The organism is Thiocapsa rosea, assembly GCF_003634315.1.
Classification (GTDB): domain Bacteria; phylum Pseudomonadota; class Gammaproteobacteria; order Chromatiales; family Chromatiaceae; genus Thiocapsa; species Thiocapsa rosea.
In genome coordinates this window covers 1-112,216 of sequence record NZ_RBXL01000002.1, presented here as the reverse complement: position 1 = coordinate 112,216, position 112,216 = coordinate 1, and the positions used below count along the sequence as shown (strand labels likewise).

At 62.8% G+C, this 112,216-nt stretch carries 117 protein-coding genes and 4 pseudogenes (1 of these 121 cut by a window edge); 40 read left to right on the top strand and 81 right to left on the bottom strand.

The annotated features are described in order from the left end of the window. From BDD21_RS26775 to BDD21_RS26740, 8 genes are all read right to left on the bottom strand, one after another. A protein-coding gene (locus BDD21_RS26775) for a hypothetical protein (protein WP_120800249.1) crosses the window boundary here: on the bottom strand, positions 1-78 show its 5' end (the start). 576 nt of this gene lie to the left of the window's left edge; the window shows 78 of its 654 coding nt (coding positions 1-78); its start codon is at positions 76-78; the stop codon falls past the left edge of the window. After that, complete coding sequence (locus BDD21_RS26770) at positions 59-751, bottom strand: DNA-processing protein DprA (protein WP_120800248.1); 693 nt, start codon at positions 749-751, stop codon at positions 59-61. The genes BDD21_RS26775 and BDD21_RS26770 overlap by 20 nt, the downstream gene beginning before the upstream one ends. A gap of 261 nt (positions 752-1,012) precedes the next feature. After that, positions 1,013-1,390, bottom strand: coding sequence for a PH domain-containing protein (locus BDD21_RS26765; protein WP_120800247.1), 378 nt, complete (start codon positions 1,388-1,390; stop codon positions 1,013-1,015). A 97-nt stretch (positions 1,391-1,487) separates the two neighbouring features. Next, positions 1,488-2,141 (bottom strand): tellurite resistance TerB family protein, encoded by a 654-nt coding sequence (locus BDD21_RS26760; RefSeq protein ID WP_120800246.1) that lies wholly within the window; start codon positions 2,139-2,141, stop codon positions 1,488-1,490. Between the two features lie 31 nt (positions 2,142-2,172). Further along, positions 2,173-2,454 carry a hypothetical protein gene (locus tag BDD21_RS26755; protein WP_147431251.1) on the bottom strand — a complete coding sequence of 94 codons (282 nt, stop codon included), beginning with the start codon at positions 2,452-2,454 and terminating at the stop codon, positions 2,173-2,175. Between the two features lie 301 nt (positions 2,455-2,755). Then, positions 2,756-3,730: an Acg family FMN-binding oxidoreductase gene (locus BDD21_RS26750; protein WP_120800244.1), complete on the bottom strand. Its 975-nt coding sequence runs from the start codon at positions 3,728-3,730 to the stop codon at positions 2,756-2,758. Between the two features lie 91 nt (positions 3,731-3,821). Next, positions 3,822-4,358, bottom strand: a complete 537-nt coding sequence (locus tag BDD21_RS26745) for a nucleoside deaminase (RefSeq protein WP_245970037.1) — start codon at positions 4,356-4,358, stop codon at positions 3,822-3,824. Next, a complete protein-coding gene (locus BDD21_RS26740; RefSeq protein ID WP_147431250.1) occupies positions 4,348-4,560 on the bottom strand; it encodes a hypothetical protein in 213 nt (70 codons plus the stop codon). The genes BDD21_RS26745 and BDD21_RS26740 overlap by 11 nt, the downstream gene beginning before the upstream one ends. A 186-nt stretch (positions 4,561-4,746) precedes the next feature. On the opposite strand from BDD21_RS26740, the gene BDD21_RS26735 reads away from it, so the two are divergent. The 8 genes from BDD21_RS26735 to BDD21_RS26700 all read left to right on the top strand — a co-directional run bounded on the left by BDD21_RS26735 (position 4,747) and on the right by BDD21_RS26700 (position 9,468). Beyond that, on the top strand, positions 4,747-5,496 hold the full coding sequence (locus BDD21_RS26735) for a DNA-binding protein (RefSeq protein WP_120800242.1): 750 nt from the start codon (positions 4,747-4,749) through the stop codon (positions 5,494-5,496). 2 nt (positions 5,497-5,498) lie between these two features. Further along, positions 5,499-6,050 (top strand): 3'-5' exonuclease family protein, encoded by a 552-nt coding sequence (locus BDD21_RS26730; RefSeq protein WP_120800241.1) that lies wholly within the window; start codon positions 5,499-5,501, stop codon positions 6,048-6,050. Positions 6,051-6,218: 168 nt separating this feature from the next. Further along, positions 6,219-6,773: a 3'-5' exonuclease gene (locus BDD21_RS26725; protein WP_120800240.1), complete on the top strand. Its 555-nt coding sequence runs from the start codon at positions 6,219-6,221 to the stop codon at positions 6,771-6,773. 4 nt (positions 6,774-6,777) lie between these two features. Then, positions 6,778-7,305, top strand: coding sequence for a chlororespiratory reduction 6 domain-containing protein (locus BDD21_RS26720; RefSeq protein ID WP_245970036.1), 528 nt, complete (start codon positions 6,778-6,780; stop codon positions 7,303-7,305). 97 nt (positions 7,306-7,402) lie between these two features. Continuing rightward, positions 7,403-7,633 (top strand): ribbon-helix-helix domain-containing protein, encoded by a 231-nt coding sequence (locus BDD21_RS26715; protein ID WP_120800238.1) that lies wholly within the window; start codon positions 7,403-7,405, stop codon positions 7,631-7,633. Further along, on the top strand, positions 7,630-8,025 hold the full coding sequence (locus BDD21_RS26710) for a type II toxin-antitoxin system VapC family toxin (protein ID WP_120800335.1): 396 nt from the start codon (positions 7,630-7,632) through the stop codon (positions 8,023-8,025). Before BDD21_RS26715 ends, BDD21_RS26710 begins: the two co-directional genes overlap by 4 nt. Positions 8,026-8,046: 21 nt before the next feature. After that, positions 8,047-8,547 carry a hypothetical protein gene (locus BDD21_RS26705; RefSeq protein WP_120800237.1) on the top strand — a complete coding sequence of 167 codons (501 nt, stop codon included), beginning with the start codon at positions 8,047-8,049 and terminating at the stop codon, positions 8,545-8,547. 159 nt (positions 8,548-8,706) lie between these two features. Continuing rightward, on the top strand, positions 8,707-9,468 hold the full coding sequence (locus tag BDD21_RS26700; protein WP_425470287.1) for a DUF6946 family protein: 762 nt from the start codon (positions 8,707-8,709) through the stop codon (positions 9,466-9,468). Positions 9,469-9,687: 219 nt separating this feature from the next. On the opposite strand, the gene BDD21_RS29345 is transcribed toward BDD21_RS26700, so the two are convergent. From BDD21_RS29345 to BDD21_RS29340, 12 genes and pseudogenes are all read right to left on the bottom strand, one after another. Further along, complete coding sequence (locus BDD21_RS29345; RefSeq protein WP_425470286.1) at positions 9,688-9,813, bottom strand: hypothetical protein; 126 nt, start codon at positions 9,811-9,813, stop codon at positions 9,688-9,690. A gap of 733 nt (positions 9,814-10,546) precedes the next feature. Next, positions 10,547-10,948: a hypothetical protein gene (locus tag BDD21_RS26690; RefSeq protein ID WP_120800235.1), complete on the bottom strand. Its 402-nt coding sequence runs from the start codon at positions 10,946-10,948 to the stop codon at positions 10,547-10,549. 26 nt (positions 10,949-10,974) lie between these two features. Continuing rightward, positions 10,975-12,306 carry a replication initiation protein gene (locus BDD21_RS26685; RefSeq protein WP_120800234.1) on the bottom strand — a complete coding sequence of 444 codons (1,332 nt, stop codon included), beginning with the start codon at positions 12,304-12,306 and terminating at the stop codon, positions 10,975-10,977. A gap of 1,584 nt (positions 12,307-13,890) precedes the next feature. After that, positions 13,891-14,688 (bottom strand): SIR2 family NAD-dependent protein deacylase, encoded by a 798-nt coding sequence (locus tag BDD21_RS26680; RefSeq protein ID WP_120800233.1) that lies wholly within the window; start codon positions 14,686-14,688, stop codon positions 13,891-13,893. A 449-nt stretch (positions 14,689-15,137) separates the two neighbouring features. Beyond that, positions 15,138-15,455 (bottom strand): helix-turn-helix domain-containing protein, encoded by a 318-nt coding sequence (locus BDD21_RS26675; RefSeq protein WP_120796378.1) that lies wholly within the window; start codon positions 15,453-15,455, stop codon positions 15,138-15,140. Beyond that, complete coding sequence (locus BDD21_RS26670) at positions 15,436-15,822, bottom strand: type II toxin-antitoxin system RelE/ParE family toxin (RefSeq protein WP_120800232.1); 387 nt, start codon at positions 15,820-15,822, stop codon at positions 15,436-15,438. Before BDD21_RS26670 ends, BDD21_RS26675 begins: the two co-directional genes overlap by 20 nt. A gap of 823 nt (positions 15,823-16,645) precedes the next feature. Further along, positions 16,646-17,734: pseudogene (locus BDD21_RS26665) on the bottom strand (IS91 family transposase); the annotation flags it as partial. A gap of 4 nt (positions 17,735-17,738) precedes the next feature. Then, complete coding sequence (locus tag BDD21_RS26660) at positions 17,739-18,629, bottom strand: tyrosine-type recombinase/integrase (protein ID WP_120800230.1); 891 nt, start codon at positions 18,627-18,629, stop codon at positions 17,739-17,741. Between the two features lie 201 nt (positions 18,630-18,830). Further along, positions 18,831-21,005, bottom strand: coding sequence for an SF1B family DNA helicase RecD2 (recD2, locus tag BDD21_RS26655; RefSeq protein ID WP_120800229.1), 2,175 nt, complete (start codon positions 21,003-21,005; stop codon positions 18,831-18,833). 71 nt (positions 21,006-21,076) lie between these two features. Then, on the bottom strand, positions 21,077-21,316 hold the full coding sequence (locus BDD21_RS26650) for a ribbon-helix-helix protein, CopG family (RefSeq protein ID WP_120800228.1): 240 nt from the start codon (positions 21,314-21,316) through the stop codon (positions 21,077-21,079). Continuing rightward, a complete protein-coding gene (locus BDD21_RS26645; protein WP_245970035.1) occupies positions 21,313-21,720 on the bottom strand; it encodes a PIN domain-containing protein in 408 nt (135 codons plus the stop codon). Before BDD21_RS26645 ends, BDD21_RS26650 begins: the two co-directional genes overlap by 4 nt. Before the next feature lie 195 nt (positions 21,721-21,915). Continuing rightward, the gene (locus BDD21_RS29340; RefSeq protein WP_120800226.1) at positions 21,916-22,188 is read right to left on the bottom strand and encodes an HNH endonuclease; all 273 of its coding nucleotides are present in this window, start codon (positions 22,186-22,188) and stop codon (positions 21,916-21,918) included. Positions 22,189-22,728: 540 nt separating this feature from the next. On the opposite strand from BDD21_RS29340, the gene BDD21_RS26635 reads away from it, so the two are divergent. Next, positions 22,729-23,136 carry a secondary thiamine-phosphate synthase enzyme YjbQ gene (locus tag BDD21_RS26635; RefSeq protein WP_120800225.1) on the top strand — a complete coding sequence of 136 codons (408 nt, stop codon included), beginning with the start codon at positions 22,729-22,731 and terminating at the stop codon, positions 23,134-23,136. Between the two features lie 265 nt (positions 23,137-23,401). Here the strand turns inward: BDD21_RS26635 and BDD21_RS26630 are convergent, their stop codons facing one another. The 6 genes from BDD21_RS26630 to BDD21_RS28440 all read right to left on the bottom strand — a co-directional run bounded on the left by BDD21_RS26630 (position 23,402) and on the right by BDD21_RS28440 (position 29,209). After that, positions 23,402-23,620: a helix-turn-helix transcriptional regulator gene (locus BDD21_RS26630; RefSeq protein WP_120800224.1), complete on the bottom strand. Its 219-nt coding sequence runs from the start codon at positions 23,618-23,620 to the stop codon at positions 23,402-23,404. A 558-nt stretch (positions 23,621-24,178) separates the two neighbouring features. Continuing rightward, positions 24,179-24,964: a hypothetical protein gene (locus BDD21_RS26625; RefSeq protein ID WP_147431249.1), complete on the bottom strand. Its 786-nt coding sequence runs from the start codon at positions 24,962-24,964 to the stop codon at positions 24,179-24,181. 547 nt (positions 24,965-25,511) lie between these two features. After that, positions 25,512-25,886 (bottom strand): helix-turn-helix domain-containing protein, encoded by a 375-nt coding sequence (locus BDD21_RS26620; protein WP_120800222.1) that lies wholly within the window; start codon positions 25,884-25,886, stop codon positions 25,512-25,514. 86 nt (positions 25,887-25,972) lie between these two features. Beyond that, a complete protein-coding gene (locus tag BDD21_RS26615; RefSeq protein ID WP_120800221.1) occupies positions 25,973-27,703 on the bottom strand; it encodes an SNIPE associated domain-containing protein in 1,731 nt (576 codons plus the stop codon). 797 nt (positions 27,704-28,500) lie between these two features. Beyond that, positions 28,501-28,848: a hypothetical protein gene (locus tag BDD21_RS28445; RefSeq protein ID WP_211335240.1), complete on the bottom strand. Its 348-nt coding sequence runs from the start codon at positions 28,846-28,848 to the stop codon at positions 28,501-28,503. Between the two features lie 25 nt (positions 28,849-28,873). Beyond that, positions 28,874-29,209 carry an ArsR/SmtB family transcription factor gene (locus BDD21_RS28440; RefSeq protein ID WP_211335239.1) on the bottom strand — a complete coding sequence of 112 codons (336 nt, stop codon included), beginning with the start codon at positions 29,207-29,209 and terminating at the stop codon, positions 28,874-28,876. A gap of 94 nt (positions 29,210-29,303) precedes the next feature. On the opposite strand from BDD21_RS28440, the gene BDD21_RS26600 reads away from it, so the two are divergent. Together BDD21_RS26600 and BDD21_RS26595 are read left to right on the top strand one after the other, a co-directional pair. Continuing rightward, a complete protein-coding gene (locus BDD21_RS26600) occupies positions 29,304-29,975 on the top strand; it encodes a cysteine hydrolase family protein (RefSeq protein WP_120800219.1) in 672 nt (223 codons plus the stop codon). Positions 29,976-30,035: 60 nt separating this feature from the next. Beyond that, a complete protein-coding gene (locus tag BDD21_RS26595) occupies positions 30,036-30,509 on the top strand; it encodes a hypothetical protein (RefSeq protein ID WP_120800218.1) in 474 nt (157 codons plus the stop codon). On the opposite strand, the gene BDD21_RS26590 is transcribed toward BDD21_RS26595, so the two are convergent. The 3 genes from BDD21_RS26590 to BDD21_RS26580 all read right to left on the bottom strand — a co-directional run bounded on the left by BDD21_RS26590 (position 30,493) and on the right by BDD21_RS26580 (position 32,118). Further along, positions 30,493-30,777: a DUF427 domain-containing protein gene (locus BDD21_RS26590; RefSeq protein WP_120800217.1), complete on the bottom strand. Its 285-nt coding sequence runs from the start codon at positions 30,775-30,777 to the stop codon at positions 30,493-30,495. The genes BDD21_RS26595 and BDD21_RS26590 overlap by 17 nt on opposite strands. Positions 30,778-30,913: 136 nt before the next feature. Then, positions 30,914-31,510, bottom strand: coding sequence for an SAM-dependent methyltransferase (locus tag BDD21_RS26585; RefSeq protein ID WP_120800216.1), 597 nt, complete (start codon positions 31,508-31,510; stop codon positions 30,914-30,916). 155 nt (positions 31,511-31,665) lie between these two features. Further along, complete coding sequence (locus BDD21_RS26580; RefSeq protein ID WP_120800215.1) at positions 31,666-32,118, bottom strand: VOC family protein; 453 nt, start codon at positions 32,116-32,118, stop codon at positions 31,666-31,668. Positions 32,119-32,526: 408 nt separating this feature from the next. Here BDD21_RS26580 and BDD21_RS27635 point away from each other — a divergent pair, with 408 nt between their 5' ends. Both BDD21_RS27635 and BDD21_RS26575 read left to right on the top strand, forming a co-directional pair. Further along, on the top strand, positions 32,527-32,694 hold the full coding sequence (locus tag BDD21_RS27635) for a lipocalin/fatty acid-binding family protein (RefSeq protein WP_147431248.1): 168 nt from the start codon (positions 32,527-32,529) through the stop codon (positions 32,692-32,694). A 200-nt stretch (positions 32,695-32,894) separates the two neighbouring features. Beyond that, positions 32,895-33,287 carry a lysozyme inhibitor LprI family protein gene (locus BDD21_RS26575; protein ID WP_211335238.1) on the top strand — a complete coding sequence of 131 codons (393 nt, stop codon included), beginning with the start codon at positions 32,895-32,897 and terminating at the stop codon, positions 33,285-33,287. Positions 33,288-33,346: 59 nt separating this feature from the next. On the opposite strand, the gene BDD21_RS26570 is transcribed toward BDD21_RS26575, so the two are convergent. The 5 genes from BDD21_RS26570 to BDD21_RS26550 form a co-directional block, all read right to left on the bottom strand. Further along, complete coding sequence (locus tag BDD21_RS26570) at positions 33,347-35,704, bottom strand: penicillin acylase family protein (RefSeq protein ID WP_120800214.1); 2,358 nt, start codon at positions 35,702-35,704, stop codon at positions 33,347-33,349. Positions 35,705-36,022: 318 nt separating this feature from the next. Next, a complete protein-coding gene (locus tag BDD21_RS26565; protein ID WP_120800213.1) occupies positions 36,023-36,265 on the bottom strand; it encodes a BolA/IbaG family iron-sulfur metabolism protein in 243 nt (80 codons plus the stop codon). Between the two features lie 20 nt (positions 36,266-36,285). Then, positions 36,286-36,600, bottom strand: a complete 315-nt coding sequence (gene grxD, locus BDD21_RS26560) for a Grx4 family monothiol glutaredoxin (protein ID WP_120800212.1) — start codon at positions 36,598-36,600, stop codon at positions 36,286-36,288. Between the two features lie 163 nt (positions 36,601-36,763). Continuing rightward, positions 36,764-37,168, bottom strand: coding sequence for a hemerythrin domain-containing protein (locus BDD21_RS26555; protein WP_120800211.1), 405 nt, complete (start codon positions 37,166-37,168; stop codon positions 36,764-36,766). After that, entirely contained in the window at positions 37,165-37,392 is a 228-nt protein-coding gene (locus tag BDD21_RS26550; RefSeq protein WP_120800210.1) for a hypothetical protein, read from the bottom strand. The genes BDD21_RS26555 and BDD21_RS26550 overlap by 4 nt, the downstream gene beginning before the upstream one ends. A gap of 695 nt (positions 37,393-38,087) precedes the next feature. On the opposite strand from BDD21_RS26550, the gene BDD21_RS26545 reads away from it, so the two are divergent. Beyond that, on the top strand, positions 38,088-38,732 hold the full coding sequence (locus BDD21_RS26545) for a HEAT repeat domain-containing protein (RefSeq protein WP_120800209.1): 645 nt from the start codon (positions 38,088-38,090) through the stop codon (positions 38,730-38,732). 20 nt (positions 38,733-38,752) lie between these two features. Here the strand turns inward: BDD21_RS26545 and BDD21_RS26540 are convergent, their stop codons facing one another. Beyond that, positions 38,753-39,874 carry a hypothetical protein gene (locus BDD21_RS26540; RefSeq protein ID WP_147431247.1) on the bottom strand — a complete coding sequence of 374 codons (1,122 nt, stop codon included), beginning with the start codon at positions 39,872-39,874 and terminating at the stop codon, positions 38,753-38,755. A gap of 93 nt (positions 39,875-39,967) precedes the next feature. Here BDD21_RS26540 and BDD21_RS26535 point away from each other — a divergent pair, with 93 nt between their 5' ends. Next, a complete protein-coding gene (locus tag BDD21_RS26535) occupies positions 39,968-40,750 on the top strand; it encodes a hypothetical protein (RefSeq protein WP_147431246.1) in 783 nt (260 codons plus the stop codon). A 59-nt stretch (positions 40,751-40,809) separates the two neighbouring features. Next, complete coding sequence (locus BDD21_RS26530; protein WP_147431245.1) at positions 40,810-41,796, top strand: hypothetical protein; 987 nt, start codon at positions 40,810-40,812, stop codon at positions 41,794-41,796. Positions 41,797-42,410: 614 nt separating this feature from the next. Here the strand turns inward: BDD21_RS26530 and ssb are convergent. From ssb to BDD21_RS26475, 10 genes are all read right to left on the bottom strand, one after another. Continuing rightward, positions 42,411-42,863: a single-stranded DNA-binding protein gene (gene ssb, locus BDD21_RS26520; RefSeq protein WP_342769627.1), complete on the bottom strand. Its 453-nt coding sequence runs from the start codon at positions 42,861-42,863 to the stop codon at positions 42,411-42,413. A gap of 48 nt (positions 42,864-42,911) precedes the next feature. Continuing rightward, on the bottom strand, positions 42,912-43,412 hold the full coding sequence (locus tag BDD21_RS26515; RefSeq protein WP_120800203.1) for a siphovirus Gp157 family protein: 501 nt from the start codon (positions 43,410-43,412) through the stop codon (positions 42,912-42,914). A 51-nt stretch (positions 43,413-43,463) separates the two neighbouring features. Beyond that, complete coding sequence (locus BDD21_RS26510; protein ID WP_120800202.1) at positions 43,464-44,459, bottom strand: ATP-binding protein; 996 nt, start codon at positions 44,457-44,459, stop codon at positions 43,464-43,466. Positions 44,460-44,542: 83 nt separating this feature from the next. After that, entirely contained in the window at positions 44,543-44,767 is a 225-nt protein-coding gene (locus BDD21_RS26505; protein ID WP_147431244.1) for a hypothetical protein, read from the bottom strand. 32 nt (positions 44,768-44,799) lie between these two features. Further along, positions 44,800-45,195 carry a DUF6573 family protein gene (locus BDD21_RS26500; protein ID WP_120800200.1) on the bottom strand — a complete coding sequence of 132 codons (396 nt, stop codon included), beginning with the start codon at positions 45,193-45,195 and terminating at the stop codon, positions 44,800-44,802. Between the two features lie 121 nt (positions 45,196-45,316). Continuing rightward, the gene (locus BDD21_RS26495; RefSeq protein WP_120800199.1) at positions 45,317-45,676 is read right to left on the bottom strand and encodes a hypothetical protein; all 360 of its coding nucleotides are present in this window, start codon (positions 45,674-45,676) and stop codon (positions 45,317-45,319) included. Between the two features lie 16 nt (positions 45,677-45,692). Further along, positions 45,693-45,953 carry a hypothetical protein gene (locus BDD21_RS26490; protein WP_120800198.1) on the bottom strand — a complete coding sequence of 87 codons (261 nt, stop codon included), beginning with the start codon at positions 45,951-45,953 and terminating at the stop codon, positions 45,693-45,695. 12 nt (positions 45,954-45,965) lie between these two features. Next, positions 45,966-46,655, bottom strand: a complete 690-nt coding sequence (locus tag BDD21_RS26485; protein ID WP_147431243.1) for a hypothetical protein — start codon at positions 46,653-46,655, stop codon at positions 45,966-45,968. Then, on the bottom strand, positions 46,652-47,092 hold the full coding sequence (locus tag BDD21_RS26480) for a hypothetical protein (protein ID WP_147431242.1): 441 nt from the start codon (positions 47,090-47,092) through the stop codon (positions 46,652-46,654). The genes BDD21_RS26485 and BDD21_RS26480 overlap by 4 nt, the downstream gene beginning before the upstream one ends. Before the next feature lie 2,143 nt (positions 47,093-49,235). Next, the gene (locus BDD21_RS26475) at positions 49,236-49,805 is read right to left on the bottom strand and encodes a hypothetical protein (RefSeq protein ID WP_120800195.1); all 570 of its coding nucleotides are present in this window, start codon (positions 49,803-49,805) and stop codon (positions 49,236-49,238) included. Positions 49,806-50,039: 234 nt separating this feature from the next. Here BDD21_RS26475 and BDD21_RS26470 point away from each other — a divergent pair, with 234 nt between their 5' ends. Further along, positions 50,040-50,294, top strand: coding sequence for a hypothetical protein (locus BDD21_RS26470; RefSeq protein ID WP_147431241.1), 255 nt, complete (start codon positions 50,040-50,042; stop codon positions 50,292-50,294). Positions 50,295-50,446: 152 nt separating this feature from the next. Here BDD21_RS26470 and BDD21_RS26465 read toward each other — a convergent pair whose 3' ends face one another. The 5 genes from BDD21_RS26465 to BDD21_RS26450 all read right to left on the bottom strand — a co-directional run bounded on the left by BDD21_RS26465 (position 50,447) and on the right by BDD21_RS26450 (position 53,983). After that, positions 50,447-50,635: a hypothetical protein gene (locus BDD21_RS26465; protein ID WP_120800193.1), complete on the bottom strand. Its 189-nt coding sequence runs from the start codon at positions 50,633-50,635 to the stop codon at positions 50,447-50,449. Between the two features lie 1,269 nt (positions 50,636-51,904). Beyond that, positions 51,905-52,189, bottom strand: coding sequence for a hypothetical protein (locus BDD21_RS26460; protein ID WP_120800192.1), 285 nt, complete (start codon positions 52,187-52,189; stop codon positions 51,905-51,907). Positions 52,190-52,301: 112 nt separating this feature from the next. Further along, entirely contained in the window at positions 52,302-52,847 is a 546-nt protein-coding gene (locus BDD21_RS26455) for a disulfide bond formation protein B (protein ID WP_120800191.1), read from the bottom strand. A 13-nt stretch (positions 52,848-52,860) separates the two neighbouring features. Next, positions 52,861-53,016: a DUF5993 family protein gene (locus tag BDD21_RS28145; RefSeq protein ID WP_170164967.1), complete on the bottom strand. Its 156-nt coding sequence runs from the start codon at positions 53,014-53,016 to the stop codon at positions 52,861-52,863. Between the two features lie 97 nt (positions 53,017-53,113). Further along, the gene (locus tag BDD21_RS26450; protein ID WP_147431240.1) at positions 53,114-53,983 is read right to left on the bottom strand and encodes an SGNH/GDSL hydrolase family protein; all 870 of its coding nucleotides are present in this window, start codon (positions 53,981-53,983) and stop codon (positions 53,114-53,116) included. Positions 53,984-54,373: 390 nt separating this feature from the next. On the opposite strand from BDD21_RS26450, the gene BDD21_RS26445 reads away from it, so the two are divergent. Beyond that, complete coding sequence (locus tag BDD21_RS26445) at positions 54,374-54,697, top strand: hypothetical protein (RefSeq protein WP_120800189.1); 324 nt, start codon at positions 54,374-54,376, stop codon at positions 54,695-54,697. 129 nt (positions 54,698-54,826) lie between these two features. On the opposite strand, the gene BDD21_RS26440 is transcribed toward BDD21_RS26445, so the two are convergent. Further along, complete coding sequence (locus BDD21_RS26440) at positions 54,827-55,135, bottom strand: hypothetical protein (RefSeq protein WP_120800188.1); 309 nt, start codon at positions 55,133-55,135, stop codon at positions 54,827-54,829. Between the two features lie 264 nt (positions 55,136-55,399). Between BDD21_RS26440 and BDD21_RS26435 the strand changes: the two genes are divergently transcribed. After that, a complete protein-coding gene (locus BDD21_RS26435) occupies positions 55,400-56,575 on the top strand; it encodes an AAA family ATPase (protein WP_211335237.1) in 1,176 nt (391 codons plus the stop codon). A 13-nt stretch (positions 56,576-56,588) separates the two neighbouring features. Further along, on the top strand, positions 56,589-57,683 hold the full coding sequence (locus tag BDD21_RS26430; RefSeq protein ID WP_120800186.1) for a ParB N-terminal domain-containing protein: 1,095 nt from the start codon (positions 56,589-56,591) through the stop codon (positions 57,681-57,683). A gap of 623 nt (positions 57,684-58,306) precedes the next feature. Here the strand turns inward: BDD21_RS26430 and BDD21_RS26425 are convergent. From BDD21_RS26425 to BDD21_RS29335, 14 genes and pseudogenes are all read right to left on the bottom strand, one after another. Then, positions 58,307-58,852, bottom strand: coding sequence for a thermonuclease family protein (locus BDD21_RS26425; RefSeq protein ID WP_120800185.1), 546 nt, complete (start codon positions 58,850-58,852; stop codon positions 58,307-58,309). After that, on the bottom strand, positions 58,849-59,943 hold the full coding sequence (locus BDD21_RS26420) for a metal-dependent hydrolase (protein WP_120800184.1): 1,095 nt from the start codon (positions 59,941-59,943) through the stop codon (positions 58,849-58,851). The genes BDD21_RS26425 and BDD21_RS26420 overlap by 4 nt, the downstream gene beginning before the upstream one ends. Continuing rightward, positions 59,943-60,941 (bottom strand): ATP-binding protein, encoded by a 999-nt coding sequence (locus BDD21_RS26415; RefSeq protein ID WP_120800183.1) that lies wholly within the window; start codon positions 60,939-60,941, stop codon positions 59,943-59,945. Before BDD21_RS26415 ends, BDD21_RS26420 begins: the two co-directional genes overlap by 1 nt. Next, a complete protein-coding gene (locus tag BDD21_RS26410; protein WP_120800182.1) occupies positions 60,899-61,546 on the bottom strand; it encodes a hypothetical protein in 648 nt (215 codons plus the stop codon). Before BDD21_RS26410 ends, BDD21_RS26415 begins: the two co-directional genes overlap by 43 nt. 219 nt (positions 61,547-61,765) lie before the next feature. Beyond that, positions 61,766-61,984, bottom strand: a complete 219-nt coding sequence (locus BDD21_RS26405) for a hypothetical protein (protein ID WP_120800181.1) — start codon at positions 61,982-61,984, stop codon at positions 61,766-61,768. Between the two features lie 18 nt (positions 61,985-62,002). Next, positions 62,003-62,848 (bottom strand): ExeA family protein, encoded by an 846-nt coding sequence (locus BDD21_RS26400; protein WP_120800180.1) that lies wholly within the window; start codon positions 62,846-62,848, stop codon positions 62,003-62,005. Continuing rightward, positions 62,845-64,298: pseudogene (locus BDD21_RS26395) on the bottom strand (DDE-type integrase/transposase/recombinase). The gene BDD21_RS26400 and the pseudogene BDD21_RS26395 overlap by 4 nt, the downstream one beginning before the upstream one ends. A 45-nt stretch (positions 64,299-64,343) precedes the next feature. After that, positions 64,344-64,964, bottom strand: coding sequence for a hypothetical protein (locus BDD21_RS26390; protein WP_120800179.1), 621 nt, complete (start codon positions 64,962-64,964; stop codon positions 64,344-64,346). Between the two features lie 122 nt (positions 64,965-65,086). Continuing rightward, the gene (locus tag BDD21_RS26385) at positions 65,087-65,593 is read right to left on the bottom strand and encodes a hypothetical protein (RefSeq protein WP_120800178.1); all 507 of its coding nucleotides are present in this window, start codon (positions 65,591-65,593) and stop codon (positions 65,087-65,089) included. A gap of 10 nt (positions 65,594-65,603) precedes the next feature. After that, the gene (locus tag BDD21_RS26380) at positions 65,604-66,719 is read right to left on the bottom strand and encodes an OmpP1/FadL family transporter (RefSeq protein WP_120800177.1); all 1,116 of its coding nucleotides are present in this window, start codon (positions 66,717-66,719) and stop codon (positions 65,604-65,606) included. Then, positions 66,719-67,333 carry a fatty acid desaturase CarF family protein gene (locus BDD21_RS26375; protein WP_120800176.1) on the bottom strand — a complete coding sequence of 205 codons (615 nt, stop codon included), beginning with the start codon at positions 67,331-67,333 and terminating at the stop codon, positions 66,719-66,721. The genes BDD21_RS26380 and BDD21_RS26375 overlap by 1 nt, the downstream gene beginning before the upstream one ends. After that, on the bottom strand, positions 67,333-68,361 hold the full coding sequence (locus tag BDD21_RS26370; RefSeq protein WP_120800175.1) for a patatin-like phospholipase family protein: 1,029 nt from the start codon (positions 68,359-68,361) through the stop codon (positions 67,333-67,335). Before BDD21_RS26370 ends, BDD21_RS26375 begins: the two co-directional genes overlap by 1 nt. A gap of 48 nt (positions 68,362-68,409) precedes the next feature. Then, positions 68,410-68,673, bottom strand: coding sequence for a hypothetical protein (locus BDD21_RS26365; protein WP_147431239.1), 264 nt, complete (start codon positions 68,671-68,673; stop codon positions 68,410-68,412). A 214-nt stretch (positions 68,674-68,887) separates the two neighbouring features. After that, the gene (locus tag BDD21_RS29335; protein WP_120800173.1) at positions 68,888-69,106 is read right to left on the bottom strand and encodes a helix-turn-helix transcriptional regulator; all 219 of its coding nucleotides are present in this window, start codon (positions 69,104-69,106) and stop codon (positions 68,888-68,890) included. Between the two features lie 115 nt (positions 69,107-69,221). Between BDD21_RS29335 and BDD21_RS26355 the strand changes: the two genes are divergently transcribed. The 3 genes from BDD21_RS26355 to BDD21_RS26345 all read left to right on the top strand — a co-directional run bounded on the left by BDD21_RS26355 (position 69,222) and on the right by BDD21_RS26345 (position 71,180). Then, entirely contained in the window at positions 69,222-69,662 is a 441-nt protein-coding gene (locus tag BDD21_RS26355) for a helix-turn-helix transcriptional regulator (protein ID WP_120800172.1), read from the top strand. 220 nt (positions 69,663-69,882) lie between these two features. After that, positions 69,883-70,809 carry a tyrosine-type recombinase/integrase gene (locus tag BDD21_RS26350; protein WP_120800333.1) on the top strand — a complete coding sequence of 309 codons (927 nt, stop codon included), beginning with the start codon at positions 69,883-69,885 and terminating at the stop codon, positions 70,807-70,809. 131 nt (positions 70,810-70,940) lie between these two features. Continuing rightward, entirely contained in the window at positions 70,941-71,180 is a 240-nt protein-coding gene (locus BDD21_RS26345) for a WGR domain-containing protein (RefSeq protein ID WP_120800332.1), read from the top strand. Between the two features lie 570 nt (positions 71,181-71,750). Here the strand turns inward: BDD21_RS26345 and BDD21_RS26340 are convergent. The 4 genes from BDD21_RS26340 to BDD21_RS26325 all read right to left on the bottom strand — a co-directional run bounded on the left by BDD21_RS26340 (position 71,751) and on the right by BDD21_RS26325 (position 74,165). Further along, positions 71,751-72,398 (bottom strand): hypothetical protein, encoded by a 648-nt coding sequence (locus BDD21_RS26340; protein WP_120800171.1) that lies wholly within the window; start codon positions 72,396-72,398, stop codon positions 71,751-71,753. Between the two features lie 327 nt (positions 72,399-72,725). Further along, positions 72,726-73,391 carry a ThiF family adenylyltransferase gene (locus BDD21_RS26335; RefSeq protein ID WP_120800170.1) on the bottom strand — a complete coding sequence of 222 codons (666 nt, stop codon included), beginning with the start codon at positions 73,389-73,391 and terminating at the stop codon, positions 72,726-72,728. Then, positions 73,300-73,638: a hypothetical protein gene (locus BDD21_RS26330; protein ID WP_120800169.1), complete on the bottom strand. Its 339-nt coding sequence runs from the start codon at positions 73,636-73,638 to the stop codon at positions 73,300-73,302. Before BDD21_RS26330 ends, BDD21_RS26335 begins: the two co-directional genes overlap by 92 nt. Continuing rightward, positions 73,638-74,165 (bottom strand): NYN domain-containing protein, encoded by a 528-nt coding sequence (locus tag BDD21_RS26325; protein WP_170164965.1) that lies wholly within the window; start codon positions 74,163-74,165, stop codon positions 73,638-73,640. Before BDD21_RS26325 ends, BDD21_RS26330 begins: the two co-directional genes overlap by 1 nt. A gap of 228 nt (positions 74,166-74,393) precedes the next feature. On the opposite strand from BDD21_RS26325, the gene BDD21_RS26320 reads away from it, so the two are divergent. Further along, positions 74,394-75,644, top strand: a complete 1,251-nt coding sequence (locus tag BDD21_RS26320) for an ISL3 family transposase (protein WP_120800167.1) — start codon at positions 74,394-74,396, stop codon at positions 75,642-75,644. Positions 75,645-75,839: 195 nt separating this feature from the next. Here BDD21_RS26320 and BDD21_RS26315 read toward each other — a convergent pair whose 3' ends face one another. The 4 genes from BDD21_RS26315 to BDD21_RS29095 all read right to left on the bottom strand — a co-directional run bounded on the left by BDD21_RS26315 (position 75,840) and on the right by BDD21_RS29095 (position 79,896). Then, positions 75,840-76,076 carry a hypothetical protein gene (locus BDD21_RS26315; protein WP_120800166.1) on the bottom strand — a complete coding sequence of 79 codons (237 nt, stop codon included), beginning with the start codon at positions 76,074-76,076 and terminating at the stop codon, positions 75,840-75,842. A 252-nt stretch (positions 76,077-76,328) separates the two neighbouring features. Continuing rightward, on the bottom strand, positions 76,329-78,446 hold the full coding sequence (locus tag BDD21_RS26310; protein ID WP_245970034.1) for an AAA family ATPase: 2,118 nt from the start codon (positions 78,444-78,446) through the stop codon (positions 76,329-76,331). A 169-nt stretch (positions 78,447-78,615) separates the two neighbouring features. After that, positions 78,616-79,506, bottom strand: coding sequence for a hypothetical protein (locus tag BDD21_RS26305; RefSeq protein WP_147431238.1), 891 nt, complete (start codon positions 79,504-79,506; stop codon positions 78,616-78,618). Between the two features lie 258 nt (positions 79,507-79,764). Then, complete coding sequence (locus tag BDD21_RS29095) at positions 79,765-79,896, bottom strand: hypothetical protein (protein ID WP_281269200.1); 132 nt, start codon at positions 79,894-79,896, stop codon at positions 79,765-79,767. A 1,794-nt stretch (positions 79,897-81,690) separates the two neighbouring features. Between BDD21_RS29095 and BDD21_RS26300 the strand changes: the two genes are divergently transcribed. The 4 genes and pseudogenes from BDD21_RS26300 (at position 81,691) to BDD21_RS26280 (ending at position 86,721) form a co-directional block, all read left to right on the top strand. Further along, positions 81,691-83,073: a PqqD family peptide modification chaperone gene (locus BDD21_RS26300; protein ID WP_120800164.1), complete on the top strand. Its 1,383-nt coding sequence runs from the start codon at positions 81,691-81,693 to the stop codon at positions 83,071-83,073. Further along, complete coding sequence (locus BDD21_RS26295) at positions 83,073-83,432, top strand: YkgJ family cysteine cluster protein (RefSeq protein ID WP_120800163.1); 360 nt, start codon at positions 83,073-83,075, stop codon at positions 83,430-83,432. The genes BDD21_RS26300 and BDD21_RS26295 overlap by 1 nt, the downstream gene beginning before the upstream one ends. 1,781 nt (positions 83,433-85,213) lie before the next feature. Then, positions 85,214-85,536: pseudogene (locus tag BDD21_RS28960) on the top strand (transposase); the annotation flags it as partial. A gap of 420 nt (positions 85,537-85,956) precedes the next feature. Then, positions 85,957-86,721 (top strand): hypothetical protein, encoded by a 765-nt coding sequence (locus BDD21_RS26280; RefSeq protein ID WP_120800160.1) that lies wholly within the window; start codon positions 85,957-85,959, stop codon positions 86,719-86,721. 809 nt (positions 86,722-87,530) lie between these two features. On the opposite strand, the gene BDD21_RS26270 is transcribed toward BDD21_RS26280, so the two are convergent. Then, complete coding sequence (locus BDD21_RS26270; RefSeq protein WP_147431237.1) at positions 87,531-87,986, bottom strand: hypothetical protein; 456 nt, start codon at positions 87,984-87,986, stop codon at positions 87,531-87,533. 428 nt (positions 87,987-88,414) lie between these two features. Here BDD21_RS26270 and BDD21_RS26265 point away from each other — a divergent pair, with 428 nt between their 5' ends. Beyond that, positions 88,415-89,056, top strand: coding sequence for a BRCT domain-containing protein (locus BDD21_RS26265; protein ID WP_170164964.1), 642 nt, complete (start codon positions 88,415-88,417; stop codon positions 89,054-89,056). A gap of 511 nt (positions 89,057-89,567) precedes the next feature. Here the strand turns inward: BDD21_RS26265 and BDD21_RS26260 are convergent. Next, positions 89,568-91,274 carry an IS1634 family transposase gene (locus BDD21_RS26260; RefSeq protein WP_120800156.1) on the bottom strand — a complete coding sequence of 569 codons (1,707 nt, stop codon included), beginning with the start codon at positions 91,272-91,274 and terminating at the stop codon, positions 89,568-89,570. Positions 91,275-91,796: 522 nt separating this feature from the next. Here BDD21_RS26260 and BDD21_RS26255 point away from each other — a divergent pair. The 8 genes from BDD21_RS26255 (at position 91,797) to BDD21_RS26225 (ending at position 101,960) form a co-directional block, all read left to right on the top strand. Beyond that, a complete protein-coding gene (locus tag BDD21_RS26255) occupies positions 91,797-92,117 on the top strand; it encodes a GIY-YIG nuclease family protein (RefSeq protein ID WP_147431236.1) in 321 nt (106 codons plus the stop codon). 20 nt (positions 92,118-92,137) lie between these two features. Next, entirely contained in the window at positions 92,138-92,740 is a 603-nt protein-coding gene (locus tag BDD21_RS26250; RefSeq protein ID WP_120800154.1) for a restriction endonuclease subunit S, read from the top strand. 11 nt (positions 92,741-92,751) lie between these two features. Next, the gene (locus BDD21_RS26245) at positions 92,752-94,299 is read left to right on the top strand and encodes a type I restriction-modification system subunit M (RefSeq protein ID WP_120800153.1); all 1,548 of its coding nucleotides are present in this window, start codon (positions 92,752-92,754) and stop codon (positions 94,297-94,299) included. Beyond that, entirely contained in the window at positions 94,296-95,507 is a 1,212-nt protein-coding gene (locus BDD21_RS26240) for a restriction endonuclease subunit S (RefSeq protein WP_120800152.1), read from the top strand. The genes BDD21_RS26245 and BDD21_RS26240 overlap by 4 nt, the downstream gene beginning before the upstream one ends. 194 nt (positions 95,508-95,701) lie before the next feature. Next, complete coding sequence (locus BDD21_RS26235) at positions 95,702-96,613, top strand: Abi family protein (RefSeq protein ID WP_120800151.1); 912 nt, start codon at positions 95,702-95,704, stop codon at positions 96,611-96,613. 193 nt (positions 96,614-96,806) lie between these two features. Further along, positions 96,807-98,000, top strand: coding sequence for a hypothetical protein (locus tag BDD21_RS28140; protein ID WP_170164963.1), 1,194 nt, complete (start codon positions 96,807-96,809; stop codon positions 97,998-98,000). Between the two features lie 25 nt (positions 98,001-98,025). Continuing rightward, positions 98,026-101,226 carry a type I restriction endonuclease subunit R gene (locus BDD21_RS26230; protein WP_170164962.1) on the top strand — a complete coding sequence of 1,067 codons (3,201 nt, stop codon included), beginning with the start codon at positions 98,026-98,028 and terminating at the stop codon, positions 101,224-101,226. Continuing rightward, on the top strand, positions 101,223-101,960 hold the full coding sequence (locus tag BDD21_RS26225) for a M48 family metallopeptidase (RefSeq protein WP_120800149.1): 738 nt from the start codon (positions 101,223-101,225) through the stop codon (positions 101,958-101,960). Before BDD21_RS26230 ends, BDD21_RS26225 begins: the two co-directional genes overlap by 4 nt. A 459-nt stretch (positions 101,961-102,419) precedes the next feature. Here the strand turns inward: BDD21_RS26225 and BDD21_RS26220 are convergent, their stop codons facing one another. The 4 genes and pseudogenes from BDD21_RS26220 to BDD21_RS26200 form a co-directional block, all read right to left on the bottom strand. Then, entirely contained in the window at positions 102,420-103,529 is a 1,110-nt protein-coding gene (locus BDD21_RS26220; RefSeq protein ID WP_120800148.1) for an IS91 family transposase, read from the bottom strand. A 216-nt stretch (positions 103,530-103,745) separates the two neighbouring features. Then, positions 103,746-104,501: an IS21-like element helper ATPase IstB gene (gene istB / locus BDD21_RS26215; RefSeq protein WP_120800147.1), complete on the bottom strand. Its 756-nt coding sequence runs from the start codon at positions 104,499-104,501 to the stop codon at positions 103,746-103,748. A 57-nt stretch (positions 104,502-104,558) separates the two neighbouring features. Further along, positions 104,559-106,100: an IS21 family transposase gene (gene istA / locus BDD21_RS26210; protein ID WP_120800146.1), complete on the bottom strand. Its 1,542-nt coding sequence runs from the start codon at positions 106,098-106,100 to the stop codon at positions 104,559-104,561. Between the two features lie 169 nt (positions 106,101-106,269). Continuing rightward, a pseudogene (locus tag BDD21_RS26200) lies at positions 106,270-107,087 on the bottom strand (tyrosine-type recombinase/integrase). 232 nt (positions 107,088-107,319) lie between these two features. On the opposite strand from BDD21_RS26200, the gene BDD21_RS26195 reads away from it, so the two are divergent. Beyond that, a complete protein-coding gene (locus tag BDD21_RS26195) occupies positions 107,320-107,538 on the top strand; it encodes a restriction endonuclease (protein ID WP_120800144.1) in 219 nt (72 codons plus the stop codon). A gap of 1 nt (position 107,539) precedes the next feature. Next, positions 107,540-107,848 (top strand): PIN domain-containing protein, encoded by a 309-nt coding sequence (locus BDD21_RS26190; RefSeq protein WP_120800143.1) that lies wholly within the window; start codon positions 107,540-107,542, stop codon positions 107,846-107,848. A gap of 789 nt (positions 107,849-108,637) precedes the next feature. Here the strand turns inward: BDD21_RS26190 and BDD21_RS26185 are convergent. After that, positions 108,638-109,069: a DUF1810 domain-containing protein gene (locus BDD21_RS26185; protein WP_120800142.1), complete on the bottom strand. Its 432-nt coding sequence runs from the start codon at positions 109,067-109,069 to the stop codon at positions 108,638-108,640. A gap of 269 nt (positions 109,070-109,338) precedes the next feature. On the opposite strand from BDD21_RS26185, the gene BDD21_RS26180 reads away from it, so the two are divergent. Further along, entirely contained in the window at positions 109,339-111,534 is a 2,196-nt protein-coding gene (locus tag BDD21_RS26180; protein ID WP_120800141.1) for a hypothetical protein, read from the top strand. 57 nt (positions 111,535-111,591) lie between these two features. On the opposite strand, the gene BDD21_RS28135 is transcribed toward BDD21_RS26180, so the two are convergent. Next, positions 111,592-112,216, bottom strand: a 625-nt coding sequence (locus BDD21_RS28135; protein WP_170164961.1) for a hypothetical protein, incomplete at its 5' end; no start/stop codon positions are given.

Genomic DNA, 112,216 nt, shown 5'->3' with positions numbered 1-112,216 from the left:
CCGGGACAGGGGACTCTGACCGCGAACCGCGTATTGAAGTAGTGCGCCGAACGCGACCTCAGAAGGGAACTGCGACATCGAGTGGGTCGGGAACGCGCGGCGGCAGGGCTTCGAGGAAATCGTCCAGCGTATCGTTGCTCAGGATCCGCGCGCCATAGTCCAGCATCGATGCCGGCCACTTCAAGGTCGGGTCGCTGGCCACCGCATGGGTGATGTAGAGCAGCCGCCCCAGGCGTAGCGCTTCCCAGCCTTGGGAGAGCGACCCGCTCGTTTCGCCGGCTTCGATGATCACGGTCGCGTCCGAGATCAGCGCCATCGTGCGGTTACGGTGAGGGAAATGGAACCGCTGGGTCTTGGTCCCCGGCGGGAACTGAGAAACCAGCAGGTGATCCGCCGCAATGCGCGCTTGGAGCAGCTCGTTCTGTCGCGGGTAGGCACGTTCCAGCGGGGTACCGATCACGGCGATGGTCCGCCCGCCCGCCTCGATCGCCGCGGTATGCGCAGCGGTGTCGATCCCAAGCGCCAGACCACTGACCACCACGGCACCCTCGCGCACGAGCCGACCGGCGAGCTTGCGCGCACGCGCCAGCCCCGCCGGCGAGGCCTGCCGCGCCCCGACGATGGCCACGCGCGCACCCGTCTGCAGGATCCCGAGATCGCCCGCGACATAGAGATGCTCGGGCGCATGCTCGCGCTCGACCGCATTTAGCGGGCCCAGAAGCTGGTCAGGTGTGTAGGTCGCAGGGTTCATACCCAGGGAGCATAGCGCACCCGAGCCCCGGGCGGTCAATCGGACGGACCGGCCGCAGGATTAGACGCTCGGTCCGGATCACCTCACCGAGCATATCGTTCTCCGCTCAAGGTCGAGCCGATAACTCCCGATCGTTTGCCTTCCCGGAGCCAACGAGCGCTGCGGGACGTCGGGGTATCGATCTCACCGGCAGGCCACGGATGTGAAATGCCGCTCACGCGGGATCCGCGGGCGACCCGTCGTGCACCCGACACCCGACGCTCAGCGCCCCACATACTCCGCCAACAACGCCTGCACCTCGTAGATGTCGACCGCCTTGCTGAAGGTCTTCTGGATCGGTGTGGACATCCCCGAGGTCCAGAGCTTGAGCTCGGCCTCCAGATCGAAATGCCCCGCCGACTCCACTGCGAAGCGCACCACGCTCTTGTAGGGGATCGAGAGATATTCGACCTTCTTGCCGGTCATCCCCTGCTTGTCGATCAGGATCAGCCGGCGGTTGGTGAAGAGGACGGCATCGCGTACCAACCGGTAGGCGTGCTCGATCTGCTCGCCGTTGCCGAGGATCTTCGCGTAATCGCTGTTCGCCTTCTCGGCATCGACCTTCGAGGCGTTGCCGAGCAGTCCGTTCATCAAGCCCATCGTGTTCTCCCTGTCTCACACGGACCGAACACCGCCCGGTCCCTCGGGTCATTGTCCATTCGGGATGCGACAGGTCCTGACCTGTCGCATCCGTCGCTTACCCCGCGCGACTGGCGGCCACCGTAGCCTCGATCTGTCCCGCCAGCGCGCCGTCGAGCCCAAGCGCTGAGGCGAGAGCATCCAGATAGATGCGCTCCGGGGGCGAGGGCGGGTCGACCATCAGAATTGATGCGGTATAGACCTCGGCTGCCTGCTCGGGCGTGCGCACCGTCGCTGCCAGCCCGGCAATGTCCAGCGGGCGACCGTACTCCTCGAACAGGAACGCCTTGTCCTCGGCCGGCAGGGCGAGGCCATTGATCCGGCCGAGGATGGACTGGGTCTCCTGGACATCGATCTGACCATCGGCCTTGGCCGCCGCGATCATGGCGCGTGCCAGCAGCATACCGAGCGCCGTGTCGGCTTGCGGATCGCCTGGCGCCGGCAGGAAGGCACTCCCGCTCGGAGGCGGCTCGATCGCCGTCGGTGCGCCCGGCTGCTGGCCTTGTTGATAGCTTTGCCACGCCTTGTACGCCAACCCGCCGACCAGGGCCACCCCGCCCAGCTTCACTGCAGAGCCGGCGAGCTTGCGGGCCTTCTTGCCCGACTTCCCGCTCAGCAGTCCGGCCAGCGTCCCCCCGGCGAGACCGCCGGCCAGGCCACCCGCCACGCCGCTGCCCACCAACTCATCGAGCAAACGCTTCGCGTCGATCATGCCGGGGTCCTCGCCTTTCGTTCCGATTCGTTCATGGGCACTTGCCCGCCGGCTCGCTCTCGATCTCCTCCACGCGCTCGCCTTCCGTGTCCACGGAGGCGCACGCGCCGACGTCGAGCGGACCGTCGTCGGTGTCGATCTCGGTCGCGACGGTCGCTGTAAAGGTCCTTCCGCCGATGACCCATTCACCGACATCGCCGTCCAACGGTCGACTCTCGACGATGCCGTAGAAGTCGTCGTCGGCCACGGCGCCGAGCGAAAAGGCGAGGGCGGAGAAGGCCAGAGTCATGGCCGGGATGCGTGAGTTCTTCATCGGGGTGTCTCCTCGGTTCTGTGGGGTTCGGAGGTCAAGATAGTCGATGCGTTCTGACGAAAGGCTGACGATCAAGCTCACCTTTTCACGGCCCACTTTGTCGGCAAGCACTTCGATACCGCGCCAAACGATCCTTTTCAACAAGCCCATCTGGGTTGAGTCCGGACCGGAATCCAGACCATTCGGCCGATCACTGTCCATTCGGCACGCGTCGGATCCCGCCCCTGCAGCGGCCACACGCTGCCCCCGGTGCATGCGCCGATGGACCCAAACGGCATCCGCCGGTCAACGGCCTGCCACGTCACGCCGTCACGACCACATGATTCGCGGGACGTCTGAAGGAACGCGGCATCAATGGCCCGCGACCAAAACGCACCAGGAGATCCGGCCGCCCCCGGTCGAGCCCGATCGCGGCGGCCAACTCCGACCGCAGGGCGGGCACCTCGAGCGGCTGGTTCAGATGGGCCGTGCGCACCCCGAGCACCGTCGCCTGCAAGGCAAAGCGCTCAAAAGCACGGCCGGCCTCGATCCAATGCGCCGGCGCATCCACATCCGACACGAACACCGCAAGCCCCGCGGAACTGCGCACCTGGCGCACCGTCTTCGCATTCTCGGCCTCGGCCGAGACCAGACGCTCGAACAGCAGGCCCCCGAGCCACGCCGGGAGGCTCGGGTTGCCGGCGCAAGCCGCGAACAGCCCGTCCCCCGTCGCCTTCGCCTGCCGGGCATTGAACCGGACCCAGTGCTTCAGCTCGCGGACGAAGGCCGGATCGTTCAGTTGGGCGCGGTTGCCCTCGACCACCAGCTCCAGCAGGCGCTCCATCGGCGCCCGGTCGGTGAGCAGCACCACCCGCACGCCCGCGCCGCTCCCGGCCACCTCCAAAGCGCCCAGCTCCTTGCTCGACAGCGGGCGGCCATCGTAGACGCAGCGGGTCGACTGGCGGGTCGCGATGGCCTCGAACAGCGCGGAACGCTCCACAGGTCCCGCCTTCAACGCCACCGCCACCGATCCGCCCGCGTCGGCCCGGAACCTCGCCTCGCCCCGCAATCCCGATGCCGGCGCTGCCTGCAGCAGATTCTCGGCTGCACAGCCCAAGCTGACGAAGAGATGGTGATCATCCGGATCCACGACCGGACAGCGGCGCTCACGCTCGGGCAAGATCTCGATGCAATCCGGACCCAACCGGAACAGCCAGCATTGGGTGTTGTGACTGGAGGGCGCCAGGATGGCGTGACTCACCAGCTCAAGCTGTCGCGCATCGGGGTAGTCAGTCATGGTCGATCCTCGAATCGAGCCGAAAGGTGCCAATTTCGGGCGCCGTCGTCATCGTGAGGGATCGCCCGGCGCGTCGTGCAGAACGCCAACCTCAGTAACGCACCCGCCCCGGATCGGCGGCGAAGGCTTCGAGGATTTCGAGTGCCTCCGCCCGCAGCAGCGGAATCTCGGGGATCGCACGCTGCTCCGGCGGCCTTGCCAGCTGCTCATGGATGAAATGGTCATCGAAGCCGATGCCGGCCGCATCCTGGATGCTGAACCCGTAGAACACGCGCTCGATCCGCGCCCAGTAGATCGCACCGAGGCACATCGGACAGGGCTGGCCGCTGGTGTAGAGCACGCTCCCCTCCAGGCTGATGTTCCCGATCCGCCTGCACGCATCGCGGATCGCGACCATCTCGCCATGCGCGGTTGGATCCCGGGTGGCGATGACCCGATTCCAGCCCTCCCCGATGATGCGCCCGTCACGCACGATCACGGCACCGAAAGGCCCGCCGTCGCCTGCTGTCGAACCCCGACGGGCCAGCGCGATGGCGCGCCGCATGAAGCGCACGTGAACGGATGACCCCGCGGCATCCCCGCGGTTTCCAGCCGTAAGCTCGGACGGTCCACCCACATCAATCGCCATCGGCTTGCATCCGGTAATCCATGAGCATTGAGAGCGCCTCTTCCGAGTGCTCGTCCGACAGCCCACAGACCTGTCCCATGTCCACCGACCAGTCACGCCATTTATAGAGGTTCAGCGCCGGCGGAACCTGACGCGCGCAGGCCTCGCCGTGCCGGCCCTCGTGCAGCCATCGGCGCCCGACCGGGCCGAGATTAGGGTTCATCGCGTTGGCCTCCTGCAATTTCGACGGTCCCCGCATTCTCGCGCATCCGCACGCGGAGCGGTGGCCGTTCCCGGCCCATGACCTGCTAATATCTTAACTTTACATATTGTGTTAATTAAGTATTATTAAGTTAGTCACGGCGACACTCCACCGCCGGATCCGATCCACCACCGACGGAGTCACGTCATGGGACGTCCCGGTATCACCTCCGAGCAGGTCCACGAAGCCGCCGACGCGCTGGTCTCGGAAGGCATGTCACCCACCGTGGTGAGCATCCGCACGCGACTCGGCGGCGGTAGTCCAAACAACATCTCGAAATGGTTGAGCCAATGGCGCGAGGCACGGACCGAGCTGGATCGCTCGGCCTCACCGCCCATGCCGACGTCCGTCGAGACGGCGATGCGCGGGGTCTGGGTCGCCGCCTGGAAGGCCGCGCAGGAACAGTTGGATGGGGAGCGCGAGGCGATGGCGAGCGCCCGCAAGGAGATCGAGCGCGAGCGCGCCGAGATGCTCGCCGAGATCAACCGCCTAGACGGCGAGCTCGAGGCGGCCAAGACAGAGATCCAGCAGGTTCACGAAACGCTCGACGCCGAGCGGAGCGCGCACGAGGGCACGCGAGCCGAGGTGAAGGAGGCCCGCGCCGTCGCCAGCGAACGCAAGGCACGCATCGAGCAGCAGACGATCGAGCTGCAGGAAGCCCAGCGCCAAGCCGCGGAAGTGACGGCTCAGGCCGGCCGGGCGCAGGCGCTCGCGATCGAGCGCGACCGCGCCTTAGAGGCTTTGGAGGACGAGCGGACGGCGCGCACGGAGGGAGAGCGGAAACTCGCGGACCTGCGTGTGGAGGTCGCCACCCTCACCGAGCGCGCCGCCCGGACAGACGAGCTGCTGGCGCTCGTCGAGACGCTGCAACGCGGACAACCACAGGGGAGAAGCTGAGCATGCGCACCCGTTATCTGAACCTCCGGGCCAGCGGCCCGAATCCCGATCGCGACGAGATCCTGGAGATCGCGCTCCTCGACGACGCGGGCGCGATCCTGCTCGACAGCTTTGTGCATCCGCGCCTTCCGACGATCTGGCCCGACGTCTGGCGGGTCGCCCGGATTGCTCCCGAGGACGTGGCCAAAGCCCCGCTCATCGACGAACTACACCCAATCATCATCGAGGCCGTGTGGGATGCGCGGGTGGTGATCTACAACGCCGCCGACCACGCTCCCTTGTTGCACGAAGTACTCGCGCATGCCGCCGAGGTCCGGTGCGCCATGCAGGCCTACGCCTCGGCCGCGGACGAGTATGCGGTTCCGCAGGACACCGTGCAGTGCCCCCCGCTCGGCGTGGCCGCAGCACACGTCGGCCACGTCTGGACCGACCGGCCTCACCGCGCCCTCGCGGCCTGTCGGGCGACTCGTGCAGTCTGGCACTGGACCAACGCCCAAGCCGCCCCGAACCAGATCACGCCCGCAGCACCGCACGCGCATCGACCGGAAGGCTGACACCATGTCTACACGCTCCCCAAATATCCTCTCGCCCGCTAAGGTCCATACCCCCCATCATCGTCATCGCCCAGCGAGCAGCTGGCAATCGAAGCAAAGCTGCCGCTGTGCTGCGAACAGCCTGTTGGATGAGCTACGAAGCGATCGCGGTAACGCAAGGAGCTAAGCATGCGCACCGTCTATCTGGATCTCGAGACCACCGGCCTGAACCGGGCACACGACGAGATTATCGAGATCGGCTTGCTCGCCGACTCGGGTGCGGTCCTGCTAGACAGCCTGGTGCAGCCGGCGCGGCTGACCGCTTGGCCGGAGGCCGAACAGATCAACGGCATCGCCCCAGCCGCCGTCACCGACGCACCACGCCTAGCCGAGCTGCGCCCACGTCTTATCGAGGCGATCGCAGGAGCGCGCGTGGTGATCTACAACGCGTCCTTCGACAGCGGATTTCTGGGATCGGACCTGCTGAGCGGTGCGGGCGAGGTGGTCTGCGCCATGCTCGCCTTCGCCCGCGCCTTTGGCGTCTGGGACGACCGCCGCGACACCTGGCGCTGGCAGCGCCTCGCCAAGGCCGCCGCCCATGTCGGCTACGTCTGGCCCGGCAATGCCCACCGCGCCATCCATGACTGCATGGCAACCCGTGCCGTCTGGCACTGGACTATCGCCCAAGCCACCCCGACCCAGACCATGTCAACCGCACCACACGTGCAACAACCGGAGCGCTGACGCCGTGTCCACACGCTCACCGAAATACCCGCTGGCCCGCCTCTCGCCCGCCAAGGACGACATCCTGATCATCACCATCACCCGCGATTCGGTGATGACCTGCGACATCGCGCCCATGCAGGAGAAGTTGACCACCCTCTCGTCCACCCGCGAGGCCGCGGTCAAATGGGAGGGCACGGTGACCTTCGCCTTCGAGGGCTGGGACAACGATCCGCGCGAGACCGCCGAGATCCCCGAGATCCGTGCCTATTTCGCCGCGCTCACCGAGGCATGGCCCTACTGGCTGCACTTCGCGGAGAAGGTCGGCGACACCATCCCGCATGTGCTGCGTCTGCTTTGCCGAGGCCGGTTCGAGCGCCTGCGGCCGGACCTGATCGGCTGGCAGTTCGAGGGTTTCGACGACATCAAGCGCCTGCTCTCGCGCCTGTACTGCGACCAGAACACGTTGTACGACCGGCTCGCGTTACCGGAGGAGATCAACGAACGGATCGCGCAGGAAGTCGCGCAGTTGATCGAGAGTGTCTTCCAGTGACTCCGAATCCGGCGCAAATCATCGTGCCGGATAGGGTTTAGGCACGGTGTCGATCACGTATAATTGGACATATGATTGAAGAAGAGTCGACAGCACGATGGGCCAAGTGACGATCTATCTCGATGACGAGACCGAAACGCGGATGAAAGAGGCAGCCAAGGCCAGCGGCGTCGCTGTCAGCCGCTGGGTTGCGGAGCTGGTCCGGGAGAAGACCGCAACCGAATGGCCCGAGGCAGTCTGCCAACTGGCCGGGGCTTGGCCGGACTTTCCGGACGCGGAAACGTTGCGACGTGCCCAAGGCCAAGACGTCGCACGCGAACCGTTCTGATGTATCTGCTCGATACCAATACGCTGATCTACTTTTTCAAAGGCCAGGGACACGTCGCCGGACGCCTGTTGTCCGTCCCACCCACGGATCTGGGAATCTCCGCGATCGTGCTGCATGAGTTGGAGACCGGGATCGCCAAATCGACGCATCCCGACAAGCGCCGCCGGCAACTCGAGGCGCTGGTCAACACAGCCGTATTCTTCCCGTTCGCAAAAGCAGAAGCCCGCGCCGCCGCCTTGATCCGACGTGATCTGGAAGAGGCGGGCACACCGATCGGCACGCTGGATACCCTCATCGCCGCCACGGCCGTCGCCAACCGCGCGACCTTGGTCACGCACAACACGCGGGAGTTCTCGCGCATCCCGGATCTGGCGCTCGATGACTGGTTTTAGCCGCCAACAGGAGAAATCGTTATGACTCCGACCAGACTGGTTCGATATACAGGCATCACCGTTCTCGGCCTGCTCGCCATCCTAGCCGGAAAGGCCGGCGCGGTCCTGCCGCCGGATGCCGTGGAGGGGCTCAAGGCGGATGCCCAAGCGGTCCTCGAAGTGAAGGTGTTGGAGGTGCAGACCGCTGCGGATCCGGCGGAGCGCTTCGACGTCGTCTATCGCATGGAGGTCATCTCCGTGCTGCGCGCGACCACGCGGGTGGAGCCGGGCGAGACCATCCGGGTGCGCTCTTACGGCGTGAGTCAGGCGCTCCTCGACCGTGGCTTTGTCGGCCCCAAGATTCCGGCCCTCCTGGAGCCGGGCTGGATCGGCACCGCCTACCTCGATCCCGACCCGCAAGCATCCGGCTCCGACGCCGTGCGCCAATTCACGATCGCCGCACACGGCGACAGCTTCGTGGAGATGCCGCCGGATCCACCTTCGCTGGAATACACCGTCATGCCGCCTGAAGGTGAGCAGTGAGTTGACGGTCGCTCCCGGGCTAGACCGAAACCCCGACGCGCATCGAACTTATACAAATTGAGAATCGGATTGCCGATTTGTATGGTTTCGACATGCTCCGGCACCTCAAACATCATCCCTTTAAGGTCCGGGCCTTCGTAGGCAACAAGGGCGAGCTCCATGTCCATCGCGAAAGCCGGTCAGCCCATTACATCGCTCGCAGACTGGGAGCAACACGCACCGCCGAAGTCACCCCGACACTGGGTCGATGGCCGGAGTGCTAAAGAGGTTGCGCGGGCGTGGCTCGAGGGCGGCGGAATCACCATGCCGCAAGAGGTTCGGGCGGTTCTGTCCGGCCACCCGCGTTTCGACGACGTGCTGTCGTGGGACGCAGAACCGGAAGCAAGGCTTCGCTTCGACGCCTTTCCCGGCGAACCTCGCAACAGTGATCTCCTCGTCATCGCCGATGATTCGTTCGGCCCTTTTCTGCTGGCGGTTGAAGCCAAGGCCGACGAGACCTACGGCGACACTCTCGCCGATGTGCTCGCCGCCGCTTTGGAGAAGCGCATCGAGAATCCGAGGTCCAACCGCATCGCCAGGATCGAAGGGTTGGCGACGCTGCTCCTGAAGCCACGGAGTGGCGGTCAGCCCAAGGCCGGGGATCTGCGATATCAGTTGTTCACGGCGTGTGCAGGCGCGCTGGCCGAGACACATCGACGTCGGGCTGGGCGAGCCGTCATGCTCGTGCACGAGTTCATCACGCCCGCCACAACCGACGTTAAACACGCGCGAAATGCATTCGATCTCCGGTCGTTCCTGTCTCGGCTGTCGGGTTGCACCGACATGCTTGTTCACGACAGGGGGCTTCAAGGCCCGTTTGTATTCTCCCGGTATCCCGGCGTTGAGTTGTTTGTGGGAAAGGTCTCGCGAAATCTCAGATGACCTTGAGATTGGCCCCCGATTCACGCTCGCGCTCCAAGGTATCGTCCGCAGGAATCAGACGGCGGCCGGGGGAATGACCGCGTGTTCAAGCCCGAAGGCAACGCTCGATGTACAACGCGGACCTCACGTCACGCATCACCCTGACAAGCCCGAACGCTCCAGCCCGGCCCGCCAGTCTTCCACGAACATCTCGATCGACTCGATGAAGTCCGGATCGTGCTAGGTCCGGTTGATGGTGCAATGCACCAGCACGCCCTCGGGCTCCGCCGTCACGGTCCAAGCCAGCACGTTGGGACAACTCGAGAGTGTGAAGCGCACACCGTCGCGGATCGGCTCGCGCCGCACCTCGAACTGGCCTCAAAGCATTTGCTTTATCCACATCCGGAACTGTAAAACGAATCACCTACAGAGCGACATCCGTCTATACACCTAAAATCAAGAACATTATCAAACTCTTCAAATAACACAACATTAACAACACACCAAGACACCCCTTTTGCTCGAAATATTGCGACTTGCCCCATCCCAATTTCAAAATCATATACCATCGGATCGTTTCCCGAAGATTTCATTCCAAGTGTCCCAACTCCTTGGGCAGTTTCCTGCATCACAAGCCGATGCCTTCCCGGCGGCAATTGAACAAACGTTCTAAAGTCGCTTCCGACATTGTGCCTAGCCAAATGCCTACCGTCGACGAGCCATTCCACAGCGTGCCGCGTTAACAACAGTGCTTGGGACATTGCCGCATGAGCCTGACCTTCATCATCCGTACTGTACTCTATCCTTAGGCCAGTGAGTTCATGATGTGTTTGTGTATCAGTAACATACGTATGCTGAAGCGTATTAGAGCTATAAGGTGCTGAACATCCTACTATCGAAATTCCCAGCACTATAGTGCAGAGATAGATTAGTTTTTCCATACTTGATCCTTAATTATTAACTAAGCTGCTAAACTGTATTTGAATCCTATCTCAGCGTCGAGTTGTTCGTGGGCAAGGTCGCGCGAAATCTCAGATGACCGGGGACGTCGGCGACGGACCCGAGCACCTGTTCAAGCCCGAACACAACGGCCGGTGCTCTACGCGGACCTCAAAGCGCCTAGCCTGGGCAACCCCAGCCGTTCTAGACCGATCCGCCAGTCATCGACGAACATCTTGATCGACTCGATGAAGACCGGATCGTATTCGGTCCGGTTGATGGTGCAATACACGAGAATGCCGTCGGGTTCCGCCGTCACTGTCCAGGCCAGTGCGTTTGGACAGCCGGGTAGGGTGAAGCGCACACCGTCGCGGATCAGCTCGCGCCTTACCTCGAATTGGCCCCACAGGCAGTAGATCTCGCCGGCATCGAGATCCTCGCGCCAGCTCAAGACCCGATCGATTGCTGCGCAGTGCTCCACTAGGCTCGGCCCGGTGATCCGATCGCGTAGGTGATCCGCGGACGCGACGAGGCGCGCAGTGGCAAAAACTCCATCGGAGATGCTCCTGTGTCGAGGTGGCGAGACGTTCAGCCCTGCGCCCTGGCGGCCACCACCTCGGCGATATCCATGAGGCTCGCGCGATAGGCGTCTAGATCCAGCTCTTCCGGGCTTTCCAGCAGCCGCTCGTGAAGCTCGGAGAAGAACTGTGCATCCACCATACGGCTCGCAAAACCGTCTTTCTTGAATTGCTTTTTGAGGATCGAGCTGGTGTGGTCCAGCCGTTCGACGAACGCGCTGCGATGCGCCTCCTGTTCCGCAGAGGACAGGACGGCGAAACGCTCGCGAACCCTGCGCTCGCGATAGCGGTTCCAGTCGGTCAGGAGTTCTTCGCGAGCCTTCTCGGCAGCCTCGCGCTCGCTCATTTCCGAGCGTTCCGGGAGCGCCGCGGATTTTACCTTCGGCCGGTAATCCTCCTCGATTGCCCGAATCAGATAGGCTGAGAGAACCTTGACCTTGCCGGCTTGATACTCACGCTCGACATGCGCGATGTTCTCGCGGATACGCGTCTCGTCGTAGGTCTCAACCAGCGCCTTCGCCTTGCGCTTGCCGACACCCCGAGTCACCAGCATCTGCTCCAGCGGATCATTCATCAGTTCCAGCTGGTTTAGCGGATCGTCGGAGGTTTCGACCGTTACCAGATCGGTTAGCGCAAGTTGCACGGCTTTGCGCTCGATCGTCAGGAGCAAGGCTGCCACGGCACGACCTTTCTTGACTCCGCTGTAGACCAGGGAGATATCCGAGTGCTTGTTGATCTCCTTCACGCATGGCTTGAGAACGTCGCTGTTCAGGTGCTTGTAGATGCCATCGAACTGGAGAACATGCCGCAGCGTGTCCAATGACACTTGGAACACATGCGTCTTGGGATTGCCGTTCCGGCACATTTCGTCGATTAAGAACTCGTAGAGCGCGAGCGAGTATTTACTCGAGAACCGAGTTTGCACCAGGAGCTGGATCTTGGCGAACAAGGTCGGATGCTCCACTTTCTCGACCAGAAGCGGATTCAAGACATAACGTAAGCGCCCACCATTCATTTCTGCGCCGGCGAGGAAAGTGCAGACCCCCCAGTCAGCCGTGCGATCCTTCTTGAGGGTGTTCCAGACGATCGGAGTGGTGGTCAGACGCTCCAGCGCATCCATGATCACTTCCGTGTTCTTGCTGCGCTCCAGACCGATGAGGGACATCAACAAATCAACGGACATGTAATTCGCAGGCTTGGCGGAACGCTGGTTCTGGGAGTGCCAAATGATCGCGTTGAAGACCTTGCGCTCGATCAACGATAGCCGGTTGCCCACATGAATCGTGGCCGTGGGCTTGAGCAGTTGTTCGTTTCTATGCTGTTGAGCAAGCTGGTGCATCATCCTGCGCCGTGGACCCTGCGTGACCGTAGGGTAGCCTATACGGTCGAGCCGTGTCAGATTTTTTCGACCGTTCGGGATCACCGAAAAGCCCCAAATCCTCGACCTTTCGTATGGCCCCAAATCCGTCCTCGACCGTTTCTTCCAACTCGATCCTCGCACGCATGGCGAGGGGGGTTCGAATCGGTACCTCGATGCCCGACCCAGATCAGCTTCCCCAAATTCTCGACCTTTCCCCAGATTCTCGACCGTTCGTCCCCAAATCCCCGACCTTTGCCCCAAAAGCTCGACCTTTCGGCTTAAGCTCAAACAGCATAAACCCCGTTATTACAGTATCTTAAAAGTCACCCCCAAATCTTCGACCGTTCGTCCCCAAATCTTCGACCTTTAAACCTTTTTGTGGACAGTCGGTTACATCCATTTCCCCAAATTCCCGACCGATAAACCCCAAATCATCGACCTTTCGCCATCAATTTAATAATACTTTCAGGTAGTTACGCAGCCCTTTAATTGTTGTTAAATCTTAATGTAAGAGAACAACAACAGCCCCCCAAATCCTCGACCTTTCGACGTACCTAGTGCACCAGTTTGAGTGGATCGATAAATGTTGTTGTTTTTTTTAGTAATAAGAGTTCACCGGGCCAACTTCGAGCTCACTGAATCGAGAGATCCCTTTTTCAGCGGGGACTGAAAGGAGCCAAACTCACTCAAACTTCCCCAAATCCTCGACCTTTCGCATCGAGCCGATCCGAAAGAGACCAAGGCTAGCTCCGACCTCGCCCGCCTGCAGCTGTCAGGGCGAGTTACCCAAAAATTCGACTTTTCGAACGGAAAGGATTTCAGAGAAATATTAAAAACGTTTTCTTACAAGCATCTATCGTTGACGAACGGTTCCCTAAATCCTCGACCTTTCGGACCGATCGCACGCTGGAAGTGATGATGCCAGCTCTTCATTTACGCCGGCTGAAAGGTGCCAAGTTCGGGCAGGACAAGAGCAAAGACTGCTGCCCCAAATCCTCAACCTTCGGCCGATCCGAAGGGCATCAGGACTAGTGTCGATGTCGACCGCCTGCAAAAAGCAGCATGAGTTGCACCGAAAATTCGACCTTTCAGATCGGGATGATGGTATTAATTAGATTTAAAATCAGTTACTTGAAGTAAAATAACCAGCCCCGATCAGAATTCCCCAAATCTTCGACCTTTCACGCAAGTTCAACCCGCAACGGTTGCCGATTCACAGGAGCAGAGGACTGCATCGGGAATCGCCCCAAATCTTCGACCTTTCGCATCTGTTCACCCAAAGCACTGGCGGACAACAGTCGCGAAAGGTAACCATTTCGGGCGGAGTGTTGCCGGTCGCTGTGTTTGCCCGGCTCGACGTCGTTTGGAAGGTGCCAAGTTTGGGCAGCGGCCGGCTACATCGCGTTTGGCCCCAAATCTTCGACCGTTCGGAAACATCCTCCCCTGGTCGCGACGCGCCCCGAGGATCTCGCTCCGCTTTGCCCCCGCCGAAAGGTGCCAGCTTCGGGCGGACGGGATAACCAACCTATTCCCCAAAAGCTCGACCTTTCGCAGGCGCGTCCGCGCTCAGACCACCTCCGGCCAGCCCTGCTGCACCAACTCGGGCAGGATCCGAGCGGCGGTTCCCCTGAGCCGAAACGTCGCGAGGTCGTCGAGATCCGTCCTGTCCGGATTGATCTGAACCACGGCAGTACCTCGGGCGAGAGCCGTCAAAGGCAGCTCGGCGGCCGGATAGACCAATGCGGAGGTCCCGACGACCAGCACCAGATCACAGGTGTTGGCGGCGGTCTCGGCGGCATTCCAAACGTCGCGGGGGAGGGCCTCGCCGAACCAGACGACCCCAGGGCGGATCGGTCCATTGCATTGTTCGCAGCGCGGCGGCGGGAGCGGGGCGCCTTCGAGCGCAACATCACACGGCGGGTCGGACGGGGACGGGGCATGTGGATACCCGCAATCCCGGCAGTAAGGACGATGCAGACTGCCGTGCAGCTCCAGCACATCCGGACTGCCGGCCCGCTGATGCAGACCGTCGACATTCTGGGTGACCAGGGTCAGGCGAGGTACTCGATCCGCCAGAGCAGCGATCGCCCAGTGTGCCGGGTTGGGTTCGCAGCGCAGCACCTGCGATCGGCGCCAGGCGTACCAGCCCCAGACCAGCGCGGGATCCGCGTCGAATGCATCCGACGTGGCCAACTGCGCCGGGTCGAAGCGATCCCACAGGCCGCTCAAGGCATCGCGGAAGGTGGGGATACCGCTTTCCTGCGAGACCCCGGCGCCGGTGAGCACCAGCAGATGGCGACAGGTGCGCAGACGCGCCATAAGCTCCGGCGGGAAAGGTTCGATCTCATGGGTTGTCGGTGGCATGACGATCTGATCCGCGGCTTGGTCTCGATGATCCGGGCTTGACCGGATTCCCCAAATCTTCGACCTTTCTTGATTGTCGATGCCGGGTGTAGTCTCGATGGTGCCTAATCCTGATACCGGAAAGGCACTCGCGGTTCAACGCGTGACAAGTCACGACTCGGACCCGCCGCTCGTTGCCTGGTCCCGAGTGCCCGCTCCGGACGCAATGCGGTCGCACGTGGACGGCCCTCTTTATGGCGTCGCGGCCGACTCCGGACGCTCAGCCGGCACCAGGGAGCGGCCGCAATGACCTATCCAGCGGACGCAGGTAGTCCGCGGCCGATCTTGACACTAGGCCCGCTGCTGTGGTCCTAATCGCCAAAATCCGGCCCCTGCCTGCCGTTCGTTTCTCCGAACTGAACAGCGAGGGATCACTGCCGCGAGCGTCCTTTCGACTCGGGGCCGAGTGTTCACGCGATGGCCTGAATCCCCTTCTTCTCGATGACGGTCAGGAGCCGAAGCGCTGGTCCGCCGGGACGCTTGACCCCTCGCTCCCAGTCCGAGACCAAGTTTTTGCTGACATTGAGGTAACGGGCAAAGACCGGCTGAGAAAGATGCTCGCGCTCGCGCAGGGCGCGGATGGCCTCGGGAGAGAGGGGTTCGACCGGCGTCAGGCAAACGTCATCGAACTCGCGCATGGTCTGCTTGCCGATGGCGCCCACCTCATGGAGGGCTTCCATGGTTTCGTGGATCGAGGCCATCGCGTCGCTACGATACTGTTTCGCCATCGTGTTTAACCTCCGAGAATTGCCCGTTCTGGATCAGCGCAGTGAGCTGCTCGTCCGTCAGTTCGAGGACGTGCCGTGCGGCCTTCTTGAACGCTGCTTCTTCCTCGTCGCTGATGTCGGCCTGCTGGTTCTTGGCGAATCCATAGACGAAAAAAGCACGATGCCTCCGGCGGTACAAGATCAGGGTCCGGTAGCCTCCAGAGCGACCTTGCCCGGGGCGCGCCACACGCTGTTTAATGACCCCGCTGCCGAGATCGGCATCGATTAGACCCTGCTCCGCTCGGAGGACGGCTTCGCGTAACATCCCGTCCGGGATCTTCTGCTTGCGCGCGAAGCGCTCGAACCAAGCATTCTTGAAGATCCTCACGTGCCCTTGTGCTCCGGCCCGATATCACACCGAGTGTTATATCATAAGGTCATACGAAATCGATACGCCACGTTCCAGGCGTTAACCAGCGCAACGCCAGGATGATTCGATGTGAATCTGGCCTGTTGTCAGTCGAATGCGGGTCGGTAGGGTCAGACGTTGTCAGCTCATGCGGGTCCGATCCGACAATACTTACAGGTCAGACGTCGGATCTCTGCAGGTCGTGAAAGCGAGGCGAATGGATCGCTGCCCCGACCAGAGCTGTCGTCGCCGAGAGTACCGAGCGTCCGGTTCCCCGTCCGTTCCAGACGTCGAAGCAGTCGGCGCTCGGCGGCATTAATAGGTCGACGGCCTATCCGGAGCGTTAGGGCTAGCGTCGGCAAAGCGCGTTGAAGAGTCACTCGGCTTGACTTGAGGTGCGACGGCTCCTGTTAAGGGTTATCAGATGCCTGCCGCCGCAGGATGACGGTGGAGGCTGGTACGGCATTGAAGCGGGCTAACGACTAAGACTCGGAGCGCGAGCGGCGGTAGGCGTCTGATAAGCCTCGAGGGAGGAAACCGCGGGAGGTTGGCTCCGGGCTATGGGGATTTGAGGGGCGCGGCCTCGGAGCGAGCGGTCCGGAAAGCGGATCGGGTCTGCGCGGGCGGGCTGGTCGAGTCTCCCCGGCGCGGGTCATGGCGCGAGCGTTGGCCATCGGCAGCTTGGCTGTCACCTTCGCTTTGTTCCTGATCGGGGCTTGAGGCACAGCCCGTCCGTGACCGGTGCCGAGCCGGCGCATCGGGCGCGGATGCAGCGCCGCCGTCGTGGGGTCGTGGGCGGGGCTCATGGCGAAGCACTGCGCGGTGAAGGGACGGCACGTGGGACTTGGCCTCGCATGAAGGTCTCGATGATACGCAGCGGGGCGCCACAACACGGACAGGGCCGGGCCGTGGTGGTGCTCGGATCCGACGACGCGGCCGGTTCCATCGCGACCGGGATGGCGAGGATCGGGTTGACCGGGGCGGTCAACAGCGCGCGGGCACGCTCCAAGTTCCGCACGCGTGCCGTATTGGCCAGCAGCCCGTAATGGCGAATGCGATGCAAGCCGCAGGGCAGGACGTGCAGCAGGAAGCGGCGCATGAACTCCTCCGGCGCAAGGGTCATGCGCTTGTGGCGGTGGCGCCCGCTGGTACGGTAGTCCTTCCAGGTAAAGGTAATGCCCTGCGCATCATCGGCGATCAGACGCGTGTTGGAGATCGCCACGCGGTGGGTATAGCGCGACAGATAGGCGAGCACCGCTTCGGGTCCGGCAAACGGTGCCTTGGCATAGACCACCCACTCCTGCCGGCGCAGCGGGGCCAGCCAGGCGGCGAAGGCCTCGGGCGCGGCCAGGTGCGCGTGCTCGCCGAAGAACGCCAAGTCTCCGGCCTGCTGTGCAGCACCGAGCTGTTCGAGGAAGCGCCGACGAAACAACCGCGAGAGCACGCGCACGGGCAGAAAGAATCCGGGGCGACAGGCCACCCAGCGTTCGCCGTCGGGCGAAAGACCACCCCCGGTGACGATACAGTGCACGTGCGGGTGATGCGTCATCGCCGAGCCCCAAGTATGGAGCACGGCGGTCAAGCCGATGCGGGCACCGAGGTGCTTGGGATCCGCGGCGATACTCAGCAACGTCTCGGCGGCGACCTGCATGAGCAGGCCGTAAACGACGCGCTTGTTGTCATAGGCGATGTCGGCAATCGGCGCCGGCAGGGTGAAGACCACATGGTAGTACTCCACGGGCAATAGATCGGCCTCGCGGGCGGCCAGCCACTGCTGCGCCGCCGCGCCTTGACACTTCGGGCAGTGACGGTTGCGGCAGGAGTTGTAGGCGATTTGGATGTGCCCGCAGGCGTCGCACTGCTCCACATGACCGCCGAGCAGCGGCGTGCGCGGGTCAGGCGGGCGCCGGGTTGCCCCCGCCCAAGCGCTCCAGCGGACCGGTGACCTCGCGCAAGGTGCGGGTCGCCACCTGGCTGTAGAGCGCGGTGTTCTCGAGCTTGCGGTGCCCGAGCAGGACCTGGATCACCCGGATGTCGACCTTCTGCTCCAGCAGATGCGTCGCGAAGCTGTGCCTGAGCGTGTGCAGAGAGACCCGCTTGGTGATCCCCGCCTCGTCGGCCGCGGCATGACAGGCCCGATTGAGCTGACGGGTCGACATCGGATCCACCGGGTTTTGCCCCGGGAACAGCCATCCGCCCGGCAGCATCCTGCCCCGAGCATGTCCTTCGCGCCACCATGCCCGCAATACCTCCAACAAGGTCGGGGAGAGCATCGCATAGCGATCCCGGTGCCCCTTGCCTTGCTCCACCCGGATGCTCATGCGCTCGCTGTCGATGTCGCCGACCTTCAGCGACACCACCTCCGAGGCACGCAGCCCTGCGCCATAGGCGACCGAGAGGGCCGCGCGGTACTTCAGCCCCGGCGCCGCCTCCAGCAACCGGGTGACCTCCTCGACGCTGAGAATCACCGGCAGCGTGCGTGGCTGGTGGACATGCGCCACCTTCGCCATCACCGCGACGCGATCGAGCGTGATGTCGAAGAAGAACCGCAGACCCGTCAAGGCGGCGTTGATCGAGATCGCCGAAACCCCCCGGTCGGCCAGGTGCAGCTGGTAGCGACGCACGTCCTCCGCCGTGGCGTTCGCCGGGGAGCGCTCGAGAAAGACGTTGAAGTCACGCACGGCTCGCAGATATCCGGCCTGCGTCTTCTCGCCGAGCTTGCGCATGCGCATGTCTTCGAGCATGCGCTGACGCAACGGGCTGATGGGATTCGGTGTGGCGGACATGGCGGTGCTCCTGTCTGGAGGTTGAGGTTGACTGCACCTCCAACCTCTAGACCGCAAGCCGCTGGTCCGCCGCCTTTTTGCTCCAAGATCCGATCCCCGCTCCCCTACCGCGCGAGCGGTTTAGTCCATTGGCCGGTACCGGCCAAGAGCACCGCCAAGATCCGCGTCCGGCCACGCTGTCGCTCACTCAACCGCCCAGCCTTATGCCACAACCCCCTCCCGCAACCGCTCCCCCAACCGCGTTACCCTCCGCTGCGACTCCCGCCGCTTGACCGCCATCCGCAGCGCCTTCGTCTCTGCGATTATCACCACCAACTTGCGCCCGCGCGTCACGGCCGTGTACAGCAGATTGCGCTCCAACAGTTGGTAGTGCTGCATCGCCAGCGGGATCACCACCACCGGATACTCCGAGCCCTGGGACTTGTGGATGCTGGCGGCATAGGCCAGCGCCAGTTCGTCGAGCTCCCCGAGAGCATACTCCACGGCCCGCCCATCGAAGGTCACGGTCACCGTGCTCTGCTCCGGATCGATGGTCGCGATCCGCCCGATGTCACCGTTGAAGACCTCCTTGTCGTAGTTGTTGACACGCTGCAGGACCTTGTCGCCGGGCGCGTAGGTCGTGCCGAACTTCTGCACCCGCGGCTCGGCACTGGGGTTGAGCAGGCGTTGCAGCTCCACATTGATCGCCTGCACGCCGAGTCCGCCGCGGTTCATCGGCGCCAGTACCTGGATGTCCTCGACCGGATCGAAGCCGAAGCCGCGTGGGATGCGCGTGGTCACGGTGGCGTAGAGCTTGGCGGCGATGTCCTCGGGGTTATCGGCTTCGATCAGGTAGAAATCGCTGGTCTCGCCTTTGGCCGGGGCCAGCGGGATCTCGCCTTGGTTGATGCGGTGTGCATTGACGATGATCCGGGAGCTGAGCGCTTGGCGGAAGATCTCGGTCAGCCGCACCGTCGGCACTGCCCCGGAGCCGATCAGATCGGCCAGCACCGCGCCGGGGCCGACCGAGGGCAACTGGTCGACGTCCCCGACGATCAGCAGACCCGCATCGTCCGGGACCGTACGCAGCAACTGGTTCATCAGCACGGTGTCCATCATCGACGCCTCGTCGATGACCAGGAGCTGCGTCTCCAGTGGATTCTCGGAATCGCGCTTGAAGCGAAAGGTGGCGGGATCGAACTCAAGCAACCGATGGACCGTTTTCGCCTCGATTCCGGTGGTCTCGGTCAGGCGCTTGGCGGCGCGCCCCGTCGGCGCGGCCAGTGCGACCGACAGGCGCTTGGCCTGCAGGATGCGCAGCAGGCTGTTGACCAAGGTGGTCTTGCCCACGCCGGGACCGCCAGTGATGATCGTCACCTTGTTCGCCAGCATGGTCGCGACTGCGTCGCGCTGGGAGGGCGCGAGGGTGAGCCCGGTTTGCGCCTCGACCCAGGGCAGGGCCTTGTCCGGATCGATCTGCCCCCAGGGTGGCGCCCCGCGCAGCAGACGCTGCATGTGTGACGCGCACCCAACCTCGGCCCGATACAAGGGCGTCAGGAAGAGAAGCTCCCGGTCGAGAATCAGATTTTCCTCGGCCTGCTCGCTCGCGATCGCTTCTTCGATGATCCCCGCCGGGATCGCCAACAGCTTGATTGCCATCGCCACCAGCTTCTCGGGCGGGGCCGCGCAATGTCCCTGCTCGGACCAGACCTGCAGGGCGTGGCGCACTCCCGCTTGCGCGCGTATCAGCGAATCGCGGGGGATGCCGAGGTTCTGCGCGATCGCATCGGCCGTCTTGAAGCCAATGCCCCAGATGTCGAGCGCCAGGCGATAGGGATTCTCGCGGACCTTCTCGACCGCGGCGTCCCCGTAGGTCTTGTAGATGCGCACCGCCCGCGAGGTGCCGACCCCGTGCGATTGCAGGAAGACCATGATCTCGCGGATGACCTTTTGCTCGGCCCATGCCGAGGACACCCGCTCGCGGCGCTTCGGTCCGATGCCCTCCAGCTCTTCGAGGCGCTCGGGCGTGGTCTCGATGACGTCGAACACCGCCTCGCCGAAGGCGCGCACCAGCTTGCGGGCGAAGTGCGGGCCGATGCCCTTGACCATGCCCGAGCCGAGATACTTCTCGATGCCTTCGAGCGTGGTCGGGGGGACCACACGGAGCTGGTCGGCACGAAACTGCAGCCCGTGCTCGCGATCGTTGACCCATGCGCCCTGGGCCTCGATGGACTCCCCGGCCGACACCGAAGCGGCGCTGCCGATCACCGTCATCAGATCGCGCTGACCCCTGACCTTGACCCGCAGGACACAGAAGCCGGATTGCTCGCTATGGAATGTCACGCGCTCGACGGCACCGGCGAGGCGTTCGTGAGGTGATGGTGAAGGAGATTGCATCGGGGATAGCGGTGCCTGTTGGAATACCGCCCTTATGGGTGAAACGCCCTGGATAGTGTCTTGCTCGAGCGCTAATCGAGAGGACGCGTCGCATCTGCTTCGGCGGCATCCAGACGATCGAGGATGGCTAAGGCGCGTGCCGGGTCACCCATCGCCGCCGACGCCCGAAAGTGGCTCTCGGTATCCCAGGCGGCCAATGCCTGAGCACTCAACTCCTCGATGAGCTTGTTGACGCTCAGGCCCCGGCTGCGCGCCAGGGCACGCAGGCGCTCGGCGGTATCGTCCGGAAGACGGATTGTCAGGGTGCTCATGCGAAGACCTCCAGGAATTCGGCTGGTGTGCAGATCCGAAGATGACCGAGGCGTAGCTCACCCAAACGCAGATCCCGGACGTTGTGGGTCACGATCGCCTCTGCGTGGCCTGCAATGGCGAGCTCGATCAGATGGTTATCGCCTTCGTCCGGAAGATTGGGCCGCCAGCCATAGTAGATGCGCACCCACCGCCCTTGGCGGGCAAGCGCGGCAAGGACCGTGGAGCGCTCCTCCGGAGTCGTTTGGGTGCCCCAGACCGGGCGATTCAGAAGTTCCTGATATTCCAGCCAGAGCGCGTTGCCGAACAGAGGTTGCAGACGGCCTTGCAGGGCGTGGCGCAGCACGAGACGCGATGCCCCATCAGCCGAGCGGAGACCGGCCACGAAGACGTTCGTATCCAGCACGACTGGAATCATAATGACAGCATATATGCAGTCACTGGTGATGACAAGTTGTGGAATGGTCGTATTGACTCGCGGGACCGGCTGCCGCCCACCGGCGGGCCACGCGCTTCGACCGGATTCCGCTGTGACGACTCAAACCAATGCTCGTTAGCCAACCGTGCCAGGGTCCGGGGCGACATCGGCCACGAGCTACCGTTAACCCAAAGCGCGATGGATCTCCCGTGGGTGCCATTTCCCGGCGCGCATTCGCTTGTTCACGAGCTGCCGGTAGGCGCCGGGGTCGGGGGCCTTCTTTCTGGAGTGGCGCTTTGAATTGCAGAAACGGCATGCGGCGACGATGTTTTGCCGCGAGGTACCTCCACCATCGCACCTTGCGAGCAAATGTTCGCCCGTACACTGCAGGCGGGTTGCGATATCCTTGTTGACGTCCAGTTGGGGTTTCAGCTCATCAGGACTAACCAACCACATCGGGGCGCCGCAGTAGTAGCACCGGGCACCTTGTGCTTGGAACGCAGCGAAACGAGATTTTCTGAGGGATGTCGGCATGACAGGCTCTTGTCTGTTAGAGCCCGCTTGCCTTAAAGGCTAAGGCGGGAACCGGTCGGCTCAACCGAACCAGCTATAAGCGCCGCCCTCGAAAAGGAACAGCGCGGGAATGTCGCGACGGAGCCAAAACGCTTCAAGAAATCAGGGTATTCGGATCCGGCGCTTGCTGTTATCTCATCACAGGCCAAGCTGCGAATCAAGGTGCCGCTCCGGCATCACCATGCGCGACGTTCTCGTGCATCCGTTTCAGTCCCCTCGGATCCCAATTTGTCCGTCAGTCGGACGGCTCGCGGTCAAGCTGGATCTCGATCTACAGAGCGGCGAGTTAGCTGCCGAGGTCGGCCGGCGAACGTCAATGATCACACACGCCGCGCAGGACGCGTACGCAAACGGCCCCGGCTTGCCCTACCACCGAAGCGGCGCGAAGCTGTCATCCGATCCTCGACCCGGAGACAGCCTTCCATGCGCGAGACCATCCCACTGACCACCCACCGCGACCAGGAGCTGGTCGACATCACCGCCGAAGTGCATGCCGTCGTCAAACGCAGCGGCATCCGCGACGGCATCGTTCACGTCTACGCCCAGGGCGCCACGGCCGCGATCATGATCCAGGAGAACTGGGACGAGAGCGTGCAGGAGGACGTGATCGACTTCCTCTCCAAGCAGATCCCGAAGGGGGTGTGGCGTCATGACGCCCAAGACGGCAACGGCGATGCGCACCTCAAGGCGGGCCTGGTCGGACCTTCCGAGACAGTCCCCTTGATCGACGGCGAACTCGGTCTGTCGCGTTGGCAGAACCTCTTCTTCTGCGAGTTTGACGGGCCGAGGACCGAGCGCAGGGTCGTCGTCACGGTCATCGCCGACCGGTAATCGGCGTCCGCCGGGCGCTCCCTGCTCCCGATTCCGGAGCACAACAGCCGGTTGCTACGCAGTTCCCACCGTCCAACCCTTCAGGTTGCGCGCAGCGTGCCGACCAAGCGCACTCGAACGAGCGTCAACGCCGGAAGAGGAGTCTTATGGTTCCGATGACTCGGCGAGCGTCGCCGCAAGCTCGGCGAGTCGGGCGCGACCCGCCTCGTTCATGCGGTCGTAGCATCGGATGATTTCGCCGAGCCGCTGATCGGGGGTATAGAAGTTAGGCCAGCGGTACGCCGAAAACCTCGGCGATCTTCAGGGCCGTCGCCTCCGATGGATCATGCTCGCCTGTCTCGTAGCGGCTGATCCGTGCCCGTGCACTGCTCTCCTCCAGACCGATCATGACGCCGACCTTTTCTTGGGAGAACTCGGACTGGTTGCGGAGTTGCCGCAGTCGCGGGCCGAAGATGGGGGAGGGCGGATTCGCATGCGCGGGCATCTGCTCATCGTGATTGATGGCCCTTTTGTGGTTGTCACGATTAACGTAACATCAGGTGTGCCGGGGCATTCGCGCGCCAGGCGGAACTCCTTGATGCTCCGATGACGTCTCAGAATTGTTCCGGGCCTCGGTCGCCGCTCCCCCTGGTCCCCTCCCCTCGGGACGAGCGTTAGCGAGTCAATGAGATGCGCGTAGCCGAAGGCTAGCGCTCCTTCCGTCTAGATTAAGAACCGGATGATGAGTGCCGTCACCTAAAGGGCCTATCGGCCGTCACGTAAACGTCATCCTACGGTCATACGGACCACCACCAGCCCTACGCCCGTCACTTCTTCCGAATACCCCGACACTTAACTTCGGCGACTCGCCGAGTCACGCGCTCGGACGGATTCCTAGGCCCGGCAGGCAGGCAAACAAGGCCCCAATCGGCGTTTACGGGTCGAAAGCAGGGAGATCAATGCTCGTGATGGTCTGGCGAGGACGATCGTGAGGATCTCAGGACAAGCGGGAGCGTCGCCGGGGATGCCGACGGGAGGAAGCGTTGGTGACCTTGGTGGTGGCCTAAGAGGTGTCGCAGCGTATCGGGAACGAAACGGAATCATCCTCGATGTCGGGCTGGGATAGACGGTTCGAGGTATCGGTGCGCTCTACCGGTCGGGATGAGTCGGTGTCCAGCATCGCGCGCATGGCGTCGATGTGTTTGCTGTGCGGGAAGGTGCCACTGGAGATGATGAAAGGGGATTCGGACGAGAAATCGGGGATCTGGGCAGCGGCCGGTTCACACGCCGGGCCGCGGCCCACGACCCTGTCGAGCAAGGCGCGCGCTCCGATCTTCAGGCGGGCGGCAGCGGTGCGGTTCGGCGCCTCGCCCCGGTTCTGACCGCGCTTCTGGCTGATCCGTCGCCGGTCATGCTCCAGCCGCGCCTCGAGGCCGAACAACCCGAAGAGAGCGTTGGGAACGACACGGATCGCAGCGCGCCCGATATAGCTGCCGTCCTCCTGGAGTTCGCAACGCGGGTGGATCGTCAGGAGTCCGCCGCAGACGATATCGCGCATTGCACGCTCGGCACGGCGCAGGTTCAGCCCAGCGCGCTCGGCAAGGGTGTCCATGCGGATCGGCAGCAGGGTGCCGTCCTGTTGCGGCACGCTCAGACAGAGCGAAGGAAGGTCGCAGTAGTGAGCGATCGCACCGAGTAGAGCGCAGCAGGCTTCCCGTCGCTCGGAGCGCATCTGGCGTGGTTTGTGGTCGCCGTCCGGATCGGCGGACTGCTTACGGCCGAACAGAGCGTTTGCCAAGCTCGGGATCTTCTGCGGATCGTCGTAGAAATCGCGTATGCGTTCGACCAACTTGCGGATGATCGGCGGACGCGATTTATGGTCGGGTGGTGCAGCAAACCAGCGTGGGGTGGTTGGATCGTGACCGCATCGGTTCCCTGTCGACTGTGCTTGGGCCATATCTGTTTAGGACGGTCCATGTCTCGACAGAGGATGTGATCCAGACCAATGGGGTTTGGTCAGTTCTTATTCGTACAGCGGGGACAGCAGCCGGCCGTTGCCTCAACGATCCGTACACGAAAGCACCATGACATTCGTTGAACATAAGACCGGCAGGTAGGAACCTAACCGAAGTTCCACGTTGCAGGCAAATACATTTTCGACGGTGCCATCGAGTCTTTCGGACACGGTTTGAATATTTCGAGTCAATGATAATTGTGGTTTGGTTCGTCGCTTGCTCGCAATTTTCTGTCGCAACGTGGTTTTTGATGCGGTTCGGAGGCGTGTGCCCCGTTGGTATCAAACAGACTCTTTCGATTACGGATCACTTCCGCTAAGGGTCGTGGATGCACCTAACGTCGAGCTCACTCGGAAATCGGCATCACGCCTTGGACGCGGTTTAGGCCGCTTGTGCCTGTCGACCATCAGAGCGTTCAGCTTCCGCCTCGGCGGTTGCGACGATCATTGCCTGTCCGCTCTTGTCGCTCGCGCGGAAGCGGGCCAGTAGATTGTGCTCTGCGACCGTCAACGGATCGCGATCCACCAGACATAGCAGATAGGCGGGCGAGACATCGCCGAGTGCGTGTGCGAGGATCACCGCCTCCTCGAGCCCCATGCGCCGGATACCCTGCTCGTAGTTGCTGATCCGGGACTTGGCTATTTTGTCTAGCGTCAGCACGGATAGCTGCGACAGGCTCAACCCCAGCCGGTGGCGTTCGACACGCAGCCGCAAACCGATTGCGGCACTCAATTCTTCCTTCTCAAGCATAGGCATCCCCTTGTCGTGGTTGGCGACATTTCAGATTAACGCAGAGACTGAGCCTCTATAAAACATATTGTGTTCGTTCTGTCCGGCAACCTCTAGGCGTTCGCGAGTGTCCTGTCTTCGCTCTCGCTCTTGTCGTACACGGTAGAAAGGTCGTATTCGGATTGGCGATGCGTCCACTCGCGTGCCTTCTCGGGGTCCTCGGCAAGCTGCTTGGCGAGCGCGAGGCTCTCGCGATATTCGGCGGCAGCGGCGGCCATGGTCCAGGATGCCTGAATCCCCCTGCCTTCGAGCTGTCGTCGGATTGCCGCGAGCGGAACCTGGAAGAACTCCTTGCGCGGATTGACCTTGTTCACCTGCTCGCGCATGAAGTCGCGGTGCAGGGCTGATTCGAGCGCCGGAGCATCCTCGCTCCAGATCAGCGCGTGGACGTCGAACCCGAAAGGGACACTGGCATCGCCGAGCTCGCGCACGCGATCGAGCGGTTCGAGCCGGCGTGTCATGCCGACCTTGAAGACATCCTCGCCGAAAGAGCCGATGTTCGAGATCACGTAGACGTGACCGGCCTTGGTCTGCTGGGCCATCGACAGCGCACGTTGGTTGCGCGCCTCGGCCTCCTCCAGCCGCGCATGCAGCTCGGCCAACCGTGCGTCGAAGGCCGCACGCTGCGCCTCGCTGGCTTGCTCGGCTTCGGCCTGGACTTTGGCCAATGCTTTCTGGAGTGATTCCTCCTCGCGTGCGCTTTCCTTCAGGGCGCGCTCGATCTCGCGTTGGGCCTTTTGCTCCTCGCGGATCTGCTCGCGAATGCGGCGCTGCTCGGCTTTATCCTCCTGGCGCTTGACCTCGATGGCGGTCGCCGACGTCAGCTCATCGAGCCGGGCCTGCAGATACTCCCGCGTGATTCGTGCGTCCCGGAATGCCTTGCCGTTCTGATTCACGAGTGCAAAGGCATCGCGGATCTCCTGCTCGAGGACACCGTAGTTGGTGGTCTTGACCCTGGACAGGATGGTGTCGACCTTGCCGTTGAAGGCATCGACGACGAATCGCTCCGCGGTATCGCGGCGCTTGGCCTCGACATACTCGCAGGTCGCCGCGCGCTGCTCCTCGACCATCAGGCTGGTCCGCTCGCGGGCGGCCTTGAGCTGCCGGCCGCTGTCGTCGAAGCCGTAGGTCTCGGCCAGCTCGTCGAGCAGCCCGAAGGTTGGCTTGAGATAGCGATCGCCGTAGCCGTCGATGACGTTGCGCATTGCCTCGGCAACCTCCCCGAGCCGGTCGGCTTCCTGAAGTGCCCGGTAGGCGTCGCCGGCGATCTCCTCGGCGCGCCGATCGGCGGATGCGATGATGCGCTCGGCTTGGGCGCTGGCGTCGGCCAGCACGGAGTCGGCCCGCTCGCGCCGGGTCTTCGCATCGAGATTAGCGTCTTTGCGCACGGCCGCGGCCTTCTGCCGTGCGGCTTCGAGCACCCAGGCGGCATCACGCTCGGCTTTGGTCGTGATCTCCCGTGCGGCACGTTCCGCCTCGTCGATGATCTCTTGCGTCTTGCGCTGCGTGCCCTCGTACAACGCCTTCGATGCACTTCGCAGCTGATCGGCAGTGGCCGCGGCATCGCGGATGTCGCGAAAGCGCGCCAGCGATGCGATCTCGGCGTGCTGCTCGGCGATGGTGCGGTCGGTGCGTTCTTTGAGGCGATCGCCGAAGAGCTTCAGCCGATCACGTTCGCGCACGACCCTGGCCAGGACCAGGGACAGAACAATGACGGCGATCACGGCGGCGACCGAAACGGTCCCAAGGATCACGACCGTCGCGGGGTCGGAGGAGGTCGGCATGCGTGCATCCTTTCGTTCGGCTCGATTGGCCGTGCGGTCTCAGTGTGGTCCGCAGCTTTCCCCGACCGACGGGATCGCCATGATCTCCAGGAGCAGGATCGGGTGATTGCGCAGCGTCGCGGTGATGGCGGTGTAGAGACGTCATCGTCGGCGGGCTCCTTGCCGCCGTCGCTCCAGGCACCGAACCAAGCGGTGGCGAACCCGATCAGCCAGGCGAGCTGGAACCCGAAGTGTCCGAGCGGGGGCAGAAGGCGGGGGTCGAGCGGAGCGCTGAAGGCGAGGGCGCCGAGGGCGAACCAGTCCTCGGCGTCGTGTTCGGGGGAATGCGTCGCGTCGAGGGGCCAGGTGTGCGAGGGTCGGCGGCAGGCATCCATGTGCGAGTGTCCATATCCGTTTCGTTGACGGACGGAGTCTAAACCGCTTTTTTGGTTTTTTGAAGCGGATGACTTTCCGATGGCCTCACGGCGGCGAACACACCGGCGCACGCCCCGCGGCACGGGCTTGCCGATGGATCTCGACGGCCTGGTCCAGGCCCTCGGCAAACTCATCCATGCGATTGTCGTGGGAGGGGTGGAGCGCGCGCGAGCAGGCCATCGGAACCGGGAGAGCCAACGTTCGATACGCAGCGCTTTGTCAGGCTGGGTGCGCTCGGTCAAGCGCCGAGTCAGCGGATGTCATCCAGGTCTCGACACCCGCGACCCGGCGTCCGGACTCGCCTGCGGTCAGACGGGCTTCGGCACGAGCGAGGGGAACCGAGGACACGCCGGCACCGATCGTCCGGCGTGTAGAAGGCTCGGTTAGCCGATCACCTTCAACGGGCCATGATCATCGCAGTGATCCCCGTGTGGGTGATGGAGGTGGCCTTCGACCAGATAGTCGACATGATCCCCGTGCGGCACCGCCTCGTGCCCGCAGCCGGGTCCATGCACGTGACCGGCGTCATGACCACCGCAGTGATGCGCAGGCGTGCATTGATCGGGATTGACCGCAGTCACCGGAATGACGTGCTCGTCGATATGGTCTCCATGCGGATGATGGAGATGCCCGTCGTGCAGGTAATCGACGTGGCCGTCGTGCTCGATCGCCGTGTGCCCGCAACCGGGGCCATGTTCATGATCGTGATCGGGGTGTTTCCGGCAGCTCATCGAAGTCGTCCTCCTGAAGGGGTTGTTACGGCGTCGCAAATCGCTCCGCCGCGTGTTCCAGTGCATTGTTGAGCAGTCTCGCTACATGCTCGTCGGCGAGCCGGTAGTAGATGTGTCGGGCCTCGCGGCGCCTGTGCAGCAGTCGGGCGCGATGCAGAGCCTGTAGCCGCGCAGAGACGGTGCTGAGTTTGTCCTGCTCGCCGACCAACTCGCCTACGCAACGCTCGCCGCCCTGAAGCATGGCCAGAAGGCGGAGACGCTCCGGATCACCCATGGCCCGAAACAACTCGGCCGCATGGCCCAGAAGCGTGGTTGCCGGGATGTCGGGGATCTCGGCTGATGGGTGTTCGCAGAGCGGCATCGATTACTCTTATATTCCATGTAATACTGGAATGTAGACCATCTCTCTAAAATCCACCAGTGTTCCCGACTATCCCGTCACCCGGAGAACCCCGATGCGCTGGAAGACCGCCTACCGCTCCTTCTACTACGCGCAGGCGCCCGAGCCCGCGGACCTGGTGCTGGATCCCGCCGAGACGGCGCTGCTGTGCATCGACGTGCAGAACCTCTACCTGGAGATCCCGGCGGACCCGGACGAGGCCGCACGCTGGTTCCCCTTCCATCGGCGCATGCGCGAGATCGTCATCCCGACCACCCGCGCCCTGCAGGACGCCTTCCGCGCGAAGGGCATGGACGTGATCCACGCGCGCATTGCCTGCCTCCTCGAGGACGGGCGGGACCGCTCGCTCAGCCAGAAGAAGCCGGGCTGGAATGCGCTGCTCTTGCCCAAGGACAGCACGGCGAGTCAACTGGTGCCCGAGCTGGCACCGCACCCCGGCGAGATCGTCGTCACCAAGACCACCGACAGTGCCTTGACCGGGACCAACCTGCGTCTGATCCTCGCGAACCTGGGTATCCGCAACGTCGTGCTGACCGGGATCTTCACCGATCAATGCGTTTCCTCCACGGTGCGCAGTCTCGCCGACGAGAGCTTCAACGTCATCGTGGTCGAGGACGGCTGCGCGGCCGGCACCGACGCGCTGCACCGGCGCGAGCTGGAGATCATCAACATGATCTACTGTCAGGTGCTCGGCAGCGTGGAGCTGCGGGACATCATGGGGCTTTGAGGGGCACGCGGCCATGCGCTCGCGCGCGTCTCGTCATCTCATTGCGGCGAGGACACGAGGATGCATCCGACACGTGCCCGGATCGGCTACGCCCTGATCCTGATCCTCCTGGGGTGCTGCATGGCGAGTCAGGCGGCGACGCCGGCCACGAGCGAGACGATCACCAACCCGCCGCCCGGCAGTCGGGAGCGGGGCGCAATTCTGGATGCCCTGCGCGCGGAGCTGACGCACCTGACCGGGCCGGATCTGGTCTTCGTCGTCGCGGTGCTGCGGGTCGGCGCGGGCTGGGCCTGGGTCGAGGCCGCCCCGCAATCGCGCGACGGGACGAGCCGTTACGAGGACGTCACTGCGCTCCTGCAGCGCCGGGACGGACGTTGGGCGGTGCAGGTCCTCGGCCCCTGCGACGCGGAGGATGACTCGGCGCCCTGCGCCGCGGACAGCGACCCCGAGCGGCTCCTGGAGCGCTTCCCGACGCTGCCGCCGGGCCTGGTGCCGCGCGAGGACGGGTCCGGCTCGTTCAGCGCTCCACCGTGACCCCGCGCCAGAAGGCGATATGCTCGGCGATGCGTGCGGCCGAGGGTTTCGGGTGTGGATAACGCCAGGCGGCGTCGACGTTGCAGTCGTTGCCGACCAAGATATGGAAGTAGCGGGCTTCGCCTTTGCTCGGACACACCGACCGCCGCGCGCTGGGCTCCAGCAGTTCCTCACGGACCGACGCGATCGGAAAATAGACATAGCCATCCATCTCCTGGACGTGCTCGCTCTCGGCGATCACGCATTCTTTCCAAACTGCTTTCACCATGGTGTATGCCTTCGGTGGGTGGTGGCCGCTCACGGGTAGCCCGGTGGAGCGGGCGGGGATGAGCCGCGCAGCTCGGCATCGCCGGCGGCATGGCGAGTCGGCATCCTAAAGGCGAGGTTCGGTTGTCCCGTTCCGATCAACCCTCCGCCGGCTTGCGCCCGAGGATCTGCACGACATGACCGCGTCCCTGATGGTAGCGCCCTTCGAAGACCTCGCGTTCGCACTCGCGTGCCACCTCGAACACCAGGCCGGCAAGCTCGACTTGAAGGGTGGCGAGGCTCATGGTCAGCTCGGCCACGGGCGGACCGCCGGTGCCGAAGCGCAGCTGCTCGGGGGTGTAGGCTTCCAGGATCAAGGCGCCGCCCGGACGCAGCCCCTCCACCACGCGTCGGTGCACCGCCCGGCGCAGGTCCGGCGGCACATGGGCGAAGATCGAGACGATCCCCGACCAGGCGTTCGGCTGGATTTCGAACTGTGCGAGATCGCTGCAGCAGGTCACGATCCGCACCCCGCGCTCGGCGGCCAGACGACTGGCCTTCTCCAGGCCGACGACCGAGGCGTCCATCGCGGTCACCGCATGGCCGCGTGCTGCCAACCAGACCGCGTTGCGCCCCTCGCCCTCGGCCAAGCACAGCACCGGGCCTTGCGGCAGCCGATCCGCCTGCTCGACCAGAAAGTCGTTCGGCGCGGTGCCGTAGGCATAGTCGTCCTCGGCGTAGCGTTCATTCCACATGTGCTCGATGCTCCTTTTGAGATGTCGTCGCGGACGTCGCGGCAGCAGGATCTAGGGTCAGGGGAGCACTCGCCGCGTCGGTCGACGCGGCGCGCGTGGTGAGAAGTGCAGTGATGGTCGGTGGGGGCCGGGGTGGATCGCCGTCGATTCCGGTCTCAGGCTTGGCCCGGAGCGGGTAGCCACTGGGCCAGCTCGAGGGTGATTCCTTCGGGGCCGGCGAGGAAGACCAGCTTGCGGTCGTGGAACTCCATGACTTCGTTTCGAAACGAGATGCCCAGCGCCCTCAGGCGTACGACCTCGGCATCCAGGTCGTCGACCGCGAAGCAGATGTGGTTAAAGCCGACGCGGGCCAGGTTGGGGATCGATGGGTCGGCGGGTGTTTCCGGGTGTAGGTAGCGGAGCAACTGCACCTCGGCGCGCGGCGAGGCGTCCTTCAGGACCAAGGTGACGTGCTCGGCCTCGATACCGCGGACCCCCATGTAGCGATCCATGCGTTCGCCGCGGATCACGACATCCTTGACCTCCTCGAAACCCAGGGCCGTGAAGAAGTCCTTCGCGGCATCGATGTCGCGGACCGCGACGGTGACGTGGTCGAAATGCGTGAGCATGGGCGCCCTCGGTTCGGATGGAATCGTTCGGGACTCGGTGGATCGCGTCCCGCAGGGCGCGGCTCCGGCGGGTTGGCACCCGGGCCGGATAAGGCCTTCTCCCCATTGCGGGGAAATCGGGGTTGCGTGCGTCCACTACAATGGCGACCTCGACCGAGGCTCCCTCGGCGCGGCCCTTCGATGCATTCGACCCACATGCCTTCGACCCGAACGCCTTCGTCCCCCGAGCCATCGCTGTCCGCGTCGGCGCCGGGCGATCCACCGAGGTCACATTCCATCGGGCGTCGGGGGATCGACGACTGGGTCGCGGTCGTTCCGTCGGGGCCGAATCGCCGGTCCGGAGGCATCGCGAGGTGGCAACCGATCAGGATGCGGGTCGGCGACTCGGTGGCGACCCGATGAGCCCGCGTGTTCGCGTGCCGGAACCGCGGTGGTCCAGGGCGTCGGCAACCGCACTTACCGGCCGAGACCCTGGAGGATCTGATCGCCAAGGCACGGGCGGCCGGCTTCGAGACCGACACGCTCATCTTTCCCGCGCCCGCCGTTCCGACGCCCATCGCTGCCAGTCCCGAATGAGGATCGATGTTGGCTATGTCCGGGCCGGGGTCGGGTGCGACTCGAAATCCTGAAACCGAACCGCGCCGGTCTTCGGCATCGTGTGTCATGACCGGCGCGGGCAGGTTATAAACCTGCGATGCTCGCTGTCCATGAGAGGCCTGTCAGCGCCCGCTCGACCGGCGGAATCGAAATCCTTTGTCTCCGGGGGACACTGCACGATGATGCGAGCCAACCTGTTGCTTTCCCTTATGCTCGTCATCGGTACGAGTCAGGCGCAGACCCAATCTGACCTGAATCGGAGCGCTTGCGCGGAGCTGGATGCGGCCGATGCCGAGTTGAACAGCGTCTACCGAGAAATCCGCGAGCGTTATCGGGGCGAGGCGCTGTTTCTCGACAAACTGAAGACCGCGCAGCGTGCCTGGATCGCCTTCCGAGATGCCGAGCTTGCCGCACTCTACCCGGCGCAGGACAAGCAGATCGAATACGGGTCCATGTATCCGATGTGCGAATGCACGACGTTGGCCGGGCTGACGCGTGAGCGTACCGCGCAATTGCGGGGATGGCTGGACGTGGAGGAAGGCGATGGGTGTGGCGGAAGCCGGAGACCGTAACAGAAGCGGTCCTCACCCGTTATCCAGCCGACACGCTGCTTGGGGGCCGGCAGAGGCGCCTAACGAGCAGGTTTCAGCGTCAGTCGGTGGCGTGTTGGCCCCGGCAGGAACGGGCTTGGGGTACCGGAAACCCAGTCGTCATGGCCGCGTCGGTAGAACGGCGACATCGGATGACCGCTTTGACCGGTCGGCATCTGCATCAGACCGTTGGCCTCGTCGCCGGGTGACACGGAGAACCGTTGGGAGGCACCGAAAACCGGACTCTGCGCGAGCGGCAGGTTCGCATCGCCCGGCAGCGCCTCGCGGGGCATGTCCAGCCATCCGGACAGCCACGGAACGGCTTGACTGATCGGGTGGGCGATGTGCGCGGTATTCAACTCGCCCCAGGTCCGTTCAGACAGGGCACCGTCGAAGCGCTTCTCGAAGCTGTCGATGTTTTCGCGCACGGCGGCGAGCATCAGTGCATCCCAGCTCTCGAAATTCGCGGGCAACAGATGGCGTGGCTTCTCGGTCAGAACGGCCCACAAAGGTGCCTCGAACTGGTGACTGATCAGCAGATCGGCGTTCTCTCCATGCACATCCCCCACCTGAGTCGTCAGTGCGGCAAACACGTTCTGCCGCACCTGCAACCGGAATGCACGCACCAGCCGATAGCCGACGGAATCGGCGGACGCTGCGGGAATCCAGTTCTCCACCAGTGACCGATACTCATCCATCTCGGGTCCGCCGGAGGCAAGCACCTCGAGCAGCAATGTTCTCCATCGCCCGAGGAACAGCGCCTCGTGATCGCGCTGAATCGCCAACATGTCTTCCGGCGCAAAGCGGTCTTTCTCGAATAGCCGGTCCCTGATCTGCTTCGCCCGCGCGCCGAGGTCGTAGCCGCCATCTCCGATCGTCCGCAGCGCGTCACCGTCGACGACGCGCGCGTTCGCCGTCCAAATCCGCTGCGACTCCGGATTGACGACGCGCGGATAGTCGGCCGCATCCAGCCAGCCTGTCCATCCACCCCCGTTGCTCCAGTCGGCGGGAACCATCGGGTCGTATCCACGCTTCACCGGGATTTGACCGGCGATGCTCCAGCCGATAGTGCCGTGCGCATCGCCCGCCACGACATTCTGTGGCGGCAAACCCATCGTATTCGCGACGTCGAGCGCAGCATCGAGGTTCGCAACCGTTTCGAGCTCGAGGATTTTCAGGTTGACGGCCCGAGGACTGTGGGCGAGCCAGCGCACCGCCACGTCGCTGCCGGCAAACTGATTGCCGTCGTCGACGGGGCCCCATCGGGTTTCCCGGATCCTGTACTCGACAGGATCCGCCTGCTTGACGTTGATCCACTCCCGATGCACGACGAACGCCTCCTCCCCGTCCGGCGTTCGATACGTCCCGGCGGCTGCACCCGGCCTGAGCACGACGGCGTCGGACCAGTCGCCGTAGCTGTTGGTGTATCCCCACGCCACGCGGCCGTTGCTGCCGGCAACCACGAACGGCGTGCCGGGCAGAGAGACCCCGGTCACGTCTCGCTCGCCGTCGCCCGTCGTGATCAGGCGCGCCCGGTAGTAGAGATTGGGGACCGAGAGGCCCAGGTGCATATCGTTCGAGACCAGCGCCCGACCGTGATGGGTCAGCGCGCCGCCGACCGCCCAGTTGTTGCTGCCGTTCAACGCAGGGCTGCCCTGCTCGGTCGCGTGTTCAGGGATGAGCGCGACGTGCCGGATCGCATCGTCACCGGCCTCCGGCATCGGAACGGTCTCGATCGCTCCGCCGACAAGCGGGGCATCCCAGCTCGTGCCGGTTGGATAGAGCCAGGCATAGACGTTGGCCGGCAGCACCGATTGCGCAAGCCCGCGTTGGACGTCGCCCCGCGCCCTGTCGTCGTTCAGCTGCATGAACATCGCGTAGACGACGAGAATCGTATCCTGCGTCCTCCAAGGCTTCGGTTGTTCACGCAACAACAGGTATTCGAATGGCCGGACCGACAGACTCCCGAGACCCGTATTCACGCCGGAGGCATAGGCGTCGAGGATGGCCCGCTCGGTCGCCGTCAGTGTCTGCATGACGGCCTGTGCGCGAGCGCGGAATCGATGAAAGCGATGATGCTTGTCGAGCGGCAAAGCCGCCGCGCCGAACATCTCCGAGAGCTCGCCGGCAGCCTTGCGGCGAATCAAGTCCATCTGGAAGAAACGATCCTGCCCGTGCACGAATCCCGTCGCAAAAGCCAAGTCGCGTCGCGTGGATGCACGGATCGTCGGGATACCCTGCTCATCGCGTTCGATGGTCACAGGATGATCCAGACCCGCAACGGGAAGGTCGCCGTCGAGCATCGGAAGACTGCCGCGAATCAGCCACCAGGTCGCGAAGCCTGCCATCAGAACGACTGAAGCGACGCCGAACAGGAGGCGAAGGATCCAGGTCTTCATGCGAAACGGAGTCGGCGATCTGATGGACAGTCAACGTAAATGAAGCGGTTACCGGGCGATGCAGCGTGCGCCGATGATCAACTGACCGACACCGGAGCTTTGCCGGCCGAGGTCCCCGGTCGCGTGGACCGCCGACACCCACTCCACGAGCCGGATAGTGTGACCCGAAATCCCCGGCCGAGGTTTCGCTCGACCCAAACCGCCTTGCGATCGGGGGCCGCTGCCCTGCCACCTGCCGGACCTTTCGCCGATGGCCTCATGCCGGACCGCTTGGGATCAGGCGGGCGCCGCCCGGGTCGCGGCGGCTTGGGCATCGTTTCACGGGGCCTCCGCGGCCTTCTCTTGCGGTGTCTTGGCCTTGATCGTCAAGGCGTGCAGCGCGCCGGACTTCAACTCGTCCTTGAATAGCGCCAAGACGCTCTTTTGGCGTTGCAACAGCCCTTGTCCGGCGAAACCTTCGCTGACGATGTGGAGCTCGAAATTGCAGTCGGCCCCGGCGATGTCTACGACCGCGTCCGGGTGTTCGGCCCGAACGCGTTTGACGATCTCGTCTTGGTCCATGTGTGATCCTCGGTTTCGTGTCAGGCGGCCGCGTCTTTCAGCATCGGCAGCAGTTCGCCGCTCGCAAGCATGGCCTCGATGATGTCGCTGCCGCCGATGACCTCGCCCTTGATGAAGAGTTGCGGGAAGGTGGGAAAATCCGACACCTCGGGCAGCGCCTGCATGAACAGGGGTGCGGCCAAGACATCGACATAGGCGAATTCCACGCCGGTGGCTTGCAGCGCGGCCGCGGCCTTGGCGGAGAACCCGCAGCGTGGCTCGCGCGGCGTGCCCTTCATATAGAGGACGATCGGGTTTTCCGCGAGTTGTTGACGGATCTTGTCGGTGGTTTTCATCGGGATTGCCCGCTGTGGGATTACGGTGGTCGGTTGGCGGTTGTCTGCCCGGCGCATGCAGTCGCCGGCGAGATCAAAACACGCCCAAATCAGCGCTGGCACAGACCGGCAGCTTGCGTTTGTCGAGCGCCGAAGCGCGCTGGGTTGGTGTCGTGCTCAACGGTCAGGAACCCGGGTTCGCATTCAGATGGGCGGCCAGGGCGCTGTCCATGGTCACGGCATGCACCGCAAACCAACCCGGCAAGAATTCGCGCACATAGGCTCGACCCATGGCGAATTTGCCCCGAGTCGAGCGTTGACCGATGGCTCTGAGATCGCCCAGCACACGCCGATGATCGCCGCGATGTTCCTGCAGAGCCGGAAACCGAGTCTCGATCATCCACCGCTCTTCCTGGTCGAAATGCGCCGCGGTGTGGTCGACGAGGTGCTCGAACATCTCCAGGAAGCGGGCTTGATCGGCCTCGGCCATGGCGTTTAACAAGGCGATGAACTCACCATGAACATGATCCATCGCCTGCACGCCTAGGCGGAAGCGGGTGTCGTCGGGATCGATCAGGAGCCCGCTCATTGCAGCTGTTCCCGGCGATGTGCGATGGTCTTGAACAGCTTGCGCGCGACGTAGGCGGCGAACTCCTCGCTGTTGTCGTAGCCATGTTCCAGCGCCAGGTTGGCCAGCTCCTCGACGCATGCCCGTAGACGGGCGATCTCGCTCGATTCTCGGCCACACGTCAGACAGCGCTCGCCATTGTCGCGGCAAGCGTTCTTGCCATGACAGGGTTCGAAGCGGGCCATGAATCAGCTCCCCCGGGGTCGTGTGGCGAAGATTTGCCGGACAGCGTTGCAGCGGCGGGCGTCAGCACACCGGAGTGCGCCGTGTCGAGTCAGTGAGACATCCGCGCTCAAGGTGCGTGAAATAGATACTGCCTCTGCCTGCGCTCTCGGTTTCCGTATCGGGTTTGGTCGCATGGGATCGTTCTGCCCTGCTGTTGTGCTTTGGCTGTCCCCAGCAAACGACGGACCAATGATAGCGACCGGCTTTTCAACGACGTACCAGTCAATACGGCCCGTTGCGAGAGCAACGTGTCGCCTTCGCGACATCGACATGCCAGATTAAAGCCGCTGCGAACGGGAATGGTTAGATCCGCTTGTGGGTGGCAGCACAGACGGTTCGACGCGAGCGCGGCCCGTCGCCAGCTGTCGTGGCGCGTGAAGACGTCGCCACATCCGGACCCGCGGCGCTCACGTTCTACGATGGCCCCATGTGCCGCTGACATGGTGCCCTCAGCCGGGATCGCCTTGCCTGATCGCCTCAAGGCTCGCCGAACCACCGATGAGAATCCCCGGTCGTGCCCGCCCGGATGCTGGCGCCTCTCGCCATGAGCCGGGCGGGCACGCTCCTCTCACATTCGTGCGGGCTATTGCGAGCTTGCGAGGGGATGTAGGCTTCTTTCAGAATGCCTATAGATCAAAATCCGGAGCTGTCTACCATGAAAGCATTCCTTGCAACTCTCCTCTTTGTCACCTCTATCCTTTTGACGGCCATGTCGGCAGCCTCGAAAATGTCGGTGGACGAGATTACCGCCAGCATCGAAGGCAGAGCAGACGAGATCAGCCGCGCCCAGGATCTACTCGCGAATCCGGACCGTAACAAACGCATCGCCGCGATGGAGGCTCTGTTGCAAAGTGGCGATGCCACCTTAGTGCAGGTCGCGAAGGAAAGCGGCCTCACATCGAGCGACCCTTACATGCGTGCAGCGGCGGTAAAAGCGGTTCTCGATGCCGGCGGCAATTTCGTTGCCGAGTTCGCTATACCCATCGAAGACAAGGACCTTACGCAAATCTACGAGTGGCTCAGCCGCATGAAGGGCAGCTGGTCGAGTGATCGCAGGCAAGGATTTTACACGTTCGCTATCGGTTCTTACGAAGACGAATTGAAGTGTTGGCCTTTCCTCAACAACAAGCGTTATTGTGCACTTCTCTTAAACGGCGAGCGGGTGATGACCGGCGAGTGGAGCTTCAACATCAACGGCCACGCTGTAATGACCTCGGACGAAACAGGAGCACTTGTCGGGGATTTTCTCGTCAATGGCAGCGGCACGCCGGCCAGGATCCGCATTCCGCTACTGAACTGAGCCGATCGAGACGCGGAAAGCTACCTGACCTCGATACGATCCAGTTGCAGGGGCAAGCCATCCGCCCAAGCATCGACGATCGTCAGTCGAACGGCTCTTGTCCTGGGGGCCATCCCGTTCAGTAGATCGAGATCGCCGAAAGGTGTCATGTCCCCCATTCGGAACTCCTTCCAGTTGGGCCGTTTCTTAGTCCCGGCGTTGAAGTCCACGATCACGTTCTTTGGAACCGTCTGTCCTTCGGAAGATGGCCGCGACGCCAATCGCACCCGGGAGACAGGGGTCGCGTCAGCTCCAGACAACTCCACCACGATGCTGAACGGCAAATCTCCCGGCGCGATCAGGAGAGGTCCAGAGCCTTCCTCGAGACTCCAACAACCAGCTTCCGGCACGGCGCCCTCCGAAGAGCATGTCAAGATTCGGCCGGCGAGACCGACGAGTCCGAGTTCTTGCGACTCGGGTGGCTCGGGCGAAAGCGGTGGCGGCATAACATCGGTTGAACCACGCTCGATTAAGCGCCTGGCTCGATCGACGATAGCATCCATGCGCAGGACGCATCCTTGTTTACCGTCGGCGCGCAGTTTGCTCTCGGCGGGAAGCTCGATCACATCCTCACAGCCGGTTTTCACGATCATTCCAACCGGCGCGTTTCCTGCGAGGACCACACTGCCGCTACGCCCTTGGAAGATGCTTTTTTCAACATCTCTGCCAAGATCAATCACCATATACTCATAGCTGACAAGTTCGACTATGGCCGGAAGACGGTTGATCACCCCGCCCTCCGAGACGGTGACGAAGGTGACCTGGCCTCCCGGGGAGATCAACTGATCGATCTTTCTCGGAAGATCTTCCCACTGCGGCGCGCAGCGCCCCTCCAAACCGCCCGTTACGAAGGCGACCGAGAGGTCCATTCCTGGATCGAAACGCTCGATCACCTTAGCCTCGCCGACGATCGGCGGCGACCCGGTCGCAAGCGTCAGAGAGGGACTCGTGCCATGGACATGTTGAGGGAGGAGCACGTAGCAGTTGTTGCGATAGGAAACCGCAAAACCCTGGCCGCTCTTGCGATTGACCGAAACCGGCTCTGCAGTTGTAGAAACCGGCGTCAACGACAGCCCGACGAGCCCGCAGAGTGTTCGAAGCAACGCCGGTGACATCGGCTTTCGCATTTGAGTCTGTTGATGGAAGAATGGCACCTTGCCAGGATGATCACTTCTCGGAAGCGTGGAGGCAAGATCGTGACTGTGTTGAAGCGGCTGTCGATATTGACGCTCACAACAACTCTCGGGGCGGCGGCGCCGGCTTACCCGTTGGGCGTAACGGATTTTCCGCACCTCGCGGCGAAGACCGAACCCAAGCCAATCGACGAGCTCAAGACCGGCGCGGATGTCTCGGCGCCGCGCATCGTCGTCGGAGTCATGTTGGAGCCCCGCGGCGAGTTGGCCAACGAGCGGAGCTTGATCGCCGGAATCCCGGAAGGGTGGCAGGCGGGCGAGTCGATCTGCGCGCGCTTTCTGAGCGACGATGCGCTCTACGAGGGTCTTGTCGAGTATGACGTCACCGCCGAGAGCCGCGGCAAGGAAACGAGCCTCGATGTCGTCATCAAGGACAATAACTGGGATGCATTGTCGAAGCTCGGTCCGGAGGAGCTCGCTGTCGCCGTGACCCGCGGCCGATGCGGCGACAGTTCTTCGGAGCACGCTGTTTCTCTGTGGCGGATCGCCCCTGAGGAAGCGGGCAGGTGCATCATTATCCTGGTCAATAGCCAAGACGCGAGGGAGGTCAGTGCGACCGTGAGGCGTGACGGCGATGAGCTCGTTTCGCCCCCCTGCGACGATGAGCACGATCCACCCTACTGCGAGCCCGTCCCGGGCGGCGCGGATGTCGGCTTCGATCGTCGCTGTAGGATCGCTGCAGATCTTCTCGAGGGCGGACAGATCAATGTCGAAATCAACCGCATGACGATGGGTACCTACGAAGATCCCGTGGAGATCACCATCGATCGACCCGTGGCGCAATGACGACACGGCTGCGGGTCAAATCGCGAGATCGTGAGGGCGGAGTCCCTTGGGCGAGCGTCGTGAGCCTGCTTTTAGTCGTGGCATTCCTGTTTCTTGCCATTGTCCTACCAACGAAGCATTCGTACCTGCTCGACGTGGTGACCTATGGCGCGGAATTTCTCCCGGACGGAAGCGAGCGTAGCCAGTGGAGTCTTCAACCCGGCGTGATCCTCTGTTCGAGAACCTCGACGCCGCCGAAAACCCAACAATTCTCCACCAAGGTCTGCGATCGCAGACACTTTGCCGTCACGAAACTCACCAAGAAATTGACCTTCGTTTGGGATCGCGAGACCCGGGTCATCCTTCGCTCGACGGGCGACGGAGACATCCTGGTCCATCTGGATGCCGTTCCCGAAGGCGGAATGGACCTTGGCAACGCCCTGCTCGGCGAAGGATTCGAAACATTGCCGGTACACAGCCAAATGATCATTCGAAGGGCTGTTCTGGCCGAGAGTGGCTCACAACCGATGTCCGGGGAGATCAAAGTCGGAACCGTCGTAAAGGGGGGGGCGACTGGTCTGCTCGACAAAGGGTCGTTCGCGATCCGTCAGAGCCTTCTCTGGCGGCAGAATCCCATCACCGTCCAAGAAGGAACGCTGGCCCACGGCGACCGGATCAGCTTTCTGGCTAGCAGAACTCTCGGTCGGGAGAAACCGCCCAAAGAGGTTACTGCTTACGGCTATCTTTCCGTTCATGCTGACGCTCCCGGCGCACGCGGGCCCAAGCCTTTTCGCATGATCGTCTATACCGAGCCTGCAAAGGGCACGATGCGCATCGAACGTTTCGGGGCCAAGCCCTCCGAGGTGGCGCCTTCCTGGACCGACCGTGCCCTGCGGGATCCATGGTTCCTCGGCCTGACCGCAATCCTTTCCCTTGGTGCCATCGTGACCACGCTGATCAGCAGCCTGAAGGAGATCTTTGCGCGTCGACGACGGGATTCGGCGAGGCTTCTCCGAACTGCGCTGGGTTTGCTTCGGACAATCAAGGCGGGCCGAACTCGGCGATGAGTGCGCGACGGGTTTGCCACTCTCGCAGAGGGGATCGTCGCGTCTGATCGCTCCAACGCTGAGAATCGCCCGGTCGTGCCCGCCCGGTTGCCCGCGTCCAGTGCCATGAGCCGGGCGGTGTTTGGCGTCGTTGGCCAATCACCGCCCGGTCACGCTCAACTCTTGAGCCGGTTATGTCGTGCCGCGGAGCCCGGACCGAAGCACGGAGTCGGGACCGGCGCCCTTCAGCCGGTCCCGGCGGAGCGCGTAGGTGGGGGCGGATCTCGACCGGCGATGTGGTCTCGGCGGACGTTGCGGCATCTCCGCCGGGATCGGGTCTCGGATCGCGACAAACCTCCGCGACACCACCGATGAGAATCCCCGGTCGTGCCCGCCCGGTTGCTGGCGTCGTGTGCCATGAGCCGGGCGGGCACGCACGTTGGCGTCGAGGACCAACACGGGAATCCCGTAGCTGCTCGCCGAGGGGTCCGTTGTCAGCCGAGCGGTGCCGCCGTTGTCGTCGGATAGGATCAGGTAATCCATTGGTCTCTCCTTGTGCTCATTGACGCTCGGCGGGTAATGATACCCGCCTGGTAGTTGAACCGCGCGACCGCGCGGGATGTTTCTCAGAACTTCTAGAACGGAATATCGTCGTCGAAGTCAGCCGGCGGCGGTTCCGGCGCCTGAGCACGCGGTGACTCGGTCGAGCGGTTGTAGCCGGCGGATCCGCGCGGGCGCTCGCCGGCTTCGGCCGGCCGACCGTCGAGCATCTGCATCTCGTTGCCCTGGATCTCGGTCGTGTAACGATCCTGGCCCGACTGATCGGTCCACTTCCGGGTCGTGAGCTTGCCCTCGATGTAGACCTTCGAGCCCTTGCGCAGGTACTGCTGGGCGATCTCGCCGAGTCGGCGCCAGAGGATGACGCGGTGCCACTCGGTGCGCTCCATCCGCTCGCCGGTCTGCTTGTCCTTCCAAGTCTCGCTCGTCGCGATCCGGAGCGTCGCCACGGCGTCGCCGCTCGGGGTGTAGCGGATCTCGGGATCCGCTCCGAGGTTGCCGATCAGAATCACTTTGTTGATGCCGCTCATGTCGATCTCTCCGTGATGGCGCGCCGTCCTTGGCGCGTTGGTTGGGGTCTATTGAATCACCAGCCGTTGGCTGTGCACCAGGTGCGCACCAGGAATCGCTTTGCCGGACTTCAGGGCGGCGGCGATCTCAGCCTTTAGGATCGTTTCCACCGTCTCCGTGTGGCGGTACTCCTCGGGTATCAGGGCTGCGTCATCGATCGCCACCGACTTCGGGTTGTTTTGGAGCCGGAGCGCCAGATCCGGCGCCTTGGGCTTCAAGCCCGTGCGCTCTAGCTCGGCCTTGAGGTATGACTTGAGCCGGGCGGCCCGGCTAGCGGTGGATTTGGCGCGCGCATCCATCCTTTTCTTCGCCTCATCGATGGCGGCGGCCTCGGCCTCCAGGTTGCGGACATAACGGGCGACGTTGAGCGCCTTGTCCTCCCACGCACCCGCGAGACCGTCGAGCGTGTCGGCGATCGCCTCGGGCGGCAGATCCTCGATCTCGGCGAGGGCGTCCAAGGCGGCCAAGTAGTCGGATGACAGGTCGTAGAGCTTGATCGTCGGTTTCATCCTTCGTTCTCCTTGCGCGGCCCTTTCGGGCCGCGCTTCCATGGTTGGTGTTTAGAGGGTGGCCGCCTTGAGGGCGTCGATCCCGGCGGCGGGGCGGTCTTCACCGTTACCGCGGCGCTTGGGTGTCTCCTCGTGCTCCTCGTTCTCCTCGGTCGCGCGCGCCTTGGCGGCGGACTCGATGATCGCGAGCTTTCGACCGGCACAGTGACCGGTCAGCGTCTCGCGATCCGACGGCGTGAGGAGCCCGATCTCGGCGGAGCGCGACCGCCACCAGGTTTCCAGCTCGGGCACGCTGCCGATCCGCGTCGCGCTCGCCTTCAGCGCCTTGAGGGTGCGCTTGGATTCGGCGGCCGGGTCCTTGCCGATATTGAGCCAGTCGCGCAGGGCCTCGCCGGTCGCGACCGTCGGCACGAAATGCTCGCCGTCGAACAGCCGGGTCCGATCCTTCGTCGCCGTGGCGACATGGTTGTCCACGCTGAGATCCACCACGGTGGTGAACTCGTATTCCATGCCGTCGCGTTGGACCGGGGACAAGCCGATCTTGATCGGCTTCTTCTTGCCGGTGCCGTCGTCCGTGAGGTCGTAGGCCGTCTTCGTGCGCATGGTTACGACGACATGCAGACCGGCCCCGATGATGGCGTCCACCAAAGCGTTATGCTTTGGGGTCACCTCGCGCCAGGCGGCAAACGAGTTACCCGAGCGGCTGGCGGATGTCGCGCGGTCGTGCATGTCGAGGATACCGCCCTCCCCCGTCCAGGCATGGCTGAGGCTGTCAATGACGAGCACGTCGTAGCCGGCCGACTCGGCGGCGCGGATGATCTCGATATACCGCCCCGGCGTGTAGGGCGGCTCCAGCGGCGCGACGTCGTAGGCGGTGAGATCCGCGTACAACTCGCCGGACCCGCGCTCGGTGTCGATCAGGGCGATTTTGCCGCCGGGGGCGAGACCTTGGGCGATCAGGAGCGCGCTGTAGGTCTTGCCGGACCCCGAAGGGCCGCACAGGGCCAGGCGGAGGCGGGCTTGACGTTTTTCGGCTTTGCGGAACATGCTTGTATCTCCTACGTTGCTTGTGACTCAGGCTGCTAGGAACCGAGCGCTAGGGGGCGGCAATCCCCCTAAGCGCTCTCTCATCAGAACGGGCTACCCCCGTCCAGCAATCCGGCCGGCTTTGACAGGTCCATGCCCCAATAGGGCGGCTGGTCACCGATCGGCAACGCGGCTTCCGGGCGTTTCAGGAAAGCGACGACCTCGCCCAGCTGTACCCCGTCGCGATCGAAGAATGTGAGCGTCTGCCACCAGCACACGAAACCGCCATCACGCGGCGCGGTTGCTGCGGTCACTTCGATGTGATCCACGTCGTGAACACGGAAAGATGCATTACTCATGACTAGTCCTCATCGGGTTGCATGATGGTGATGACCGGTTCGCCCCGGTCTCCGGGTCCGATGACGAGGGCGAGAGTCACGCGCGAGGGGCGTAGTCGACCGGAGCCGATCCGCAGGACCGAGAAGGTCAGGCGGCCGGAGTGGGGTCGACCACGAGCCGCCAAATGGGCCATGGCGAGCAGGTCCCAGAGACGCCCGGTCTCGTCTTGCGGGGCGACCTCCCGTGCCTGGTCCCACACGACGCAGTCGGCCCAGACCTTGGCCGTTAGGGCGACCGGGACTTTGAATCCGGCATCACACGCCAGATCCGTGACATCGATGAGCCTCCCGTCATCGAGCGCTTGGGCACGCGTGTAGGCGTAGATCATCACGCCACCGTCAAACAGGTTTAGCCTCATTGCTACCTCCAAGGGTTGAGCGCCAGCCGGCGCGGTGAGTACCCGCCAAAGGGCGGGAAGGATTCGAGCTGTTTTCATTTCTCAATTATACACGATTCGTGTATTTCGGGAATGAAGAATGTCAATATCGTGTACGTTTTGATTGCTTTTTCCCGAGATTGGGACCAGTGCGATTGAGTGCCTGAGCGGGCGCGCAACTCGGCTTGAACGTGTCCGAGCAGACCGGGGCAGCGACGCGACCCCACAACCAAAGCACCAAAAGCGCAATGGCGGACATCACCAGGTAGCCGCCGAGCCCCGACAGGACGCGAACCAGCCAGGGCGGCGCGCTGGTCCAAAGCGCGACCAGCTGCAACAACCAGCGGCGTGGCGCCAACGGCAGCAAAGCGAGGAAGAGGCCCCAGATGCGGCGGGGCAGCGGAGAAGGCGTGCTGCGGAATCCCCGACACAGCGCGCGAAAGCGACGATAGCCGGTATACATCGAGACCCCCCCGAGATCACCAACGGCGAAAAGCGCGCGCGACCGGAGCCGACGGCTTCACGGCCTTGCGCCCGACCAGGCGCGCCAACCAAGGGGCGTGATCGGCCGTAATGGCGGGCAGGACGCTCAGCTGATAACCGGGATCGAGCTCGGCGATCTCGTACTCGTACTCGTACCAGTCCCCGGGACCGGCGGCGCGTGCGCCCGAGGGCCAGCGCGCGCGGGCTTGCGCTTGTACGGTTGCAGGGAGGTAGTGCCAATGGGTGGAGTAACGCATGTGAGCCTCCGATCAGGCGAAGAGGTCAAGGGATGAAGGGGGCGACCAGACGGCCGCACCGGCAAGGACACCGGATGTGATCGGCGACCAGGAGCCGCCGGCGGCGAGAGCGGGCCAGGACGCCAGGGGCAGCTCGACGACAGCGCCGACCGGGAACACCACCACCGGAACACCCAGCCGAGCAGCGGCGGTGACCGAGGCCCAAGTTCCGGATCCGCAGGAGGGCCAAGGCCCGGCGCGGAACGGATACGACGGCAACCGCGAGGGCCAGGCGACCAGGCATGAGCCACAGCTACTGGCCGCGACCAGGCGCACGGCGGCGAGCGAGCGGCGGGCCAAGCGGGCGCGCAGGTCGACATCCGGGCCGCCACCGGACCACCAGGACACCGAGGCCCCGGCCCGCTGGGCTGCGGCGACAACCGTGACCGCAGAGCCGGACCAGGACCCCGGCGCCGAGTAGCGCGAGGCGGGAGCCGACGGCGCGACCGGCCCGTGAGCCGCGAGGACCGATAGGGCCATAGCACCAGGCGCACCCTGGGCGAGGGCGGCACGGATAACCTGGGCATCGGCGCCCGTGGCGCAGCCCGTGACCAGGTGCGACCCGTCCGCGACCAGATCCGCGACAACCGCGGTGATGTTGGCCTCGCCCGGCGCGAGATCGCGCGAGCCGGCGAGCATGACCAGGGACATGGGCGAGTTCATGGCCGCACCAGATTCAACCAGGCCGCGCGGAGCTGGGCGCGTGCGACCGAGGACGAGATACCGGCGGGCAGCCTGACCTTGACCGCGAGAGGAGGGGCGAAAGCGGAGAGGGGACCAGCGCGGTAGACCGCGCAAGCTGTACCGGGCTTGGTCTGGGCTTGCCAGCCCTGGGCCTTGACGCAGGCCGAGACTGCGGCGGCGTGTGCGGGATTGCGAACCGGCACGAAGAGGCAGCGAGGCGAGGGCAGATCGCCCTTGCGCATGGCACGCCAGGCCCAGACCAAGCCGGAGGAGGACACGCGAGCGACCACGCGCCCGGCGTGGCGCGCGGGGACCGAGAAGAAGCCGCGCGGGGCGGGAACGGGCGCGGGGGCGACGCGGGCGAGGTTGGTCATGGCTGGTTCCGGTGTGCTGTAGATAAATACAGTATAGCACACATAGCGAGTACGGCAAGAGGAAAATACATAGAAAACAAGCGCTAAAGGTTCCACGTGGAACCTTTGAGGGGCACAAAAAGTGTTGACGCCGAGCTTCTCGAGGCTGATGCTGATGCGAGCACCCGCTTCCCTGGGGACGGGAGGGGATCAAAATCCTCAGTGCGAAGCTTCAAAACCTGAGCGTGTGAACAACCACGGAGCCGCTTTGCCCTGCCGACGCTTCACACCCGGCAGGATCAGTAGCCCGCCGTGGAGTGGAAGCAAGGTGGAGAACGCCTAGAGCCGCTTAGGGCGCGTCTTTTGCGACCTTAGCGGCTCTTGGCGTTACTACCTTGCTTCCACTCCACGGCGGGCTACCCTGCCCGAGGGTGTGAAGTGGCGGCAGGGCAAAGCGGCGGGTCTCGGGAATACGCTCCCTGCGGATCTGCGCAGCAGTTCCGCTCTTGGGGCATCGCGCAACCTGACCACGGCTGCTGCCCGACAGTGACTCACGTCGTTTGTGAGTCTCTGTCGGGCTGGCTTCGAGGTCTCGGACACCGGCATCGGAATCCTCAGGTTCGGCTGCCCCCGCCGGAACGGAGTGACCGGCGCTGTTTGCCGGGCACGACCCGGCGGGGGCAGACGCACCTTTTGGAGCTTGCGACCCCGAAGGGCCGGGGTGCGGGCCCTCCCGCATGTAAATCCTACGGTCGTGGCCAAGCGGCTGTTGGCGTTGTTTGCCAAGAGCCGCTTGGCCACGCTCTTCATCTGCCGAGGGTTCGTCGAAGTGAGGAGCCCTGTCCCGGAGCGCGGAGCCGCTGCTGGCGTCGTTTGCCAGTGGCGGCGGAGTGTGCAGGGGCAGGGCGGGGTGGCATCGGGAAAACGCTCCCTGCGGATCTGCGCAGCAGTTCCGCTCTTGGGGCATCGCGCAACCTGACCACGGCTGCTGCCCGACAGTGACTCACGTCGTTTGTGAGTCTTTGTCGGGCTGGCTTCGAGGTCTCGGACACCGGCATCGGAATCCTCAGGTTCGGCTGCCCCCGCCGGAACGGAGTGACCGGCGCTGTTTGCCGGGCACGACCCGGCGGGGGCAGACGCACCTTATGGAGCTTGCGACCCCGAAGGGCCGGGGTGCGGGCCCTCCCGCATGTAAATCCTACGGTCGTGGCCAAGCGGCTGTTGGCGTCGTTGGCCAAGAGCCGCTTGGCCACGCTCTTTAGCTGCCGAGGGTTCGTCGAAGTGAGGAGCCCTGTCCCGGAGCGCGGAGCCGCTGCTGGCGTCGTGTGCCAGTGGCGGCGGAGTGCGCAGGGGCAGGGCGGGGTGGCATCGGGATGAGCATGCGCCGTACGTGCGATCTCGACCACGCGAGAAGGTCTCGGGTCGGGTGCCACGTGCTGCGTCCGGCCAGGGACGGCCGGCCGCCCTCCAGGGATGGACACCGTCTCGGGTCCGCTCGGCATCTCGGCGGGCGGACATTCCAGGCCGTGACATGGATGGAGGTCGAGCCGCCGACGTTGCGACACCTGCCGGCCTGGTCAACCCATAGGAAGTTCGGACGACTGTGAAGGTGCGTTGAGTCGTGCCGTTCGCAGCCGGTGCGCAGGAGCCGGGACCATTCGGGAGTATTTGCGATTCGCCGACCGGATGGAAGGCTTCGGCACTGGTGACCCATCCGAAGTCGGGGGTGCGCTCGGGATAGCGCTCAGATGTGGAAACGGTGCCGGATCCCGTTCGTGATGCGAGAAGGATTCGGTCGGGCGGTCCCCCCAGCGGGCGCGGGGGGGAAGATGTCCACACAGCCGTGCCCCTGGCGCCCGCCTTGCCGGCGCCCGACGGGGACGCCACCACCTGAAGCAGACTGCGGCGCCGTTGGGTGCTGATCTGCAAGGCGGGTGACAGGGGCACTCCTTGATTGCCGAGGGTGCGTCGGAGTGAGGAGCCCCGTACCGGAGCAGCGAGCCGGGTCAGGCGTCGTATGCCTGTCCCGGCGAAGTGCGCAGGTGCGGGGCGGGGTTGCTCTCCGGGATGAGCGTGCGTCGGACGGGCCGACCTCGCAGGCCGTGCAGAGGTCGGCAATTCGTACGGTGTGCGAAGACACCGGTATCGGCATCCTCATCCTCATCCGAGATTCCTGCCCCCGACGGAGAGGAGTGAACGGCACCGCTCAGCCGAGTATCGATGTCCCATGAGGGAAAGCGATCTCGTCCGCTTCCCGTCTGGCGATGAGCTCGGCAATCTCCTGGACGCGGTCACGCGACGGGCCATTGAGGTTTCTGCCGTACCTCGCATCGTAGTGCCCGCAGTAGTCGGCCGCGAGCTTGTAGCCCAAGCGGGGGTCGTCCGGATGCCGGAGGCAGATCGTGAGCGCATCTTCGATCAGCAACAGCGCTTTCGAGTGGACCATGCGAACTTGGCCCCAGCTCAGGCTCCTGTAGTCGGACTGGAATGCCTCGAGCCGCCCATGAAGTTCCCGCATCGCCCGTGGATTCAGATCGCCGCGCGCCTGGATGTCCTCGAGCAGTGCGCGCGCTTGCGCCAACAACGCGGCTTCCGGCTCGGATGCCGGTGTTTCGCCGGTTGTCGCCTTCTCGGCGATCCAGAGGGCGAAGGCGATGAGGCGCCCTGGCTTGTCGAACCACTTCTTCAGGACCGACAGGCGGACAAGCTCCGCAAATCCTTTGCGGTCGATCTCCTCGACGATGGAGGCGAGTTTTTGATGAATCGTGAGTGCCATAGGCCATTCGGTCGGGTCGTGCCGATGAGATGGATTGTCGGGGTCAACGCCGTGGTGAGACAACCGCACGGTTGATCGCAGAGGTCGTGGTGGTTGCGACGCGAGGCTTTCCGAAACACTCCTCGGTGCGAGACTATGCGGATTGACGGACACCCCCAGGAGTAATTTCGGACATGGTCGATATCAGGATGAATGTGTCGCATCGCGACGGCAGGGTTTGCCGTGGGGTCGTGTATGGGTCTTGAGGATCGGGATTGGTATTGGAAAGCGCGGGATGAGCGAGACCAGCGGTTGGCGGGGAAAGCGCCGCGTGCTTCGGCTCGGACGCGTTCGTCGGGTCCCGGTTTCGGCTCGGATCTTGGCCCCGGACCGGAGATCGACTTCAGTCGCTACGAAGGTCTGTTCAGGCTGCTGCTCGTGCTGGTCGTGTTTTTTGCTGCGATCGTGTCGATCGCGTTCGTGTTCGTGACTGTCCTGAGAATGCTGTAGAGCATCAGAATGCTGTAGAGCATCGAGCATCGAGCATCGAGCATCGAGCATCGAGCATCGGCTCGGGTCCGCCCGAGCCGCCCTGGGTTCGGTTTGGCGGATCGGGGATCGAAGAGGCGAAAGCCCCGTTCCTGGGGCCTTCGTGCGACGTGCTAGTCCCCGTCGCTGTCCTCCGCGTAGAGCCCGGTCCCGCAGCTCTCGCATCCGTCTTCCGGCGTCACCTCGTCGCCGCATTCCTTGCAGAAGTGGACCGGGTAGTCCTCGCCGATGTCGTAGCGCGTCGCCCCTTGCCCCGCGTCCAACCACAAGGCATCCGGGTAGTCTTCGATGTTGCGCGTCATGGCGTTTCTCCTTGAGCTTCGGCAACCCTCTGTTCGGGTCGTCTCCTCGTCAGCGGTTGGTGTCTGATCCTGTCAAGGGAGGGGCCCCGTCCGATTGTCGGGGCGCGATCGGGTCGGATTGTGTTCTACGGGATAGGGTTCAGGCGCCCCGACAAGCGGATGGGGAGGTGCCCTTGACAGGATCAGACCCCCGCTAAACTTTGGAGACCCGAGCAGAGCGGCCCTGCTCCGATGGTCCGCATCACTGCGACTGCATGCGCCGCGAAGTGGCGTAGCCGTCTTCGCGGCGGTGTGCTAACTCGTTACCCCGGCGTCGGAGCCGGGCGCCCGATTCGCGGAGCTATCAGCCGCGCCGACGCCGCGCGCGCCCGGCGAGACGCCCGTCAGGGCGGCGAATCGCGCGCGGATGAGCCGACTCCACCGACACAGCGCCCAAGGCGCGGCAAGGCGGCTGAGAGGTTCGCGGATCTCTGCCGTGCTTGCGCACACCGCCATCAAAATCCCCGGCCTCGGCTGCCCCCGCCGGACAGGAGTGACCGGCGCTGTTTGCCGGGCACGACCCGGCGGGGGCAGACGCACCTTATGGAGCTTGCGACCCCGAAGGGCCGGGGTGCGGGCCCTCCCGCATGTAAATCCTACGGTCGTGGCCAAGCGGCTGTTGGCGTTGTTTGCCAAGAGCCGCTTGGCCACGCTCTTCATCTGCCGAGGGTTCGTCGAAGTGAGGAGCCCTGTCCCGGAGCGCGGAGCCGCTGCTGGCGTCGTTTGCCAGGGGCGGCGGAGTGTGCAGGGGCAGGGCGGGGTGGCATCGGGAAAACGCTCCCTGCGGATCTGCGCAGCAGTTCCGCTCTTGGGGCATCGCGCAACCTGACCACGGCTGCTGCCCGACAGTGACTCACGTCGTTTGTGAGTCTTTGTCGGGCTGGCTTCGAGGTCTCGGACACCGGCATCAAAATCCCCGGCCTCGGCTGCCCCCGCCGGACAGGAGTGACCGGCGCTGTTTGCCGGGCACGACCCGGCGGGGGCAGACGCACCTTATGGAGCTTGCGACCCCGAAGGGCCGGGGTGCGGGCCCTCCCGCATGTAAATCCTACGGTCGTGGCCAAGCGGCTGTTGGCGTTGTTTGCCAAGAGCCGCTTGGCCACGCTCGATCCACCCCCAGCGGGGGCCGTGCGGAGGTGCGGGGCGGGGGTGGCATCGGGATGAGGGTCGAGCAGGCGTCGCGGTGCTCGGCGGCGAGAACTTGATCGCGGTCGGGCGGACAGCAGGCAATCAGTGCATGGACTCTTTCCGCGCATTCTGGATCACCGCTTCCATGGTCGGGCAGGCAGGAGCGCCTATCTTGAGACGTTCGCGATACCACTCAATGAGCAGGGTGCCCAGCATGTCGGTCGTGAATAGAGGTCGGTTGCTGCCGTCGTCGTACAAGGTGCAACCGGATGCCTCTGCGGCTGCCGTCACGAAGCCGGGCCGCAGGATCAGGGAGCCGGTCTCGGGATCTCGTCCGATGACCGGCCATTCGGCGTCCTCTGGGATGCGTAGGAGAATCTTGTTCATGGATGGTATGCGTTTCCCTGAATCTGCGGTGCTAAACCACCATCGGCACGGTAAGGGTGTCGGGGCTTGAACTAGCAAAGGTCATGTTTCGCTTGTGGTTCGGTTCCATGGGTCACTCAAGCATCTCGTACCCGGTCGGATTGTCGGGGCACAAGCCAAGGCCGCACTCAAGGAAGGTCGAGAGGGCATTGCCGACGACCAGCAGGGTGAACAGGACGAGGGCGGTTCGGGCCAGGGTGCCGATGGGTTCGTGCTCCGCGGGGGATGCTTCGAGGCGGGCGTCGAACAGCAGCAGGACGGCGCTGCCGATGACGATCAGGGCGAACAGGATCGCCGCCCAGGTGTAGAAGTGGAGCCCCAGGAAGGGCTCGCCGAAGGCACCGGTACCCGGCACGATGTGCAACAGGATTTGGCGCAGCGCGACCGCGCCGCCGGCCATGGCTCCTAGGATGGTCAGGGCATAGTGGCTGGGCCGGGGACCGAACACGAGGTTCATCGCCAAGCCGAACCCGGCGAGGACAAAGCCGACGCGCTGCAGCAGGCAAAGTGGACAAGGTAGCTCGTGGTTCAACAGCTGGTCGGAGAACGCCACGGCAAGTACGAGACCGATGGCGATCAGGCCGAGTGCGTCGAGGCTGCGGGCGATCCTGTACGTCATGGTGGCGGCCTCCTCAGAAGCTCAGCGCCAGCGGGTCGCTGGCATGCAGATGGAACAGCCACAGCAGCGACAGGAGGGCGAGTCCCCAGAGTGTCAGGGCGATCCTGCGCCGCCGCATGAGGAGTGCGCCGAGGGCCAGGGTGACCAGTGCGAAGGGTAAGACCATCATGGGGGGTTCCTCCTGAGGGATGGCGCCCGGTCGCCGTGCGCCGCAGGAGCCGTCGGCTCCGGAGCAAAACACGGCGCGACGCCCGCCGTCGATACCGTCAGAGACCCAGCAGCCCCTCGAGGACCGGCTCGATGCGCTTGGCGAGCTTTTCGTAGCCGCCGCCGTTGGGATGGATCTCGTTTTGCCAGTCGTGGCTGTCTCCGCGGTGGCCGAGCATGGCTGGGGTCAAGGTACCCCGGGTATCCAACACGTGGAACTCGGGGATCTTTTTCGAGCCGACCGTGAGCTCCAGAATTCTCTCGGCCAAGCGATCGGTCAGGTAGTCGGCGAGTTTGACCCGGTCCGCAGGGGGGATATCCCGATCGTTGAATGCCCGATGAAGCCAGGGCCCGAGGCTCCCGAAGATGAAGATGGCCGGCGCGTCTCGGGGCGTGGCGTAGTCGTAGGTGTGGGCGAGGATCGGCACACCGCGGCTCGGGCCTCCGGGGACGTCGCGCATTGCGGCGATGCGCCGATACCCGTCCTGGACGTCGTCGAGGAGCGCGCCGAGCTCGGCAGCGTCGCAGTAGTCGGCAGGGTTGCCGGGATGGGTCGGTCGGTCGCTCTTCGGCAGGACGATCTTGCCGGCCGCGTTGATCAAGTCGTTGCCGCCGCCGCTCAGGAGGATGGCATCCCAGCGCTGGATCCCAGGCGATAATGCCTCGCGCAACTGTTGGCTTCGGGCGATGCTGGCCATGCTGACGATGGTGTCGCCGGGCGACCCGCAGTTGACGATTCTGGTCTGTTTGCGGAAACGAAGCTCAAAGAGGAGGTTATAGGATGGTATGCCGCTGATGGTGAACCAGGAATCTCCTTCGGCGAGCAGATTCAGATCGGGAAACGTCGGGAACCCCTCATGATCGAACACTTGGCGGAGATACTCGTGCCAGGGGACGATGGACGGACGGTGACGGCCTCGTCTCGACATGCTCGGCTCTCCTCTGAAAGTGATTCGGCTGGGCTTTTTGGCGGGTTGCCGCCTGACGCGCACACATACCGCATCCCGGCCAAATCCACAAACGGCGATTTCGGGTCGTTGGCGCGGGACGCGGTCCGGAGGGTGCGACCATCATCCGGGCGAATGCGGGCGCGATGGCGTGTCCCGGCCGGTCGTCTCTGGTTCATCGGTTTATGTCAACTCCGATCATAGCAAATAGCTTGATATACCTGAGCAGGCGACTTGACATAAAGTGCGTTATACGAAATGGGCCGGACGATCGCCTGATTCGGCCGGGCGTCGTGGTTGCGGGGAATCCAGCCGCTGGCTATAAGGATCCGTCATCCACTCGCACCACCAACACCGATTGTAGGAGACTCGATGATTGACGTCATATTGGAAGCGCGTCGGCTCGCCGCCGAGACAATCAAGCACTTGGACTGCGGTTATTATTATGGCTGGAAAGACCTAAAGGAAGTGGAATGCACGCTTAATGGCGCCGCGCAAATCCTGGATCGTATCGGGCATTACGAGGCCGTTCAGGTGTTGAGTAGGCTCGTCGCCGATTTGCCCTCGCCGAATTGCAGGGAGAACGACGTTGGAGACTACGAGATGCGCGAGCTGCGTGCGCAGTTGGCGCGGTTGAAAGAGGAAATCGAGAAACAGGAAGAGGAGATCGACAGACAGGAGTCGGTCACGACGTGACCGCAAGACCGATGCCGCGACAAGTGGTCAATACTTGATCGATCTAACGCCTCGGTTTGATTTAGCAGAGGTTTGCTGCAGGAAATGGATGTTCCAAGCTGGGTTATCCACAGCAACGGGGGATAACCGTCAATGCAGTGTACGATGCGCCCTACCCTCCCCATGCGTTCGCAGTTGCCGCAGCAGATCGGCCCTCCCCTCCAGTGTGCGCGCCAAGGCGTCGTCGATGCTCTCGCCGGCGCTCCCGTCGCCGAACAAGGTCGCGAGCAGGACGTCGAGATCGCCGTCGGTGCACTCGACCCACCCTGCCCCGAAGCCGCCCAACCATTCGCGCTGGGCTTCCATATCGTTCAGCGGCGGATAGTAGTCGTCGGGGGCAGTACCGCCCTTCGCCACGGCATAGCCGGCGCCGAACCAACCGATCTCGTGCGGGGGCATCCAGGAGTCTCCCGATTCGTGTGAGCGTGGACGAGGGTCGTTGCGGCCGAACCCGTCGTCCGGGTGATTTTGGCACCCGTGCATCCTGGCGTCGAACAGAGATGCTGCCCTACCCTATCCTCCTACACCGGTGTATTTGCGCTAACCGAGCCACTGGGCATGGATTAACGTTATCGGTTTCATTTTCTGTCTATTAGCGCTTTTATCGTCTATCCTTCTCGAAAAGCGATAACTGTCGAGGGCCAACGGGTAGCGATCATGGAAATGGAAGATACAGGCTTGGACCCGCTGAAATTCCTTCGCCAGCGCGCCGAGGACGTGCTCGAGAAGTTGCGCGAGGATGTCTTCGCTCCCGAGGGCACGAAGACACTGCGCAAGCTGTGGTCGATCTCGGAGGCGGCGGAGCTGGTCGGGCGCAGCCAGCAGTCGATCCGACTGGCGGAGAAAGAAGGCAAGCTGCCCTCCCCCGGCCTCCTGGAGAATGGTCGGCGCAGCGGCTACTCGCTGGATGCCGTCAATCGGATGCGCGACCTCTTCGGGACCCGTCCGTGGCGCTCGCCACAGGATCCGCCCCTGATCCTGAGCTTCTCCAACTTCAAAGGCGGGGTCGGCAAGAGCTCGTTCGCCTGTCACTCGGCACAATACTTCGCGATTCAGGGCTATCGGGTCCTGGTCGTCGATCTGGACAGCCAGGCGAGCACCACGACGGTGTTCGGCTTCAATCCGGATCTGCAGATCGGGCATGACGAGACCATCGCCCCCTATCTGCTCGGCGAGCAGCACAGCCTTCAGTACGCCATTCGCAAGACCTACTGGCCGGGGATCGATCTGATTCCCAGTGCCCTGCACTTCTACAGCGCCGAGTACGAGTTGGCGGCGCAGGTGGCCGGCAATGTCGAGCTGCTGGAGACCTTGCGTGCCGGTCTCGAAGGGATTGCGGACAGCTACGACATCATCATCCTGGATCCGCCGCCTGCGCTGGGTCTGATCTCGATCAGTGCGCTGGTCGCGGCCAATGCGCTTGTGATTCCGGTGCCGCCAGCGAACATCGATTTCGCCTCGACCACGCATTTCTTCAGCATGGTGATCGATACGCTGGAGACCCTGCGCAGGCATGGGGTCGACCCGAGCTACCGTTTCGTGCGTGTTGCGCTCTCGAAGTTGGACGAGCGCAAGTCTACGCAGACGGCGATCGCCGAAATGATGAGAAAGGTCTTCGGTTCCTACCTGATGGTGTCGCCCATCAAGGACAGCGCCGAGATCGACAATGCATCGGCAAGATTCGAGACGGTCTATGAGCAACCCGTCGCCTTGACGTCGCGCGAGGTCCATCGACGCTGCATCGCGTATCTGGACGGGTTCAACCGCGAGCTCGAAATCCTGGTCCGGCGCACGTGGCCGAGTCATCACGAAGCCCTGCGCGAAGCGGGGCTCATGTAGGGGGCGTATCGTCATGAAGAACCGCAGCCTGCTCTCGGGGATTGCCGATCGGATCGAGCAGGGGCACGAGGGTGCCGGCTCGGGGTCGGCCGGGGATGAACGTGCGGGGCCGTTTGGGGCGAACATCGCCGGTATCACGAATCCACGGGCACCCGGCCAGCCGAATGCCGCGATTCAGAAGGCAACGATCCAGCGTTTGCACTGGGTCGATCCGGCGCGTTGTCGGCTGTGGCAGCACCACAACCGTGACTACCAGCTGCTCAACGCCGAACGGTGCGCGGATCTGATCGCAGGCTTCCGCACGCTCGGGCGCCAGGAGCGTCCGGCGATCGTGCGCAGCCTCAAGGGTGATGCGCGGATGGGAGCGGAAGGGGCGGAACATGACTTCGAGATCTTGTCGGGGGCACGTCGCCACTGGACGGTCTCCTGGCTTCGCATGCACGGCGAGATGAATGGCGAAGGCGAGCCCTACCTCCTGCTGATCCAGGTTCGCGACGAGCTGGACACCGCGGCGGCGTTCGAGCTGTCGGATGCGGAGAATCGGGGCCAGCGCGACATCTCGGATTACGAGCGGGCACGGGAGTATCGGTGGGCGCTGGAGAGCCTCTACGAGGGGAACATCTCGCGGATGGCGGAGGCGATCCGGATCGACCGCTCGAACCTGAGTCGGCTCCTTGCGCTTTGTGACATGCCGGACGAGCTGGTTCGGGCGTATCCGTCGATTTTGGAGATCCGTACCTCGCACTGGCGGCAGCTCAGCCCGATCTTTTCGAGCGAAGAACCGGCTCAACGGGATGCGGCCAAGCGCATCCTGGCCTTTGCGCGCTCGCTCGCCAAGGCTCGGGCCGAACATGGCCACAACCTGCCGATGACGGGCGCTGAGACACTGAATGCCTTGCTGGACGCGGCCAGGGAACGCAACAGCGGCAGAGCCAAGCGCGGCATGGTCGTGGCCACGATCAGCGCCAAGGCAACCGGTAAGTTGGCGATGCGGATCAAGCGCACGATGCGGGGGATGACGCTGGAGATCCCGAGGGCGTCGGGTGCGACGAAGGACGAACTCTACGCGGCGCTGCAACAGGCGGTCGACGACCACTTCGAGGAGTAGGGGGCGGGTTCCGGTGAGTCGTGCCCGGGGCGGTGGATCCTCGCCCTACCCTGCCCGGCCGATGCCGGGTGCCCCGACCGAGACAGGTGGGTGTGGGACGAAAAAAAAGACGGCGAAAAAACCCGTCCAATACCCACGCACAAGAGATCGTGTCATTTCAGCGCCAGGATGCCCGGCATCCGCGCCTTGCTCGGCCCGAGCGAGGCTTCGTTCGAGGCGCTTCTTTCGGCGACTGTGGCAGTTGCCACAGCACCGATCCGGGTCGATACCAGGCACTCGTCCGATGCGTTCGTCTGCCTTAAAGCCGCTCGATGGCCGACTTAAACAGTCGACTGTGGCAGTTGCCACAGCCCCGAACCGCGTTCCTTCCGGACATCGATAACCCGGTCGATCATCGTTCAGGAAGCGGGTCGTTCCCGGCCAACGGTCGAGCCGATCGACCATCGTCCTGGCTACCCGGCAACCGACTAAAACGGTCAATTGTGGCAGTTGCCACAGCTCCGACACGCATCGCTTCCGGACATTGATCGAGCCGTTCGTTCATCGTTCAGGCCGCTCGAAGACCAACCAAAGCGGTCAACTGTGGCAGTTGCCACAGCACTTCATGGTCGCCCTACTTGCCCTCATCGGGATCCGCGTCGGTGATCCCAGGGGCGTTGATGGTTACCGGCGCTTGACCAGATCCCGAGCCCACCGCTCCGTGCCGCCCGCTCGGCGGCAAAAAATCGCGGGTCCTGACAATAGCGCGGGTAAACCGCCGCTTGACCGGCCGACACCATCGCCAGATTCAGGCTCGCACCGTCCGCTGTCAGGATCTCCCCGATCTTGCGTCCGTAGCGGTCGGTGTCGTGGATCCGAATGGCGACCTCGCCGGGGGTCATGCGCCGCAGATAATCGCGGCTCTCGCGGCCCCATGGCGCCTGCGACATCTCGGGGGCGTCGATGCAGTAGAGGCGCACCTGAAGCCGCTCTCCGTCACAGACGGCTCGGAGCGTGTCGCCGTCATGGATGGATGCCACGGTGCAGGCACGACCCTTAGCGTCGAGGAGCGACCAGTCGCCGATGTCGAGACCTGTCAGCGCCCAGGGTACCAACAGACCAATCAGCGCCAGAGCCCAGAACAGGGTCAGCCGATGGTGGGCAACGTCCAGGATTCCGGAGCCGCTCATTCCAGCCACCTCATGATGCGTGGGTCGATGGTCGGTGCAGCAGGTCCGATTGGCCCGAGTTGCCCCGGATCGACCCCTGGTGCATGACGAGCCTGAACCGTCAGCTCGACCGCGATAAGAGCGCGCTTGTCCCACGCATCCAACATCTTCGGCGTTGCATAGAAAAGCGTGACCTGGTCACCGGAGATCAGCACAGTCGGCAGGGCCGCCTTGGACTCGGGCGCGATGAAGTCCCCGATCAAGTAGATCTCGTCGGCTGTGAGCGGGGCGAGCGCTGCCCGAAGAGCATCGCCGGTCGCGACCTCGGCACTGAGCGTGAACGAGGTGGTGATCTGATGTCCGGCACGCGTCAGGTCCGCATGGTCGGCGTACCAGTCGCAGGCGGTGCCGCGGCACGCCGAGCGAGGGCCGGTCGGTGTGGCAATCAGGAAGCCGTCCTCGCGCCAGGGACCGATGACCCGATAAGTCCCCGAGATGTCCGCATAGGAGATGTTGTCGCGACCGCGGATGGTGATGGTAAAGCGCAACCTTCCCTTGTCCGCGTCAAAGTCCTTCCGCGCATTGCCGATGTCGCCGATCGCCGAGCGGATCAGCCCGGTGGTTCCCTCGGCACGCTGCGCCAGCGGCATCATCACGAGACCGAACCCAACCATGACGAGCAGGAACCACAACTCGCCTTGTCCCAACACCTCCATTCGATACCTGGGATTGCCGGGCAGGACGCAGCGGGCAAGGGACGGCCAGAACCAACAGACGCCGGAGCGGGTCATCATGTCGGCGATCGAATGGGAGATCCAGCCTGCGGCCAAGGCGATGAAATAGCCGGTCGGGATCAGCCACCAAGCGATGGTCAGGACCACGACCTGCGCCGCCAGCGAGTGGGTCAGGGTGCGATGGCCGAAACGCGTGCCGACCCAGGTGGACAGCGGCGGGACCAGTCGCCCGATGTAGGACTGCCGCGAGTCGAGATCCGGGAGCATCGCTGCGGCGAGTGCCACAAGCGACTCGGAGATTGCGGGAGGATTCCCGGATGCGGCGCAGACCGCAAGATAGGCGCTCTGAGCGGTGACAAGGTGGGTCGGCGTCAGCATCAGCGTCCCTGGCTCGACATCCGCCGGGCAAAGAACAGCATGAGCGAGAACATCGAGGTGCCGACGCCGGCCAACACCATCAGTTCCTGAATCCCGATCCCGCGCGAGACATAGCGCAACGCCATCAGACCGACGGCGATCACCAGGAGCATCGGTGTCATGTCGATGTAGGTGATGGCTGACTCATGGTGGAAGCCATGAAGGGAATGGCGAGTCACCTCGCGCTCGTTGACCGCGGCGGCGAGCATCCCAACGACGGCCTCGGGCAGCCCGCGCGATTCGCGCACGACGCGCGTCACGAAGGCGCCCCGGACCGTCTCGGTCTCGAAGTCGATGGGCGTGCGCTCGAGGTGCCCCTCGACCAGCGCGCGACTTTCGGAGCCGATCAGCGGCTTGAGCTCAAGCGTGACCTGAAACCGCCACAACAATCGCATGACCTTGTTGCGACGGTTCTGTGTCTCGATCCCGGCCGCGACCTGACAATGCTCGGCGAGTTGGTGGAGCATGTCGGCCTGAGAGGGAGGAACCTCCAAGCTCTCCACGAACAGCACTACATCTTCGCGCCCCTCCAACGAGTTGAGGACCAAGAGGATGACCTCCTGGGCTGGCAGTCGCACGATGGTGCGTTGGATGTGTTTCCAGGCGATACGCCCGGTGCGCTCGGCCTCGGCGCGAAACCGCGGCGGGATGAGCCGCTCCGGGACCGTCAGGCCGACGGCGTGATGCACCTGCTCGGCCAACTCGGCGACGAACGTTTTCGGTGTGGCAAGCGTCGGGCAGAGACAGATCCGCTCCTCGGCGAGGCGAATCCGCACCTCGCGCAGGAGCGAGCGCTTGCCGATGCCGGGTTGTCCCTTGATCAGGACGCTGTGTCCGATACGCAGGGCGGCGAGTCCCCGTTCCAGCTCGGCGGAACGCCCGACGAAGATCGGATCCGGCTCGGATGCCGGCCCGATCAGTTCGTCATCGCCGTCAACAGCGCCTGCAGCCGTGACCATTCCTCACCTCCGTAACGCCGTGCGAGCGTCAGGCGCAGCGCGTCCAGCTTGCCCGATTCGCGTTGCCAATCATGCTCCGCGCGTTGCATGGACTCGGCCTCGCGCCACAGCGACTCGGCGGGATCGAGTCCCTGGGTCACCCGCTCCTGACGATACTCGAGCCGATCGCGCGTGAAGAGCCGGAGGGTATCGAGTGCCTTGACCTGACTGGACAGCTCGCAGAGGCTCTGGATGTCGCCCAGCAGTGACACCCGCGCGTTGTCTTCTTTGGCGACCAGGGTCGCGCGGGCCTTCGCCTTTTCGATCTGATTGGCTCGGTCCCAGAGCGGGATCTCGACGCGCAGGGCCGCCCGGCCACCGGCCTCGCCCGTCTCGAAGGTGGTGTTGGTGTCGTAGCCCAGGCTCAACACCGCCTTCCAGTCACGCTGCTTTTGCGTCTCGGCATGCGCGGAGCCCTCGGCGATCAGGACTGGGTGAACGGTGCCGACGAGCACCAGTGCCTCTTCAAGCCGAGCGCTTCCGGGGCAGTCGGCGCGGACGTGCAGGCCAGCGAGGACCAGCGGAACAACGAGCAGCGATCGGCATCGGCGGGACAGAGTGCGCATGCTTGCTCATGCCGCACGATCGGACCGGGATGGCGTGTTTGCCGCGATGACGCCCTCGGGGACCGTGTGCGAGGCGAGCCTCCCGGAGGTGAGTGCGGTCAGCGATTTTGATGGTGGCGTGATCAAGTTGCGTGATGGGGTTCGGTGAAGCGCTCCCCGGTCTCGCGCGGCCGGGGTGTGGGCCGACGGCGCGAGGTGGATCAAGCGCGGTGACGGGACTCAGAACAACAGGGGATCGTCGAAATCCGGTCCGTCGAACAGGTCCGGTTGGTGGTCGTGAGGCCGGTTTTCCTCGCGTTCGGCATCGCGGATTTGGGAGGCGTAGCGGGTCTCGAACTGCTCGGTCAGTCGGAAGAGGACCTCCCGGATGGCGAGGACCGCATCATCGGACAGGGGTGGCCAGAAGAATGGCTGCAGGGTGGTGTAGGGCTGCGGCATGGTGGTGCTCCGAGTCGGTTAACGTGGCAGGGCAGCCCGCCGCGGGGTCGTGGTGGCGGGCGGGGTGAAGACCTCGAGGAACAGCGCCTCGTCGAGCTGGGGCCGTTCCTGCCGGGCGGCGACGGCGAGCAGCTCGGCGGCGAGTGAGGCGAGGATGCGGTAGTTGCCGGCGGCGTGGTCGCAGAGGGTGTGTTGCAGGGGCTCGCTCATGAGTGCGGCGTTGCCGGCGCTGGCGCACAGGTGTTGCAGGCAGGCGAGCAGCTCCTCGCGGCGCGCATGCTCGGTGGCCAGGCGGGTGCGGATGCGCGAGCCCAGAGGCAGCAGCTCCTCGCGGCGCAGGTGATCGGTGAGGCGGGTATCCCCGGCGAGGACGACGCACAGCAGGGGTTGGGAGTCGAAGCGGGCGCTGGCGAGCAGGCGCAGCTCGTTGAGCACGGCGGGGCTCATCTCTTGGGCCTCGTCCACCAGCAGCACGGCACGCCGACGCGTCGTCTCCAGATGGCCGAGCCAGGTGGCGCGCAGCGCCTTGAAGCCGCCCCAGCGGTTGTGCGGACGCAGCGGGACGCTGAACAGCTCGCCGAGCTCGCGGTAGAAATCCCCGAGGCTGCTTTGGGGATGGTCGATGGCGCCGACGCTCAGATCCGGGAGCCGGGCGAGACGCTCGGCGAGCAGACGCAGCACCACGCTTTTGCCGGTGCCCGGTTCGCCGTGGATCATCGCAAACCCGCCTTCGCGGATCTGCGCCTGTTCGATGCGCCACAGGAAGTGTTCCACGCGCGGGGGGATGTAGAGGGCCTCGATCGGCAGTTCCGAGGAGAAGGGATGCCATTTCAGGCCGTAGAGGGCGAGCAGTCGCGCATTCATCGGGTGTCCTCGGCGGTGTTCAGGGGCAGATAGGCCGGCGGCAAGCCAGTCGCGGCATGGGTCTCGAGGAGCTGGCGCAGCAGCGGCGCCATCCCGCTCGGTGTGCTCGGTTGCGGCACCGGTGCGCCGGGCACCAGCGCACGGCGGGCCTCCCCGGCATTGGCGGCCTTATCCAGCGGACGCAGGGGGCTCAAGATCGCACCGCTGTGCGGATCCACCAGATCGACATGGGCCAGATCCCAGCGCGCGTAGCGTAGATGCACCGTCTCCAGGGCGCGGTAGCGCGCGGGGATCTCCAGGCGGATGCCGGCCAGGCTGACGGTGCCGTCGGCACGGCGCTGGCGCCGGGCGACCTCGATGCGAAAGGCCGCGCGCAGGGCAGCGGCGTCCGGACAGGGGCGCGCCACGGTCGGGCCCTCCAGATAGCGCGCCAGCGGCGTGGCGGCCAATTCCGAATGGGTGCTGCGGTGATACTCCTGCTCGACCCAGGCTTGGGTGGCGTGGTTGAGGGCCTGCAGCGTCAGCCCGGACTCGCCTTCGAGCATCGCCATCAGGCGGCCTTCCACGCGACCCCAAAAGGCCTCTTGCTTGGCATTTTGATAGGGCGAATAGGGCAAGGTGGTCTGATGCAGGACACCCAGTCGGGCCAGTCCGGCCACGGTCTCCTCGGCCAGCATCGCCGCGCCGTTGTCGGTCATCAGGGCACGCGGCAGGCCGCGCTTCATGAACGCCTGCGACAGCCCGTGCACCAGCACCTCGGCGGTCTCGTTGGTGTACCACTGCAGGTGACAGAGCAGGCGCGAGCGGTCGTCGATGACGCCGAACAGCAGCGGCGTGAGCCAGGTTCCCGCCGCGGTCAACACCTTGCGCGAGCCGTGATGGAAATCCAGGTGCCACAGCGCCGAGACGTGCTCGACCTCGAAGCTGCGCACCTCGCGTTGTTCCAGGCGATCGCGCGCGGCCAACGCGCCGGCGGTGTCGCGCTTGGGCGCGGCACGGCGCACCATCCCGTGGGCCTTCAAATAGCGCCGCACGCTCGGATAGGACGGCACCGGGGTGGCGGTGCCGGCGAGGCTCGCGGCCAGGTTGTCGCGATGCAGCTGGGCGGTCCAGCCGGGATGATCGCGGTACTGCGCCTGCAGGGCCTCGCGTGCGGCGGGCAGCACACTCGGGAAGGCCCCGCGGTCGGCGCGCACGCGATTGCGCAGCACCGCCACCGGATCGGGGGCGGCGCGGGCGGCGTAATACCAGCGCTCGAGGGTCGACACACCGAACCGAACATCCAGGCCGGTGACGGGATGGCGCCAGGTCTTGGCTGCCAAGGCGGCGAGTGCCGCCTGCAGGTCGCCGTCCGGCGGCGGGGCGGCGGGGCGGCGAGCAAGGGTCCGATGATCGCAAAGCGCACGCGGGCCCACCGCTCGCGTTGCGGAACCTCGATGGGAATCGGCATCCGGGTCTCCCGGCTACGGTGCCGGGGGTTCCGGCACCTTCGCGATCAGCCTAGCGGGGTACCCGGACGCCTTCGAGCTGCATCCTCTGCGTGGCGTCGGCCGCCCTCGTGCAGCCTGCACGAACGACTCGTCAAGGGACTCAAAAAGCGCAGCAACGCCGCCAGGGCGGCCGCGGCATCGCCGAGGAAGCGCTCGAGCAGACTCCCCGGCGCCTGCTGCAGATCCACCGGCGGGACAAAGCGGCCCTGCGCACCGCACCACAGCGGGGTCTGCGCCAACTGCTCCCGCCACCAAGTCTGCCAGCGCCGCAGGGTGCGGATCGGGACCGCCAACGTCGCGGCCAAGGCGTGCGCTTTGGGGTGATGCCCGGTATGGCGCACGGAAGCCACCACGACGATCACGCCGAGATAGACCCGACGGCCCAGGAACCGCACCGAGTTCGGCGTCAGGCGCCGCCGACACTGCGCACAGCAGAAGCTGCGACGCGTGGCGAACGCCTCGCGCCATGGCTCCGGACAGCCTCGGGGTTTACGGGGGTAGTCGGCCCGATGCAGCGTGCCGCCGCAGGCGGGGCAGCCCTCCGCTCGGGCGGCCTCGGCGAGATCCTCGTCGATGTGCAGCAACAAGGCGAAAAACGTGGGGCTTTCAAGTAAGGCGTGGCACACTGATGGAGTCTCTTTGTCTTCGCAAACAAGAGACTCTCCCGACGGGTGCTGTTGTTCAAGCACCCCGAGGGAGGCCCTCCGCTCTCCCTCATGAAAGATGACGATTTAAGGGGTAAAACCCATCAGGGAAGGTGGCCGTACTCAGAGGCACGCGAGCGGAAGCAGCGTTGCGTCCCCTCGTCGGTCAGCAACCAAGCTGCCGCCGCGACATCCTGTCCCCAGCAGTTCGGCCAGAGCTGGAGTCCCATCAGAACGGCGTTGACCAGGTCCTCGGCACCCTCCATGTTGCGATCGGAACGGGTGTCGCTCCCGCTCGTACGCAGCGGGGCGAGGATCTGCTCGACCGCCCCGGCCAGCGCACCGCCGAGGCGTGCACGATCGTCCATCCGATCGACCGGGTTGGAGGTAATGACGGCGAACGCCTGCGTCAGGTCCGACAGCCGTTGACGTGCACGCACATGCTCGTCCGCGCCGGGTGGGTTCAGCTCGGCCTGTTGCTCGGCGAGGATCAGCAGTAGCGCCAGATTGACCTCGACCGTGCGCATGGCTTCCTCGAAACCGGCCCGCCACGCCAGGCGGCGTGCGTCACGGATACGCCGCTTGAAAGGGATCTCTGTCTCGTTTGGCATGAGTACTCCTTCACCAACTTCGCGTGATGCCGGCGGCAAGGATGTCGCTGCCGGCGCTGTAGTCGATCGGGGGATGCTCGCCTCGCCCGCCCGCAAACCACAGATGGGCGTAACTCAAGCTCAGGCTCCAGGGGCCGGTGTGGTAGTCGAGTCCCCCCGCCAGCCAAGTTCGATCGCTGTCGGGCAGACGCGGCGAGCGAGCTGTGGCAGTTGCCACAGGCGACTGGTCCCAGGCGGTACCGAGACGCCAGGTCCAAGGCTCGCGGGTGTATTCCCCACCCAGGTCCAGGCGCCAGGTGTCGCGCCAGGCGTGCTCCTCGATGAGCCGGCTGCCGTCCTCAAGCCGGATGTCGAGCGCCTGCAGGCGGCTCCAACGCGTCCAGGTCGCACCCGTCATCAGGGCGATCTGCGGACGGACCGCCCACCGCACTCCGGAGCGCACGACTTCGGGTGTGGTGATCGGCACGGACGCACCCTGTCGGCCGCGCGGCGTGGTGGCCGTGCCGCGCAGCACATGATCGACGGCCGATGCGTAGGACAGACCGACGGCCACGTCGGGGAGCGGGGACCAGAGCATGCCGAGGGTCCAGCCGATACCGGTGTCGTTGCCTTCGACCTTCGAGACCCGATCGCCGAGAGGGGTCGGCACCGCCTGCGTCAGCTGCGCCTCGAAGGATTGCAGGAAAAGGCCGGCGCCCAGTCTAAGCGTCGGCGTCAGGGGGTAGCCCCCCGCGATCTGGACGCGGGCGGAGGTGATCTCTGAATGCAGCGCGTGATAGCGCCCGGACCAGTCGGCGGGATAGTCGGTGGCGAGTCCGAACTCGCCGTACACCCCGAGACCGATGCCGTGCGTCGTGCCGAAGAGCGCCGGAACCGCAGCTTCCGTGCCTGCGTCCTCGGGTTGAAGATGGTTCCAGAGATACGAGACATTCGCGCTCACCTTGGTGATCGTCGGCAGCGCGGCCGGGTTGAAAGCCACCGCCGAGGGGCTGACGACGGCCGCCTGACCGGCGTAGGCACGCCCGAGGCCCGCGGCGTCGCGCTCGATCAGGGCAAAGCCGGAGCCGTAGACGGGCGTGGCAGTCAGCAGGGATGCCATGACGAGGAGTCGTTGTGCCCCGTCCATCAGGCGACCCTCGGATACCCCAAGCGCGCCAGCACGGCGCTCAATCTGCGGTCGAGCGCCACGGCATCGAACAGTGGATTGCTCCACCCGCTGACGATGGCGTAAGCGCTCCCGTGCGGCGGGCGATGGTGGGCGTCGTGGGCGCGAGCCGAGACCACCAGCCCCATGCGCTGCAACGCGATCACCACCGGCCCGGGATCAGGGAGGTGCGACCAGCGGTGGATCACCTGCCCGAACCCCACGCCTAATGCTACCGCGCACAGATAGAGCGCCCAGCCCGGAGCGATCCACCCAAGCGCGGCCGGTGCGCTCAACAGCAACCAGGCTGGGAGAAGCAACGGCATGACCGGCGCCAGCACCTGCGACAACGACTCGCGTGTGATCTTCAGGCGGTCGGCATGATGCTCCTGGAAGCCGCGCGCCATCGCCGAGCGCTCGGCGCCGATGTGGTGATCGAGAATGACGTGGAAGACGTAGCTGCCCGCGTCGGCGGTGGCCCAGCCGGCAAGCAGGATCAGGGGCCACCACGCGGGCAGCGGGATCGCCTGCCACCAGAGTGCCGCCCAGAGTAGGAGCGTCGTCAACCACAGCAAACTGTAGTAACGCGCGCACATCAGGCTACCGCCTCTTCGGTGCTACCCTCCCACCAGCGTCTGTCGAGCGGCTTGCCTTGCAGGCGGCGCGCGAGCTGCCCGAGACGCTGATCCGCGCCGTCGGCCAGATGCGCCATCGCAACGGCCTGGAGCTCGTCGATATTTTCGATGTCGTCGAGGGGTGCGAGGCGTCCGGAGATCGAGGTCTGAAAACGCCAATAGTTCTTCGCCGGCAGCATAGTGCGGGCGGTGACATGGTCGGTGCCGGTCGCGCCGGTCATGAGCGCGCGCATGATCATCGAGCCATGCCCGAAGATCGTTTTGGGAATCTGCGTTTGGCCCTCCGGCGGCGCCCCCGTACCGAAGCTCGCGACCACGACGTTTTCGAGCGGGACAGCCCTGCCGGTCCCCTTGGCGTGACTCACCGACTCGCTGATCGCGAGCACCACCGGGTTGTTGGCGGTCATGCCGCCGTCCGCCATCGGATGCCTCACCCCGCTGTCGTCAAGCGCCATCAGGTGCGGATCCCAGAATAGCGGCGCGGCGGTCGAGGCCCGGCAAACCTCCCAGACCCTGAGATCCTTGTGTTCCTCTTTCGCGGAGGAGAAGACATGCACTTGCATGCTCTGGATGTCGTAGGAGAGGGCGAGCGTCGGCGGGGTAAGGTCACCCATGCGGGTGTCTCTGAAGATCGATCTGAGCAGAGCCTCCAGCCCCGCGCTCTCGTACTTGGCCATGAGACCGGCCCGAGCGGCGATACGCCGTCCTCGCTCCTTCATCGAGTGCGGCTTGGAGAAGGCGACGTGGGCGCCATTCAGCCACATCTCGCGCGCCTGCGTGGCGGTCATCCCCATCGCAAACCCACATCCGAGGATCGCCCCGACCGAGGTCCCCGCGATCAGGTCGCAGTGGGCATGCACGGGCCCGTTTAGGTAACGCTCCAATCGGTCGATCCAGAGCACGGGAATGATCCCGCGCACGCCACCCCCGTCGATCGTCAGGATCCGGTAGGGCTTGGGACGCAAGCCGAGCGTTTCGGCAAGATTCATGGTTCCCTCCCGCCGGCCGAAGCCGGCGTGGCACTAAGTCGGATCTGGTCAGTGAGGAGCCGGGTCGGCCGACTCGACCATCACGCCCTCCAGGGTCATCATCACCTCGCCCTGTTGGATCATGATCAGATCTCGGACGCGCTCGATTGCCTCGTTGTCCGTCGCCGTGGCATCGATCGCCATCGTCAACTTGCCGTCGTCCGTGCAGGTGATCTTCTTGACCCGGCAAGAGAGTCCCGAGATCTGGATGGTCTCCATGGATACCGAGGCGTCACGACCACCATCGGTGCGGAAGGTGCGTTCGGATTGCATGGCAAGGTCCCCCTGTGCGGTGAATGGTGCGGCGGTAGGTGCCGTCCCGTCGCTCCGTCAATGAGCAACGGCGATACAAATAGCACATTTAAAAAGTTTTGCCACTTTTTGTGCTATTTGATCGCAGGTGCAGAATCCGAGTACGGACTGACTGAGTCCGGCTCATGGGGCTCTGATGAACACCTTAAGTTAACCCTGCTCTGTCGTGACGCCATCAACCGACGGCTTCCGCATGGTCGTCGAAAAGATCGTGAACCCGAATCGAAAGGCCCTCAGCAAGCGTATTTAGCGTTTCCATTGTGGGGTTGGCGCCTCCTGTCTCGAGGCGACTGATCCAGGTCTGGGACAACCCGGTGCGTTCGGCCAGGTCTTCTTGAGACAGCCCAGCGGAAACGCGACGATGACGTAAGTTCCTCGCCAACGCATCTGACATGGTGATCTCCCTTGTACATTTAGTGTGTTTTTAGCACTTTTAGTATTGCTTGAAAAGCGCATCTGATTAACACTGTCAGTATTAAACTGACGGGCCCAACAGATGCGGCAGATCCATGAACGGCGAGCGATTGCGCGAGGCGAGGCTACGCGCCGGTCTGAACCAGACCGAGCTCGGTCGGCGTGTCGGGCTCAGCCAAAGCATGATCGGCGCAATCGAGCGAAGCGATCGCTCGGCGACACCCGAGACCGCACAGGCGCTGGCCGACGCCCTGGGGATCGCGCTCGACAGTCTGGCGGACAGCGCGGGTCATCTTCCGGACAGTCCGGATGCACTGCTGGAGAACCAGCACACAGCCGAGGGGCTGCGCGAGTTGGCCAGCGACCGGGTGCTGGCCGCAAGCCTCGACATTTTGCCCTCCGAGTGGCGCGCCTTGCGGTCGCTGGTCTTGCCGACCCCCGCGACCAAGGACGGATACATCGCCCTCCTGATCACCATCCGGCTGGTGACGGGAGGGCGGGGCACCCCGTCGCGAGACTCGACCGAAAGTCCCTGATACCTCTATGTGATTCTGCACGTCGAGCGTGCGTTCGACAGCATCCGAGCATCCTTTCTGAAATCTGTATTTCAGTAAGTATGTCTCTGGCGCATGGGCACCGAAGGGGGCGGTATCGACCGGGCGGAGTAGGGCACCGCACCGAGACGCGAGCAGCCGGGTAGGGACCGCATCGACCCGCCCTCATCGAATAGCACTGTGAATCATAGGCTTGGACAACGTGGACACGACTGACTACTGGACCGCACGCAAGGACTTCCTCGACGACCTGCGTTACACGCGCGGGGCCGCCGCAGGAACCTGCGCAGGCTATGCGTCGGATCTGAAGCTGTGGGGTGACTGGCTCGACGAGCTGAAACGCGACTGGCGCGATTGCAGCCACGTCCAGGTCGAGCAGTGGATTGGCTGGCAGGCCCGCGAGAGGAAGGCCAAGCCGCACATCATCGCCCGGCGCGTGTCGTGTCTGTCGTCCTTCTACAAGTGGGCGAAGAAGCGCGCGATGGTCTCCAACGATCCCATCTATCTGACCGACAAGCCTAAACGCCCGCAACGTCTGCCGATCTGGCTCGATCGGGACGAGCAGGCGCGCCTCCAGGCGGTCGCCGCCGACATCGAGAACTTACCCGACAACCTTCACGGGAACGCCCGTCAACGGATTCTCGATGCGCGGCGACGTCACGGCATGTTGTTCTCGTTGATCCAGCAGTCGGGTTTGCGGATCTCAGAGGCGCTGGGGCTCAAGGTCAAAGATGTTCGTATGATCAACCGCTTGGCGAAGTCGGTCCGCGTGGTCGGCAAAGGGGACAAGGAGCGGGTGGTTCCCTTGCCCGAGGCCTTCGGGACGATCTTCGGGGAGTGGATCGCGGATCTGCCGAAGGATGCTCATGTCTTCGCGAAGGCTGTCGGCGAGGGTCCACCCAGCCCGGTGGCGGTGCGCCTGTATCTGCGGCGCTTAGTCGAGCGTGCCGAGATCGACAAGCGGGTCACACCCCACAAGTTGAGGCATACCTATGCAACCCGGCTCCTCGAGTCGGGGGCTCAGTTGGTCGATATCCAGGCCCTGCTGGGCCATGTGAGCATCTCGACCACCCAGATCTACACGCACGTCGGCGAAGAGCGCATGGCGGATGTTGTCTCTAGGCTTTAGAAACAAACGGTTACGGAATATGCGCGCTCCTACGCGATTTTCGTGGCTCTCAGCCCACGCGAAACCGGTTTTATGCGCGTAGCACCACCGGGAATGGATAGTTTTTGACCGCAGGCGAGGAGGGTAGGGGGATGCATCGTTGGGTCAACCCGGAGACGGCACGGTACTATCAGGCTGACCTGGTCGAGGATTTACTCGGGGGTTGGTCGGTGGTCACGGCTTGGGGTGGCTTGGGGTCGAAGCTCGGGCGGATGCGGACTGCTTGGGTGGAGACGAGGGAGCAAGCGGAGAGGCGATTGGAGGAGATCGAGAAGCGGAGGAGGGCGCGGGGCTATCTACCCGCTGATGTTCACAACAAATGGGTCATGTAAAGGAAGTCGCTTGGGAGCGATTCCGCAAATAGACAATTATGTTCGTCCTGACCTGGATAGAGCAACGGGATCACGAGTACCGCCGTGGTCTTTTCGCAGCCGGGTTAGGCGCCGTTGAAGACCTTTCATGCGCGCCAGAAAAATCAGCGAGAGCGATGGCCTACGATTCCGATAACGACGTCGAGGAAACGAAGGCTCTTAAGGTCGAATAGGGCCGGACTCGTGTGTATTGTAGCTGGTCACATTGAGATTGGAACCTAGACGGACCCCGTCACTTTGCGAGTGGAGGAGCCCTGCGCCGCGATACCATCAACGATTCTTTTTTGAGAAGGGATGCGGTCCTCTGCCGAGGACACCGAGGTGATCACGGCCAGCAGCCGCTCAAGCCCCGGCCGGACGACAAAAACAAAACATCCTGACGTGTTCTGCAGGAATCAGCAGATTGCTGGCTTGAGAGTAGTGCCCTGCGCTGAGGGGAATCGGCGAGAGCAGGCAGGAAATGGAACAATAAACTTACGCTAAGATACTAATTTAATTTTTAAATTTTTGATAATTTTGTTATATCGAGTTTTATCGATTAAGTAACGCTTCTAATTCTTCTCTCATCATTTTGATAACATAAGACTTTGCTTGCGACACAGGTTTCTGTTCAAGATGGAGTTCTGCCGCGATATCTTGTCCATCGGTCATGCCACTTAACAAAAGCTCCCGGACGGACTCCCGAATCCCTCCTCCCTTGCTCTCACTCTTTGAGATGCGGACCGTTTTACAATGCAAGAGCAGCTGCTCTGCTTGAATCTCGTCGACTGGATCTTGCTCGTACCCCAGAAAATCCATTTCGCCACCCAACACCATCGGGTTAACCCATTGTCCTCCGTAATGGTTATCCAGTACGTCCATATGTGGAAGAGGCACTTCCAAATCGTGGGGTTTCGGCTGTTCCTCGGCAGTACCTTTCAGCCGCTTCTTCTCCGCGTACTCTTGACACTTCAAGTAATTCGTGTTTTTTAGGTACGCTTTCCTTTGCTCTGCGATTACGGTGGTGATGATGTCTTCGACATACCCGTAATGAACTGAGCCGTTTACGATCGATGCATGCCGGAATTTCCAAACCCTTTCGAAAACATCCTGATAGAAATCCTCGTTAGCTGCTGCCGAGAAGCCTTGTTTTCTGGCAACATTCTTAGCGAATCTCTTGACTTCACCAAAATATCCCATGGACAGTTACCTCTTAAGTAACTGCCTGCCCTCGCCGATTTGTTAAAGATCTAGCCATCCTTGAATTCCAAATGGCTAAGCTGGATTCTGAAACATCCCGTATCCGGTGTCAATAGACACTTGGTGCAAAATTCTCTTGACTAGAGCATTCGGATCCACAGATCTCGCAGTTGAGATCAATCACTATCCGATCCCGTAGATACGTCTGGCCGGATTGGAGATCGACCTGCACAAGGTCGCGTACTCCGATGCCAGCAGCTCGCCTCTGAATCTAGGTAGCGAGCATCCCTGAGGCGGCCGCATTCAAACCCATCACAGCGGGCGCGGCTACATCAGGCAAGTAGCCGGCGTTGACGGCTTGTGCTGTGACATCCCCTCCTGCGTATGCGCGAGTCGACCGCTGCAGAGCGGGCAAAAGCGGCCGATCTCCGCGCCGGTCACCTCCGCGCGTAGACCGACAATCGAACCGTCAGCTCCGAGCGCGATATCGGTTCCGGCTTGCAGATATTCCCGGCCTGAATCCATTGCCAGCTGCAGGGCCATGGTCCAGCTCAGCTCATTGTCGGTTAACGCGAGGATCAGATCGCATCGCGACAAGGTGCGTTGGGCCTCGACAGACTGATAGACGTCGAGGGGGTAAGCCGAAACTTCCGCGGTGCAGCCCAGGCTTGAAGCGATGGTGCGGATCATCCGCTTTCCGATTTGGACCTTGAGCATCCCGAGGTCGCGATGGGTGACACCAGGCAACCTATTGAGGTTGGTGGCTTCGATGGTGTCGGGATCAACGAGCACGAAGCGGCGAAAGCCTGCGCGCGCCAATTGCTCCGTCGCCAGCATGCCCAAACCTCCGACTCCGACGATACCGACGCACATCCGTTCCGCAGAACTCCGCCCGGCAAGGTCAGTCCCCGCAGGCGCAGCCCCATCCTTCGGGACTCGGCTCCGGGTCGCCGACTCCTCCGAACCCGGAGCGGCGCAAGCCGTCGAGCTCATCGCGAAGCGCCGCGGGGACGGGCTGGCTGCCCTTGACGACGCGCGGTCCGGCGGAAAAGGTGTCTCCCGGTTTCATCTCGACCTCCGCATCCTTCACGACCTGTCCCGAACGCACCCCATTGTCGACACCCGATCGATACACGGCCTCGTTGGGGGCAAGCTCCAAGAGCGCGGCCAACTCGTCGCTGCGAATCCGCCCGTAGCCGGTCGCCCGAACAAAACCCAGCTTGTCGCCGTTCAGACCCATCAGCGGTTTCCTCCAACCTGCTTAAGAACGGTATCGAGATCGATCACGGAATAGGCGGCCCGGCGCAGATCGCTCGCGAGCATCTGGGGACGCGCCAGGACCTCGGTGCGAATCCCCTCGTTGCGCAGCTCCCACACCATGGGCGCGAAGTCGCCGTCTGCTGCCGCGAGTACCAGGAAGTCCGGCCGCAGCCGCAGCGCCAGCGACAGGGTCGTGATCACCAAGCGTTGGTCGTCGGACTGCTTGAATCCCCCATCGGTCAAGCGCTTGGCAGGCGCCCGGACCACGCGTGCTCCCGCGTCCTCCAATGCGTGTTTCTTGCGGGTGAAGTTCACCTTGTTCGTTGCGATCGACTCCGGGTTGTCCTCGGCGACCCGCTCGACCAAGGTCACCAGGGTCTCGATGAGATCGACGCCTTCACCAGCGACGAGGTTGCGGACCGATTGGACCGGAAAATATTGCTGACCTAGGTCTCGTGCGACGATCTCGCAGGGGGTCAGATCAATGGCAAGGATCTTCTTGATCACGGATAATTCCTCATGACGAATGGTTAAAAAAGACTTGGCGATATGGGTAAAGACTCAGGAACGCTCGATTTTTCGACCGCTGCCGCTAAAAAACGGCGGCAGCGGCCTCCTATGTGTAGTTTCGGCTCTCCCGGATCTCAGGGAACGCCAAGTTTAGTAAAATCAGTGTTCTACGCAGCCAATCTTGGTAAACTTCCATTCGAACGCTTTTAACTCAATGGAAAACCGATGATTGACCAGAGCCAACTCCTGCGCCTGCTCGGACTGCCGCAGATCGCCATCGACCGCGTCGAGATCACGGACGCCGCTGTGCTGGAAATTCATGTGCACAGCACCGAGGAGGGCACGCAGTGCCGGAGCTGCGGCCGATACATCACCGAGCCGCATGGACTCGGTGAAGAACGGCGGTTGCGCCATCTGTCGATCTTCGAGCATCGCACTGAAATCGTCATTCGGCCCAAACGGTATCGCTGCCCCGATTGCCAGGATCATCCCACCACCACCCAACGAGTGGACTGGTATGACCCGCGCAGCGCCTTCACCCGTGCCTTCGAACACAGCCTGCTGCGCGCCTTGATCAACAGCACCCTCGAAGACGTCGCTCACAAGGACGCCGTCACCCCGGAACACCTCGAAGGCATCCTCGATCGCGAGGTCCCGAGCACAATCGATTGGACGACGCTCCCGGCGCTCCCCGTGCTCGGGCTCGACGAGATCGCCTTGACCAAAGGCCACGGCAATTTCGTGGTGATCGTCAGCGCCAGGGTCGAGGACACCCTGAGCATCCTCGCCGTGCTCAAGGACCGTAAGCGCGCGACCGTCGAGGCGTTTTTGCGCACGATCCCGAAATCCTTGCGGCGCACCGTTCGCGTCGTGTGCACCGACCTGTACAGCGGCTTCATCGGTGCGGCCAAGGCCGTCTTCGGCACGCACGTCGCCATCTGCGCCGATCGCTTCCATGTTGCGCGTTTGTATCGCGACGCCGTGGAGACGTTGCGCAAGACAGAACTGCGCCGGCTCAAGCGCGACCTGTCGAAAACCGAGTACGGCGGGCTCAAGAACGTCCATTGGATCCTGCGCAAGCGCGAATCCGACTTGAGCGCCGAGGAACGGCGGATCCGCGCCCGGTTGTTCGCCTATTCCCCGCAACTCGCGCAAGCCCATGCCCTCAGCCAAGCCCTCACCGAGGTCTACGACATGCCCCTGTCCAAAGGTCAGGCCAAGCGCAAACTCAGTGGCTGGATGCGACGGGTCAAGAACGCCGAGATGACGTGTTTTCAATCCTTCCTGAAAACGTTGCGCCGTCATTGGGACGAGATCACCAATTATTTTACCGAACGACACACGAGCGGTTTCGTCGAAGGTCTCAACAACAAGATCAAAGTATTAAAACGGCGGTGCTATGGCTTGAGCAACCTGCGCCGGCTCTACCAGAGGGTGTACCTCGATCTGTGCGGTTATCGGGTTTTCGCGCGCTGATCAATGAAAAACAACCGCTTAAAAATGGCTTGGACGGGGTGCGTCCAGCGATATTTTCAACCAACGTGTTCGGTCAAAATGACTACAACGTCATGTTTTTAAATATTTTAGCGCTTTCCCTGAATTCCGGGAGAGCCGTAGTTTCTTAACTTATAGATTTATAATCAGTGACTTATATATCGTTCTCTCGTCTATTCAGCGTCGCTTCGAGTCGATTAGCCCTCGCCCCTGCTGCGCGAGCCGACGGATCTGGGCGCGGAGTTGCTTGACGACCTTGAACTCGGATGGCGAAACCGGAATCGGGGTGAAATCTTGCGACCGCTCACTGCGCAGACGCCAATGCTTGCTGCCCGGTTCCAAACAGAGCCAGGGGTATTGCTTCAGTGCCCAGCGAACGAGCGCGCGGACATCCGGATTGGTCGAAACCATCATGGTATTGCTCCTGTAAAATGCTGCGACACCGTGATCGTCGACTGCTGCAAGATGCTTGATCGACGACACGGCAAGGCGGATGCAGCGGACCGCCTTGATAGAGAAGACGCTGGAGAAGACCTTTTTTCGACTGGCAGTCGCTCGATGAACGCCGGGCCATTGGGTCAGGTACTCCAGTTGCGAACCCTGTTATGGGTAAAGACGCGCGAGCATCCCGTTTTTCGACCGGCTGCTATCGACGAGGCGACGCGCCTATAGATCCGCCATGAACCCAATGGGTCGGACAAGCGCTTGCTGGACTGCGGTCAACTCGGCGACCAAGGCATCGAGCAGGCGTTGCGGCATGAGTGGCTCTTGGGTCAGACGTTGACGACGCATCACCGTGGCGAACGTGCCTGGCGTCAAGCCATCGAGCGCAGCCAGCCGGTTCTGCCAGATGGCAGGTTGCGTCAGACGTGAGCCTGATTGGCGCAGCGTCGCCTTGAAAAGCGGCCACGCCTGTTCAGGGCGGAGATAGTCGAACCGGATCTTCAGATCGAATCGCCGCAAGGCCGCTGAGTCGAATGACTCAAATAGATTGGTCGAGGCGATGAACAGCCCGTCGAAGGTTTCGAGCTGAACCAAGAACTCGTTGACCTGCGTGACTTCCCAGCTTTGACGGGCGGAACGCCGATCGCGGAGGAAACTGTCGGCTTCATCGAGCAACAAGGCTGATCCAGACTGTGAAGCTTCCTTGAACATCGCCGCGATCCGCTGCTCCGAACCGCCGAGGAACGGGGAGAGTAGATCCGAGGCTCGCTTGAATAGGACTGGTCGCTTGATCTTGCGAGCCACGTAAGCCCCGAACGCGGTCTTGCCGGTTCCAGGCGGACCGATCAGACACAGACGGCCGCGCGGATCGCGTTGGAGGCCCCGAACCAGCGCATCGAGATCCTGATCGGCGTTGAGGCAATCAGGCAGATAGGCGAGCGCGTCGACCGGGTTACGCGAGGGCAGGCATCCCTCGCCGATGGCGTTCAAACTGGCGTTAAGCAGGGTGTCCAATGCCGCTTCGCGATCGGACACGCGGCGATACCCCGCCGTCGCGACCGTGCGTACCGCTTGGCACAACAAGGCAGGCGAAAGCCCAGGGTGCGCTGCCGCCCGCGCGCACCAATCGGCGGAGACCGACAAGGTCCGCGTCCGGTAGGTAATCATGCGCTTGCGTACGGATAGCGGGGGCAGACCGACTTCGATGACCTGTGTAAAGCGTCGCAAATAGGCTTCGTCGAATCCTGCCAGGCCGTTGCACACCCAGATCGTTGGGAGGGGGTTGGTTTCAAGCGATTCGTTGATCCACCCCTTGGTTAGGTCGGAGTTGCCTAGGTTGATGCTGAGTCGGGTGGGGAGGACATCCTCGACCTCATCGAACAACACGATTGCGCCCTCCCGTCGGGCGAGCACGTTCTGCGCAAGCCGATAGGCACGCAACCGCTTGGCACCATCGAGCGGATCACCCTGCTCGTCCGCGCAGGGCACCGCATAGAGTGCCATGCCAAGGGTTGCCGCCAAGGCGCGCGCTAACTCCGTCTTGCCGCTGCCGGGTGGCCCATAAAGCAACAAGTTCGTCCCGATGGTATTTCTACGAAGACACGCTTTCAGCGTTTTCCGGGCCAACCCGACAGGCTGGCACAGGTGCGGGTAGTCACGGAGTGTCAGCGTCGGCGCGGATGCGGGTGTCACCCAACGGGCGAGCAAGATCCCGATTTCATCGCCACCGGTACAAAGCGCCTCGATCACCCCAGGGAGCAATTCGTAGTGTTCGTGCAGCTTCCTGCGCTCATCGCGCTGAATCGTCATCAACCCGGATCGGAGCAAGATCCCAGTGGGCGCAAGTGCTGCACGCATTTCCTTTTCACTGGTGCTCAAGAGCGGTGCACAGATCTTCACCAACCCGACGGCATCGACCTCGCCGAACCCTTTGGACGCCAGTTTCGCGAGACACGGACGCAGATGCAGCAGAGTGGCTAACCCGAGCAACCGCTGTTCGGTGGTCGAAAGCCCGACATGACTCGCGAACTGTTGGAGGCTATCGTCGAGCGGTGGGCCGAAGCGGCCGTCGAAGCGGCCGACTTCGCCTCGCCGGGCCGTCAATTGCCGAAGGACTTGGTCCGGTTGAGCCGCGTCGGCCAACAACTCCTGCAAACCCAGAAATTGCCCTAGTCGCGGTCTTGATGGGGTGTGTGGAAGCGCATTGAGAAAGCGGGAGATGCCGCCGCTGTCGAACAGCAGACCCAAAGCCAAGCGAACCACGGCCATCTCATCGACCGCTAAGGCCGGCTGAAACGGATGATCATGCTCGTCGAAACCAACGTCGAACGTTTCAAGCATGGCGGGGATTAACTCCTGAGAAACGGGTGGGCTTAGGCCGGTTATTACGGGTTGGCCACTTCTTGAATGTTATAGCCTTTTCGAGGAGGGTAATCATATTGAACGCTGGTTCCATCGTGCCGCTCCGCAGTTTCGCTACGATGGAACTGCGATCTAACTGCCGATGTAACTAGACGATCACACCCGCTTCTCCAGGAAGCAGGATCGGCGCATTCTCTGAGCAAGGTTTAATGTACAGACCCAAACGATAGAGTCGATTCCAAATCTGATCGCGCCTTTTCGGCGACAAACGCCGATCGATCAACTCTTGGATGACGGAAATAAAGAGAAAATCGTCGGTGTCCATCACCATGCGTTTTTGATTCCCGAGGTCCAAGTGGGCTTCGTAATCGTTCTGCTCGTGCTCGTAGAACTTCCAACACTGACCGCTGCGCTTGTCGCGAATCTTCAGCCCGGCCGGCCATGCCAAACTCTGCTCACCGCATTCCCTCAGAACGGCGGCCTGTTGCTCCGCATGTGCCAACGCCTTGGGATCCCCCCGGACACGCAGCCGCCGGAGTCGATCATCGAATGTCATGCAGTCGGAAAGCATCACGACTTCGAGTTCGAAGGAGGGCGTTTCCTGCGCCATCGCGATGTAGATCAACTCGACATTCGCCAGCATGTCGTAGACGACATGTGCGACAAGCAATGTGAGGAGCACGGACCGCCACAGTGGGTCGCCATGCAGCAACTCCTGCGCGACCAGCAGGGTGAGCAAGAGAACGTAGACCAGCAGGATCGTGTTGACCCCGAGTGGACTGATCAGATTACGAAGGTGATGCATGCCCACATAGCCACCCACAACGACCCTCGGATAGAAGCGAGTGAAGATGAAGGTCCGAAGTCCTTCGATCGATGAATCCTTATATTTACGCTTCAGCTTGAACATACGTGAGTTCCAGAACAGTACGAGATTGAGAACCTGTGCTCGTCGGTAGAGACGCTGTAGGCGGATGATTATCGATTTAATTAACCTACAACGATCAAAAGACAGCAGCGAGCATGTACGCTCGACCATCCCTGGTCAGACACACCCCTGTCGCCTGGCGGCGTAGCCCTCGAGGCTATCGGTAAGGTTGGAGCGCCTTCGCCGTTACTGCGTCTTCACCTTGTCACGGGCGACAAAGTGCCGACCATCACCGGGTTTCCGGTCGGGCGAGGTCTTTCATGGCATCTGTTGTTGTCGCCAGTTCGCCTGCGCCCAGGCGGGCGCGCAGGCGCGGCTGAAGGGAAGAGGATGCAACCGGTTTGCTCGGTTAACCGACCAGACGGCGAATCAGTCGTCCCCTCCGTCATCTTCGTTTTCACGCTCATCGATGAGATCGTTGATTTCGTCGTCCAGGCTGCGGTAGTCAGGATCCTCTTCTGGGAGGCTGTAACGATGGGTCCATTCTGAGTATTCGGACATGGGTAGACTCCTTTTTTGGGGGAACGGGTAGATTTGCGTAGAGCTGTTCTGCTCCCCAGAAGATCAGCTCTCACTATGGTAGTACGGCGCTGCGCGGGATTTTTCGACCGCCTGTTTGCGGATAATTTTAGAAGGCGTTAGATGGCTGGAGGAATCGCGCGGCGGCGACACAACTGAGAGGCGGGGCCGCAAGTCCTGGGGAAGCCGCCCATGTGCCTTTGCCTTGCATGAGTAGGCCGATTGGAGTCGGTGCGGTCCGGGGCGAGTCAGGTAGCCTCGAACGGATCGAGTGCGACAGAATGGCTGGGTGAAGGCTCTCTGCTGGCTGGAAACACGTGGCTCGAAGCTTCCCGGAGGGCGAATCCGGCAACTCGAATCGCTTGCCGAGCTGAGCTTCCGTGCCGGGGGACTAGCCCGGCGACCTGATTGCAAGTAACGATCTGAAGGGACGACGATGCCTGCCTGAGAGCGGCTGGGTTTGAACGAGGCAGAGGAGCATATCGCTATCGTGCCCAGATAGCGCGTGCAGGAACCTTCATGGTGCGGAAGCGGCGAAGGAAAAGGGACGGTCTGGCTCGCAAGACAGGGCGGCTTGGTCGTGACTAACGTTTTTCGCGATCGGTCTATCTGTGTTTGCTGCGCGGACGGCACCTTCGGCCAAGAGATGCGGGCTTATGGCCCTGTTGTTTAGGAGAGGCGCGGTAGCGCCGCGACGAGGTTGCCAAGCATCGTGGGCAGCCAAGCGATCGTCTCTGCCACGACAGTGACATCCGGATGGTCCGGCTCAGTCGTCGTGGCCAAACAGGCTCATCGGGTGAAACAGCACCCAGACTATGCTCGGAAGTCTTACCTCGTCGTAGATACCCGCCCGAGCAGTTCTCTTTCCTCACCTTTGCGAGGATGCGCTTTACGCCACGGTCGACCGTGTACGCATCTGGCCGGGCGTCGGCGTTGAACGCCTCGATCGCCGCCTGCGCTTCTCCTTCTTCTGCCGCTCCAAAGCGGTCGCACTGCGGGCTCCTATCACGGGCGCGGGCGGGTTCGGACAGGACGGCCAGTGCCGCCCGATGCCGACGACAGTTCTAGATCGACCGGTTGAATGATGACCCCGCTGACCGCTAACCGTTATCGTGAGGAACCTGCCCGCCAAGATCGATAACGATCCGCAAGGGCACCCGTACGGGCAATTCTGCCGTCACTCGGCCCCCACTCGCCCTGGTGCAGCGCGGCCGTGATTCCAAGACGTCGCAGATCGGCACGCAGATCAGTTTCGCAGCTCACATAGATGGACTGGCTGATGTCGCCTAGGAGCTACGGCTTCCCTTTGAGGTGACCGTCAGGCGTAAGCGTCAACCCAGCGAGTACGGGCGTCGTGTAGGCAGGCTCGACCACATACCCCACTATTGCCCCCATTTGCGGGGACATTTCGGGGCAGGGCGCGAGGGCGAGTTCTTGACCGCCGTCAGGCAGACTCGAAAAATATTGTCAAAAATATACGGCGCGTCGTAGAAAAAATGCAAGAAATCTACTTTACTTGCAGACACTCCATACCACGAAATATAAATTGAAATATTAGAATTGCTATCGCTGCCGACTCAAGCTGAGGTTTTCAGCTTTGACCTAGGAGGAAGCAGTGAGAGGATTCTTCAGGATTTTTGCCAAGGGCATTCATGCAAAGCATGGTAAAAACCCGCGACATTGACGCGCAGCCCAAGATTGATTTCAGGACCAGGAAAGTTCAGATACACGCTTGTGGATATTAATTGATGATCCATTTGTCTTTGGGTAAATATAATGAGCACGGATTTCTTATTACGCCCGCTTTTCTTTAATAAGACAGACTATGTTTTTCGCGATATTGGTGAAATAATTCTTGCCGTGAATCGGGAGAACAGGCAATTCTTTAAGTTTGAAGAAACAGCCGCCGAGATATTCCGGCTCATAGAAAAAGGGCTTGAGGTTTTTGATATCTCACGTGAAGTATGTAAGGCTTACAATTGCGATGAAATGTTTTCTGAGGTTAAATCGGACGTCGAAAACTTCGTTCTGGAACTGGCTGCTCTTGGCATTGTCGCGGGAGATAATCAATGGAGCGAATTAGAAACGACAGAAACTACAGTCGCGGTATCCAGGCAAGGAACTAGCAGCATAGACGAGAATGAGGTAATCGATTATTTTTCCTCAAGAATGATTCCGTATTCGGCCACTTGGGAAATAACCAGTTTATGTAATTTGAAGTGCTCTCACTGTTACTGCGCCACTCCGGGTCTTGGTGCCTGGACGGTAAATAAGGCGAGAACAGCATTAGAAGAAATGATGGCAATTGGTGTTATAGATATAGAGTTCACTGGTGGCGAATGCCTGGCACATCCTGATTTCTTTGAGATCCTTTCGCTTGCTTACGACAGAGGCTTCATTATTTCCATACTCACGAACGGATCTCTCTTAAGCGATGAGCGAGCAAAGCTTATAGCCGACGTTAAGCCTAGAAATGTCCAAATATCCGTCTATTCCCTACGTGACGGCATCCACGATGGCATCACGCGCACTCCAGGAAGCTTGCAGAAGACATTGAAGGCTATCGATTCGCTTCAGTCATTCGGGATACGACCGACGATTGCGTGCCCATTAACCAGGATAAATAAAGAATCTGTCGATGAGTTGCATGCCTGGGCAACAAAGAAAGGGCTAGAGCTTAAATTCAGCGTCAAGCTATCAAAGAGCGAAAACAACGAAAGAATTCCTGAGCAATTGCGCATCCAATCTCGTGATTTCGATTCCCTGCTGTGGGACGCAAGAGTGAACCCATACCTTAGGGACGACATAAGAACTTTAAGTAGAGTCGATAAAAGCACACGGATGATTTGCCAGGCCGGATTCAGAAATTTTTCTTTAGATGCTTACGGTAACTTGTTTCCATGCAATTCATTGCGTATGCCATGTGGAAACATCATAAGTGAAAGTTTGTCACATGTATGGAAAAACTCTTCCAGTCTGGCGCGATGGCGAAAGGTCACTATAGACGATTATCCAAAGTGTGCAAGCTGTGATGCGAAGGATGTATGTTCGCCATGCCCCGCGGACCATTTCTCTGACACAGGACTAATCGACGCGATAAGCCAACAAGACTGTTCGGTCGGCTGGAAAACATATTGTGCTTGGCGCGACCTTAAGTAATGGCAATAAAGCCTAACGTGACTGGCGGAGATTTATGCGAAGGCTGCGATTTTTGTTGCTCAAGTCTTGGCGTATGTCCAGTTAATGAAAATGATATTAGCAAAATTGGTCGTTTCCTTCATAAAAAATACGATGCTGTAAAGGAAGAGTTTGTTATTTTTGATGGTGTTGGTTTAATATTGAAAAGTCAGAGCAACGGAGCCTGTGTCTTCTTAAATAACCTAACTAAAAAATGCCTGATTTATGCCTGCCGACCGCAGGCATGCCAGACCTTTCCAGAGAAGGCGAAGATTACCTTCAGCCTCCTCAAAAAATGTCGCCTAGCGCGATACATCAGCAACCTTGACACTGGAGAGTGACATGAAAGTGTATGTTCGCCCGTTGATCCAACAAGGAATCTTACTTCCGACGATGGGACGTTGTTGTGCCGCGTATGGTGGAGATACCACGCGATAGCTAGTATCCAGCCCCCGGTTAACCGGGGAATTTCGAATGCCGGCCTCTGGGGCTCCTGATTAGCAAGGAGCTTACCGGGCTATCGCTTGTTTGCCGGGCTTTGTTCATAAGACCGTTGCGCCAGGCAAAGCCTGGAAGGAGAGGAAGATAGCGAACGGATAAGCCAATCGGAAACTCCTTTTTGCGCCCCACCGGGTGCAAGTCCCGAGCCGGTAAGGACTGGCCATCCGCCGGAACCGAGTGTTGCGTGGTGCGGGAGCGATCCCGCCTGCGAAGCGTACGCAGGGGGTGTGCAGGCCATGTGATGGAGCCCCGTTACTGAGTTCAGCGGAGCCGACGTATTCGGAACACCGGAAGGCAACAGTTTCGGCATCGTAACGGCCTGATGTCGAGACTCCGCCGGGGTCTGAGAGCAGGGCATGTACGCACGGGTCGTCCAGGAACCTGGGAGCGATTAGTTGTTCCTTGCCCGAGACGCGGCGCGGGCACCGCGTAAGAAGCCGCCCTGGCCTGTCGGCGCTGGTCCAGCCGACGGGAGCGAACAGGACCGACGGCAAGGTAGCGCCAAACGAAGGCAACGAAGTGCGGCGCGATGACGGCTGAGCAGTCAGAGTCGGCTGATAGTACCGCCGAGCGCGGGGAACTCGCCCCAGAGGACCCGTGGGAGGGAAGCGGCCGACCGGTCTAGGCAGCTTCTGGAGGGAACGAGGGCGCGGACATCGAGCCGCATCGTCCTCTCAACACAACGACAGAAGAGTGCGATCGAGACCCACGAGCAAGATGCCTCGTGGTGTCAGGGTGCACCACCACTACGGGGTGTAGCATCTGCTTAGCCTGAGGAGCCGGATGGCCGAGTTGGGCACGTCCGGATCTGTGGGAGCCGCGGGTGAGCAATCACCCGCGGCCACCCGGTGCCAAATTCGAATCCAGGACTGGGTGACTGATGTGAGGGGATTTGGCAGGACCCTTGAAATTTTATTACTTTGGAAGCGTAAGCTTACCGAGGGTTCGGAAAGATATTTGAAGATCCTGCCGCGATTGACTTTAGGCCAAACGAGGTCGTCGCGCTACCCGGAAGCTCAAGATCCGTCCTGGCGCTCAAGGCTTTCACGCAACCCTTCGGGATCGAAAAGCATACCCATCAGGGCATTGAACCGCAGATGCGATTGCTCGCATGCCATCCGCATGAAACGCTTACGTTTGTTTGTCACGGGCAGAGTCCTCTCGGCGTAGGGCCGTGTTTCGCTTTCGCGTCCTCTCAAGCCGCCACGCCTTCGCTCGACCCGAGTTACGGGGCGTCTACGCTCGTATGGGTGGCTCCGATTTCCAGGCACCACCGCCCGTTTCCTCGCTTCTTACATTCTTTCACGGGTGCCCACCTCCGGCGGACCGATGCTTGGATCTACCTGGTTACCGCATGTTGTCGATGTCAGGCTCGACACGGCCTCAGACCCTGGGGAGCATCCGCGCCGCTCGCCACTGCGCGACTCGGATTGTGGCCCGCCGGATTCATCACTCCGTCGGCACTCCCGACCAGCCTTCTTCGGGGCTCAATACCTTCAAGGTCGGCATCACCTATTACCTGTTGCACCTCGCCTGCTTTCGCGCCTAGGAGACTGTCCGACTTGTCGGCCCGGCCTTCGAGTACAATAGGGCTGGGTTGGCATCGACGAGAGCATGCAGCATGGCGGTGAACTTCGTGACGGTGGATCGGGAGACGCCGGACCGGTTCCCGGCTTCGGTGCACGAGTACCTGCCCGAAGACCATCTGGCGCGGTTCGTGGTGGAGATCGTCGATCAGCTCGATCTGAGCCAGCTGGTGGCGGCTTACGCCGGCACCGGCTCGCGGCCCTATCACCCGGCGATGCTGGTGGCGCTGTTGTTCTACGGCTACGCCACCGGCGTATTCTCCAGTCGCAAACTCGCATTGGCGACGCACAACTCGATCGCGTTTCGCGACATCTGCGCCAACACGCATCCCCCGACCACCGCACCATCGCCGACTTTCCGCGGTCTGCGTGCGGTGCAGGGCGAGTGGACGCTGGTGTGTCTGGGATGGAACCTCAAGCGCCTTTTTGCGCTTAAAGGATGAAAAAGAGGGCAAGATCGCGCGTTTTGGTGAAAACTACCCGCAACTGGGACATTTCAGGCTTCGCGGCTTGTTGTCTCTTTTTTGCCAATGCAGGCTCTCGGAACCCGATCCGGAACCTAAGTCGGACAGGCTCCTAGGCATCGACATCTCCGTTGCCGGAGACGCCGCAAGGCTCAGTACCCGGCTCGCGGCGCGGGATCCCACCCCGCTAGAACTTACGGCCTTTCCAGGCCGCACAATGACACAGGATTTCTGGAAATTTAATTCATCGCATTGAGCTTCCTTCCAGTCCGAAGGCATTTTATATTGATGATTTGCTATTTTTGAGGTGGCTAATGAACCCGCGATTGAGTTACTTTTTTCTGATTGCCTTTTCCGTTTTATTGTTTTGGATTTCGCTTCCTTTCGCTATTCAGTTTTTATCTGAATCGGACGCATTAGCTATTGCAAAAGTAATGGCTAAAGCAGGGCCGATTGGCGATGCCTACGGAGTGCTTAATAGTTTGTTTACCGGTCTGGCATTGGCGGCTTTGGTGTACGCGATTTTGATTCAATCAGCGCAATTGAAAAAACAAGAAGATAATCTTGATCTGTACAAGATGGAGGTGGAAAAAACCCTTGCCCATCTAGAGAAGGAAGACGACTGGAACAGGCTGAAGATAAAGATGGACGTTCTGCCTCACTTGTGCCAAAGAGTAGAGGTTCATCTTAGGGGAGCTTTCGGCGACGAACAAGTACCGGAAGGGTTTTGGCGGTCCGAGAATCAAATTAGTCGCTTGTCCGCTGATGTCGAGTCTAAATTGAACATACTAACCATAAACATCAAAACACAAGAAGAGAGCATTGCTAAACTCAAGCAGAAAATCAAGCAAATAGATCCATCGATAGCAGAGCTAACAACAGAAGAACTCATTGCTGAATTCGGCGCGGGAAGGTTAGTATTTAGACAAGAAGAAACGTCTCTTGGAGATGAAGAGGAAAGGCTTATCGGCATGAAAAAAGAGAAAGAGTCTTTACTGGTCTCTCAATCTGCTGTCGATCAATTGAAGATTTACGATCGGGATTTGGAGGAAGCCTATCAAAAAGCCAGTCGCGTCTGAATAGGAATTAGGTGAGAGAGGAGCCATGTGGTCAACCAAATCTGCTAATCCCACGGTGAGGAATTAGCTCTTTCTTGGTTGGAAGGTCATGGCTTCGGCATCGCGCACGGCCCCGACCTTTCTCCCGACGGGCCGTCGCCCGAGCGCAGCAGGCATGCGGAAGCGATTCTCGTCGATCGCTTGCTGCCTGATGCCAAGTCACCTGAGGCGGTCGCGGCGCTGCTGCCACACAATCTGATAATGGACGAACTCAAAAGGGAAGGGTCAAGCCGGTAGTTCGCCGAACGCTTATCCAGCGTCGCCATAAAAAACGGGGCCAGCGGCCCCGTTTGGAACGATCGGGCGCGGCCGACGCCGCGCCGCAGAGGCATCAGGAGCCGCCGAGGATGGCGTAGGGAACAAGAGGAATCAGGCAGATAACCACAGCCGTCCAAAAGGCACGGCGGTTCCAGGAATGCAGTGCTTCATCGCTCATCGTTGTCACCTCGATTGGTCGTTTGGTTGATGTTGGTGTGTCGTACCGACGATCGTGAATTTAGGAACGGTCCAGCCAGGTTCAACGAATACCGCAGACACTCCGTGGTATTTACCTAGTATTTTAGTTGGTCTTTATCGGATGTCCGACTTGAGGCTGACAAAGGGGCTCAAGACAGAGTAGGCGGAGCCAGGTGCGGTGTTGCTGCATGCCCCATCCTGTCGCGCGGCCTCTCCGTCCGGCGTGCAGTCCGAGTCCCGCTCCGGGTTGAGCAAGTCGACCGCAATGGGTTCCCGATGGCTGACCACAATCGAGGTAGTGCGCTCTTGCGGGGTCAGGTCCCGGTGAACGGAGCGATGCCCGGGCCAACCTCGCGGCGCGACAACCAGGCATCTACCTGCGGAAGGTAGCCCGCCACCCGCAGTGCCAGCCGCTCGTACTTGGCGAAATCCTCCCCGAAATCGGCAAAGCTGAAGCCCGCAAAGATGTCGTCCGGCGGAGCATCGCGCTCTTGGAGCCGTGCACGATCTGCGACTGGCAGATACGCGACCTCGAGCGACTCCTCGGGGATGACCGGCCCCCATGCGGTGTGCAGCGGTCCTCGATCTCTCCGGCTGAACTCGAGGATGAAGCTGCCGCCGTACTTCCAATACTGGATCGAGAGCAGATCCTGGGCGTCGTCCCGCAGCTGCATGAAGTGGATGGACTTGCCGACGAAGCCGGCCGCAGCGAGCGCGGTAAGAAGATGCTTAAGAAGCGCCTTGCGCATGAGATCGCCTTCTCGGGACACCTTGGATCCTCCGCCGTGGGGGTGCGGGCTCGTCGACCGAGCGATGATCACGGGCGAGAGCGGATCTCCCGAAGGGCCGGTAGATACTCAGAGGATCCATGAAATCCGCCGGCGGTCGTGCTTCCGCTTCTTATGCGGCAGGCTAGCACCCGAGGATATGGCGAACAATCGCGGGCCCTCGCCGCGGATGATGGACAACCACGGATCACACCTGGGCATCCCCTGACACGGACCCTGGACTCGCGTGACACGGGGTCGGCTCGATCAATGGGCAACGACTTCTGCATCAATCAACACTGTGGGTGCTATCCTTAGGGCAATGTCCGCGGACGGTGCCGGCGCCTGAAACGAGATACGGCACCGCGCCAGGCCGCCGGGAGAGACAGGAGAGATCATTCGGGATGATCGGTCAGACAAGGAGTGAAGCCATGCAGGATGAACATGGGCAACCGCCAAGCCGGTTCAGCCAATCACGCTTGAGCGATCGAGGTATCGACGAGCTCATCGGACTCTGCCGAGGCGTTCTCGCCGATGGCGTCTTGGCCGAGTCGGAGGTCCGCTTCCTCGCCGACTGGCTCGACCGACATCGCCATATTGCGGACCAGTGGCCCGCGGTCGTGCTGTACAAGCGGATTCAGGAGGTCTTGGCCGACGGGGTCATGGATTCCGACGAGGAGCGCGACTTGCTCGCCACCTTGCTGGATTTGACCGGGGCACCGGTCCTCGGTGAGTCGGCCTCCAGCATGTCGACCGCGCTGCCGCTCGACGACCCACCACCGACCCTGACCTTCGACGGCTGGACCTACTGCTTCACCGGAACATTCGCCTGCGGCACGCGCAGCCAGGTTCAGCAGCTGGCTCGATCGCTCGGCGCAAAGGTCTGCACGGCGCCGACCCTGAAGACCAACATCGTGGTGATCGGCTCCATCGGCAGTCGGGATTGGATCCACTCGACGCATGGCCGCAAGATCGAAAGTGCCGTCGCGATGCGGGAACGTGGGCATCGGATCGCGCTGGTTGGGGAGGAGCACTGGTATGCGACAGTATCAGGACTCGTTTCGAACGGATGAGCCAAGGGTGGGCATCGTGGTATGCGATGGTGAGGACCGAGCGATTCGGCCTTATCTGGGCTGCGGGATATAGCTCAGTCAATCTCTTGAACGTGACGATGTTCAAGGTCGCCTGCGCGGAGATCTCGGGTAAGACTCGATGTAACCTCCGGTCGGCGAAAGTGCCGCGATGAGTAAGGACCGGACGCAGCAGCGCGGGCCGATCCGCCAGGACCGCCTCCAGCGACTCCCCGCCCATCCCGGCGCCATACCAGCCGAAGTCCCAGATGGCGTCGGGGAGCGCATTCATGGCCGGTGTCCCTAGCCTGCCGTTTCCACCCCAATCCCGAGCCCTGACCGAACCGGCCGCGCGACCGCCGCTACGTCGAGTCGTCAGGCCCGCCGCCATCGCCAACCGGCGCAGGTTCGCTCGGAAATCCGCTTCTACACTAATCCGAAGTTCCAGCCTTGAATACGCATAAAGCACTTGATTTTCTGACTGTTTTCAGAAAATCGCGGTGTCAGCGTCTGGCTACACGCGGATCGCTTTGATCAGATCCAGCGCGGCAGACTGCTTGGGCGTCGGTGTCGTGTCGATGTCGAACGTGGCCTCGTCGGGTGGTGCGTTCGGGCGCCGACAGATGTTGCGCACGATGGTCGCGAGGTCGTTCAAAAGGGTGCGAAAGCTGTGTGCCGGGGAGCCGTCCGGCAGCTGCTTGGTGGCCGCCTTGCGCAAGGCCGCCGCGGAGCGCGTGGCCGGCGCCACCGGGTCGCGCCGGGTCAGCCGCTCCTGATCCTCGTCGGCGAATAAGAGCCCGCGCCAGGCTTCGCTCATATGCCATTTCACGTAATAGGCGAGCATGCACAAGAACAGATGCGCGCGGACCCGATCCTCGCTGTAATGGTAGATCGGCCTGATCTGCAGATCATCGCTTTTGAGCGAGCGGAACGCCGCTTCCACGTGGCTGAGGCTTTTGTATCGAAGGACCGTCTCGTCATCGCTGGACTGCTCGGCCGGCAACGAGGTGCGAATCACGTACAGTCCATCGAGCGCGGCCTCCGCGGTCACCTTCGCCTCGTCGATCCGAAACGCGAAGTGTTCGGCGGCAATGTCCAGGATGATGTGTTTCGCCATTTTGTATTGGTTGAGGACGCGCCCGACCCGCACGCCGATCTTCTCCGGGTCCTTCAGCCGCCCGTTGGCCACCATGCCCTTGACGATGTCCAACTGCGCGGCGGTCGCCTTCAGCAGGTCGCGCCGCTTGGCCGCGCGCAGGGTGGCGAGTTGGGGATTGCGGCAGACAATCAGGCGCTCGCCCGGATAGTCTTCGTGCGCGAATTCATAGAGATTGCGCTCGTCGAAGAGATCCAGTTGAAGTGTTCCGTCGTCCACCAGCGCACGGATCGCGCCGCTCTTGAGCGCCGTGATCCAGTCCACGCCCTCGCGATCACGCAACGCCGTGACCTGTTTTTGGGAGATCATGCCGCGATCCCCGACCAGAATCACCGACTCCAGTGCAAAGTCCTGCTGAAGTGTCTCCACTTGCTCGAGCAGCGTTTCGGGATCCCCGGTATTGCCGGCAAACACCGAGATGGACACCGGACAGCCGCGCGCGTCGGTGAGCAAGCCGTAATTGACCTGCGGGAGCCCTTTCTTGCCGTCGCGCGAATAGCCGCGCACGGCCAGCGGACAGCAGGCGCCCTCCACGTCGCTCGAGGACAGGTCATAGAGCACGCGTGCGCCGTCGCGCAGATGGCGCTTGGCCAAGCGTTGCTCGATGACGTCCTGGCGGGCCAGCAACCAGTCCAGCGCCGCATACAGTTCGTTCTCGTCGGCGTCGGCAACGCCGAACCAGGCCCCGAGCGTACTGTGATCCCAACTGCGCGCGGTGGCGAGCTTGCTCTGCGGGTCGAGCACCCGCGCAGCGATCATCGCCAGCACCAGATCGCGCTCGCGGCAGGCCTCGCGCCCCAGCAGGCTCGCCAGGCGCAGGCGCCCCATCGCCAACCCGATCGCCTGCACCGCGCCGTGAGCGCGCGAACGTACGATCTCGAAAACCGTATCGAGCGGCGCCAGCGCACTGCCCTTGAGCACGGCCCGGATCGCCTGTGCTTGCTCCAGGGAGAGCGCGGACAGGTTGGCGATGGTGCGCTTGATGATCGTCTTGCCGTCGCGGATCGATTCGCGCAGCAAAATCGCGGGGCGGGAGTTGCGGTTCGGGACGATGTCGATGTACATGGGCAAACGTATAGCACAAAGTCCATGTTTTGTATTGATCTTCGTCAATACTTACATGGGTACATTTTACGTCCAGGCTCGGCATCGCCGGGGATTTCCGCAACTGCTGCAATCGGTTGGCGCAAAGATGAGAACGATTCGCGCTGGAACTTCGGACTAATGTGAAACGTCTCGTCCATCCGCCCGACTGACCCCTGCCTGTGTCCGCGCTGGCACCACATCAGCCTCCGCCAAACTTTCTGAAACCATCGTCCTCGGGTCAGCAGATCAACGGTAAAGAGTGGACGAATGCCAAAACTGCAATATTCTTGACAGGCGTTCGCGGAGTATTTACAGTCATAGCTGTGGGCATTGTCGGCAAACAAACGAAAGCCCGCACGAGGGCGGGCTTTCGAGTCCGCATCATCAACTCGGGCCGACCTGGTCGGCGGCCGGTTGCGTTAGCGGGTGTGGCAACTTCAGTCTAACGCGGGCGGTTCGTTCGGCCAAGTCTGCCTCCTCTCTCCAGGAGAGCCATACTCCATGGTCCAACAACCAACCCTGACGATACCTGGTGCCTCCCGCACCCAATATCCATTCACCTTGTTCCCTTGGGGCACCGCGTTCCGGCGTTTCGGCGCGGTCTATGTCGTCCTACGGCGGCAGCACGACGGCCGCTATCAGCTCCTCTACGTCGGCCAAACGATGGACATGAGCGAGCGTTTCCTTGCTCACCACAAGCTGGCCTGCTTCCAGCGGTATGGGCAGACCCATATCGGGGTCTTCGCCGAGCCTTCCGAGGCGCGGCAGCGGGCCATCGAGCGCGACTTGATCGCCGCTCACCAGCCACCCTGCAACGGCTAAGCAAAGGGACGGGCAGTGCCGTGACCAGCAAGCAGATTTCAATCGGCGAGGTGGCGTCGGTCCTGCCCGGCTATGCGCTTAAGGGCAGCGTGGAGCCAGACCCGGACGGGCGGTATCAGCTCATACAAGGCAAGCATCTGACCCCCGGGGAGCCCTATCGCTACCGCGAGGTGGATCGATTGCGCATCAGCCCGGCCCGCAGCGCGGACCGTTACCGCGTCGGTCCCGGGGATGTGCTCATCGCCTCACGTGGCACGGCCAACTATGCCGTGACCATCGCGGCGGTGCCCGAGCCGACGATTGCCCCGGCGACCTTCTATATCCTCCGGCCCGGTCCAGCGGTCGCGCCGGACTACCTGGCCTGGGTCCTGGAGCAACCGAGCGTTCAAGCCCAGATCGCCCAAGTCCGAACCGGTGCCGCGACGCCGATCTTGCAGCGCGAGGACTTCGCCGCCGCCTGCATCCCGCTCCCGCCACTGGCGGATCAACGGCATATCGCCCACGTGGCCGCGCTGATGCAGCGCGAACGGAAACTGCTGCGCCGGCTCGATGCTGCAACCGTCCGCTATCACGAGGCCATCGGTCGCGCCTTGCTCGGCGAGCGACCGAAGGCACACCCCTGACAGGAACCCCGATGAACGACGCCTCAACAACTACCAGCCGGATCGATCAAGGCGAGATCAACGGAATCCTTTGGCGTGCCTGCGACACCTTCCGCGGGACCATCGACGCCAGCGACTACAAGAACTACGTCCTGGTGATGCTGTTCGTAAAGTACATCTCGGACGTCTGGAAGGATCACTACGCGGAGTACCAGCGTCAGTTCGGCGACGACGAGACCCGCATCCAGCGCAAGCTCGCGCGCGAGCGCTTCGTGCTGCCGCCCGAAAGCAGTTTCGATTACCTCCACGGCCAGCGCGAGGCGCCCAACCTCGGCGAGCTGATCAACATCGCCTTGGAGCAGATCGAATTGGCCAACAAGGCCAAGCTGACCAATGTCTTTCGCAACGTCGACTTCAACTCCGAGGCCCTGCTCGGCGACACCAAGAAGCGCAACCGCATCCTCAAGAACTTGCTCGAGGACTTCGCCAATCCGCGCCTCGACTTGCGCCCCTCGCGCATCGGCGGGCTCGACGTGATCGGCAACGCCTATGAGTACCTGATTGGCCGCTTCGCCGCGAGCGCCGGCAAGAAGGCCGGCGAGTTCTACACCCCGGCCGAGGTCTCGCTGCTGATCGCCCAGCTCGTCGATCCGCAGCCGGGCGAGCGCATCGGCGACCCGGCCTGCGGCTCGGGTTCCCTACTGCTCAAGTGCGCTGCCGAAGTCGGCAGCGACAACTACTCGCTCTATGGCCAGGAGGCCATCAGCGGCACCTGGGCGCTATGCATGATGAATATGTTCCTGCATGGCATGAACAACCCGCGCATCGAGTGGGGCGACACCCTGCTCGACCCCAAGCTATTGGAAGGCGACGCGCTCATGCGTTTCGAGGTGGTGGTGGCCAATCCACCCTTCTCGCTCGACAAATGGGGCGCCGACAACGCCGGAAAGGAGGCAAAGCACCACAACCGCTGGCACCGGGGCGTGCCGCCCAAGAGCAAGGGCGACTATGCCTTCATCAGCCACATGATCGAGACCACCACCGAGGGCACCGGCCGGGTCGGCGTGGTGGTGCCCCACGGCGTGCTCTTCCGCGGCGGGGCCGAAGGCAAGATCCGCCGCGCGTTGATCGAAGAGAACCTGCTCGATGCCGTGATCGGGCTGCCGCCCAACCTCTTCTTCGGCACCGGCATCCCAGCCGCGATCCTGATCTACCGGCGCGACCGCAACGAAGGGACCGGGTCGCAATCTGGCGCCCGCACCGACGTCCTCTTCATCAACGCCAGCCGAGAGTTCGAGCAGGGCAAGAACCAGAACCGGCTGCGCGCCGAGGTCGAGGTGCCCAAGATCGTGGCCACCTATCGCGCGCGCAAGACGTTAGACAAGTACGCCTATGTCGCCAGCCGCGAGGAGATCGCCGAGAACGATTACAACCTGAACATTCCGCGCTACGTCGACACCTTCGAGGAGGAAGAGGAAGTCGACATCGGCGCGGTGCAACAGGAGATCTCCGGGATTGAGGCGGAGTTGGCGCAGGTGCGCGGGGAGATGGCTGCAGCGTTGCGGGAGTTGGGGTTGTGAATAAGTCGTGGCGGCAGGAAGAGCTTGGCAAGCTCGTCAAGTTCCGATCTGGTGGAACCCCAGCGAAGACAGTTCAAGAATATTGGGGCGGAAACATACCTTGGATCACCGCAAAAGATTTGAAATCGTTCTACCTCGGCGATTCGTTGATCAAGATCACAGCGGTGGGAGCAAGAAACGGGACTCGGATTGCAAAGAAGGGAAGCATCCTTCTGTTGGTTCGAGGTATGACACTCAAGAAAGATGTGCCGCTTGCAATTGCAACGCGGGATGTTGCGTTTAATCAGGATGTCAAAGCGCTCGAAACCAGCTCCATCAATAATGCATATCTCGGCTACTTTCTCGTTTCTAGAAAATCGAATTTGATGCAGTTGGTAAACGAGGCGGGCCATGGAACAGGAAGACTACAGACAGACCTTTTAGAGTCATTCCCGATTTTAGTTCCACCAGCCATTGAGCAAGATCGAATCGCTAGCATCTTGGGGACATGGGACCGCGCCATCTCCCTCACCGAACGTTTGATCGCTGCCAAGCTGACGCTGCGCAAGGTCCTGATGCAGCAACTGCTGACCGGCAAGCGGCGATTTCCGGGGTTTTCGGAGCCATGGCGGGAGGTTAGGCTCGGCGAAGTTCTCCACGAGGTGAGGCGACCAGTCGAATGGGATGAAGACGCAACGTATCGTCTAGCAAGTGTCCGCCGAGGGTCACAAGGGCTGTTTCATCGCGCGACGAAGCAAGGACGAGGCATCAAAACAAAGGACTTACACACCATCCATACAGATGACTTCTTGATCTCTAAGCGGCAGGTTGTGCACGGCGCAACAGGTCTGGTCACGCCGAATTTCGATGGAGCCAAAGTCTCAAGCTCCTATACGATCCTGCGGGCTCGGGATTCTCAAGTGTTGGACATCGAATTCTTCTCATGGCTGGCAAAGTTGCCCCGCATGGTTTGGAAGACCTACATCACCAGCAACGGCGTCCATATCGAAAAGCTATTCTTTGTCGTGGAAGACTACCTCAAGCAAAAGATCCATCTACCTGGCGAAGTTGGAGAGCAGCGGCGAATTGTCGAATTGCTCTCTGAGGCAGACCGCGAGCTCTCAGTCCTCCGCTCCCAACTCGCCGCCCTCAAGACCCAGAAACGCGGCCTGATGCAGCAGCTACTGACCGGCAAGGTCAGGGTCCAGGTCGCGGACGCGGCGGCTTGATGGATGCGCGCCATGGCCGGAAGCCAACGCAACCATCGCTCATTGTTCGCTCCTGGCGATTGGCAACGCCGATTGTGTGATACAGGTAATACCCTCATACTCAGGAGTAACAGACCCGCCACGCCTCTCCGCACCGGCTCGCCGGTGCGTGACGCGCAACCCTGGCGGGTATTTTTTTGGGGCGGTCGGCAGGCATGAAACCCTACGCCAAGCCGCCGCTTCCACCCAAGGCACTGTTGCGCACCCTCGCCAGTCGCGGGCTAATGATCGAGGATCCATCCGCGGCGTTGCATGCCCTCAAACGTGTCGGATACTACCGCCTCAGCGGCTACTGGCTGCCCTTCAAGCAACCCGACGATAGCTTCGAGTCCGGTCTTACCTTCGCCACCGTGATCGGGCTCTACGAGTTGGATCGGCAGTTTCGCATGCTGGTCCTCGATGCCATCGAGCGGGTGGAAGTGGCGCTGCGCAGCGCGATTGCTGACCGCTTCGCCAACCGCTATGGCGTCTTCGGTCATCTCGACCGGCACAACTTCCGCCCGAGCTTCGATCCCCGCCGCCGGGTCAGCCATGACGACTGGCTAGCCTCGTTGACGCGCGCGGGCGAGCGCTCGAAAGAGCTGTTCATCGCCCATCACAGCCAGACCTATCATGGCTTTCCGGCGCTGCCGGTGTGGAAGATGGCCGAGGTCATCACCCTGGGCGACCTGTCCATGTGGTTCGCGGCGCTGCGCGACCGCGACCGCGCCCCCATCGCGGCCCTCTACGGCGTCGATGGTGTAGTGCTGACCTCCTGGCTCCACACCCTCTCGCATGTTCGCAACATCTGCGCCCATCACAGCCGACTCTGGGACCGAGGCTTGAGCATCGTGCCCAAGGTCCCAAACCGCGATCCGCGCTGGCTGCCGCCGGGCGTTCCCCACCGCAACCGTGCCTGGATCGCCCTGCTGATCCTGCGTCAGATGCTGTGCCCGCATCACCAGGGGATCGACTGGCAAGCGGCCATCGAAGAACTGCTGACCCCGATCGCGGGCGCGCCGCGGTGGCGCAATCGCATGGGGCTTCCCGAAGACTGGATGGAGCATCCGCTATGGAATCTGACCTGACCGGTAGCAAGCCGCGCGCTGAAGATAGACCAGACGCCAAAAAACAAAAGGGCCTCGGATCGAGTCCAAAGTCCCTCTGTCGACCGGGAAAAGCCCAGTCCTATGATTCAGCGGCTGTTGCCCTGGCCGCTGCCGGGACGCGGACGCTCGCTCCGGAGGGCGCTCACGTCACAAGCACACGGAAGCCGCTGCAATGACCGCGGCTGATGTTCCTCTTGGCCATCGACCGCCGATGCTCGACGAGAAGCCGGAGACCTTGTTCGAGTGGCTCAGTCAGCAAAATCTGGTCGGTAGCGGCGGGACGATGGACATTCCGGCGGTCGATCTTACGAGCCCCGAGCTGCTGGATGGTGCAAGCCTTGCGCTCGCTGCGCCGACCTCCCGACGACACCGAACAACGCCTCTGACAACCAAGCAACGGAAGGAATTGAAAGAACGGCTCGGCAAAGTCTCACCCTCTGGCGTGAGCCCAGAGGCCGTTTGGCAAGCGGTCAAGAAGCCTAAGATCGCGGTGAGGACTCTTGACTGGAAGAAGCTGCCGGCCGACGCGATGGCCTTCTACCGGCCCTTCCACTATCCACCCTTCGACCAGTGGGGCGTTTATCTTCTGGTCGAGCCGCTCTTGAAATACATCAAGCGGCTTCAGACGCTGGCACAGGGTCTAAATCTCTATTCCCCAGAGACGCTCGCGCACCTGGTCCTGTTCGAAGTCTTCCATCACGAATTCTTCCATCACATGGCGGAATCAACCGCCACCTACTTGGAGATCCTCGGCGCTGCTTCCGATACGGGTAGGCCCGTCTACCTGGAGTACCGGAAACGTGCGCGAGAGAACGGATTCGACTATCCACACGCGCCGCTCGAAGAGGCCCTCGCGAACGCGTACGCGCATAACGCCCTGGGCTTCCTCGCTCGGGTGAAGGCTGGTTACAAGACCGCAGTCATCAAGACTTACCAAGCGGCCCTGGAGGGTCACTGGCGGCTCGAGCCGGCCGGTTATCGCGACGCGGGGCATTACATCGGCGGCCGCTACGTCAGCGGCGGGGCGTACCTGATCGCCCAGATGATCGGGGCGCCGGACGCTGTCGACCACGCACCGCTGAGCTGTTTGGCAAAGCACCTGATGCCTAATGGCTTCACCGCACTGGTCCCGAAGCCCGACATTCCCACCTACCTCGTCGGAACGGACGCGGAGCTCAAGCAGTTGCATGCGTGGGTTCCGGCTCCGAACGAGGCCTACACGACGCTGTTTTGGCCCTATCAAACCAGCGCGATCGACGCGTATGTCGCACAGAAGCAGGCAGAAGAACGCGCCGAGCGCGCAGCAGCCAAGGCAGCCGCTGCTCAGCAAGCACGCCACGAGGGTCAGCAGGACTTGTTTGGCTGACGTGACCGCACCAGGAGCCCATCCGATGTCACTCTCTCCCTATCTTGAGGACCTCGACTCCAAGATCCCCGCCATCCAGGTGCTGGAGGCCCTGGGTTGGACCTATTTGCCCCCGGACGAGGCATTGGCTCTGCGTGGCGGGCGACTCGATCAGGTGGTGTTGACCGGAATCCTGCGGTCCTGGCTCGAGGAGCACGCCCGCTTCGAGACGCGCGGCAATACCTATCCGTTCTCGCCCTACAGCCTCGACGAGGCGCTGCGCCGCCTGACCACAGTACCCTTCGATGGGCTGATCCATACCAACGAGACGATCTACAACCTCCTGACGCTGGGCACGAGCCTCGATGAGACCATCCAAGGAGAGCGTAAGGGACGCTCGCTGGCATTCATCGATTGGGTACATTGGGAGCGAAATGTCTTCCATGTCACCGATGAATTCGCGGTGGAGCGCAGCCGGGCGAAGACCACGCGGCGACCCGACCTGGTGCTGTTCGTCAACGGCATCCCCTTCGTGGTCATCGAGTGCAAGCGTCGCGACAAGGATCAGGCCGGCGGCAGACCGCAGGTCAAGGTGGCGATCGAGCAGCTCACCGACTACCAGCAGCCCGACCAAATTCCGCACCTGTTCCAATTCGTGCAGGTGATCCTGGCGACCTCGGTCAATGACGTGCTGTTCGGCACCGTCGGCACCCCGGAGAAGTTCTGGTCGCGCTGGCGTGAGCAGGACGAGGACACGGCGGCGGTTCGAACGGCCGCCAATCATCGCTTTAGCGCCGAGACACACGCCAAGCTCTTTGCCCCGCGCGAGGACGAGGTCACCACCTACAGCGCAGCGCTACCGTACTTCGAGGACTTGTGGTCGGGCGGCGAGCGCATGCCGACCGAGCAAGACCGCGTGCTCTGGGCCATGTTGCGCCCTTCGCGGCTGCTGGACTATGCCTATGGCTACGTGCTGTTCGACGCAGGCGTACGCAAGATCGCGCGCTATCAGCAGTTCTTCGCGGTGCAGGAGACGCTGCGGCGGGTCATCGTCCTGCGTGAGGGACGGCGCCAAGGTGGCGTCATCTGGCACACCACCGGCAGCGGCAAGTCGCTGACCATGGTCATGCTGGCCAAGGCGTTGGCTTTGCATCCGGCCTTGACCAACGTGCGCATCGTGCTGGTGACCGACCGTATCGATCTCGACAAGCAGTTGTGGGGCACCTTCCAGGCCTGCGGTAAGACCGCCAAGCGGGCCAAGAGCGGTCAGCATCTCGCCGAGCTGATCGAGGCCGGATCGGTCCCTGTCATCACGACCGTCATCGACAAGTTCGAGACGGCCGCGAAACGCTACAAGCTGAGCGATCCGGACCCCAATACCTTCCTACTGGTCGACGAAGGACACCGCAGCAACTATGCCGAGACGGCGGCACTGATGCGCCAGGTCTTCCCCAATGGCTGCTACCTAGCCTTCACCGGCACCCCTCTGACCAAGAAGGAGAAAAACACCGCCGCGCGCTTTGGCGGCTTCATCCACAGTTATCCGATGCGTGAGGCGGTCGCCGACGGGGCTGTGGTGCCGTTACTTTACGAGGGGCGCGTGGCCGAGCTGGAGCTACAGGAAGACACCCTGCAACGCTGGTTTGAGCGTGTTACGCGCAATCTGAGTGAGGCTCAGGCGGCCGATCTCAAACGGCGCATGGCGAGCGAGGGCGAACTCTCGCGCGCCGAGCAGCGGTTGAGGATGATCGCCTACGATATCGGCGAGCACTACCGCCAGAACATCCAGGGTACCGGGTTCAAGGCCCAGCTGGCCGCCGATTCGCGCGAGAGCGCGATCCGCTACCAGCGGTTCTTCGAGGAATTCGGCGTCGTCGAGAGCGCGGTCATCATGTCCAAGCCCGACCTGCGCGCCGAGAGCCAGGCGGTCAAGGACTTCTGGCAAGCGATGATGGACCGCCACGGCTCGGAGAAGCACTACAACGATGACACCTTGGCGTCCTTCTCCCGGGCCGATGGGGTCGAACTCCTGATCGTCATCGACCGGCTCTTGACCGGCTTCGACGAGCCGCGTAATCGCGTCCTCTACATTGACAAGCCGCTCCAAGAGCACTCATTGCTGCAGGCCATTGCCCGCGTCAACCGGCTTTACGAAGAGAAAGAGCATGGATTGCTGATCGACTATCGCGGTGTGCTCGGCAAACTCAATGAGGCGATGTGCACCTATGACTCACTGGCCGAGTTCGATCCCAAGGACGTCGATCTGACCGAGGTGCTGACCGACGTCGCCGCCGAGATTGCTCGACTGCCGCAGCTCCATTCAGACCTCTGGGGCATCTTCAAGGAGGTCAAGAACAAGCAGGACAAAGAAGCGCTCGAGCGCCACCTCGGGCCCGAGGATGTGCGCACCGACTTCTACGCGGCTCTGCGCGCCTACCTGAAGACACTCGCGGTTGCGCTGGGCAGTGAGATCTTCTTCGCGCAGACCCCCGAAGACCGCATCGCGCAGTACAAGCGGGATCTCAAGTTTTTCGTACAGCTACGCCGCTCGGTGCAGCAGCGCTACGCCGAGAAGGTCGACTACAGCGCTTACGAGCAGCAAATCCGCAAGCTCATGGACGCGCACATCCAGTCGCCGGACGTGAGCGTCATCACCCAGCAGGTGGATATCTTCAACGTCAACGCCTTCCAAGCCGAGGTCGAGCGGGTCGAGGGCAACGCCGCGAAAGCGGACACCATCGCGAGCCGCCTCAAGCGGACCATCACCGAGAGGATGGACGAAGATCCCGTGCGCTATCAGCGTTTTGTCGACCTGGTGCAACAGGCCATCGATGACTACCGGGCCGGTCGGATCGACGAGGTGGAGTATCTCAAGCGGATGGAGGGCTTTCACGCGGCCATCGTTCAGGGACAGGAGGACGCCATCCCGGCGCCGCTGCGCGGGCGTCGCACCGCCCAGGCGTTCTTCGGCGTGGTGGGCGAGGTCCTCGAGCGCTACCCGCAGCACGACGTCGACACCCGGACCCAGCTCGCCGTGGACATGGCGACCAGCATCGAGGACCTGATCGCTGTCCGCAGCATTCGCGACTGGGTCCATAACGCGGACGTGCAACAGCAGATGAGCAATGCGATTGACGACTATCTCTTCGAGCTGCGCGACACGGTGGGATTAGACCTCGAGACTGTCGACATGGATGCAATCATGGAACGCTGTCTGGACATCGCCCGCAAACGAGCACACCTATGAGCGCAACGGGTGAGACGGAGTCGCCAGCGCGTGACTGCGTGCATTGGGGGCGCACCACGATCCACTATGAGATCAGTTTCCGGGCGCGCAAGACGCTGGCGATCTCTGTGCATCCGGATCTACGCGTGAGCGTCACTGCTCCGCTCGACTCCGACCCCGAGGTGATCCGCGCCAGGGTGCGCAAACATGGCGCATGGATCCGCGAGCAATGGCGCGAGCTCGAGCTCTATCTGCCCAAGCAGCCGCCGCGACGCTTCGTCAATGGCGAGACCCACCGCTACCTCGGTCGGCAGTATCGGCTACGCGCGATTCAGGGAGAGGTGAACAGCGTGAAGTGTCTGCGCGGCTATTTTCAAATCACCAGCCGCGAAGAGCCCACGCCGGCGTTGGCGCGTCGGCGACTCGAGGCATGGCTTCGCGATCGGGCGGAGGCCGTCTTCCATCAGCGGCTGGAGGTCTGCCAGACGCGGGCCGAGCGCGAAGGGATCCCGCGCCCGATTCTCAAGATCAAGCGAATGCGGAAGCGCTGGGGGAGTTGTGCGGCGGACGGCACCATCACCCTTAATCTGGAGCTGATCCAGGCGCCGAAGGAGTGCATCGACTACGTGATCATGCATGAGCTTTGTCACCTGGAGGAGGCGCATCATGGGCCGAGGTTCTGGGCGTTGTTAGAGAAGTTGATGCCCGACTATGACCAGCGGCGGGCGCTGTTGAATCGAGTCATCGCGCAATGATGGCGCCGGGACTGCTGGAACCGTGGCGAGTTCGGTCGTGGATGGGCAACTCAATCGGCGTGTTGCGCGAAGGGGCGGGGACCATCTGCGATACAGTGCGCGAACTCGTTACCTCGGCTTCGGCCGCCCTAACTTCGGAGCAAGCAACCGCCCCGACGCCGCGCGCGCCTAACGAACAAGGTTAGATCGTCCGAGCGCAGCGAGCGGCGATCTGAACCGCTTGTTGGACGAGCCCGGTATCGTGGCGGTTTGGGGGGATAGAAAATAGCTTTTGCGAGGCCGAGGGAGCGCCGGGCTCGGATGCCGAGGAAGATCTCGCGTTGCAGCGGTTGTGGCTCGCCGTTGCGGCGAATTCAGCGGTAGAGACGGCTTGAGCGGGCGATGATGCCCGAATTCAGGCCGAGCGCGGACTTCGGCCCGTGGAAACCGACATCCGGGGAACGGCGCTCGTCGCGGCGGTTACATCGCCGGGGTCTTGCTCGCCGCGAGGTTCGGGATGACCGGTGCTCGGGGCGGTTGTGGCGGCAGACCGGTCTGCACGATGACCATGTCGGCCCCGCAGCATGGGCATGCCAGTCGAGGCCGAGGTTTCAGGTGCGCGATCAGGCGCTTCGGGTCGAGTCCGAAGAGCCACTGCAGGACAGCGATGGCGCGCTTGCTGTTGGGATGCAGAAAGCCGAAGTTGCGGGCCCGGCGAAAGCCTTTGGGCAAGACATGCCGGAGCACCAGGGCGAGGAAGCACGCCCCCGGCAGGGTGCGGTACTCGAAGCGCTTGCGCTTGGCATGACGGTAGCGGAAGGTCACCTGGCCGTTCTCGCAGGCGACGATGTCCTTCTCCTGGATGACGCCGCGGTAGAGGTAGCGCCCCGGATAGACCAGCGCCTTCTCGCCGCGGCCGACGTTCTTGCAGTCCACGACCCAGGTCCCGGGCACGCCCGCGGGCTGCGCTAGCCCCTCGGCGGCGATGGCCGCGAGCAGCTTGGCGCGGAAGACCTTGGCCAGGGCCTTGTGGTTGAAGAGATAGCCGCGCTTGGCGCTTTTGGTGCGCCAGCGCTTGTTGTCCGGATCGATCGCCGCGGCCGGCACCACCAGATGAACGTGGGGATGGAAATCGAGTCGTCGCGAATGGGTATGGAGCACCGCAATCGCCCCGGCCTCGCCCTGCAGCTGCGTGTCGTTGCGCACGAACGTGCGCACCGTCTCCCAGCTTGCGCGGATCAGGTGATCGTAGAGCGTCTGCTGGTTGTCCCATACCAGCGCGCGCAGCGCCTCGGGGACGGTAAAGGTCAGCAGGAAATAGCTCGCCGGCACCTGCTTGGCGAGCTGACGCTCGAGCCATTGCTGACTCTCGTGATGCTGGCAGTGCGGGCAGGCGCGATGACCACAGGAGTGCGGGACGAGCTGCGTGTGGCCGCAGTCCCCGCACTGCGCCCGCATCAGGGGGCTGACCGAGGTGCGGCAGCGCTTCAGGGCGTGCAGGGCATTGAGCTGACCGGGCAGGATCGTCTCGCCGTACGCGGCCCGATAGTCCGCCTCGAAGGTGGCGATGATGGCGGAGAGCAGGATCATTTCACGCCCCTCCAGTGGATGGAGAAGCCGCTCATCACGTCATTGATGGCCTGCTCGGCGTTGCCGTGCGTATTCCGGCGAAAGTGGCCACCCGGTCCGAAGGAAAGTGGCCACTGGTTCTGATTCAATCCGGCCAGTCAGTCCGAAGGAAAGCGGCCGGTGATTCTGGCCAAAGCGGCCGGTCCGAAATGGCCCCGCGACACGGGATGGGTGTAGTTACGCGAGGGCGGGATCGTCTGTCAACCCGGTGGAGTGTTTGCGCATCGAGTCTCCGGTCAAATTGATCTTGTAGGCGCAGTGCACGAGGCGATCGAGGATGGCGTCGGCGAGTGTCGGATCGCCGAGGTAGTCATGCCAAAGGGCGACCGGGAGTTGGCTGGTGACCAGGGTGGCGCGCGTCTTGAAACGGTCGTCGAGGATTTCGAGCAGATCGCGCCGCTGCTCGTCGTTCAAAGGGGCCAAGCCCCAGTCATCCAGGACCAGCAGCTCGGTGCGCGCCAGTTCGGCGAGCAGTTTGGTGTAGCGGCCCTCGGCGCGGGCCATCGCCAGATCCTGCAGCAGCCGGGGCAGGCGCAGATAGCGCACGGTGAAGCCGTCGCGGCAGGCCTTGTGGGCCAGGGCGCACGCGATCCACGTTTTTCCGACGCCGGTCGGCCCGGTGAGGATGACGTTGAGGTGCTCGCCGATCCACTGACCGGTCGCCAGGCGGCTCATCAGGGCTTTGTCCAGGCCGCGGTGCGTGCGGTAGTCGAGGTCTTCGATGGCGGCCGGCTCACGCAGCTTGGCCTGTTTCAGCCGGGTCTTGAGGCGTCGATTCTCACGCGTGCTCAGTTCGCGATCGAGCAGCAGGCCGAGGCGCTCCTCGAAGCTCAGGGTTTGAATCTCCGGCATCTGGAGTTGTTCCTGCAGGGCCTTGAGCATGCCGTCGAGGCGCAGTTGCGCGAGGGTCTCCAGGGTGGGGTGAAGCAACATGGCGATGGTCTCCGTAACGGGTGAGGACCCCGTCGTTGGACGGGGTCATAGTGACGGTTAGTGGTAGTAGTCGGCGCCGCGCAGATTGGCGTGATCCAGCGGCAAACTCTGCTGATCGGGAGTCGGCAAGGGCCGCTGATCAAGCCCTTTCTCCAGGATCGTGGCGAGGCTTTTGTAGCTGACGGTGCCGAGGGTGAGCGCGCGTGCACAGGCCGCCTCCAGGCGGGCCTCGCTGTAGGCCGTGCTCAGGCGCAGCACCCCGAAACAGGCATTGAAGGCCTGTTGTGGATGGCGCCGCGCGCCGAGCAGTTGCGTGGTGACGGCAGCGGTGGCCGGGCCGATGGTATGCGCCCAGCGCTGCAGGCGTTCCGGGGTCCACTCCAGGGCGCGTTGATGGCGCTCGGGCATGTGGTCGGTCACCGTGGTGTAGCCGCCCCGGCGGGCGCTGCGGACATGGCTGGCGACCCGCTGGCCGTGGTGCAGGACCTCCACCGTGGTAGCGGTCAGGCGCACGTCGACCTGGCGTTTGACCAGGGCGTGCGGCACCGAGTAGTAATGCCCGTCGACCTCGATGTGAATGTTCGGCGCCACCCGTGCCTTACGCCATTCGGCGTACTCATAGGCGGTTGCCGGCAGCGCGCGCAGGGCCGGTCGATCGATCGCCTCGAATTGGCTCAGGCGCGAGCCGTCGAGCTTTTTGAAGGGACGGGTATTGAGGGCCTGCAGGTGGGTGGCAATGACCCCGTTGAGCTCGGTAAGCGAGAAGAACTCCTGATGGCGCAGGCGCGCCAGGATCCAGCGTTCGACCAAGAGCACACCGCCTTCGGCCTTGGCCTTATCCCGCGGTTTGCGCACCCGTGCCGGGATCACCGCCAGTCCGTAATGGGCGGCAAAATCCTGGTAGGTCGGGTTCAGATCCGGCTCGTAACGGTGAGCCTTGCTGACGGCGCTTTTCAGATTGTCGGGAACGATGATGTCCGGGCAACCGCCGAGAAAGTTCAGCGCGCGCACCTGCGCGCCGATCCAGTCGGGGAGCGCCTGCGTCCAGGTTGCCTCGGCATAGGTGTAGTTGGAGGCCCCGAGCACCGCCACGAAGATCTGCGCCGTGCGGATCTCCCCGCTGTCGGGATCGATCACCGCCGCCGTCTGCCCGGCGTAGTCGACGAAGAGCTTCTCCCCGGCCCGATGGGTCTGGCGCATGACCACATCCACCCGACCCTTCCAGACGCTGTAGCGGGCGCAGAATTGGCTGTAGGAATAGCCCTCGGGATGGCGCTCGCGGTACTCCTGCCAGAGCAGGAACAGCGTGACGCCTTTGCGCCGCAGCTCCCGGTGAACGACATCAAAATCGGGCTCAACCAGCCCGCGCTCGGCGGGGCGCCCGCCCGGCTTGAACAGCCGTCGCTCCAACTCGTCCGCACTCAGACCCTCGGGTAACGGCCAGGACAGCCCTGCCGCCTCGGCGCGATCCAAGTACTCCGACACCGTTGTTCGCCCGATCCCGAGCGCACGGGCGATCTCCCGCACCGACCGCCCGGAACCCCATTTCAACCGCAGCACATCGTCGACTTTTCGCATGGATAACCTCTGTCTTGGCATCTGAGCACCTCCTGAAAAGAGGAGGCACCCTACGCAGGGTTATCCCGTGTGGCGAGGCCCCGGCCGCGGTGGCCGGATCAACCGGAATCGGTGGCCGCTTTGCGCCGGAATCGGTGGCCGGATTCAGCCGGAATCGGTGGCCGGTTTGAACCAGAATGGGTGGCCGCTTTCAATCAGAATGGGTGGCCGGATTGGGCCGGAATACGCAGATCTTCTGGACTTCCAGCAGATCGACACCGGCCTCGATCAGATGTGTGGCATCGCTGTGGCGAAGACTGTGGGGCGTGATCTTTTTTTAAGCCCGCACGCCGCGACGACCTTGCGCAGGGCCAGCTGTACGCCGCCGCGATCCAGCGGGGTGGATGCCGCAGCCGCGGCCGCGAGTCCGCCCGCGCGATTGGGAAACAGCAGCACCGGATTGCGGTGCAGCCGCCAGAAGCGGCGCAGCACCTCCAGCGTCGTCGCCGGCAGGGGCACGAAGCGGTCCTTGTTGCCCTTGCCCGCGCGGATGTGCACGCGCCGGCGCGCCGCATCGATATCGGCGACCGTCAGCGCCAGCCCCTCGCCGAGGCGCAGCCCGAGGCTGTAGAGGGTGAAGAAGAACACGCGGTAGCTGAGCATCCGTGTGGCCTCGATCAGCCGCCGGGTCTCCTCGACCGTGACGATATCCGGCAAGCGCTGCCCCTTGGGAGGCTTGACCAGATCCACGCTCGTCCAGGGCTTGCGCAGCACGTGGGCGTAGTAGAACTTCAATCCGTAGAGGTCGAGCTTGACGGCACTCCAGGAGTGGGTTGCGAGCCGATCGGTAAAATAGTCCAGCAACTGCTGTTCGGACAGATCCTCAATGCAGCCGTCAAAATAGGCACCGACCGTCCGCACGGCGCGCGCGTAGGCTTCGATGGTCTTCGGTTGCAGACCCTTGAGCCGAAGGTGCTTGAGATGCGCCTCGTAGTGGCGCTCGAATTGCTCTTTGCAGGAGACCGACATGCTGGCGTAACCTCATGATGTTGAACAGGCAACCCCTCGCGAGCGAGGGCATGAGGTTACATTTTAAGGCCGACGCCGACGCAGAGCCTCCTCCGCGTAGCGGCTTCGTCCAACAAACCAGGCCCACCCGCAAACGGCTCGGCAATTTGGCCAAAGCGGGCGGGGCCGCTTAACCGAATCGGCCTATCCCGCCGATTACGAAAAGGCCGCGGACCTGGCCAGAGGACTCGTCATGGCCGTCCTCAGTGACAATGACGTTGGCCTCTTCGTCACCACCGGTCGCTTCACCAAGGACGCCCATGACGAGGACCGCAGCCAGGAACGGCGCAAGATCACCCTGATCGACCGCGAGCGTCTCGTAGAGCTGTGGATCGATTACATGGACCGCCTGAGCGAGGATGCCCGCCAACTGCTGCCGCTAAAGCCGATCTATTTCCTGGCTCCGCCCTGAATTGTGCTGCTTCTTCATCGCCTACAAAAGCCTCCAGCCGACGGACCTTGCCGGTCTCCAGGGCGAGGAGGTGCACTTGCCGGTATTCGTGGGGATCCAGCAGAACCGCATCCCGTTCGACTTCACCAACGCCATGCAGCGGCTCGGGGAGCATGCCCGCTACGTCAGGATCGGGGGGATCGGGGGGATCGGGGGGGCCGGGCGCAACGCGCTTGACTTCCATCTGGCGTTCTACCTGGGAGAGTTGGTCCAACGAGATCCGGGCCGGGTGTTTCGGGTGGTCTCGAAGGACGGCGGATTCGATCCGTAAGCCGCACATCTCGAAGCGCGTTGAAGGTCGAGTAGATTGGTGCCGAGCGTCTTGGTCTTGCGGTCCACCAACCGCGGTGGAACTGAGAAAGCCTAGGTTCTGGAAGAGTCATTTCACGAGGTCAAAGCGCTGGGAAGCATGGAGGAAAAGCGGCTTTAAAGCAGAGTAGGTTGACAAGTTCGTGAACGCTTACTGGAATACAACGGCGACGGTTATAATCCACCAACTTTCATTATCAGATAGTTACATTCCAATAGCGCGTGCCATTGCTCCCTTCATGCGCGATTGTGGATAAGTCAAGCAAGGGCCTGTAGCATCAGGGTGCATTCTTCGATCTCTCTGATGGCCAGGTCTCGAAACACGATCTTGTAGTGCTAAAACGGCGATGCACAAGATCTTGTGTTTTCCGAATCGGTCAGTCAGAAAGATTGTGATAGCCTACAAAAGGCGAAGCCCCATGGAGCTCGAACTCCATAGGGCTTCAGGGCGTAAACCAGTTCTACCGAGGGCAGATGGGTGGTCTACGGGTCTCGCAGCCTTCAGATTACTCGGAGGTCCTCCTAAGAACAAGCGAGCTTCTCCAGGAGGTTCCTTTATGGACCTAGCAAGTGGACTACAGATCGCAGCGGCGATCTTTTGGATCCTGGCTGTCCTAGCCGGCAGCCAGTAAGGGATAACGAAGGACAGGGATGTCCATCGATCAACGAGTTCTTCGGCAACGGCAAGACCCATATCATCATCGGCTAGCTTCAAATCATCCCTGTTGGCGCCGGACAGGATGAGCCGCTGTCAACGTTCCAAGAGTCGCAACGTCCTCCCATCCGCCTCACCTCCGAAATACACCTCCAACACCCACCGAAACACCGACCCCGCCGCCGACCCCTCCGCAAACAACGTCACACACGAACGCAGCTTCAAATCATCCGGCGTCCCGAAGATCTCCCGCGCCGAGCGTCCCTGAACCGCGAGCACCGCCTCGGCACACTCGACCAACCGCGGCCCGAGCACCGGATGGCCGAGATACGCCCGCGCCTCGTCGAGACCGCGGATCGCATAACGCCGCGCCGTCTCGCTGAACCCGAGCCCGTCGAGCTGCGGGAAGATGTACCACATCCAGTGCGTGCGCTTGCGGCCCGAGCGGATCTCGGCGAGGGCAGGGGCGTAGTCGTTCTCCTGCGCCCGGAGGTAGCGGTTCAGGTCGTGGGAATCGTCGGCGGTCATCGCATCACTCCTGGTCTGGGCTCGACACCGAGTCGACCGCCGCCTGATCTTTCACGGGTCGCCGATACCCATTCTCTCACTTGGTCCTTTGACGCGCGGTCCGTAGCCTCATCGCACCCCGAATCAAACCCGCCACCATCTCCTGCCGCCGTGCCGCTTCCAACTCCGACCCAGCCCGCAGCACATCATCCAGCCCAGATCACATCGCTGACTCCGAACACGGTTTAGAATCCTCCCAGGACGTCACATCGACAGCACGGGAGCACGCGATGACAACATCGGTTCGTATCCTGACCCTGATCTACGCCGGTCCGCCCGCGGATGCCTTGCCGCCGGATCACCCCTGGCAGCGATTCGACGCACTCGGCCGCACCCTGCGACGCCACCTGCCGGGGTCAACGGCCGCCATCTTCGCCCGGCCCGAGATCGCCCTCGACGGCTCGGGTACGATCACCTGGACCAGCGCGCTGGCCGGACAACCGCGGCCTTTGTCGGATCTGCCCGACGAGGCGCAGGCCGCGGCGCGGCGAATCCTCGACGATCACCTGAACGCGATCTCGCATCTCGCAGACGAGCTGACTCGTCGCGAGCCGGAGGATCCCGAGCCCGCGCAGCTCCTGAAGCGCGCCATCGTCTACCCGGGCGACGAGGCGGTCTATGTGATCGGCGCCGCCCCGGTCCTGATCTCCTGGGGCGGGACCGACCCCGGCCGACCGCCGCGCGCAGCCGGTGCGCCGGATCCCGCAGCCGTGCCGCCCCCGCCACGCCGGCCCGCGTGGATCCTGCCCGTTCTCGGCTTGATCGCTTTCGCAACGCTGGGACTCGGTCTCGCCTTGGGTGGCTGGCTCTGGCAACTGGAGGAGACCGAGCAGGGCTTGCGCGAGGATCTCGACGCCGCGCTGGCCAACCACTGCGACCCGGTCGCGCCCCTGTTGGAGATCGCGTCCCGCTTGGAGCGATTCGATCGGGAGGACGCACGCTACGCGGACCTCCGCATGGCGGTCCTCACCGAGATCGGCATCTGCGAGGAGGCCGCACTCTTCACCGAGCGGCTCGCGACCGAGCCGCCCTGCGATCATCTGCCCGCCTTGGACGAAGAACTCGCCTTCTACGACCTCGAGCGCGAACCCTTCCGCGCCTTAAAGGCCGAGCTGGACCGAAGGATCTTGGCCTGCACGCGGGTCGCGGGACTCGTCCAACGCCTCGATGCGGTCGCCGGCGACTGCCTCGCCGTCGCCGAGCTGGACCAAGAGATCGCGACGCTCGAAGCACCCCGGAGCGAGCTGGCCGCACTGCGCATCGGCCTGGATCGCGCACGCGCCGCCTGCCGTCTCGCCGAGACGCTCGGCCCGCGGCTGACCGAGGTGTCGACCGACTGCACGGCACTGCGCACCCTGGCGCGCGAGACCGCCCCCGCCTCCGTCGAGCTGGACGCAAGCCGCCCACCCTTAAGCGAGATCCGGCGCGGGCTCGACGAGGCCCTCGCGCGCTGCGACCTGGCCGATCGTCTGGAAGGCGAGCTGGCCCGCTCGCAGGACGACTGTCTGGCCCTCGCCGGACTCGACGAGACCCTGTCACGCCATGCCCCGGAGCGCGAGCCGCTCGCCGCCATCGCCGAGAGGCTCGCTATCGCGCTGCGCCAATGCGCGGCCCTGAACGACCTGGAGCAAGGCTTCGCCGAGGCGAACGGTGACTGTGAACGTCTTCGGGCACTGGCCGACGGGCTCGATGCCTACCGAAACAACCTGCGCTTCCTCGACATCCGCACCCGACTCGCACCCGAACTCCAGATCTGCATCGAGGCCGACGCGCTCGAGGAGCAGATCGCGGCCATCGGTGGAGACTGCACCAAGGCCCGCGCGCTGGCGGCAGGTCTCGCGGACCAAGGCGACCCGCGCTACGCCAGTGCGCGCGAGGCACTCAAGGCGCCGATCACCGACTGCGATCGGATCGACCGCTACACCCGACGCCTCGCCGAGGCCGGCACGGACTGCACCCGACTCGTCGCACTGGAGCGCGACCTCAAGCGCGAGTCCGCCCCGACGCTGCGACCGGTCCGGCGGGAACTCGGCGAGCGGATCGGTCCGTGCCGCCCGCCGCCACCGAAACCCGTCGTGGCCCAAGCGCATCCGCCTCCCAAAGAGAGCGGCGCCTTCGCCATGCGCGGAGACTGCATCGGAAGCCTCACCATTGACCCGACCGCCGGCTGGGACGGCGACCGCGTCCGAGACATCGTGACCATCGATCCGCTGACCAGCAAGCGCGTCGCCCGCGTGACCTCCACCAACCCCTTATGCCGCAACTGCGGCCTGCGCAAGATCGGCCGCAACACCTGGCGCGGCGATCTCTCTTACCGGTGCAGTGATCGCGTCATCATCCCGACGTCCTATGCCGCTTACGATGCGAGCGGGCGGGTGATCTGCAGAGGAAACGGCAGCAGCCTTTGTCTTGGACGACGTCGATAAACAGCCGAACGTCGAATCGAGCCGCATCCCGCAACCTGACGACCAAGGGGCCACCCCTCAACCACTCGCCGCCGACCGCTCTGGATCGAACGAATCCTCCGTCCAATCCACCCCGGTCAGCAGTACCGACAGCATCCGCGCCCGCTCGGCGCAGGACAGATAGAGATTCGTCACCAATCCCGCCTGATAGGCCGTGTTCGGGAAGAACGCCTGGAACGCAAGCGTCCCCTCCTCATAGCCGAAGCTGCCGAACCCATAGCCCATCGGGGTCTCGCTCAAGGCGCGCGCGTTCAGCTCGAGCGCCAGGTGCCGACCCTCCACGTCCGATGTCACCGACACGGGGAAGCGCTGCCGCAACGCCAGGCCGTGGCCATACCAGGGGTGGGTCTGATCCGTCGCGACCTCGCAGAGCGAAGAGGCGCGCTTGCCGTGGGGAAACTCCGCCGTGAAGCCCGTCGCGTCCCCGGATCCCAAGAGGGCAGGGGGCTGATCCAGATAAGCATCGACGCACTGCGCCAGATCCTCGCCCGGCCACCGCGACGGCGCCCGGCCCTCGGTATCGAGCAACTCCAGGGCCTCGGCGATTAGATCATCCAGCTCCGCGCGCAAGCCCCGCTTGGGATGGCCACTCTGCGCGGGCACTGCGCCAACCGCCTCGGCGATGGCCGATGCGCCCCGATCG

Bases quoted from the DNA above. Each gene is read 5' to 3' on its own strand.
- BDD21_RS26770 (WP_120800248.1), bottom strand. From the start codon at position 751: ATGAACCCTGCGACCTACACACCTGACCAGCTTCTGGGCCCGCTAAAT.
- BDD21_RS26765 (WP_120800247.1), bottom strand. From the start codon at position 1,390: ATGGGCTTGATGAACGGACTGCTCGGCAACGCCTCGAAGGTCGATGCC.
- BDD21_RS26760 (WP_120800246.1), bottom strand. From the start codon at position 2,141: ATGATCGACGCGAAGCGTTTGCTCGATGAGTTGGTGGGCAGCGGCGTG.
- BDD21_RS26755 (WP_147431251.1), bottom strand. From the start codon at position 2,454: ATGAAGAACTCACGCATCCCGGCCATGACTCTGGCCTTCTCCGCCCTC.
- BDD21_RS26750 (WP_120800244.1), bottom strand. From the start codon at position 3,730: ATGACTGACTACCCCGATGCGCGACAGCTTGAGCTGGTGAGTCACGCC.
- BDD21_RS26745 (WP_245970037.1), bottom strand. From the start codon at position 4,358: ATGGCGATTGATGTGGGTGGACCGTCCGAGCTTACGGCTGGAAACCGC.
- BDD21_RS26740 (WP_147431250.1), bottom strand. From the start codon at position 4,560: ATGAACCCTAATCTCGGCCCGGTCGGGCGCCGATGGCTGCACGAGGGC.
- BDD21_RS26735 (WP_120800242.1), top strand. From the start codon at position 4,747: ATGGGACGTCCCGGTATCACCTCCGAGCAGGTCCACGAAGCCGCCGAC.
- BDD21_RS26730 (WP_120800241.1), top strand. From the start codon at position 5,499: ATGCGCACCCGTTATCTGAACCTCCGGGCCAGCGGCCCGAATCCCGAT.
- BDD21_RS26725 (WP_120800240.1), top strand. From the start codon at position 6,219: ATGCGCACCGTCTATCTGGATCTCGAGACCACCGGCCTGAACCGGGCA.
- BDD21_RS26715 (WP_120800238.1), top strand. From the start codon at position 7,403: ATGGGCCAAGTGACGATCTATCTCGATGACGAGACCGAAACGCGGATG.
- BDD21_RS26705 (WP_120800237.1), top strand. From the start codon at position 8,047: ATGACTCCGACCAGACTGGTTCGATATACAGGCATCACCGTTCTCGGC.
- BDD21_RS26700 (WP_425470287.1), top strand. From the start codon at position 8,707: ATGTCCATCGCGAAAGCCGGTCAGCCCATTACATCGCTCGCAGACTGG.
- BDD21_RS26685 (WP_120800234.1), bottom strand. From the start codon at position 12,306: ATGATGCACCAGCTTGCTCAACAGCATAGAAACGAACAACTGCTCAAG.
- BDD21_RS26680 (WP_120800233.1), bottom strand. From the start codon at position 14,688: ATGCCACCGACAACCCATGAGATCGAACCTTTCCCGCCGGAGCTTATG.
- BDD21_RS26675 (WP_120796378.1), bottom strand. From the start codon at position 15,455: ATGGCGAAACAGTATCGTAGCGACGCGATGGCCTCGATCCACGAAACC.
- BDD21_RS26660 (WP_120800230.1), bottom strand. From the start codon at position 18,629: ATGTCCGCCACACCGAATCCCATCAGCCCGTTGCGTCAGCGCATGCTC.
- recD2 (WP_120800229.1), bottom strand. From the start codon at position 21,005: ATGCAATCTCCTTCACCATCACCTCACGAACGCCTCGCCGGTGCCGTC.
- BDD21_RS26650 (WP_120800228.1), bottom strand. From the start codon at position 21,316: ATGAGCACCCTGACAATCCGTCTTCCGGACGATACCGCCGAGCGCCTG.
- BDD21_RS29340 (WP_120800226.1), bottom strand. From the start codon at position 22,188: ATGTGGTTGGTTAGTCCTGATGAGCTGAAACCCCAACTGGACGTCAAC.
- BDD21_RS26635 (WP_120800225.1), top strand. From the start codon at position 22,729: ATGCGCGAGACCATCCCACTGACCACCCACCGCGACCAGGAGCTGGTC.
- BDD21_RS26630 (WP_120800224.1), bottom strand. From the start codon at position 23,620: ATGCCCGCGCATGCGAATCCGCCCTCCCCCATCTTCGGCCCGCGACTG.
- BDD21_RS26620 (WP_120800222.1), bottom strand. From the start codon at position 25,886: ATGCCTATGCTTGAGAAGGAAGAATTGAGTGCCGCAATCGGTTTGCGG.
- BDD21_RS26615 (WP_120800221.1), bottom strand. From the start codon at position 27,703: ATGCCGACCTCCTCCGACCCCGCGACGGTCGTGATCCTTGGGACCGTT.
- BDD21_RS28445 (WP_211335240.1), bottom strand. From the start codon at position 28,848: ATGAGCTGCCGGAAACACCCCGATCACGATCATGAACATGGCCCCGGT.
- BDD21_RS28440 (WP_211335239.1), bottom strand. From the start codon at position 29,209: ATGCCGCTCTGCGAACACCCATCAGCCGAGATCCCCGACATCCCGGCA.
- BDD21_RS26600 (WP_120800219.1), top strand. From the start codon at position 29,304: ATGCGCTGGAAGACCGCCTACCGCTCCTTCTACTACGCGCAGGCGCCC.
- BDD21_RS26595 (WP_120800218.1), top strand. From the start codon at position 30,036: ATGCATCCGACACGTGCCCGGATCGGCTACGCCCTGATCCTGATCCTC.
- BDD21_RS26590 (WP_120800217.1), bottom strand. From the start codon at position 30,777: ATGGTGAAAGCAGTTTGGAAAGAATGCGTGATCGCCGAGAGCGAGCAC.
- BDD21_RS26585 (WP_120800216.1), bottom strand. From the start codon at position 31,510: ATGTGGAATGAACGCTACGCCGAGGACGACTATGCCTACGGCACCGCG.
- BDD21_RS26580 (WP_120800215.1), bottom strand. From the start codon at position 32,118: ATGCTCACGCATTTCGACCACGTCACCGTCGCGGTCCGCGACATCGAT.
- BDD21_RS26575 (WP_211335238.1), top strand. From the start codon at position 32,895: ATGATGCGAGCCAACCTGTTGCTTTCCCTTATGCTCGTCATCGGTACG.
- BDD21_RS26570 (WP_120800214.1), bottom strand. From the start codon at position 35,704: ATGAAGACCTGGATCCTTCGCCTCCTGTTCGGCGTCGCTTCAGTCGTT.
- BDD21_RS26565 (WP_120800213.1), bottom strand. From the start codon at position 36,265: ATGGACCAAGACGAGATCGTCAAACGCGTTCGGGCCGAACACCCGGAC.
- grxD (WP_120800212.1), bottom strand. From the start codon at position 36,600: ATGAAAACCACCGACAAGATCCGTCAACAACTCGCGGAAAACCCGATC.
- BDD21_RS26555 (WP_120800211.1), bottom strand. From the start codon at position 37,168: ATGAGCGGGCTCCTGATCGATCCCGACGACACCCGCTTCCGCCTAGGC.
- BDD21_RS26550 (WP_120800210.1), bottom strand. From the start codon at position 37,392: ATGGCCCGCTTCGAACCCTGTCATGGCAAGAACGCTTGCCGCGACAAT.
- BDD21_RS26545 (WP_120800209.1), top strand. From the start codon at position 38,088: ATGAAAGCATTCCTTGCAACTCTCCTCTTTGTCACCTCTATCCTTTTG.
- ssb (WP_342769627.1), bottom strand. From the start codon at position 42,863: ATGAGCGGCATCAACAAAGTGATTCTGATCGGCAACCTCGGAGCGGAT.
- BDD21_RS26515 (WP_120800203.1), bottom strand. From the start codon at position 43,412: ATGAAACCGACGATCAAGCTCTACGACCTGTCATCCGACTACTTGGCC.
- BDD21_RS26510 (WP_120800202.1), bottom strand. From the start codon at position 44,459: ATGTTCCGCAAAGCCGAAAAACGTCAAGCCCGCCTCCGCCTGGCCCTG.
- BDD21_RS26500 (WP_120800200.1), bottom strand. From the start codon at position 45,195: ATGAGGCTAAACCTGTTTGACGGTGGCGTGATGATCTACGCCTACACG.
- BDD21_RS26495 (WP_120800199.1), bottom strand. From the start codon at position 45,676: ATGTATACCGGCTATCGTCGCTTTCGCGCGCTGTGTCGGGGATTCCGC.
- BDD21_RS26490 (WP_120800198.1), bottom strand. From the start codon at position 45,953: ATGCGTTACTCCACCCATTGGCACTACCTCCCTGCAACCGTACAAGCG.
- BDD21_RS26485 (WP_147431243.1), bottom strand. From the start codon at position 46,655: ATGAACTCGCCCATGTCCCTGGTCATGCTCGCCGGCTCGCGCGATCTC.
- BDD21_RS26475 (WP_120800195.1), bottom strand. From the start codon at position 49,805: ATGGCACTCACGATTCATCAAAAACTCGCCTCCATCGTCGAGGAGATC.
- BDD21_RS26470 (WP_147431241.1), top strand. From the start codon at position 50,040: ATGGGTCTTGAGGATCGGGATTGGTATTGGAAAGCGCGGGATGAGCGA.
- BDD21_RS26465 (WP_120800193.1), bottom strand. From the start codon at position 50,635: ATGACGCGCAACATCGAAGACTACCCGGATGCCTTGTGGTTGGACGCG.
- BDD21_RS26460 (WP_120800192.1), bottom strand. From the start codon at position 52,189: ATGAACAAGATTCTCCTACGCATCCCAGAGGACGCCGAATGGCCGGTC.
- BDD21_RS26455 (WP_120800191.1), bottom strand. From the start codon at position 52,847: ATGACGTACAGGATCGCCCGCAGCCTCGACGCACTCGGCCTGATCGCC.
- BDD21_RS28145 (WP_170164967.1), bottom strand. From the start codon at position 53,016: ATGATGGTCTTACCCTTCGCACTGGTCACCCTGGCCCTCGGCGCACTC.
- BDD21_RS26450 (WP_147431240.1), bottom strand. From the start codon at position 53,983: ATGTCGAGACGAGGCCGTCACCGTCCGTCCATCGTCCCCTGGCACGAG.
- BDD21_RS26445 (WP_120800189.1), top strand. From the start codon at position 54,374: ATGATTGACGTCATATTGGAAGCGCGTCGGCTCGCCGCCGAGACAATC.
- BDD21_RS26440 (WP_120800188.1), bottom strand. From the start codon at position 55,135: ATGCCCCCGCACGAGATCGGTTGGTTCGGCGCCGGCTATGCCGTGGCG.
- BDD21_RS26435 (WP_211335237.1), top strand. From the start codon at position 55,400: ATGGAAGATACAGGCTTGGACCCGCTGAAATTCCTTCGCCAGCGCGCC.
- BDD21_RS26430 (WP_120800186.1), top strand. From the start codon at position 56,589: ATGAAGAACCGCAGCCTGCTCTCGGGGATTGCCGATCGGATCGAGCAG.
- BDD21_RS26425 (WP_120800185.1), bottom strand. From the start codon at position 58,852: ATGAGCGGCTCCGGAATCCTGGACGTTGCCCACCATCGGCTGACCCTG.
- BDD21_RS26420 (WP_120800184.1), bottom strand. From the start codon at position 59,943: ATGCTGACGCCGACCCACCTTGTCACCGCTCAGAGCGCCTATCTTGCG.
- BDD21_RS26415 (WP_120800183.1), bottom strand. From the start codon at position 60,941: ATGGTCACGGCTGCAGGCGCTGTTGACGGCGATGACGAACTGATCGGG.
- BDD21_RS26410 (WP_120800182.1), bottom strand. From the start codon at position 61,546: ATGCGCACTCTGTCCCGCCGATGCCGATCGCTGCTCGTTGTTCCGCTG.
- BDD21_RS26405 (WP_120800181.1), bottom strand. From the start codon at position 61,984: ATGCCGCAGCCCTACACCACCCTGCAGCCATTCTTCTGGCCACCCCTG.
- BDD21_RS26400 (WP_120800180.1), bottom strand. From the start codon at position 62,848: ATGAATGCGCGACTGCTCGCCCTCTACGGCCTGAAATGGCATCCCTTC.
- BDD21_RS26385 (WP_120800178.1), bottom strand. From the start codon at position 65,593: ATGCCAAACGAGACAGAGATCCCTTTCAAGCGGCGTATCCGTGACGCA.
- BDD21_RS26380 (WP_120800177.1), bottom strand. From the start codon at position 66,719: ATGGACGGGGCACAACGACTCCTCGTCATGGCATCCCTGCTGACTGCC.
- BDD21_RS26375 (WP_120800176.1), bottom strand. From the start codon at position 67,333: ATGTGCGCGCGTTACTACAGTTTGCTGTGGTTGACGACGCTCCTACTC.
- BDD21_RS26370 (WP_120800175.1), bottom strand. From the start codon at position 68,361: ATGAATCTTGCCGAAACGCTCGGCTTGCGTCCCAAGCCCTACCGGATC.
- BDD21_RS26365 (WP_147431239.1), bottom strand. From the start codon at position 68,673: ATGCAATCCGAACGCACCTTCCGCACCGATGGTGGTCGTGACGCCTCG.
- BDD21_RS29335 (WP_120800173.1), bottom strand. From the start codon at position 69,106: ATGTCAGATGCGTTGGCGAGGAACTTACGTCATCGTCGCGTTTCCGCT.
- BDD21_RS26355 (WP_120800172.1), top strand. From the start codon at position 69,222: ATGAACGGCGAGCGATTGCGCGAGGCGAGGCTACGCGCCGGTCTGAAC.
- BDD21_RS26345 (WP_120800332.1), top strand. From the start codon at position 70,941: ATGCATCGTTGGGTCAACCCGGAGACGGCACGGTACTATCAGGCTGAC.
- BDD21_RS26340 (WP_120800171.1), bottom strand. From the start codon at position 72,398: ATGGGATATTTTGGTGAAGTCAAGAGATTCGCTAAGAATGTTGCCAGA.
- BDD21_RS26335 (WP_120800170.1), bottom strand. From the start codon at position 73,391: ATGAGCTCGACGGCTTGCGCCGCTCCGGGTTCGGAGGAGTCGGCGACC.
- BDD21_RS26330 (WP_120800169.1), bottom strand. From the start codon at position 73,638: ATGGGTCTGAACGGCGACAAGCTGGGTTTTGTTCGGGCGACCGGCTAC.
- BDD21_RS26320 (WP_120800167.1), top strand. From the start codon at position 74,394: ATGATTGACCAGAGCCAACTCCTGCGCCTGCTCGGACTGCCGCAGATC.
- BDD21_RS26315 (WP_120800166.1), bottom strand. From the start codon at position 76,076: ATGATGGTTTCGACCAATCCGGATGTCCGCGCGCTCGTTCGCTGGGCA.
- BDD21_RS26310 (WP_245970034.1), bottom strand. From the start codon at position 78,446: ATGCTTGAAACGTTCGACGTTGGTTTCGACGAGCATGATCATCCGTTT.
- BDD21_RS26305 (WP_147431238.1), bottom strand. From the start codon at position 79,506: ATGGTCGAGCGTACATGCTCGCTGCTGTCTTTTGATCGTTGTAGGTTA.
- BDD21_RS29095 (WP_281269200.1), bottom strand. From the start codon at position 79,896: ATGTCCGAATACTCAGAATGGACCCATCGTTACAGCCTCCCAGAAGAG.
- BDD21_RS26300 (WP_120800164.1), top strand. From the start codon at position 81,691: ATGAGCACGGATTTCTTATTACGCCCGCTTTTCTTTAATAAGACAGAC.
- BDD21_RS26295 (WP_120800163.1), top strand. From the start codon at position 83,073: ATGGCAATAAAGCCTAACGTGACTGGCGGAGATTTATGCGAAGGCTGC.
- BDD21_RS26280 (WP_120800160.1), top strand. From the start codon at position 85,957: ATGAACCCGCGATTGAGTTACTTTTTTCTGATTGCCTTTTCCGTTTTA.
- BDD21_RS26265 (WP_170164964.1), top strand. From the start codon at position 88,415: ATGCAGGATGAACATGGGCAACCGCCAAGCCGGTTCAGCCAATCACGC.
- BDD21_RS26260 (WP_120800156.1), bottom strand. From the start codon at position 91,274: ATGTACATCGACATCGTCCCGAACCGCAACTCCCGCCCCGCGATTTTG.
- BDD21_RS26255 (WP_147431236.1), top strand. From the start codon at position 91,797: ATGGTCCAACAACCAACCCTGACGATACCTGGTGCCTCCCGCACCCAA.
- BDD21_RS26245 (WP_120800153.1), top strand. From the start codon at position 92,752: ATGAACGACGCCTCAACAACTACCAGCCGGATCGATCAAGGCGAGATC.
- BDD21_RS26235 (WP_120800151.1), top strand. From the start codon at position 95,702: ATGAAACCCTACGCCAAGCCGCCGCTTCCACCCAAGGCACTGTTGCGC.
- BDD21_RS28140 (WP_170164963.1), top strand. From the start codon at position 96,807: ATGACCGCGGCTGATGTTCCTCTTGGCCATCGACCGCCGATGCTCGAC.
- BDD21_RS26230 (WP_170164962.1), top strand. From the start codon at position 98,026: ATGTCACTCTCTCCCTATCTTGAGGACCTCGACTCCAAGATCCCCGCC.
- BDD21_RS26225 (WP_120800149.1), top strand. From the start codon at position 101,223: ATGAGCGCAACGGGTGAGACGGAGTCGCCAGCGCGTGACTGCGTGCAT.
- BDD21_RS26220 (WP_120800148.1), bottom strand. From the start codon at position 103,529: ATGATCCTGCTCTCCGCCATCATCGCCACCTTCGAGGCGGACTATCGG.
- istB (WP_120800147.1), bottom strand. From the start codon at position 104,501: ATGTTGCTTCACCCCACCCTGGAGACCCTCGCGCAACTGCGCCTCGAC.
- istA (WP_120800146.1), bottom strand. From the start codon at position 106,100: ATGCCAAGACAGAGGTTATCCATGCGAAAAGTCGACGATGTGCTGCGG.
- BDD21_RS26195 (WP_120800144.1), top strand. From the start codon at position 107,320: ATGGCCGTCCTCAGTGACAATGACGTTGGCCTCTTCGTCACCACCGGT.
- BDD21_RS26185 (WP_120800142.1), bottom strand. From the start codon at position 109,069: ATGACCGCCGACGATTCCCACGACCTGAACCGCTACCTCCGGGCGCAG.
- BDD21_RS26180 (WP_120800141.1), top strand. From the start codon at position 109,339: ATGACAACATCGGTTCGTATCCTGACCCTGATCTACGCCGGTCCGCCC.